Source organism: Pseudomonas sp. AC247, from assembly GCF_979258015.1.
In genome coordinates this window covers 5431054-5544038 of sequence record NZ_OZ409829.1, presented here as the reverse complement: position 1 = coordinate 5544038, position 112985 = coordinate 5431054, and the positions used below count along the sequence as shown (strand labels likewise).

Annotated in this window: 105 protein-coding genes (1 of these 105 running past the window's edge); 53 read left to right on the top strand and 52 right to left on the bottom strand. The window is 59.8% G+C overall.

All coding sequences use genetic code 11. The annotated features are described in order from the left end of the window. Positions 1-118 precede the first annotated feature (118 nt). From cysT to ACZZ0B_RS25135, 6 genes are all read left to right on the top strand, one after another. Positions 119-937, top strand: a complete 819-nt coding sequence (gene cysT / locus ACZZ0B_RS25160) for a sulfate ABC transporter permease subunit CysT (RefSeq protein WP_008080019.1) — start codon at positions 119-121, stop codon at positions 935-937. A gap of 13 nt (positions 938-950) precedes the next feature. Next, positions 951-1823 carry a sulfate ABC transporter permease subunit CysW gene (gene cysW, locus ACZZ0B_RS25155; protein WP_008080021.1) on the top strand — a complete coding sequence of 291 codons (873 nt, stop codon included), beginning with the start codon at positions 951-953 and terminating at the stop codon, positions 1821-1823. A 3-nt stretch (positions 1824-1826) separates the two neighbouring features. Then, the gene (locus ACZZ0B_RS25150; protein WP_007963490.1) at positions 1827-2816 is read left to right on the top strand and encodes a sulfate/molybdate ABC transporter ATP-binding protein; all 990 of its coding nucleotides are present in this window, start codon (positions 1827-1829) and stop codon (positions 2814-2816) included. Positions 2817-3058: 242 nt separating this feature from the next. After that, the gene (locus ACZZ0B_RS25145) at positions 3059-4426 is read left to right on the top strand and encodes a cytochrome C (RefSeq protein ID WP_463546475.1); all 1368 of its coding nucleotides are present in this window, start codon (positions 3059-3061) and stop codon (positions 4424-4426) included. Then, positions 4423-4935, top strand: a complete 513-nt coding sequence (locus ACZZ0B_RS25140; protein ID WP_440096733.1) for a sorbitol dehydrogenase — start codon at positions 4423-4425, stop codon at positions 4933-4935. Before ACZZ0B_RS25145 ends, ACZZ0B_RS25140 begins: the two co-directional genes overlap by 4 nt. Continuing rightward, the gene (locus tag ACZZ0B_RS25135) at positions 4932-7142 is read left to right on the top strand and encodes a GMC family oxidoreductase (protein ID WP_440096732.1); all 2211 of its coding nucleotides are present in this window, start codon (positions 4932-4934) and stop codon (positions 7140-7142) included. Before ACZZ0B_RS25140 ends, ACZZ0B_RS25135 begins: the two co-directional genes overlap by 4 nt. Positions 7143-7186: 44 nt before the next feature. On the opposite strand, the gene ACZZ0B_RS25130 is transcribed toward ACZZ0B_RS25135, so the two are convergent. Further along, a complete protein-coding gene (locus tag ACZZ0B_RS25130) occupies positions 7187-7711 on the bottom strand; it encodes an Mpo1 family 2-hydroxy fatty acid dioxygenase (RefSeq protein WP_440096731.1) in 525 nt (174 codons plus the stop codon). A gap of 84 nt (positions 7712-7795) precedes the next feature. On the opposite strand from ACZZ0B_RS25130, the gene ACZZ0B_RS25125 reads away from it, so the two are divergent. Continuing rightward, positions 7796-8473, top strand: a complete 678-nt coding sequence (locus ACZZ0B_RS25125; protein WP_008080036.1) for a Crp/Fnr family transcriptional regulator — start codon at positions 7796-7798, stop codon at positions 8471-8473. 161 nt (positions 8474-8634) lie between these two features. Here the strand turns inward: ACZZ0B_RS25125 and uraH are convergent, their stop codons facing one another. Further along, on the bottom strand, positions 8635-9045 hold the full coding sequence (gene uraH / locus ACZZ0B_RS25120; RefSeq protein WP_008080038.1) for a hydroxyisourate hydrolase: 411 nt from the start codon (positions 9043-9045) through the stop codon (positions 8635-8637). Positions 9046-9057: 12 nt separating this feature from the next. Beyond that, positions 9058-9543 (bottom strand): GlcG/HbpS family heme-binding protein, encoded by a 486-nt coding sequence (locus ACZZ0B_RS25115; RefSeq protein ID WP_440096729.1) that lies wholly within the window; start codon positions 9541-9543, stop codon positions 9058-9060. A gap of 135 nt (positions 9544-9678) precedes the next feature. Here ACZZ0B_RS25115 and ACZZ0B_RS25110 point away from each other — a divergent pair, with 135 nt between their 5' ends. Together ACZZ0B_RS25110 and ACZZ0B_RS25105 are read left to right on the top strand one after the other, a co-directional pair. Next, positions 9679-10359, top strand: a complete 681-nt coding sequence (locus ACZZ0B_RS25110; RefSeq protein WP_008080043.1) for a heavy metal response regulator transcription factor — start codon at positions 9679-9681, stop codon at positions 10357-10359. Beyond that, positions 10349-11734, top strand: coding sequence for a heavy metal sensor histidine kinase (locus ACZZ0B_RS25105; protein ID WP_463546474.1), 1386 nt, complete (start codon positions 10349-10351; stop codon positions 11732-11734). The genes ACZZ0B_RS25110 and ACZZ0B_RS25105 overlap by 11 nt, the downstream gene beginning before the upstream one ends. A 103-nt stretch (positions 11735-11837) precedes the next feature. On the opposite strand, the gene ACZZ0B_RS25100 is transcribed toward ACZZ0B_RS25105, so the two are convergent. Further along, positions 11838-12842: an AraC family transcriptional regulator gene (locus tag ACZZ0B_RS25100; RefSeq protein WP_397480860.1), complete on the bottom strand. Its 1005-nt coding sequence runs from the start codon at positions 12840-12842 to the stop codon at positions 11838-11840. Positions 12843-12942: 100 nt separating this feature from the next. On the opposite strand from ACZZ0B_RS25100, the gene ACZZ0B_RS25095 reads away from it, so the two are divergent. Then, positions 12943-14016: a fatty acid desaturase gene (locus ACZZ0B_RS25095; RefSeq protein ID WP_463546473.1), complete on the top strand. Its 1074-nt coding sequence runs from the start codon at positions 12943-12945 to the stop codon at positions 14014-14016. Between the two features lie 129 nt (positions 14017-14145). On the opposite strand, the gene ACZZ0B_RS25090 is transcribed toward ACZZ0B_RS25095, so the two are convergent. Genes ACZZ0B_RS25090 through ACZZ0B_RS25080 form a run of 3 tightly spaced genes read right to left on the bottom strand, consistent with a single transcriptional unit; the run spans position 14146 to position 18180 of the window. Further along, positions 14146-15756: an arylsulfatase gene (locus ACZZ0B_RS25090; RefSeq protein ID WP_158830318.1), complete on the bottom strand. Its 1611-nt coding sequence runs from the start codon at positions 15754-15756 to the stop codon at positions 14146-14148. Positions 15757-15769: 13 nt separating this feature from the next. Continuing rightward, positions 15770-16585 (bottom strand): ABC transporter ATP-binding protein, encoded by an 816-nt coding sequence (locus tag ACZZ0B_RS25085; RefSeq protein WP_158830319.1) that lies wholly within the window; start codon positions 16583-16585, stop codon positions 15770-15772. Further along, entirely contained in the window at positions 16582-18180 is a 1599-nt protein-coding gene (locus ACZZ0B_RS25080) for an ABC transporter permease (protein ID WP_463546472.1), read from the bottom strand. The genes ACZZ0B_RS25085 and ACZZ0B_RS25080 overlap by 4 nt, the downstream gene beginning before the upstream one ends. A gap of 392 nt (positions 18181-18572) precedes the next feature. Here ACZZ0B_RS25080 and ACZZ0B_RS25075 point away from each other — a divergent pair, with 392 nt between their 5' ends. Beyond that, the gene (locus ACZZ0B_RS25075; RefSeq protein ID WP_463546471.1) at positions 18573-19586 is read left to right on the top strand and encodes an ABC transporter substrate-binding protein; all 1014 of its coding nucleotides are present in this window, start codon (positions 18573-18575) and stop codon (positions 19584-19586) included. Positions 19587-19663: 77 nt separating this feature from the next. Here the strand turns inward: ACZZ0B_RS25075 and ACZZ0B_RS25070 are convergent, their stop codons facing one another. Beyond that, the gene (locus tag ACZZ0B_RS25070) at positions 19664-20584 is read right to left on the bottom strand and encodes a LysR family transcriptional regulator (RefSeq protein ID WP_008081763.1); all 921 of its coding nucleotides are present in this window, start codon (positions 20582-20584) and stop codon (positions 19664-19666) included. A 180-nt stretch (positions 20585-20764) separates the two neighbouring features. Between ACZZ0B_RS25070 and ACZZ0B_RS25065 the strand changes: the two genes are divergently transcribed. After that, positions 20765-21685, top strand: coding sequence for a TauD/TfdA dioxygenase family protein (locus ACZZ0B_RS25065; RefSeq protein ID WP_463546470.1), 921 nt, complete (start codon positions 20765-20767; stop codon positions 21683-21685). A gap of 107 nt (positions 21686-21792) precedes the next feature. Here the strand turns inward: ACZZ0B_RS25065 and ACZZ0B_RS25060 are convergent, their stop codons facing one another. After that, positions 21793-23409, bottom strand: a complete 1617-nt coding sequence (locus ACZZ0B_RS25060) for an alkaline phosphatase family protein (protein WP_463546469.1) — start codon at positions 23407-23409, stop codon at positions 21793-21795. A 190-nt stretch (positions 23410-23599) separates the two neighbouring features. Next, positions 23600-24544: a LysR family transcriptional regulator gene (locus tag ACZZ0B_RS25055; protein WP_463546468.1), complete on the bottom strand. Its 945-nt coding sequence runs from the start codon at positions 24542-24544 to the stop codon at positions 23600-23602. Between the two features lie 165 nt (positions 24545-24709). Between ACZZ0B_RS25055 and ACZZ0B_RS25050 the strand changes: the two genes are divergently transcribed. The 15 genes from ACZZ0B_RS25050 to ACZZ0B_RS24980 all read left to right on the top strand — a co-directional run bounded on the left by ACZZ0B_RS25050 (position 24710) and on the right by ACZZ0B_RS24980 (position 38507). Beyond that, positions 24710-27070 (top strand): TonB-dependent receptor, encoded by a 2361-nt coding sequence (locus tag ACZZ0B_RS25050; RefSeq protein WP_008081767.1) that lies wholly within the window; start codon positions 24710-24712, stop codon positions 27068-27070. A 23-nt stretch (positions 27071-27093) separates the two neighbouring features. After that, complete coding sequence (locus ACZZ0B_RS25045) at positions 27094-28437, top strand: aryl-sulfate sulfotransferase (RefSeq protein ID WP_463546467.1); 1344 nt, start codon at positions 27094-27096, stop codon at positions 28435-28437. Positions 28438-28627: 190 nt separating this feature from the next. Continuing rightward, positions 28628-28954, top strand: a complete 327-nt coding sequence (locus ACZZ0B_RS25040; protein ID WP_008081769.1) for a hypothetical protein — start codon at positions 28628-28630, stop codon at positions 28952-28954. Positions 28955-29120: 166 nt separating this feature from the next. Next, entirely contained in the window at positions 29121-29444 is a 324-nt protein-coding gene (locus ACZZ0B_RS25035; RefSeq protein WP_008081770.1) for a hypothetical protein, read from the top strand. A 66-nt stretch (positions 29445-29510) separates the two neighbouring features. Beyond that, positions 29511-29846 (top strand): hypothetical protein, encoded by a 336-nt coding sequence (locus ACZZ0B_RS25030; RefSeq protein WP_440096718.1) that lies wholly within the window; start codon positions 29511-29513, stop codon positions 29844-29846. Between the two features lie 262 nt (positions 29847-30108). Beyond that, a complete protein-coding gene (locus tag ACZZ0B_RS25025; protein WP_440096717.1) occupies positions 30109-30921 on the top strand; it encodes an energy transducer TonB in 813 nt (270 codons plus the stop codon). 45 nt (positions 30922-30966) lie between these two features. Then, positions 30967-31692 (top strand): MotA/TolQ/ExbB proton channel family protein, encoded by a 726-nt coding sequence (locus ACZZ0B_RS25020; RefSeq protein ID WP_134176178.1) that lies wholly within the window; start codon positions 30967-30969, stop codon positions 31690-31692. Between the two features lies 1 nt (position 31693). Further along, positions 31694-32095 (top strand): ExbD/TolR family protein, encoded by a 402-nt coding sequence (locus ACZZ0B_RS25015; protein WP_003220570.1) that lies wholly within the window; start codon positions 31694-31696, stop codon positions 32093-32095. Between the two features lie 272 nt (positions 32096-32367). Beyond that, positions 32368-32949 carry an alpha/beta hydrolase gene (locus ACZZ0B_RS25010; protein WP_440096715.1) on the top strand — a complete coding sequence of 194 codons (582 nt, stop codon included), beginning with the start codon at positions 32368-32370 and terminating at the stop codon, positions 32947-32949. Between the two features lie 52 nt (positions 32950-33001). Then, complete coding sequence (locus ACZZ0B_RS25005) at positions 33002-33922, top strand: sigma 54-interacting transcriptional regulator (RefSeq protein ID WP_463546466.1); 921 nt, start codon at positions 33002-33004, stop codon at positions 33920-33922. Between the two features lie 260 nt (positions 33923-34182). Beyond that, entirely contained in the window at positions 34183-34980 is a 798-nt protein-coding gene (locus ACZZ0B_RS25000; RefSeq protein WP_007918708.1) for a MetQ/NlpA family ABC transporter substrate-binding protein, read from the top strand. A 573-nt stretch (positions 34981-35553) separates the two neighbouring features. Beyond that, complete coding sequence (locus ACZZ0B_RS24995; RefSeq protein ID WP_463546465.1) at positions 35554-36219, top strand: amino acid ABC transporter permease; 666 nt, start codon at positions 35554-35556, stop codon at positions 36217-36219. Then, a complete protein-coding gene (locus tag ACZZ0B_RS24990) occupies positions 36200-36859 on the top strand; it encodes an amino acid ABC transporter permease (RefSeq protein WP_463546464.1) in 660 nt (219 codons plus the stop codon). Before ACZZ0B_RS24995 ends, ACZZ0B_RS24990 begins: the two co-directional genes overlap by 20 nt. After that, positions 36856-37638 (top strand): amino acid ABC transporter ATP-binding protein, encoded by a 783-nt coding sequence (locus ACZZ0B_RS24985; RefSeq protein ID WP_158830843.1) that lies wholly within the window; start codon positions 36856-36858, stop codon positions 37636-37638. The genes ACZZ0B_RS24990 and ACZZ0B_RS24985 overlap by 4 nt, the downstream gene beginning before the upstream one ends. Next, positions 37635-38507 carry a transporter substrate-binding domain-containing protein gene (locus ACZZ0B_RS24980; protein ID WP_212546434.1) on the top strand — a complete coding sequence of 291 codons (873 nt, stop codon included), beginning with the start codon at positions 37635-37637 and terminating at the stop codon, positions 38505-38507. The genes ACZZ0B_RS24985 and ACZZ0B_RS24980 overlap by 4 nt, the downstream gene beginning before the upstream one ends. Positions 38508-38628: 121 nt before the next feature. Here the strand turns inward: ACZZ0B_RS24980 and ACZZ0B_RS24975 are convergent, their stop codons facing one another. Then, positions 38629-39789, bottom strand: coding sequence for an AAA family ATPase (locus ACZZ0B_RS24975; protein ID WP_463546463.1), 1161 nt, complete (start codon positions 39787-39789; stop codon positions 38629-38631). Positions 39790-39988: 199 nt separating this feature from the next. Here ACZZ0B_RS24975 and ACZZ0B_RS24970 point away from each other — a divergent pair, with 199 nt between their 5' ends. Genes ACZZ0B_RS24970 through ACZZ0B_RS24960 form a run of 3 tightly spaced genes read left to right on the top strand, consistent with a single transcriptional unit; the run spans position 39989 to position 45203 of the window. Beyond that, positions 39989-41092 (top strand): efflux RND transporter periplasmic adaptor subunit, encoded by a 1104-nt coding sequence (locus tag ACZZ0B_RS24970; RefSeq protein WP_008083590.1) that lies wholly within the window; start codon positions 39989-39991, stop codon positions 41090-41092. Further along, positions 41089-42153, top strand: a complete 1065-nt coding sequence (locus tag ACZZ0B_RS24965) for an efflux RND transporter periplasmic adaptor subunit (RefSeq protein WP_008083593.1) — start codon at positions 41089-41091, stop codon at positions 42151-42153. The genes ACZZ0B_RS24970 and ACZZ0B_RS24965 overlap by 4 nt, the downstream gene beginning before the upstream one ends. Then, entirely contained in the window at positions 42150-45203 is a 3054-nt protein-coding gene (locus ACZZ0B_RS24960; protein WP_440094777.1) for an efflux RND transporter permease subunit, read from the top strand. Before ACZZ0B_RS24965 ends, ACZZ0B_RS24960 begins: the two co-directional genes overlap by 4 nt. 84 nt (positions 45204-45287) lie before the next feature. On the opposite strand, the gene ACZZ0B_RS24955 is transcribed toward ACZZ0B_RS24960, so the two are convergent. From ACZZ0B_RS24955 to ACZZ0B_RS24900, 12 genes are all read right to left on the bottom strand, one after another. Beyond that, positions 45288-45917 carry a class I SAM-dependent methyltransferase gene (locus ACZZ0B_RS24955; protein ID WP_463546462.1) on the bottom strand — a complete coding sequence of 210 codons (630 nt, stop codon included), beginning with the start codon at positions 45915-45917 and terminating at the stop codon, positions 45288-45290. 128 nt (positions 45918-46045) lie between these two features. Beyond that, on the bottom strand, positions 46046-46690 hold the full coding sequence (locus ACZZ0B_RS24950) for a methionine ABC transporter permease (RefSeq protein WP_463546461.1): 645 nt from the start codon (positions 46688-46690) through the stop codon (positions 46046-46048). Beyond that, on the bottom strand, positions 46680-47801 hold the full coding sequence (locus tag ACZZ0B_RS24945; RefSeq protein WP_463546460.1) for a methionine ABC transporter ATP-binding protein: 1122 nt from the start codon (positions 47799-47801) through the stop codon (positions 46680-46682). Before ACZZ0B_RS24945 ends, ACZZ0B_RS24950 begins: the two co-directional genes overlap by 11 nt. Before the next feature lie 2 nt (positions 47802-47803). Next, entirely contained in the window at positions 47804-48613 is an 810-nt protein-coding gene (locus ACZZ0B_RS24940; protein WP_463546459.1) for a MetQ/NlpA family ABC transporter substrate-binding protein, read from the bottom strand. 124 nt (positions 48614-48737) lie between these two features. Then, positions 48738-50096, bottom strand: coding sequence for an LLM class flavin-dependent oxidoreductase (locus tag ACZZ0B_RS24935; protein ID WP_463546458.1), 1359 nt, complete (start codon positions 50094-50096; stop codon positions 48738-48740). Continuing rightward, positions 50096-51289: an SfnB family sulfur acquisition oxidoreductase gene (locus tag ACZZ0B_RS24930; protein ID WP_463546457.1), complete on the bottom strand. Its 1194-nt coding sequence runs from the start codon at positions 51287-51289 to the stop codon at positions 50096-50098. Before ACZZ0B_RS24930 ends, ACZZ0B_RS24935 begins: the two co-directional genes overlap by 1 nt. Positions 51290-51314: 25 nt before the next feature. Continuing rightward, positions 51315-52556, bottom strand: a complete 1242-nt coding sequence (locus tag ACZZ0B_RS24925; RefSeq protein ID WP_463546456.1) for an SfnB family sulfur acquisition oxidoreductase — start codon at positions 52554-52556, stop codon at positions 51315-51317. A gap of 394 nt (positions 52557-52950) precedes the next feature. Further along, a complete protein-coding gene (locus ACZZ0B_RS24920) occupies positions 52951-53715 on the bottom strand; it encodes a hypothetical protein (RefSeq protein ID WP_463546455.1) in 765 nt (254 codons plus the stop codon). 470 nt (positions 53716-54185) lie between these two features. Further along, the gene (gene tcyN / locus ACZZ0B_RS24915) at positions 54186-54935 is read right to left on the bottom strand and encodes an L-cystine ABC transporter ATP-binding protein TcyN (protein ID WP_008083612.1); all 750 of its coding nucleotides are present in this window, start codon (positions 54933-54935) and stop codon (positions 54186-54188) included. Positions 54936-54939: 4 nt separating this feature from the next. Further along, a complete protein-coding gene (tcyL, locus tag ACZZ0B_RS24910) occupies positions 54940-55605 on the bottom strand; it encodes a cystine ABC transporter permease (RefSeq protein WP_007918741.1) in 666 nt (221 codons plus the stop codon). Then, positions 55605-56405 (bottom strand): cystine ABC transporter substrate-binding protein, encoded by an 801-nt coding sequence (tcyJ, locus tag ACZZ0B_RS24905; protein WP_463546454.1) that lies wholly within the window; start codon positions 56403-56405, stop codon positions 55605-55607. The genes tcyL and tcyJ overlap by 1 nt, the downstream gene beginning before the upstream one ends. Positions 56406-56714: 309 nt before the next feature. Further along, a complete protein-coding gene (locus tag ACZZ0B_RS24900) occupies positions 56715-57707 on the bottom strand; it encodes a D-cysteine desulfhydrase (protein ID WP_463546453.1) in 993 nt (330 codons plus the stop codon). 190 nt (positions 57708-57897) lie between these two features. On the opposite strand from ACZZ0B_RS24900, the gene epsC reads away from it, so the two are divergent. Then, the gene (gene epsC / locus ACZZ0B_RS24895) at positions 57898-58824 is read left to right on the top strand and encodes a serine O-acetyltransferase EpsC (RefSeq protein ID WP_053116516.1); all 927 of its coding nucleotides are present in this window, start codon (positions 57898-57900) and stop codon (positions 58822-58824) included. A 370-nt stretch (positions 58825-59194) separates the two neighbouring features. Then, positions 59195-61156, top strand: a complete 1962-nt coding sequence (gene betT, locus ACZZ0B_RS24890; RefSeq protein WP_172828122.1) for a choline transporter BetT — start codon at positions 59195-59197, stop codon at positions 61154-61156. 24 nt (positions 61157-61180) lie between these two features. Here the strand turns inward: betT and ACZZ0B_RS24885 are convergent, their stop codons facing one another. Next, positions 61181-61441, bottom strand: coding sequence for a hypothetical protein (locus tag ACZZ0B_RS24885; protein WP_463546452.1), 261 nt, complete (start codon positions 61439-61441; stop codon positions 61181-61183). A gap of 403 nt (positions 61442-61844) precedes the next feature. Between ACZZ0B_RS24885 and ACZZ0B_RS24880 the strand changes: the two genes are divergently transcribed. Then, a complete protein-coding gene (locus ACZZ0B_RS24880) occupies positions 61845-62027 on the top strand; it encodes a type II toxin-antitoxin system HicA family toxin (protein ID WP_122597754.1) in 183 nt (60 codons plus the stop codon). Then, entirely contained in the window at positions 62024-62488 is a 465-nt protein-coding gene (locus ACZZ0B_RS24875) for a type II toxin-antitoxin system HicB family antitoxin (RefSeq protein WP_463546451.1), read from the top strand. Before ACZZ0B_RS24880 ends, ACZZ0B_RS24875 begins: the two co-directional genes overlap by 4 nt. A 99-nt stretch (positions 62489-62587) precedes the next feature. Here the strand turns inward: ACZZ0B_RS24875 and ACZZ0B_RS24870 are convergent, their stop codons facing one another. Next, positions 62588-63625 (bottom strand): LacI family DNA-binding transcriptional regulator, encoded by a 1038-nt coding sequence (locus ACZZ0B_RS24870; protein ID WP_463546450.1) that lies wholly within the window; start codon positions 63623-63625, stop codon positions 62588-62590. 206 nt (positions 63626-63831) lie between these two features. Between ACZZ0B_RS24870 and ACZZ0B_RS24865 the strand changes: the two genes are divergently transcribed. The 3 genes from ACZZ0B_RS24865 (at position 63832) to mgrA (ending at position 68609) form a co-directional block, all read left to right on the top strand. Continuing rightward, positions 63832-66057: a TonB-dependent receptor gene (locus ACZZ0B_RS24865; RefSeq protein ID WP_463546969.1), complete on the top strand. Its 2226-nt coding sequence runs from the start codon at positions 63832-63834 to the stop codon at positions 66055-66057. Position 66058: 1 nt separating this feature from the next. Next, positions 66059-67378, top strand: coding sequence for an LLM class flavin-dependent oxidoreductase (locus ACZZ0B_RS24860; protein ID WP_463546449.1), 1320 nt, complete (start codon positions 66059-66061; stop codon positions 67376-67378). A 193-nt stretch (positions 67379-67571) separates the two neighbouring features. Beyond that, positions 67572-68609 (top strand): L-glyceraldehyde 3-phosphate reductase, encoded by a 1038-nt coding sequence (gene mgrA, locus ACZZ0B_RS24855; protein WP_008087334.1) that lies wholly within the window; start codon positions 67572-67574, stop codon positions 68607-68609. A 160-nt stretch (positions 68610-68769) separates the two neighbouring features. Here the strand turns inward: mgrA and tauD are convergent, their stop codons facing one another. From tauD to ACZZ0B_RS24820, 7 genes are all read right to left on the bottom strand, one after another. Next, entirely contained in the window at positions 68770-69609 is an 840-nt protein-coding gene (gene tauD, locus ACZZ0B_RS24850) for a taurine dioxygenase (protein WP_463546448.1), read from the bottom strand. A gap of 142 nt (positions 69610-69751) precedes the next feature. Further along, entirely contained in the window at positions 69752-70591 is an 840-nt protein-coding gene (gene tauC, locus ACZZ0B_RS24845) for a taurine ABC transporter permease TauC (RefSeq protein ID WP_158829996.1), read from the bottom strand. Next, positions 70588-71382 (bottom strand): taurine ABC transporter ATP-binding subunit, encoded by a 795-nt coding sequence (gene tauB / locus ACZZ0B_RS24840; protein ID WP_180699367.1) that lies wholly within the window; start codon positions 71380-71382, stop codon positions 70588-70590. Before tauB ends, tauC begins: the two co-directional genes overlap by 4 nt. Positions 71383-71398: 16 nt before the next feature. Continuing rightward, on the bottom strand, positions 71399-72376 hold the full coding sequence (gene tauA, locus ACZZ0B_RS24835; protein ID WP_008086822.1) for a taurine ABC transporter substrate-binding protein: 978 nt from the start codon (positions 72374-72376) through the stop codon (positions 71399-71401). A gap of 283 nt (positions 72377-72659) precedes the next feature. Continuing rightward, entirely contained in the window at positions 72660-74243 is a 1584-nt protein-coding gene (gshA, locus tag ACZZ0B_RS24830; protein WP_463546447.1) for a glutamate--cysteine ligase, read from the bottom strand. A 246-nt stretch (positions 74244-74489) separates the two neighbouring features. Further along, positions 74490-74873, bottom strand: a complete 384-nt coding sequence (locus ACZZ0B_RS24825; protein WP_053116527.1) for a PaaI family thioesterase — start codon at positions 74871-74873, stop codon at positions 74490-74492. Beyond that, the gene (locus ACZZ0B_RS24820) at positions 74873-77197 is read right to left on the bottom strand and encodes a Tex family protein (RefSeq protein WP_463546446.1); all 2325 of its coding nucleotides are present in this window, start codon (positions 77195-77197) and stop codon (positions 74873-74875) included. Before ACZZ0B_RS24820 ends, ACZZ0B_RS24825 begins: the two co-directional genes overlap by 1 nt. Positions 77198-77557: 360 nt before the next feature. Here ACZZ0B_RS24820 and ompR point away from each other — a divergent pair, with 360 nt between their 5' ends. After that, positions 77558-78298 carry an osmolarity response regulator transcription factor OmpR gene (gene ompR, locus ACZZ0B_RS24815; protein ID WP_008080479.1) on the top strand — a complete coding sequence of 247 codons (741 nt, stop codon included), beginning with the start codon at positions 77558-77560 and terminating at the stop codon, positions 78296-78298. 112 nt (positions 78299-78410) lie between these two features. After that, positions 78411-79724, top strand: a complete 1314-nt coding sequence (locus ACZZ0B_RS24810; protein WP_008080480.1) for an ATP-binding protein — start codon at positions 78411-78413, stop codon at positions 79722-79724. An 87-nt stretch (positions 79725-79811) separates the two neighbouring features. On the opposite strand, the gene rimK is transcribed toward ACZZ0B_RS24810, so the two are convergent. From rimK to rimA, 3 genes are read right to left on the bottom strand one after another with little or no spacing between them, the layout of a single operon-like run. Further along, positions 79812-80717: a 30S ribosomal protein S6--L-glutamate ligase gene (gene rimK / locus ACZZ0B_RS24805; protein WP_007952690.1), complete on the bottom strand. Its 906-nt coding sequence runs from the start codon at positions 80715-80717 to the stop codon at positions 79812-79814. Further along, complete coding sequence (gene rimB, locus ACZZ0B_RS24800) at positions 80714-81193, bottom strand: retropepsin-like aspartic endopeptidase RimB (RefSeq protein WP_045123093.1); 480 nt, start codon at positions 81191-81193, stop codon at positions 80714-80716. Before rimB ends, rimK begins: the two co-directional genes overlap by 4 nt. 16 nt (positions 81194-81209) lie before the next feature. After that, positions 81210-81989 (bottom strand): S6 modification regulatory phosphodiesterase RimA, encoded by a 780-nt coding sequence (gene rimA / locus ACZZ0B_RS24795; RefSeq protein WP_463546968.1) that lies wholly within the window; start codon positions 81987-81989, stop codon positions 81210-81212. A gap of 116 nt (positions 81990-82105) precedes the next feature. Between rimA and ACZZ0B_RS24790 the strand changes: the two genes are divergently transcribed. Beyond that, complete coding sequence (locus tag ACZZ0B_RS24790; protein WP_463546445.1) at positions 82106-82513, top strand: RNA-binding S4 domain-containing protein; 408 nt, start codon at positions 82106-82108, stop codon at positions 82511-82513. Between the two features lie 159 nt (positions 82514-82672). Here the strand turns inward: ACZZ0B_RS24790 and ACZZ0B_RS24785 are convergent, their stop codons facing one another. Beyond that, complete coding sequence (locus ACZZ0B_RS24785) at positions 82673-83473, bottom strand: phosphatase PAP2 family protein (RefSeq protein WP_463546444.1); 801 nt, start codon at positions 83471-83473, stop codon at positions 82673-82675. A gap of 104 nt (positions 83474-83577) precedes the next feature. Here ACZZ0B_RS24785 and hslO point away from each other — a divergent pair, with 104 nt between their 5' ends. After that, on the top strand, positions 83578-84480 hold the full coding sequence (gene hslO, locus ACZZ0B_RS24780) for an Hsp33 family molecular chaperone HslO (RefSeq protein WP_440094794.1): 903 nt from the start codon (positions 83578-83580) through the stop codon (positions 84478-84480). Between the two features lie 182 nt (positions 84481-84662). Then, on the top strand, positions 84663-86204 hold the full coding sequence (locus ACZZ0B_RS24775) for a phosphoenolpyruvate carboxykinase (RefSeq protein ID WP_008080486.1): 1542 nt from the start codon (positions 84663-84665) through the stop codon (positions 86202-86204). A gap of 133 nt (positions 86205-86337) precedes the next feature. Here ACZZ0B_RS24775 and ACZZ0B_RS24770 read toward each other — a convergent pair whose 3' ends face one another. From ACZZ0B_RS24770 to ACZZ0B_RS24745, 6 genes are all read right to left on the bottom strand, one after another. After that, positions 86338-86748: a helix-turn-helix domain-containing protein gene (locus tag ACZZ0B_RS24770; RefSeq protein ID WP_463546443.1), complete on the bottom strand. Its 411-nt coding sequence runs from the start codon at positions 86746-86748 to the stop codon at positions 86338-86340. 98 nt (positions 86749-86846) lie between these two features. Then, complete coding sequence (locus ACZZ0B_RS24765) at positions 86847-87119, bottom strand: type II toxin-antitoxin system RelE/ParE family toxin (protein ID WP_440094796.1); 273 nt, start codon at positions 87117-87119, stop codon at positions 86847-86849. Further along, positions 87119-87622: a hypothetical protein gene (locus tag ACZZ0B_RS24760; RefSeq protein WP_463546442.1), complete on the bottom strand. Its 504-nt coding sequence runs from the start codon at positions 87620-87622 to the stop codon at positions 87119-87121. The genes ACZZ0B_RS24765 and ACZZ0B_RS24760 overlap by 1 nt, the downstream gene beginning before the upstream one ends. Positions 87623-87684: 62 nt before the next feature. Further along, positions 87685-87984 carry a hypothetical protein gene (locus tag ACZZ0B_RS24755; protein WP_463546441.1) on the bottom strand — a complete coding sequence of 100 codons (300 nt, stop codon included), beginning with the start codon at positions 87982-87984 and terminating at the stop codon, positions 87685-87687. Positions 87985-88331: 347 nt separating this feature from the next. Further along, positions 88332-89474 (bottom strand): hypothetical protein, encoded by a 1143-nt coding sequence (locus ACZZ0B_RS24750; protein ID WP_463546967.1) that lies wholly within the window; start codon positions 89472-89474, stop codon positions 88332-88334. 106 nt (positions 89475-89580) lie between these two features. Beyond that, on the bottom strand, positions 89581-89841 hold the full coding sequence (locus ACZZ0B_RS24745) for a hypothetical protein (protein WP_463546440.1): 261 nt from the start codon (positions 89839-89841) through the stop codon (positions 89581-89583). Between the two features lie 303 nt (positions 89842-90144). Here ACZZ0B_RS24745 and ACZZ0B_RS24740 point away from each other — a divergent pair, with 303 nt between their 5' ends. The 4 genes from ACZZ0B_RS24740 (at position 90145) to ACZZ0B_RS24725 (ending at position 94747) form a co-directional block, all read left to right on the top strand. Beyond that, positions 90145-90648 (top strand): polysaccharide deacetylase, encoded by a 504-nt coding sequence (locus ACZZ0B_RS24740; RefSeq protein WP_158830009.1) that lies wholly within the window; start codon positions 90145-90147, stop codon positions 90646-90648. A gap of 156 nt (positions 90649-90804) precedes the next feature. Beyond that, complete coding sequence (locus ACZZ0B_RS24735; RefSeq protein WP_463546439.1) at positions 90805-92733, top strand: RecQ family ATP-dependent DNA helicase; 1929 nt, start codon at positions 90805-90807, stop codon at positions 92731-92733. A 210-nt stretch (positions 92734-92943) separates the two neighbouring features. Then, positions 92944-94170, top strand: coding sequence for a 3-hydroxyacyl-CoA dehydrogenase (locus ACZZ0B_RS24730; RefSeq protein ID WP_463546438.1), 1227 nt, complete (start codon positions 92944-92946; stop codon positions 94168-94170). A 142-nt stretch (positions 94171-94312) separates the two neighbouring features. After that, positions 94313-94747: an acyl-CoA thioesterase gene (locus ACZZ0B_RS24725; RefSeq protein WP_008080496.1), complete on the top strand. Its 435-nt coding sequence runs from the start codon at positions 94313-94315 to the stop codon at positions 94745-94747. Between the two features lie 103 nt (positions 94748-94850). Here ACZZ0B_RS24725 and ACZZ0B_RS24720 read toward each other — a convergent pair whose 3' ends face one another. The 4 genes from ACZZ0B_RS24720 to ACZZ0B_RS24705 form a co-directional block, all read right to left on the bottom strand. Next, entirely contained in the window at positions 94851-95333 is a 483-nt protein-coding gene (locus tag ACZZ0B_RS24720) for a glycine zipper domain-containing protein (protein WP_008080497.1), read from the bottom strand. A 290-nt stretch (positions 95334-95623) separates the two neighbouring features. After that, positions 95624-97972 carry an FdhF/YdeP family oxidoreductase gene (locus tag ACZZ0B_RS24715; RefSeq protein ID WP_463546437.1) on the bottom strand — a complete coding sequence of 783 codons (2349 nt, stop codon included), beginning with the start codon at positions 97970-97972 and terminating at the stop codon, positions 95624-95626. Next, a complete protein-coding gene (gene fdhD / locus ACZZ0B_RS24710) occupies positions 97969-98808 on the bottom strand; it encodes a formate dehydrogenase accessory sulfurtransferase FdhD (protein WP_463546436.1) in 840 nt (279 codons plus the stop codon). Before fdhD ends, ACZZ0B_RS24715 begins: the two co-directional genes overlap by 4 nt. 92 nt (positions 98809-98900) lie before the next feature. Further along, positions 98901-99788 (bottom strand): LysR family transcriptional regulator, encoded by an 888-nt coding sequence (locus ACZZ0B_RS24705; RefSeq protein ID WP_008080500.1) that lies wholly within the window; start codon positions 99786-99788, stop codon positions 98901-98903. 137 nt (positions 99789-99925) lie between these two features. Here ACZZ0B_RS24705 and lysM point away from each other — a divergent pair, with 137 nt between their 5' ends. After that, positions 99926-100366: a peptidoglycan-binding protein LysM gene (gene lysM / locus ACZZ0B_RS24700; protein WP_008080501.1), complete on the top strand. Its 441-nt coding sequence runs from the start codon at positions 99926-99928 to the stop codon at positions 100364-100366. A 95-nt stretch (positions 100367-100461) separates the two neighbouring features. Here the strand turns inward: lysM and yrfG are convergent, their stop codons facing one another. After that, entirely contained in the window at positions 100462-101124 is a 663-nt protein-coding gene (gene yrfG / locus ACZZ0B_RS24695) for a GMP/IMP nucleotidase (protein ID WP_008080502.1), read from the bottom strand. An 88-nt stretch (positions 101125-101212) separates the two neighbouring features. Between yrfG and nudE the strand changes: the two genes are divergently transcribed. Both nudE and cysQ read left to right on the top strand, forming a co-directional pair. Further along, positions 101213-101779 carry an ADP compounds hydrolase NudE gene (gene nudE, locus ACZZ0B_RS24690; protein WP_008080503.1) on the top strand — a complete coding sequence of 189 codons (567 nt, stop codon included), beginning with the start codon at positions 101213-101215 and terminating at the stop codon, positions 101777-101779. A gap of 11 nt (positions 101780-101790) precedes the next feature. Further along, positions 101791-102618 (top strand): 3'(2'),5'-bisphosphate nucleotidase CysQ, encoded by an 828-nt coding sequence (gene cysQ, locus ACZZ0B_RS24685; protein WP_463546435.1) that lies wholly within the window; start codon positions 101791-101793, stop codon positions 102616-102618. 63 nt (positions 102619-102681) lie between these two features. Here cysQ and ACZZ0B_RS24680 read toward each other — a convergent pair whose 3' ends face one another. Genes ACZZ0B_RS24680 through rfbC form a run of 4 tightly spaced genes read right to left on the bottom strand, consistent with a single transcriptional unit; the run spans position 102682 to position 106912 of the window. Continuing rightward, positions 102682-103137, bottom strand: coding sequence for a thioesterase domain-containing protein (locus ACZZ0B_RS24680; RefSeq protein WP_440094809.1), 456 nt, complete (start codon positions 103135-103137; stop codon positions 102682-102684). Then, complete coding sequence (locus ACZZ0B_RS24675) at positions 103134-104519, bottom strand: sigma-54-dependent transcriptional regulator (protein ID WP_158830498.1); 1386 nt, start codon at positions 104517-104519, stop codon at positions 103134-103136. Before ACZZ0B_RS24675 ends, ACZZ0B_RS24680 begins: the two co-directional genes overlap by 4 nt. Then, positions 104516-106324 carry a sensor histidine kinase gene (locus ACZZ0B_RS24670; RefSeq protein WP_158830497.1) on the bottom strand — a complete coding sequence of 603 codons (1809 nt, stop codon included), beginning with the start codon at positions 106322-106324 and terminating at the stop codon, positions 104516-104518. Before ACZZ0B_RS24670 ends, ACZZ0B_RS24675 begins: the two co-directional genes overlap by 4 nt. 42 nt (positions 106325-106366) lie before the next feature. Then, positions 106367-106912, bottom strand: a complete 546-nt coding sequence (gene rfbC / locus ACZZ0B_RS24665) for a dTDP-4-dehydrorhamnose 3,5-epimerase (protein ID WP_008080508.1) — start codon at positions 106910-106912, stop codon at positions 106367-106369. Positions 106913-107080: 168 nt separating this feature from the next. Between rfbC and ACZZ0B_RS24660 the strand changes: the two genes are divergently transcribed. The 4 genes from ACZZ0B_RS24660 (at position 107081) to ACZZ0B_RS24645 (ending at position 112736) form a co-directional block, all read left to right on the top strand. Beyond that, a complete protein-coding gene (locus ACZZ0B_RS24660) occupies positions 107081-109993 on the top strand; it encodes an aminotransferase (RefSeq protein ID WP_463546434.1) in 2913 nt (970 codons plus the stop codon). Between the two features lie 293 nt (positions 109994-110286). Further along, positions 110287-111165, top strand: a complete 879-nt coding sequence (aguB, locus tag ACZZ0B_RS24655) for an N-carbamoylputrescine amidase (protein WP_460368801.1) — start codon at positions 110287-110289, stop codon at positions 111163-111165. Positions 111166-111170: 5 nt separating this feature from the next. Continuing rightward, on the top strand, positions 111171-112277 hold the full coding sequence (gene aguA / locus ACZZ0B_RS24650; protein WP_463546433.1) for an agmatine deiminase: 1107 nt from the start codon (positions 111171-111173) through the stop codon (positions 112275-112277). Positions 112278-112523: 246 nt separating this feature from the next. Beyond that, complete coding sequence (locus tag ACZZ0B_RS24645) at positions 112524-112736, top strand: hypothetical protein (RefSeq protein ID WP_008080512.1); 213 nt, start codon at positions 112524-112526, stop codon at positions 112734-112736. Between the two features lie 151 nt (positions 112737-112887). On the opposite strand, the gene ACZZ0B_RS24640 is transcribed toward ACZZ0B_RS24645, so the two are convergent. After that, positions 112888-112985: the 3' end of a TonB-dependent receptor gene (locus tag ACZZ0B_RS24640; protein WP_463546432.1), read on the bottom strand. The gene runs 2002 nt beyond the window's last position; the window shows 98 of its 2100 coding nt (coding positions 2003-2100); the start codon falls outside the window, past its right edge; its stop codon occupies positions 112888-112890.

Below are 112985 nucleotides of genomic sequence, written 5' to 3'. Positions count from 1 at the left end.
GCGGTGTATCTGGTTTTCCGCATTTGCCGATTTTGGGGCTACTGCGTAGCCCAACGGGGATAAATCCCCTCACCACAAGTTCACTCCCACATTGATGCGTTTTTAACCAAGGACTTTTATGTCGCGTCGTATCTCCCCCGTCATACCCGGCTTCGGGCTGACGCTGGGTTACACCTTGGTGTACCTCAGCCTGATTGTGCTTATCCCGCTGGCGGCGATGTTCGTCCACGCCGCTCAACTCACCTGGGATCAGTTCTGGGCGATCATCTCCGCACCGCGGGTGCTGGCGGCATTGAAGCTGAGCTTCGGCACCGCGCTGTGTGCCGCGATCATCAACGGCATCATCGGTACGCTGCTGGCGTGGGTGCTGGTGCGCTACACCTTCCCCGGGCGCAAGGTGATCGACGCGATGATCGATCTGCCGTTTGCCCTACCGACAGCCGTTGCCGGTATCGCGCTGACCGCGCTGTACGCGCCGGCCGGTCTGGTCGGGCAATTCGCTGCCGACCTCGGTTTCAAAATCGCTTACACCCCACTCGGTATAACCCTCGCGCTGACCTTCGTCACCCTGCCGTTTGTGGTGCGCACGGTGCAACCGGTGCTGGCCGACATCCCTCGTGAAGTCGAAGAAGCCGCCGCGTGCCTCGGTGCGAAACCCTTGCAGGTGTTCCGCCACATCCTCGTCCCCGCGCTGCTGCCCGCCTGGCTGACCGGTTTTGCCCTGGCGTTCGCGCGTGGCGTCGGCGAGTACGGTTCGGTGATTTTCATCGCCGGCAACATGCCGATGAAAACCGAGATTCTGCCGCTGCTGATCATGGTCAAACTCGACCAATACGATTACACCGGCGCTACCGCCATCGGCGTGCTGATGCTGGTGGTTTCCTTCGTCCTGTTGCTGCTGATCAACTTGCTGCAGCGGCGCATCGAAACCCCATAAGGAGGCGCGAACAATGTCCCAATCGTCTATTGCGGCCGCCTCTTCGGCCAACGCTGCACGCCGTGGCAGTGCCACTTCGCGCAGAATCCTGATCGGCCTTGGCTGGCTGGTGTTTTTCCTGTTTCTGCTGTTGCCGTTGTTCATCGTCGTATCGCAGGGTTTGAAAAATGGCCTCGGCGCATTCTTCACCGCGATCTTTGAACCGGACGCACTGTCGGCGCTGAAACTCACCGTGTTCGCCGTGCTGATTTCGGTGCCGCTGAACCTGGTGTTCGGCGTCAGCGCCGCATGGTGCGTGAGCAAATACTCGTTCCGTGGCAAGAGCATGCTGGTGACGCTGATCGACCTGCCGTTCTCGGTCTCGCCGGTGATCGCCGGTCTGGTCTATGTGCTGATGTTTGGCGCGCAAGGCCTGTTCGGGCCGTGGCTGCAGGATCACGACATCCAGATCGTCTTCGCCTTGCCGGGCATCGTGCTGGCGACGATTTTCGTCACCGTGCCGTTTGTGGCTCGTGAGCTGATCCCGCTGATGCAGGAACAAGGCACGCAGGAAGAGGAAGCCGCTCGCCTGCTCGGCGCCAATGGCTGGCAGATGTTCTGGCATGTCACCGTGCCCAACATCAAGTGGGGCCTGATCTATGGCGTGGTGCTGTGTACCGCGCGGGCCATGGGTGAATTCGGTGCGGTGTCGGTGGTTTCCGGGCACATTCGTGGGGTGACCAACACCTTGCCGCTGCACGTCGAGATCCTCTACAACGAATACAACCACGTGGCCGCGTTCGCCGTGGCGAGCCTGTTGCTGATCCTGGCGCTCTTCATCCTGCTGGCCAAGCAGTGGAGCGAAAACCGTATCAACCGCCTGCGCGCCAGCGCCGCAGAGGAATAATTCATGTCGATCGAAGTGCGTAACGTCAGCAAGAATTTCAATGCGTTCAAGGCGCTGGACAACATCAGCCTGGATATCCACAGCGGTGAACTGGTCGCGCTGCTCGGCCCCTCGGGCTGCGGCAAGACCACGCTGCTGCGGATTATCGCCGGTCTGGAAACCCCGGATAACGGCAATATCGTTTTCCACGGTGAAGACGTTTCCGGCCACGACGTGCGTGATCGCAACGTCGGTTTCGTGTTCCAGCACTACGCCTTGTTCCGCCACATGACCGTGTTCGACAACGTCGCGTTCGGCCTGCGCATGAAACCGAAAAACCAGCGCCCGAGCGAAAGCCAGATCGCGACCAAGGTTCACGAACTGCTGAACATGGTGCAACTGGATTGGCTGTCGGATCGTTATCCGGAGCAGTTGTCCGGTGGTCAGCGCCAGCGCATCGCTTTGGCCCGTGCCTTGGCGGTGGAACCAAAGGTCCTGCTGCTCGACGAGCCCTTCGGCGCCCTTGACGCCAAGGTGCGTAAAGAGCTGCGCCGCTGGCTGGCGCGGTTGCACGAAGACATCAACCTGACCTCCGTGTTCGTGACCCACGACCAGGAAGAAGCGATGGAAGTCGCCGACCGTATCGTGGTGATGAACAAAGGCGTGATCGAGCAGATCGGTTCACCGGGCGACGTCTACGAGAACCCGGCCAGCGATTTCGTTTATCACTTCCTCGGCGATTCGAACCGCTTGCTGCTGAGCGACGACAATCACGTGCTGTTCCGCCCGCACGAAGTGTCGTTGTCCAAACACGAACTGGAAGACCACCACGCCGCCGAAGTACGCGACATCCGGCCGTTGGGCGCGACCACGCGGGTGACGTTGAAGGTCGAAGGGCAGACTGATCTGATCGAAGCCGAAGTGGTGAAAGACCACGACAGCCTGATCGGCTTGGCCAAGGGTGAAACCTTGTTCTTCAAGCCGAAGGTCTGGCAGAAAGTCGCCAGTCTCTAACGCCAAAGAACTGCGGGCGCTGCGATCTTTGATAGTGATTTTGAATATCAACAGATCGCAGCGTGCCGCAGCTTCTACAGGGAGGTGTGTCGTGTGGCTATTGGACTTAACTCGATTTGGTCTAACGCCCCCGACAACCTTGAGCGGTTCCTTGCCTAATCTCCTGTCTGTGCCAGGAGGCGCAGTGAAGAGTCCATGACGGACCGGCGTATCTCCTGGGCCCTGATGCCAAGGAGATGACGATGAGAATGGAAGTCCACCGGCCCGCGCCGTGGCTCGGCTGCGCGCTGTTCGGCGCAATGTTGAGCCCATTGGCCAGCGCCGACCCGACGCTGTCCACGCAGATACCTTTCGATGTTACGGCGACCCCGCCGTTTTCCCTGACCAGCCTGCAGCAGAACTTCGATGAAATGTCGTGGCAGACGTTTATCGCCTTGAACTGGCCGGCGCTGGACAACGGTGACCCGAACACCGGCACGCCGATCGGCCAACAGGATGGCGCGACGGTCTGGGAGAGCTGGAAAGAGAGTTATCAGATATTCCTCGCCAACGGCCAGACACCCAACCCCTGGAATGCGCCAGCGACCCTTCCCAAAGCCTGTGAAGGTTTGGGTTCCGGACGTTTGCTGCAACAGATGGGCAAAGTACCGGACGTACTCGATGAGTTTATCCAGCCGTTTGAGAGCGGGCCGCTGGTCGATCAGAGCGGCGTGTATACGCGCAACGAAATAGTGGTCAACCAGCCGATGTTTGACGACATCGTCAACAACGGTCTGTACAGCGTTCAGGGCCAGCAGAAGTTTTTCGCGGCGGATCCGAAGAACACGGTGGCGTTCAGTTGCGGCAATAGCGACACCCGCCAGGTCGGCTCGCTGATGGTCAAGGCCTCCTGGAAGGTCCTCGATGGCAGCGACCGTCGCGAGAACTTCCATACGGTCGATGCGCTGGTTTACACCCCGGGCAACAGCGACCCGAGCAAGGGCCCGGTGGTGCCTGAATCGTGCAAGGCCGAACCCGTCGGGCTGGTCGGTCTGCACATCGTGCACAAGACCAGCAGCGCGCCGCAGTGGGTCTGGTCGACCTTCGAACATGTCGACAACGTGCCGGAGCAGTCCACCCCGGTGGCCGAGCGCAAAGGCCCGTATCTGTTCTACAACGCCAGCAGTCAGGCTCCTGTCAATCAGCCACCGCCGCGCCCGTGGAACCCGGCGGTCAAGGCCACGCCGTCGCAGATCGTTCGCGAGGCCTCACTGACGCCGGCCACCAAAACCCTCAACAGCACCTATCAGACGCTGTTGCGCACGGTGAACCCGAAGAGTGTCTGGGCCAACTATCAGTTGATCAGCACGCAATGGCCGACATTGACGCCGCAGCCACCGTGCCAGATCTCGAAAACCGAGCCCCTGGGCCGCCCGGCGCCTTCGTTCCTCGCCAACACCACTCTGGAAACCTACATCCAGGGCACCGTGCCGCAAGCCTCGTCCAGTTGCATCGCCTGTCACGGTAATGCCGCCACCCACGTCACCGAATCGCCGCGCACCAGTTTCGCGGACTTCACCTACTTGCTCGAACGCGCACAATCGACGGGCGCGACAAGGAGTCAGCCATGAGCACCGATCTGAAAAATTTCGCCGGGCTGTCATCGGCCCTGACGGGCATCCCGCTCACCTTTATCGCGCCTTCGGTCGACCCGATCGATCTGCCGACGCAGTTTCTGGCCTTCATCGAACCGCGCATCACCACCTCGGTGTTGCAGGCATTGTTGACCCAGTACGCAACGCTGCTCGCCGATAAAGTGCCGCCCGATCAGATCGCCGAGGCCGTATTGATGAACGGCGCGCAACCGGCCACCACGCAAACGGCGCAAGCCGCCCGTTCGATCATGAAGCTGTGGTTGCTGGGCGTCTGGTATCAGCCGTATGCCGTCGGCAGCCACCAGCCCGGTGATCAGATGGTCGTTTCCGATCAGGCCTACACGCAGAGCTGGGCATGGAGAATCGCCCAGGCGCATCCCATGGGTTACAGCGAGTTCTTCTTCGGTTACTGGAACGAAGTACCGCCCAGCCTTGAAGACTTCACCGGGGTTCCCGCCAGCGGACAACAAGGAGCGTCGTCATGAGTACCGAACAAGCGGACGTGGTGATCGTCGGTGCCGGTCTGGCCGGCAGCATCATCGCCTATCAATTGGGTCTGGCCGGGGTGAAAGTGTTGGTACTGGAATCGGGGCCGGAAGTGCCGGCCAACCGTAATCAGTATCTGGAACGCTTTTACACGGCGACCCTGAAGACCCCGGAATCGCCCTATCCACCGGTGAGCACGCTGGACACGCCGCGCAAGCCGGCCGAGCAGAATGCGCCGCGCGCGACCATCGCCGACCTGATTCTCGGCTGGGACAATCCCGAGGTCAGCTACCTGGTGCAAAAGGGCCCACTGGCCTTTACCAGCACCTATGAACGGGTCGGCGGCGGCACCACTTGGCATTGGGTTGCGACCTGCCTGCGCATGGTGCCCAACGACTTTCGCCTGAAGTCACTGTACGGCGTCGGCGTCGACTGGCCGATCAGCTACAACGATCTGCAAAGCGCTTACTGCCGGGCCGAGGCGGAAATCGGCGTGGCCGCCAATGTGGCGGATCAGGCGTATCTGGGGATGACGTTCCCCGATGGTTATCAATTCCCGATGACCAGCATTCCGTTGTCACTGGTCGATGGCAGTTTTGTCGCGGCGGTTCAGGGCCAGTCGTTTGACGGCTTGCCACTGGTGGTCAGCCCGACACCGGCGGGACGCAATTCGCAGCCCTACGCGGGACGTCGGGTGTGCGCCGGCAACACCAACTGCACACCGATCTGCCCGATCCAGGCCAAGTACGACGCCACCGTCACCCTGAACAACGCGCTGAACACCGGCAATGTGCGGGTGCTGTACAAAACCGTGGCGAGCAAAGTCACGGTGGCGGCGGACAAATCCATCAGTGGCATCGAGTTCATTCAATACCAGTTGGGCGATGGCCCACCGACCGGGACTGGTGTCGCGGTAGGCCAGCGCTATGTGATTGCCGCCCATGCCATCGAGACGCCGAAACTGCTGCTCAACTCCACCAGCCCCGCGTGGCCCAAAGGCGTGGCCAACAGCAGCGGACAGGTCGGGCGCAGCCTGGCGGATCATCCGATCTACCTGGCCTGGGGTTTGATGCCGGAAGGCAAAGCGGTATTTCCCTATCGCGGCCCGGTATCGACGGCGGGTATCGAAAGCCTGCGCGACGGTGCCTTTCGCAGTCAGCGTGCGGCGTGGCGGATCGAGATCGGCAATGAAGGTTTCAACTGGCCGGTGGGCGATCCCTACGTCACCGTCGCCGACCTGATCGATGGCAGCAACGGCAGCGCCACCAATCCACTGCCTCCGGCCAAGGGCCCGCAGCAAGTGTTGTATGGCACAGCGCTGGTACAAAAACTCAACGACTTGCTGACCCGCCAGTTCCGCATCGGTTTTCTGGTGGAACAAGTCGAGGACGATCCGGATAACGCCAACTGCTACATCGTGCCGTCGACGCAGTACAAGGATCGCCTGGGCATTCCGCGCCCGGAGATTCACTACGACTTGTCCGACTACACCAAGGAAGGCTTCCGCCAGGCGAAACTCCTCGCCACGCACATCATCACTGAACTGCTCGGCGCCACCGAGTTGACCAAGCTTCTGCCACCGGGACGGTTCACCTACAAGGGCGACGAATACAGCTTCCAGGGCGCCGGCCATTTGATGGGCACCTACCGCATGGGCGACAACCCGCTGACCTCGGTGGTCGACAAGGATCAGCGCAGCTGGGATCACCGAAACCTGTTCCTGGTCGGCGATGGCGTGTTTCCCAGCACCGGCACTTCAAACCCGAGCCTGACCATCGCCGCGTTATCAATTCAGGCCGGCGACACCTTGGCCAACGACCTGAAAACCGCCACGGTGCAGGTTCAGGCCAATCAGCCCTGGCAGGGCACCGGCGTGCAGATCAACGGGCCGAGCCCGCGCCTGGTGCGTTACCTCAGCGGGCGCTGGTTCGCTAGTCCGGTCGGGGGCATGGTCGATGGCAACGGCAGCGCAGGGCTGATCGCCAAACCCGGTTACACCTTGCCGGGCGCCAATGAGGGTGCGTTGATCGGGCGGATCGGCAGTACCGGGGCGCCGTTTCTGATCGGCGATCTGGCGCCGATTCCGCCGGGGCAGCAGGGCGAATTGCAGCTGTGCATCAACGACGATCTGGACGGCCGCTACGGTGTCGGGCTCGCCGACAATCAGGGCGCGCTGACGGTGCAGGTGACGTTCGGTACGCTGTAAAACCCGTCAGGCGAGGTGCGCGGCGGTGCACCTCGCCTGAATTTTCAATGAGCGATTTTGTGTTCGCGCAGGGTCACCGGGCCTGAGCGCTGTTCAATCGCCTGCTTCAATTCCTGGCGCAGACCGAGCATGAACGCCACTTCCGCCACCACAAACAGCGGCCCGACGATCAGCCCGCTGAGGTCATCGACAAACGCCGGTTTACGCCCTTCGTAGTGATGCCCGACAAACTGGATCACCCAGCCGATCACAAACATCGCCAGGCCGCTGCTCAGCCAGATCAGGGTGCTCTGCTGCGCCAGCGCATGCCCGGCCCAGACGGAAAGGCCCATCAGCACGGTCATCAATACGCCGAGCTTCACTTCCAATCTGAGGTAAAACCACGCCGAGGCCAGCGCCACGATAACGGCTGGAGATATCCACAACCCGCCCAGCGACCATTCCGGCCGCGACAACAATACCGCGACGGCCACCACGATCAGCGGAATGCCGATAAAGTGGCTGGCGATGTTGCGCGGATCACGGTGGTAGGCGGCGTATTGACTGAGATGGTCGACGAGGCTTTTCATTGTTGTTCCTCCGTTAGGGTTGATCGCATCATCCCTCGGGATCAGGGTTCGCTCTGTCAGGCAGGCGACAATCCAGGAGTGTTTATGCAAATACGTTCACGGCTGATAAGCGGCCAGTGGTTCAGCCATCTGCCGGCATCCTTTCAGGATAGCCTGCTGGCGGCGGCCCGGGAGCGGCGGCTGACGGCGGGGCAACGGTTGTTCCAGCGCGGCGACGCGCCGTGCGGTTTGTACGCGGTGCTCGAGGGTGCGGTGCGCATCGGCGCGGTGAGCGAGCAGGGCAAGGAGGCGTTGTTGAGTCTGGTGGAGGCGCCGCACTGGTTCGGCGAAATCTGCCTGTTCGATGGTCAGCCGCGCACCCATGATGCGTATGCAGTCGGGCCGTGTACGCTGCTGAATATCCCGCAGGCAACGATGCTGAAACTGCTCGAAGAACAGCCGCTGTACTGGCGACATCTGGCGCTGCTGATGAGCCACAAACTGCGCCTGGCCTTTATCAATCTGGAACAACTGAGCTTGCTGCCGGCCCCGGCGCGTCTGGCCCATCGCTTGCTGATGATTGCCGAAGGTTACGGCGAACTCGACGCGCCGCGCCGAGTGCTGCAGCTGCCGCAGGAGCAACTGGCGTCGATGCTGTCGCTGTCGCGGCAGACCACCAACCAGATCCTCAAGGATTTGCAGGGACAGGGAATTATCGGCCTCGGGTACGGCGAGATCGAAATCCTCGACGCCGCACGATTGCGCGCCCTGGCCACGATCTAACGGCGCCACATTCATCCACAGTGGAAACCCATACTTGTGGCGAGGGGATTTATCCCCGCTGGGGCGCGCAGCGGCCCTGAAAAATGGGACTGCTGCGCAGTCCAACGGGGATAAATCCCCTCGCCACAGTTGCCAGTTCCAACAGGGGATTTTTGTGGGGATCAGGAGCCGCGATAGGTCGAGAAGCCGTACGGGCTGAGCAGCAGCGGGATGTGGTAATGCTGATCGGTCTGTTTTACCTCGAAGATCACCGGGATCTCCGGGAAGAACGTGTCGTGCTTGACCTTCTTGAAGTACTCGCCGGTCTTGAACACCACGCGGTATTCGCCCGCTTCAAAAGGCTGTTTGGCCGGGAACAGTTCGGCAATCCGCCCTTGTTCATTGGTTGTACCCTGAGCCAGAGGCTGCCAGTTCTCGCCGACATGTTTTTCCAGGGTCACGTTAATGCCCGGCGAAGGCAGGCCGTTTTCCAGATTGAGCACATGCACGCTCAACGGATTACCGGCGGCCAGCGCCAGGCTTGAAAAAGCACTCAGGCCGAGCGCGGCGAAAGTCATGCGCAAAGTATTCATCGATGCATCTCCTTATTGGGAACGGGTAGTGGCCAGACCGGCCTTCTCGGCCGCCTTGATTGCACAGTTTTCGTCTTGCTCGCCGCCGCCGGAACCGGCCACGCCCATCGCACCGACCAGTTCATCAGCCGCGAACAGCGGAATACCGCCGCCAAGCAGCAGCAATTCGTCGAGGGTGTTGAGGTTGGCGGTTTGCGGATTGCTGCGAGCGCGTTCGGCGAACAAACGAGTGGCGGTTTTGGTCGACAGCGCGGTGTACGCCTTGCGCTGGCTGGCAGCGGTGTTGTGCGAGCCGACGCCATCGCCGCGCAGGGTCACCAGCAGATTGCCGCCACGGTCGAGCACCGACACCGTGCCGGTGCAATTGCTCATCGCTGTGTCGGCGAGCAGGCGTGCAGTTTTCAGGTCGAGGTCGGCGTGACGTGGCAGTTCAGGGCTGGCGACAGCCGCGCCACTGAGGCCGATCATCAGGCTTGCAACGAAGTATTTGACGGTCATGGGCAGGCTCCAAAAGCTGAGGTCGCCACCTTAATCGCCGGTCTTCGTCAGAACCTCGTCAGTCTGATTACAAGTTTGTAATGGGCAACGCCGCCGAAGGCGCCTAGCCTGTGTGCCTATCAATCGAGGTGTGCCATGCGTTTGCTGGTCGTAGAAGATGAAGCCAAAACCGCGAATTTCCTCGCCAAAGGCCTGGGCGAGTCGGGTTTTGCCGTGGACGTGGCGCTCAACGGTCTCGATGGGCGCTACTTTATCGAGCAGCAGGAATATGACCTGATCATCCTCGACGTGATGCTCCCCGGTCTCAATGGCTGGCAATTGCTGCAACTGATCCGCCAGCGCGGCGCCACGCCGGTGCTGTTCCTGACTGCCAAGGACGCCATTGAAGACCGCGTGCGCGGCCTCGAACTGGGCGCCGACGATTACTTGCTCAAACCCTTCGCCTTCGCCGAACTGCTCGCGCGCGTGCGCACCTTGCTGCGGCGCGGGCCGATGCGCGAAGCCGAGTCGTACAGCATCGCCGATCTGGAAATCGACGTGCTGCGCCGCCGCGTCAGCCGTGGTGGCCAGCGCATCGCCCTGACCAACAAGGAATTCGCCCTGCTGCAACTGCTCGCCAGTCGCCAGGGCGAAGTGCTGTCGCGCACGCTGATTGCTTCGCAGGTGTGGAACCTGAATTTCGACAGCGACACCAACATGGTCGAAGTCGCGGTGCGCCGTTTGCGCGCGAAAGTCGATGACCCGTACATGCCGAAACTGATCCATACGGTGCGTGGCGTCGGTTATCAGCTGGAAGCCCCTGACGATGCGCTCTAGGTCGATCGCCTGGCGCCTGGCGCTGGCGTTCGCATTGGTCTGCGCTTTGGTGCTGAGCGCCATTGCCGTGTTTCTCTATCGCTCGCTGGCCTCGGAAATCGCCTACCGCGACGACCTCGCGTTGCTCGGTCGGCTGGAGCAAGTGCGCGCCTTACTCGCCGACAGCGACAGCCTAGGGGCTTTGCAGGCTCGACCACGTTTGTATCAGAACATGCTCGGCAATCTCGACAGCCTGTTGCTGGTGCGGCGTGCGGATGGGTCGAGCGTGATCGCGATCAATCCACGCCAACGCGATCTACCACCGCTGAACGCGATCCCCCGCGAGCAAACGCCACAGCGTCCCGATGTGCTGACGTGGCAAGCGCCGGACGGTGCTGAACTGGCGCTCTTGTCCGGCGAAGCGCAGGGGCCGAACGGCGAGCCGCTGACGATCATCGCCGGCAAGGTGCTGAGCGAGCGCGAGCAGATGCTCGGCAGCTATCGCATGCGCTTGTATCTGTCGGTTGGCCTCGGTGCGTTGCTCGCTTTTGCCTTGGGCTTGCTGTTGCTGCGCCGGGGCCTGCAACCGCTGCGTCAGTTGAGCGAAGCAGTGCGCGGCATCGACCTGCGCAGCCTCGACCAACGCCTGCCCGCCAATGGCACGCCCGCCGAACTGCTTGAACCAGTGCAGGCGCTCAACGGCATGCTCGCGCGACTGGACGACAGCGTGCAGCGCCTGTCGCAGTTCTCCGCCGACCTCGCCCACGAAATCCGCACGCCACTGCACACTTTGCTGGCGAGCAACGGCCAGGCGCTGAATCACCCGCGCAGCACCGAGGAATATCAGGAAGTGCTGGCGTCGAACATGGAAGAGTTCGAACGGCTCAAGCGCATGGCGGAAAACCTGATGTTCCTTGCCCGTGCCGAACAGGCCGAGCGAGCGCTCAATCTGCAAACCCTGGATTTGCCCAGCGTTGGCGGTGAGCTGTGTGATTATTTTGAAGCGTTGGCGGATGACCGGGATCTGCGGCTGGACAATCAACTGCACGGTGAGTTGCTTGCTGATCAACAGTTGTTGCAACGGGCGCTTGGCAATCTGTTGGCCAATGCTGTGCGTCATGCCGATCAAGGATCGGTGATCAGTTTGCGTCGCCGGGACGAGGCGGGTGCGTGCTGGTTGCAAGTGCACAACCATGGCCCGGCGATTGCGCAGGAGCATCTGAGCAAGCTGTTCGACCGCTTCTACCGCGTCGATCCTTCACGGGCGGAGCCGGGGGATTCGGGTGGGTTGGGGTTGGCGATCGTGCAGTCGATCATGCAACTGCATGGGGGACAGGTGCGGGTGATTAGTGATGCTGACGGCACTGTTTTTGAGCTGGGGTTTGTGGTGAATTAAAGGACGCTATCGCGAGCAGGCTCACTCCTACAGTTGGAATGCGTTCCTCCTGTAGGAGTGAGCCTGCTCGCGATGGCGCCAGATCAGACAACCCGGTTCTGGATCAACGCAACCCATCACGAAACTGCCCCGGCGTCATCCCCGTCCAGCGCTTGAAGGCGCGGCTGAAGCTGCTGGTATCAGCGAACCCGAGCAGATAACTCACCTCACTCAACGAACACTGCGGATCGCGCAGGTGCAGCAGCGCCAGATTCTCGCGGCTCTCGTTCAACAACGTATCAAAGCGACAACCCTCATCCGCCAGATGCCGTTGCAAGCTGCGCAAGCTCAAATGCAACGCCTGGGCAATCCGTTCTGCGCTCGGCTCACCTTCCGGCAGTTGTTCTTCAATGGCATCGCGCACCTTGCGCTCCCAGGTCAGCGGCTGGAGTTGGGCCATCGTGCGTTTGAGAACAGCCTCGTTGTGTTCGGCAAGTTCCGGGTTGGCGTCGTCGAGGTGGCTGTCGAAGTCGGCGAGGGCGAACTCCAGGCGATCCTCGGCACAGCCGAAATGCACCGGGGCGCGAAAGACTTTGTGCCATTGGTGCGCGTCGGTTGGTTCCGGACGGCGCAGATACACGGCGAGTGGCGCGTAATCGCGGCCGAGGCGATTGCGGCAGGTGCGCACGTAGATCGCGGTGAAGGCATCGATGGCTTCGAAGGCTGGCGCCGGATTGCCTGACGGAATTTTCAGACGAAATTGATAGCGGTCGTCGCTGCGGCTCAGTTCCAGTTCCAGCGCATCGCTGACCACCGGGTGATAACGCACGATGCGCTCGAACACCTCGCGCAAACTGCCGCTGGCCACCAGCGCATAACCGAGGGCATGGAACGTGGTCGGGCTGACGAACCGCGACACGCGCAAACCAATCGCCGGGTCGCCGCTGACCTGCACGGCAATTTCCCACAGGCGCGTGGTGCCGGACAGCGGATAGCGCGCATTGGGGTCGTCCATCAAATTGGGGTCGAGCCCGGCCTGTTGGCACAGGGCAATGCTGTCCAGCCCCAGCGCATCGAGTTGCTTGCGCAAGGCACGGGTCCAGCTGGCGAGGGAGGTCGGTTCCTTCATGCTGATTGGCGCTTCCGGTCAACAGGTTGGCGTTCTCGGCTACCGCGATTCAAGCCCCGGCGAGGCACGATGCGAACATCATAAACCCGAGGATGGAAGCATGGGCGGTACTTCTGCAAGTCCCCAGCGACACAATGCGGCCCAGCGATCAGCACACATTCGCCAAGTGGTGCTGGCCAAAGGCGTTGAATTGCGTGAGCGCTACCCGATTCTCCAGCATCAGGACGCGCTGGGGGCGGGGATTCTGGCGTTTGCCCTGATCGGGATGGTTGGCTCGGCGACGCTGTACATCACAGGCCACATGGCGTGGTGGGCGTGTCTGTTGCTCAACGCGTTTTTCGCTTCGCTGACCCATGAGCTGGAGCACGACCTGATCCACAGCATGTATTTCCGCAAGCAGCGCGTGCCGCACAATTTGATGATGGGGTTGGTGTGGCTGGCGCGGCCGAGCACGATCAACCCGTGGATTCGTCGCCATCTGCACCTCAATCACCACAAGGTCTCCGGCACCGAAACCGACATGGAAGAACGCGCGATCACCAACGGCGAGCCGTGGGGTTTTGCGCGTTTGCTGATGGTTGGCGACAACGTGATGTCGGCGTTTATCCGCATGCTGCGAGCCAAGACCTGGGCGCACAAGTTCAGCATCATCAAGCGCACGTTGAAGGTGTACGCGCCGCTGGCGCTGGTGCATTGGGGTGCGTGGTATGTGTTTCTCGGTTTTCATGCGGCCAATGGCATCGCGTACCTGCTGGGTGCGCCGATCGAATGGTCAGCGACGACGTTGTCGGTGATGCAGGTGATCGATATCGCCGCTGTGGTGATCATCGGCCCGAATGTTTTGCGTACGTTTTGCCTGCACTTCATCAGCTCGAACATGCATTACTACGGCGATGTTGAACTGGGCAATGTGCTGCAACAGTGCCAGGTGTTGAACCCTTGGTGGTTGTGGCCGCTGCAGGCGTTCTGCTTCAACTTTGGCAGCAGTCACGGGATTCATCATTTTGTGGTGAAGGAGCCGTTTTATATCCGCCAGATGACCGTGCCGGTGGCGCATAAGGTGATGCGCGAGATGGGCGTGAGGTTTAATGATTTTGGGACGTTTGGGCGGGCGAACCGGTTTGTTCGCAAAGATGCGGTTGCGCAGGAAGAGGTGCGTACAGCTCAGGCTTGAAGGTTGAATTTGAGGGCCTCATCGCTGGCAAGCCAGCTCCCACAAGTTTTATGTCATTCATTGGTTTTGTGAACGGCATCGCACCCTGTGGGAGCTGGCTTGCCAGCGATAGCGTTATACCAGGCACCCTCAATCCGGCTGGAAAGGCGACTCGCTGAGAATCACCCCGGTCTCCTCGACATACTGCTGCCAATGCCCGATCAACGCGCTGAGCTTCTCCGGCCGACTCAACGCCAGATCATGAATTTCCCCCGGATCACTGCTCAAATCATAAAGCTGCCAAGTCGCCGGCCCCACTGGCCCGGGGATCCACACCGCTTTCCACGATCCCTGCCGAATCGCCCTTCGCCCGAACAATTCCCAACCCGTCACCGTGTGCTCGTCATGCACCTGCGCCGTCTCGCCCGACAAGAACCCCAGCCACGATTTGCCACGCAACGGCGCCACCGGTTTGCCGTGCCAGACCTTGCCCGGATGGCGTACTCCGGCCAGATCGAGAATCGTCGGCGTGATGTCCATCACCGTGCCGAAGCCGTGGCTGATCTGCCCTTTGATCGCCAGCTGCGGATAGTGCAGCAGCGCCGGCACGCGAATCCCGCCTTCGGTGGTAAACGCTTTGAACAAACGCGATGGCGCGGTCGCCACCTGCGCCCAGTTCGGCCCATACCAGACATAGGAATTGGCCCGACCGATGTTGTCGAGGCTGTTGTCGTAATGTTGGCTGAGGTACGCGACCAGTTCCGGGCCGAATTTGGGAAAGGCTTCGAGCAGCGCGCCTTCGGCACCGTTGTCGGACATGAACAGGATGAACGTATTGTCGAGTTGCCCCTGCTGGCGCAGGTATTCGACGACCCGGCCGATGTTCCAGTCCATGCGCTCGACCATCGCTGCGTAGACCTCCATCGCCCGCGCCGAAATCTGTTGTTGTTCCTCGCTCAGCGCGTCCCACTGTTGGGTCAATTGAATCAGCGGATGCGGCTCGACGTCCGGCTCGATCAGGCCCAGGGCTTTGAGTTTTTCCAGGCGCTCCAGACGCAGCACTTCCGGGCCGGCGTCATAGCGGCCACGGTACTTCTCGACGAGGTCGGCCGGCGCCTGCAACGGCCAGTGCGGCGCAGAGAACGGCAGGTAAGCGAAGAATGGCCGGGTCTGGTCACGCTCCTTGAGGTACTGCAGCAACTTGTCGCCGAAGGCATCGGAGGAATAGAAATCCTTGGGCAATTCGTCGATGAAGGTGTCGTCCTCGATGTACAGCGCCGGCGTCGATTTCAGCAGGCCCGGGGTCTGTTCGTCGTAGGTCGGTTCGAAGCCATAGTGGTTGGCGGCGCCGGGCAGCAGCGAGAACGAACGCTCGAAACCCCGGGCATGCGGGGCCAGCTCGGCGGTCAGGCCCAAGTGCCACTTGCCGCTCATCAACGTCTGGTAACCGGCTTCACGCAGCAGCTCGGGCAGCGCGACGACGCGGTCATTGAGGTGACCCTCATAACCCGGTTTGCCGATCAGCTCCGGGGTCAGGGTTTCGGCCATGGTGCCGATGCCGGCGATGTGGTGGTCGGTGCCGGTCAGCAGCATCGAACGAGTCGGCGAGCAGGTCGGTGCGGTATGAAAATCGGTCAGGCGCAGGCCGTTGCTGGCCAGGGCATCGAGGTGCGGCGTGGCGATTTCACCGCCGAACGCGCCGAGGTCGGAGAAGCCGAGATCGTCGGCCAGAATCACCAGAAAATTGGGACGTTGCGGCATCGAAAACTCCTGTTCAGCAGGCAATGAACGTCAGCGGCAGATCGCGGATCTGTACCGGCACGCTCGGTTGGTAATGGTCATCACTGGTCAGCTCGTGCAGCAGCTCTTCACGCAACTGATGGAAGTCGAAACTGCTGCGCTGGCGCGGGTGGGGCAGGGCGATGTCGACCACTTGCTTGATCCGCCCCGGACGCGGCTCCATCACCACCACGCGGTCGGCAAGAAAGATCGCTTCTTCGACATCGTGGGTAACGAGGATTGTGGTGATTTTCGCGCGGGCGCGGATCGCCAACAGCTCGTCCTGCATTTGTTGGCGGGTCAACGCATCGAGCGCGCCAAAGGGTTCGTCGAGCAGCAGAATGCGCGGGCTGGCGACGAGGCCACGAGCAATCGCCACGCGCTGCGCCATGCCGCCGGAGAGCTGGTGCGGATAGGCGCGGGTGAAGTCGCGCAGGCCGACCAGATCGATGAAATCGTTGATCCGTTGTTGTTTCTGCGCAGTGCTCAGCGGCTCGTTGACCAGGCCCAGGCCGATGTTGTCGGCGACGGTCAGCCACGGGAATAAACGGTGTTCCTGGAAGACAATGCCGCGCTCGCCGCCGATGCCGCTGACGGCTTTGCCGTCGACGGTGATCTGCCCGCGAAATTGCGTGTCGAGACCGACCAGCAAGCGCAGTAACGTCGATTTGCCGCAACCGCTGGAACCGACAATGGCGACGAATTCGCCTTCGGCAATGTCCAGGTTGAATTCGCGAATCGCCTCCAGTTCGAAACCGTCGACGTCGAAGGATTTGCCTACGTGGTTGAAGCTGACAATGGGTGCGTTCATGCGTGTCTCCAGCGGGTCGCGCGAATTTCCAGGCGTTGGCCAATGAGGTTGAGCAGGGCGCCGGTCAAGCCGACGAGGAGCATGCCGGCCATGATCAGGTCCATGCGCAGCAGTTGTTGTGCGCCGATCATCTGGCTGCCGATGCCGCCATTCGACGGCATGAAATATTCGGCGCCGATGGTGCCGAGCCAGGCGTAGATCAGACTCAGCCGGAGGCCGGCGAAAATCCCCGGTGCGGCGCCCGGCAGCACCAGGCGGCGCAGGCGCTGGCCGAGGCTCAGGCGCAGTACTTGCGCGGCTTCGTTGAGTTGCGGCGAGAGGTTGGCGACGCTGCGCTGGGTGGCGATAAACAGCGGAAAGAAAGCGGCGAGGGCGACGAATACCCACTTCGCCAGTTCACCGAGACCGAACCACGCGGTGAGCAATGGCACCCAGGCGAAGATGGCAATCTGGCGCAGGGCGGCGAGGGTCGGGCCGAGCAGTCTTTCACTGGTGCGCGACAGACCCAGCAGCAGGCCAAGGGCGAAACCGAGGCCACCACCCAACAGCAAACCACCAAGGGTACGCCCCAGGCTCAGCGCCATGCCGCTGATCAGCGTGCCGTCGAGCAAGCCATCCCACGTGGTGCTCAACACGGCGAATGGGCTGACCAGAATATTGGCGTCGACCCATTGCTGATCGTTGGCCAGTTGCCACAGTGCCAGCAAACCGAGCGGCAACAGCCACGGTTGCAGACTCTGCCAGCCTTGATAGCGCGGGCCGCGACGAATTTCAGCAGTGGCCGGGTGCGGCCAGTGCACCAGTTTTCGGTCCAGCAGGCCGATGCCGCGATCCATCGCCACGCCGATCACACCGATGACCACAATGCACACAAAGACGATGTCGAGCATGAACAGCTGGCGTGCCCAGACCATCAGGTAACCGATGCCTTCACTGGAAGCGAGCAGCTCGACCGCCAGCAACGAGGTCCAGCCGGCCGCCAGCGCCAGACGCACGCCGGCCATGAATGCGGGGAGGGCGGCGGGCAGTACCAGTCGACGAATCAACAGGTGCGGCGGCAGGCGCAAGACGGCGGCGGCTTCGCGCAATTTTGGCTGTGCATCGCGTACGCCGACCAATGTATGCAAGGTCACCGGAACGACGATGGCTTTGATCAGCACCACCAGTTTCAGCACTTCGCCGATGCCGAAAAACACCATGAACAAGGGAATCCACGCCAGCGTCGGCACCTGCGACAGACCGGCGAAGGTCGGGAAGATCAAGCGTTCAAGACGCGGACTGAAACCCAGCGCCGCCCCCAATACCGCACCGGCCGAAATCCCTGCGAGCAAACCCCAGAACAAGCGCTGCAGGCTGATCCACAGATGGCTCCACAGCTCGCCATGCGCCAGCTCGACGGCGCTGTTCCACACCAGTGATGGCGCGGGCAGGATCTGCTCGCTCATCCAGGCATTGCGCGCGGCCAGCCACCACAGGGCGAACAGACTGAGCGGCAGCAGCCATGGCAACACGCGTTGATTGATGCTGGGCCAGGTGCGTCGGCGTTTCAGCGGCGGCACCGGCAGCGGCAGGCTGAGCAGGGATTGACGGGCCATGGGTGACCTCCGTTGTCGGGTTGGATCGAGATCGAGTCAAGATCAAAAGATCGCAGCCTGCGGCAGCTCCTACATGGGATTGCGATGCTCCTGTAGGAGCTGCCGAAGGCTGCGATCTTTAGCGGTATTAGCTAAAAACAAATGGTTATAACAAACCTGATAAAGATTCATTTGAGAGATAAGCGAGGCCATTTAAGGCCTCCAGCCCATGCGCATCCAATGCATTCGAAGAATATTTTCGATGCTGTTAATGCATACGCCGCCGCAAGCCCCGTTATGCCTTGCTTAGCTCAAAAAGCTATAAAAATGTGCATTTATAGTATTTAAGTGAATGCATCGCTTCAGCCTACTTTCGGTTCCTCAACGCCCGTCGTGATCAAGGAGCCGCACCCATGAACCTTCCCTTTAAACGCGTTTTCAGTCTGTTTGCCGTTCCTGCGCTGGCGGGCCTGCTTGCGTTCACCGCGCAGGCTGATGAGCTAAAGGAAATTCGTATCGCCGTGCCCGATCTGAGCGCCGGCACCCAGCACAGCGGTGGCGGAGTGGTCGACGTACTGCGCGATCAGCAGATCTTCGAAAAGGCCTTTGCCGACCAAGGCATCAAGATTCAGTGGAGCTTCTTCAAGGGCGCCGGGCCGGTGATCAATGAGGCGTTTGCCAATGGTCAGGTCGATCTGGCGTATCTGGGCGATCTGGCGGCGATCATTGGCAAGTCCAACGGCCTCGATACGCGATTGCTCAGTGCCGGTGCGCGTGGAGTGAAGCAGTATCTCGGCGTGGTGCCGGGTTCCGGGATCAAGACCTTGCAGGATCTGAAGGGCAAGCGTGTGGCGATCTTCAAGGGTACCGCGACGCAGTTGTCGTTCGACGCGGCGCTGGCCAGTCAGGGCTTGAGCGAGAGGGATTTGAAGGTGATCAACCTCGACTTCACCGGCGCGACCGCAGCGCTGGCGGCCAAACAGATTGATGCATCGTGGGGCAGTTCCGGGTTGGCGGCGTTGCAAGTCAAGGGCTTGGCCGAGTTGCCGTTGAACACCAAGGATTTGGGCGGTGCCGGCAGTGTGCAGTCGGTGCTGGTGGGTAGCGGCAAGTTTGTCGACGGGCACCCGGAGGTAGTCGCGAAATTGCTCAAGGCGCAGCAGCAGGCGGTGGAATGGCTGACCCAGGACAGCAACAAGGATGCCTATGTGCAGCTGGTGTCAGGGCTGGCGAGTTATCCACCGGTGATCCTCACCGAGGATCTGAAGGATCAGAAATTGAGCGAAGTATTCCCGTCGACCCTGGATCCGGCGTTCCTGGGTAGCTTGCAGGACAAGGTCGATCTGGCGGCGCAGCAGAAGCTGATTCGCAAGCCGTTCAAAGTCAACGATTGGGTGGCGCCTGAGTTGGCAGCGGCCAAGCTCTAAAAGCAAAAGATCGCAGCCTGCGGCAGCTCCTACATCGATCCAGGTAGGAGCTGCCGCAGGCTGCGATCTTTTGATCTTTAAACAGCGAGGCTGACTTCCTGCCGATCCACCGCCACCAACGTCTCGATCATCGCCCGCGCCGCCGGTGACAGCCGAAACCCGGTACGGCTGACAATCCCGCAGCGTGCATTCATGCTCTCCAGGTTCTGCGGCAGATTGCGCCAGTGCAGCAACACCAGCGAACCCTTGGCAATGTCCTCGACAAACGCCTCTTCCGTGCCCACGCCAATCGCATTCGATTGCAGCACCACTTTCACCAACGCCGGAAAATGTTCGGTCTCGATGGTCGGGGAAAAATCGATGCGTCCACTGAGGTTCGCCAGTAATTTGCGAATGCCCGGCGGGATCAGCGTGGTTGCCAACGGGTAGTCGAACATGTCGTTGGTCGACAGGCTTTCCTTGGCCAGTAACGGATGCCCGGGCCGGCAGAAAAACACCCCGCGTTTGGGCGTCAGCGCTTGAGTCTGGAAGTTCGGATCTGACTCGAAATGGCGAATGTCGGCAATGAAGAATTCAATCTCTTCGCGGCTCAACGCGCGGCTGAGTTTTTCCCAGTTATCCACCTGAAAACAGGTGCGCACTTTCGGGTGCGCGTTGATGAATTGCGCCACCGCATCCGGCACCAGTTTCACCGCCGGCGCCGGGCCGCAACCGAAGTGCACTTCGCCGGCATCGAGCTTGGTCATCTGCGTCACTTCCGCGCTGAGCAACGCTGCGCCTTGCACCAGGCTCAGGGCGTGTTGCAGCACCACTTGGCCTTCGGGGGTGGGGCGTAAATCCTTGTTGCCGCGATCCACCAGCACGCAGCCGAACTCTTGTTCAAGCCCCTGAATGCTGCGGCTGAACGCCGGTTGGGTGATGCCCATCGCGTCCGCCGCACGGACAAAACTGCGGTGTTCATTGAGGGCGATGAAGTAGCGCAACTGGCGAAGATCCATATGCTTTTCCGGCATCCTAAAAATAGCTCGAAGGCATTTGCGACGAGGGTTGCTAGAGGTTTTAAATGCAAGCTCTTATTCCGTCAACGAAGCATGTGAATATCTATTAGATGTAAATGGAATATAGATAGAGCGTTGTTTCGCTGCCGCCAACCGTAAGCAGTTGATGAGGGTCTACCCATGAGCAATGCCGCACTCGCCGTAAAACCCGCTGTCCACGCGCTGGAAATTCACCCGGTGGCCGGTCGTATCGGCGCCGAGATTCGTGGCGTGCACTTGTCCGGTGAACTGGACGCCGCCACCGTCGAAGCCATTCAACAGGCACTGGTTCAGTACAAAGTCGTGTTCTTCCGCGAACAGACTCAGCTCGACGATCAGCGTCAGGAAGCTTTTGCTCATTTGCTCGGCGAACCGGTGGCGCATCCGACCGTGCCGTCGCGTGAAGGCACGCGTTATCTGCTCGAACTGGACGGCGCTGAAGGTCAGCGCGCCAACTCCTGGCACACCGACGTGACCTTCGTCGACGCCTATCCGAAAGCCTCGATCCTGCGCTCGGTGGTGGCTCCGGCATTCGGTGGCGATACCCTGTGGGCCAACACCGCCACCGCGTACAACGGCTTGCCGACCGAGCTGCGCGAACTGGCCGACAAACTGGTCGCCGTGCACAGCAACGAATACGACTACGCCAGCGCCAAGCCTGACGTGTCGGCGGAGAAGCTGGAGCGCTATCGCAAGGTCTTCACCTCCACCGTCTACGAGACCGAGCACCCGGTGGTGCGCGTACACCCGATCAGCGGCGAGAAGAGCTTGCTGCTGGGGCATTTCGTCAAACGCATCAAGGGTTATTCGCAAGCGGATTCGGCACACCTGTTCGGGTTGTTGCAGAGCCATGTGATCCGCCAGGAAAACACCGTGCGCTGGCGCTGGCAGGCCGGTGACGTGGCGATCTGGGATAACCGCTCGACGCAGCATTACGCGATTGATGATTACGGCACTCAGGATCGGGTGGTGCGTCGGGTGACGCTCAAAGGTGAAGTGCCGGTGGGTGCGAACGGGCAGCGCAGTCAAACCATCAAAGGCGCAGATATCGTCGGCGTCTGATCGGGCCCCATCGCTGGCAAGCCAGCTCCCACAGGGATTGTTGTTGGACACAAAGGATGTGAACGACGCAAAACCTGTGGGAGCTGGCTTGCCAGCGATGCTTTTAATCACCAAACGCCGATTTGCACGAGCTTTTCGGTTTCTGGCTCACCGTAGCGAAACCGCTGCCCGCGCAAATCAATTTCTTGATGACTGATAGTCGTGCGCCGTTTCAACCCCCGCACCCACTCAAACAAATACCCCGCATGCTCCTCGCGCACTGCCGCAAACGCCGGGTCATCACCCAGGTCACGCAGCTCCTGCGGATCATTCAACAGATCAAACAGCTGCGGCCGAAAGCCGTCGTACGCCAGGTATTTCCAGCGCTCGCTGCGCACCATGGTCATCCGGCAACGGTCGATCGGCTGGCCCAGTCGCTCGCGCGCCGGCGCCTGAAAGGCGTAGTCGTATTCGCTGATTGCATAGCGGCGCCAGTCCGGATTTTCGCCGTGAAGAAGCGGAATCAACGAGCGCCCCTCGAGCCGATGCGCCGCGTCCGGCAGTCCCAATGCCGCAAGAAATGTCGGCAACGCATCGATGGTTTCCGCCAGTCGATCATCCACCGTGCCGCGCGTGATATCCGCCGCTGCCCGAGGGTCGCGCACGATCAACGGCACGCCCACCGCCTGCTCCAGCAAAAACTCCTTCTCGCCGAGCCAGTGATCACCGAGGAAGTCGCCGTGATCGCTGGTAAACACGATCAGTGTGTCGTCCCAACGGCCGTTGCTTTGCAAAAAGTCGAACAGACGCCCGAGCTGATCATCCACTTGCTTGATCAAGCCCATGTAGGTGGGGATTACAGTCAATCGTACTGAGTCGCGGGAGAAGTTGAGGCTTTCCTCATGCTGGCGAAAGGCAGTGTATACGGGGTGTTTGCTGGCTTCGGAGGGCGTCGCGCGGACCGCTTCGAGAATCGATTTCGTACTGTACAAGGCGTGGTACGGCGCCGGTACGATGTAGGGCCAGTGCGGTTTGATATAGGAAAGGTGTAAACACCAGGATTTCTCGCCTTGCTCGGTGATGAAGTCGATGGCTCGATTTGTAGTGTAGACAGTCTCTGAGTGTTGCTCGGGAATTCGTGCTGGCAAATTCGCATGACGCATTTTCCAGCCGCTGAGGATTTCACCGTTTTCGCCTTCGGCGGCGTTGGCCCAGTCGTGCCAAGGGTTTTTGCCGTCGAAACCTTGTTCGCGCAGGTAATGGGTGTAGGGCGCGGATTCGCGTTTGTCGTCGAACAGCGGGTCATCGGGAAAGATGCCGTCGTGGCGAAAGTACGGTTCGAAGCCGACTTCGTTGAGCACTTCGGCCTGTTCGCTCTCCGGGTTGATCGCCAGGCGTTGCAAGGCGTCGATGTTCGCGGTCGCGTGGGTCTTGCCAACCAGCGCTGTGCGGATGCCGTGAGGGCGCAGGTAATCGCCGATCGTCAGCTCTTCAAGCGGCAGCGGCACGGCGTTCCAGGCGACTTGATGGCTGCTGACATAGCGCCCGGTATACGCCGACATCCGCGACGGTCCGCAGATCGTGCCTTGAGTGTAGGCGCGGCTGAACCGCACGCCGGCGGCGGCCAGGCGATCGATGTTCGGCGTGTGCAAATGCGGATGACCGTAGCAGGACAGGTAATCGCGGCGCAGTTGATCGCACATGATGTACAGCACGTTGCGCACGGGGTTTGGCGGGGTGGACATGGGTTTCACCGGTCAGTGGGACAGGTGAGGGTTTTCGCTGTCGGCGGGGGTGTTCGGCAAGTGCATTTGGGGAATGGGTTTTATGCAGGGAATGCATCGGTGCCTGCACTGACGCTATCGCGAGCAGGCTCACTCCTACAGGGGAATGCATTTCAAATGTAGGAGTGAGCCTGCTCGCGATAGCGGTCGATCAGACGGCAAGTCTATCCAGTGAGCACACCTCCTCATCCACCGCATCAATCGCCTTGATCTGCTCAATCATCGCCTCCGCCAGCGGCGACAACCGATACCCCGCCCGGCTGACAATCCCGTAACGCGTATACAACTCCTCCAGATCATCCGCCAACCCTTCAATGCGCAAACACACCAACTCACCCTTGGCTTGGTGCAACGCATCCGAATACGCGCCGACAATCCCGATCGCCTCCGAACGCAGCACCACACTGAGTAAACTCGAGCTGTTTTCGCACTCCACATTCGGGGTGAAATCCGGGCGGCCGCTGAGGTCGACAATCACCTTGCGCAGGTTCGGCGGGCGGATGCTCACCGCCAACGGATAACTCATCAATTGCTCGGCGGTGACTCGATCAAATGCCGCCAACGGATGCCCGGCGCGGCAGCAGAAATGCCATTTACGCGGGCGCAACCGATGCGTCAGATAATCCGGATCCGCCTCGAAATGCCGAGTGTCGGCAACGAAGAATTCAAACTCTTCGCTCAATAAGCGCTTGCTCAGACTCTGCCAATCCTCGACTTGAAACTGCACCCGCGCCTTCGGATAGCGACCGATAAAGCTGCCGATCGCTCGCGGGATCAATCCCGCCGCCGGCGCTGGCCCGCAGCCGAAACGCAATTCCCCGGCCTCCAGTCCATTGAACTGGCTGATCTCGTTGGCCATTTGCTGCGCGCCACTGACCAGCCGCCGCGCGTGTTCGAGCAGTACCTGGCCCTGTTTGGTCGGCGGCAATTCCTTGCGCCCACGGTCGACCAACTGACAGCCGACGCTGTGTTCAAGCGCCTGAATGCTGCGGCTGAACGCCGACTGCGACAGGTTCACGGCCTGCGCGCCGGCGACAAAGCTGCGTTGCTCAGCCAGGGCGATGAAGTGACGAAGTTGCCGCAAGTCGATATGCATTTTTCACATAAAAAATATCCGGGAAATGCATTGGATATGCATTAGGTCGACTCCTTATAAAGGCAATCTCTTATGCAGTAAATATTTGTAAATCCATAAATAAATAACTTAAAAGAATATGCAGCACTGAAGATGTCTGTGTGTTTTTTGACCAGGAGCCGCGCCATGAGTCCGTTGAACCTCGCGTCACCCCTAACACCACGACGGCTCAAACGCCTGCCCCTGGCCCTGTTGCTGGCAGGCAGCGCCAGCTGGACTCACAGCTACGCGGCGGAAACGGAGGCGCCGACGCCGGTACCCGCAGGCAAACCAGCGGCGAACAGTTCGCAGTTGGAAACGGTCACCGTGACCACCCGCCGCCGCGAAGAAAGTTCGCAAGACGTGCCGACGCCGATGAGCGTGGTCAGCGGGCAGAATCTGGAAACGCAGCGGGTTTACCGGATTCAGGATTTGCAACAACTGGTGCCGAGCGTCAACGTCGCCTACATGCATGCGCGGCAATCCAGCGTGTCGATCCGAGGCCTGGGCAACAACCCGGCGAGCGATGGTCTGGAGGGCAGCGTCGGCTTGTACATCGACAACGTTTATCTTGGCCGTCCGGGCATGGCGGTGTTCGACTTGATGGACATCGAACAACTCGAAGTTCTGCGCGGGCCGCAGGGCACGCTGTTCGGCAAAAACACCACCGCCGGGGTGATCAACATCAGCACCCGCGCGCCGACGTTCACGCCCGAGCGCAGCATCGAAACCTCGGTCGGCGAGGACGGTTATTTTCAAACCAAGGGCACGATTTCCGGGCCGCTCAACGATGAATTGGCCGGGCGTTTTTCCGCTTATCGCACCCGTAGCGACGGCGACATCAAGAACGAATACAACGGCCATGATTTGAACGGCGGCTCGCGCGATGGCTTCCGCGCGCAGTTGCTGTTCAAACCCAACGAAGACTTCAACCTGCGCTGGATCGGCGACTACAACGAAGAGGATTCCAGTGCCGGCACCCGCGTGTTGTACAACACCGGGCCGACGATCAATGGTGTCAATCTCTACTCGGCGCGCGCGGCGGCCGCTGGCGCAACCCTGGTCAACGGTTCGCACCGCAAGGTCAACCTGGACAACGACCAGCACGTCACCGTGCATCAGGGCGGTACGTCAGTCGAGGCCAACTGGACGCTGCCGAGCGATTTCACCCTGACCTCGATCAGCTCGTATCGCTTCTGGAATTTCACCCCGAAAAATGACGACGGTCTCAATGTCGCGGCGACTTACAACGCTGGTGTTTCGGTAGAAGACAAACAGTACTCACAGGAATTTCGTCTGGCGTCGCCCAAGGGCGAGTTCTTTGACTACGTCGTCGGCGCCTACTACTTCGGCAATGATCTGGACAACAAATCCTTCGCCTATTACGGCCCGCAAGCGGACATCTGGAACGGCACGCCGCGCGGTGCGTTGGCCAATGTCGGCAGTGTCGGCAACGGTCACATCAAGACCGACAGTTTCGCGCTATTCGCACAAGGCACCTGGCACCTCAGCGAGCGTCTGGATTTCACCGCTGGCGTGCGTGGCACCTACGAAGAGAAGAATGCCTGGGTCACTCGCGATGCGCCGGTCGGTGGCGCGGCTGTCACAGGCGCCGCGGCAACGGCCCGGCGCGGTCGCACCGGTGCCTACGATTCCGGCGATCTCAATCAGTACAGTTCCAGCCCTTCCGGATTGCTCAACCTCAGCTATCGCATCACTGACGATGTGCTCGGTTACGCGACGTTGTCCCACGGTGAAAAATCCGGCGGCGTTAACCTCGCGGTCGGCTCCGCACCGACTGCCGGCGCCGACTCGCTGCTGATCGGCACCGAGCGCGCGAACAACGCCGAACTCGGTTTTAAAAGCACCCTGTGGGATCACCGCCTGCAGCTTAATGCCAACGTGTTCTGGACCCAGGTCAACGCCTACCAGACCAACGCCTACGACGACGTCAACCGCGTGCAATACCTGACCAACGCCGGCTCCGTGCGCTCGCGCGGCGTCGAGTTTGAAAGCACGATCATCCCGTTGCGCGGCTTGACCCTGAACTTCAACGGCTCTTTCAACGACGTCAGTTACCTCTCCTACAAAGACGCGCCGTGCCCGCCGGAAATCAGCCAGGCACCGGGTGCTCCAGCCTCTTGCGACCTTAGCGGTCATCAAGTGGTCGGTGCTTCGAAATGGATCGGCAACGCCAACGGCGAATACAAATGGAATCTCGATAACGGCTTTGAACCGTACGTCACAGGCAGCTACGCCTTCCGCTCGAAAGCGGTGGGCACGGTCGAGGATTCCGACTACGGGCAGATCCCGAGCTACGCCGTGGTCAACCTTTCCACCGGCCTGCGCGGCGACTTCAACCAAGGGCAGTGGGACATCTCGCTGTGGCTGAAAAACGCCTTCGACAAAACCTATTACACGACCCTGTGGACGGGCGGCAACGGCGGCTATGAAGGCCTGCTCGGCACACCGCGCACCCTCGGCGTCACCGGTCGCTACGACTTCTGATTCGTCACTCAAGGAGCTGCATCATGTTGCGCATCAAAACGGCTTTTCCGCTGTTGTTGTCCGGCGCGGTGTTCAGCGCGGGCGCCTTCGCCGCGCCCAGCGTATACCCGACCGGTGTCACCCGTTACGACCCGGACAAAGCCTTCAATCAGTACGTGATTTTCAGTGGCGCCGACAAGCAGACGCACCTGATCGACATGAACGGCAACGAGGTCAAGAATTGGCCGCAAGCCGGTTTTCCCTCAGCGATCATCGACCCGAAACTGATCGGCGGTGAGCGCGGGCATGTGCTGCTGCAACTGAGTGACAAGGACCCCGGCAAACTCGGTTCGGCCGGCAATGGCTTGGGCAATCAGAGCGTCGGCGAGCTGGACTGGAACGGCAAAGTCGTCTGGCAGTGGGGCGACAAGGCGCCCGGTGGCGCGGCGCAGCAGCATCATGATCAGCGCCGCTTGAGCAACGGCAACACCGTCGTTCTGGCGAACAAGGTGCACAAGGTCAAAGGCTTCAAAGTGCCCGAGGTGATCGACGATGCGATCTATGAGGTCGGTCCCGACGGTGCGGTGAAATGGCAGTGGCTGGCGTCGGAGCACCTCAACGAATTCGGCTTTACGCCAGAGCAATTGAAACTGGTGCGAGGGAGCGAGGATGCCGATTACCTGCACATCAACAACCTCAGTGTGGTCGGGCCGAACAAATGGTTCGATGCCGGTGATAAACGCTTCAATCCGGACAACCTGCTGTTTGATTCACGCAACGCCAACTTCATCGCGATCATCGACAAAAGCAGCGGCAAAGTGGTCTGGCGCCTCGGGCCGAATCTGCCGCTGATCAATCCGAAAGCGCCCCGGACACTGCCGCGCCCAGTGGATCAGTTTGTCGGCCAGCATGACGCCCACATCATTCCTGCCGGACTGCCTGGCGCCGGCAATGTGCTGGTGTTCGACAATCAGGGGTCGGCAGGTTATCCGAACGTCACTCTGGGGCTGATCTCCGGTTCACGGGTGCTGGAAATCGACCCGTTGAAAAACGAAATCGTCTGGCAGTACAGCGCCGCCAATTCGAAGCAACCGGGGTGGGCGTTTTACAGCTCGTTCATCAGCAGCGCGCGGCGTTTGCCCAACGGCAACACGTTGATCGACGAAGGCATGAACGGGCGGTTTTTCCAGGTCACGGCCAGCGGCGAAAACGTCTGGGAATATGTCAGTCCGTACCTCGGCAAGGCGCCGGGCAGCGACGCCATCAGCAATTGGGTCTATCGCGCGTTACCTGTGAGTTATGACTGGGTGCCCATCGGCACGCCACGTTCGGAAACGGCAGTGATTGCGCCTGCCATCGGTGTGCAACAGAGCAACGCCAGCCGTTAGTTGATTTGGAATTAATGTTCGACTGATTGGCAATAAGTTATGAGTAACTCGAACAGTACTTATTGCAATTTAGTTAGTTGCTCACATGGACAGCAGGGGAATGTCGAACCATTCTCTGAGTCGTGAGTTTCCAGGAGGAAACTTGCTCTCATCGGAAGACACTTATCCCAACGATAAAGGAAGTCGCATCATGTCGAGCATTAATGGCAATTATGTAAACGCTAACGCTGGCGCCAAACTGACGATTACCGATGGCAACGACTCCAACGGCACGTTCAGCGGCAAGTTCAGCCAGAACGGCGTGAATTACGACATTGCGTACGGTCACTACCATTTCCAGAACAGCACCGGGCAGCCTACGATCATCACGTTCGCGGCGTTGAATGAAGGCACGGGTTATCAGTCCTGGACCTTGTTCTCGCCGGATCATAACTATTCAAAAGTTCGTGCGGTGGGCTCACGTACTAACTTTGATGGTGATGTAGTGGGTTTGGCCGGAGAGTTTGTAAAACAGTAATCCCCTTGTAATAAAAAAGCCGCCAGACTTTCAAGAAGCCTGGCGGCTTTTTCGTACAGGAAATAAGTAGTTTTCATATGAAGCAGGCTACCTGTGGATGACAGCGTTTACCGCGAGACGCTATTAAGCTCGTTTCGCAATCCCGCACGCAGCGATGACACTTCCCATGCAAAACGCTTTTTATTCCAGCACGTTTGCTGGCCCCACCTTGACGATCGTCGACTCTGACGACCGCACCGGCAGTTTTCGCGGCACCCTGCATTACGGTGGTGTTGATTACGCGATCATCAATGGTCGTTACACCCATCTGAACGGCTATCAGCCCCCCACCACGGTCACCTTGATCGCAGCGCAGGAAGACCACGGGTATTTCGCCCTGTCACTGTTTTCATCGACGCGGGGTACCCACGAACTCCGTGGGCATTGCGTCCGGGTCACCTTCGATGGCGTGCTCAGTAGCCTGCCCGCTGACTTCCGTCGTCACCCCTGACTCTTCAGGCGCAGCCGTCGGCAGCGCCTACCGTGTTTTTTTCAATCTTTAGCAAGGATGCTGACCATGTCCGCAATCAACGGCGTGTATCGCCACGAATCTTCCAACACGACGCTGACCCTCGAAGAGGGCGACGACAGCCACGGCACTTGCAGCGGAACGCTGTCGCTGGCTGGGATCGAATATCCCTTGGGATTTGCCAATTATCACTTCAAGCATGGCCTTTCCTCTGGCCCGGTAGCCATCAGTTTCAGTGTCGGATTTGCCTCGGGCATGGCGCAGGCCTGGGTGCTGTTTTCTGCTGATCAGCGGTACACGCGGCTGAGGGCCATGGGGACTGATGTCGCAAATAACGGAAACGTCGGCCTGACAGCCCGCGAATTTATCCGCCAAACGCCTTGAAACGAGGGTTTTCACATGCCTTCGCCGAATATTTTTCATGCTTGAAAAGCATTGTAAATTTCCACTGTGGCGCAAGCCTTTACCCGCCGGGGCTCACAGCGAAACGAGCAGAATTAATATTCCTTAATGATCTAAATAAATCGATAAAAATTACTTTCGGAGATAAACGATTGCTCCAATGATTCACCCAACGACCGTTCGCCCGGGGGATGTAGCGGCGATCGGTCCGGTACTTCGCAAAAAGACCGCAGGGAGTTAATCAATGGGCAATGTCCAGACCGCCGCCAGTGCACAGGAGGTGCTGTGGCGCCAGGCACCGAGTGGCGAATTGGTCGATCTCGGCCGGCCCCATCGTGTGCCGTTGGGGCAGTTGCGCCTGCAACGTGCACCCAAGGGCATTCTGAGCCGGCGCGAAGCGATTCTGCTGGGTGTGCTGGCGTTGTTGGCGCATGGCGCGGTGATCTACTGGATCAGCCAGAAGCCGACGCCGGTGCTGCCGATCGTACCGCCGGAAATTCCACCGATGACCATCGAATTCTCGCGTCCGGCACCGCCTGCGCCACCGGTCGTCGTGCCGCCACCACCGGCACCGGTGGTCGAGCCTCCGCCGCCGGTGGAAGACGAACTGGCGGTAAAACCTCCACCGCCGCCGAAGCCGATTCCAAAGCCGAAACCGGTGGTCAAGCAACCTCCGAAACCGGCACCGAAAGCGGTCGAGCAACCACCGGCGCCACCCCAACCGGCAGCCCCGGTCGCTGCGCCCGCGCCACCGGCACCACCGGCGCCTGCTCCGGTGACGCCCGCTTCGGCCAACGCCGCGTACCTGAAAAACCCGGCGCCGGAATACCCGTCACTGGCTCAGCGTCGCGGTTGGGAAGGCACGGTGCTGCTGCGCGTGCATGTGTTGGCCAGCGGCAAACCGGGTGAGATTCAGATAGCAAAAAGTAGTGGTAGGCAACAGCTCGACGACGCGGCCTTAAGCGCCGTCAAACGTTGGAGTTTCGTCCCGGCCAAGCAGGGCGATGTCGCCCAGGACGGCTGGGTCAGCGTACCCATCGATTTCAAGATTCATTAAACCGCAACCAAATTCGCGCGAAACGTTTACACGAGGGAATACATCATGACGTTACTGGCATCTCCACTGGAATCCATCGAAAGCGCGGTGATCTGGCTGCTGGTGGTTTTTTCCGTCGCCACCTGGGGGCTGGCATTGCTCAAGGCTGTGCAGTTCGGTCGTCTGAAGGCGCAGGATCGGCGTTTTCATAAACGCTTCTGGGCGGCGTCGAGTCTCGATTCCGCTGCTGAATTGAGCGAGACCCAACCCGGTGCCGCAGCGCGAGTAGCGCAGGCTGGTTACGCAGCGATTCAAGTAGGCGAGGCGCCGCAGGCCAATGATTTGAGCCAGGCGATCAACCATCAGGATCGTCTGGAGCGTGCGTTGCGTCAGCAGATTGTCCGCGAACGCCGTTCGCTGGAAACCGGTCTGGCGGTGGTTGCGAGTATCGGCAGTACGTCGCCGTTCATTGGTTTGTTCGGCACGGTGTGGGGAATCATGGAAGCGTTGAAGGGCATCAGCGCCGCCGGTTCGGCGAGCCTGGAAACAGTCGCCGGCCCGATTGGTGCGGCACTGGTCGCGACCGGTGTGGGGATTGCCGTCGCGGTGCCGGCGGTGCTGGTTTACAACTACTTTTTGCGTCGTCTGAAACTGACCGCGGCGGATCTGGATGACTTCGCCCACGACTTCTACAGCCTGGCGCAAAAGAGTGCTTTCCGCGTGTTGATCCACCCGACGGCACACAAGGTTGCAGCGCCGGGCAACGCGGCAAAAGTGAAGGAGGCGTCCTGATATGGCCTTCTCCACGCAAGACAGTGATGAGGTGCTCAGCGAGATCAACGTGACCCCGCTGGTGGACGTGATGCTGGTGCTGCTGGTGGTGTTTATCGTCACCGCGCCGCTGCTGACCAACGCGATACCGATCAACCTGCCGAAGACCGAAGCGGTGGCGCCTGTTGAGCAGAAGGACCCGCTGGTGGTGAGCATCGATGGCGCCGGCAAACTGTTTATCAACAAGGATGAGATTCAGCCGGATTTGCTGGAATTCAACCTGAAGTCGGCCAAGGCCAAGGACCCGGAAGTGCGCGTGCAGTTGCAGGCGGATGATGGGGTGAACTACGGCGAAGTGGCGCGCGCCATGGCTTCGATCGAGCGGGCGGGGATTACCAAGTTGTCGGTGATCACCGCGCGGTAACAGGCTTTACGTTTTTCCGGGGCCGTCTCCTTGGCAGGGTGCGGCCCTTTTTTTATTGGTCGAACACCAACCCTGTAGGAGCTGCCGAAGGCTGCGATCTGTTGATTTTGATTTTTAAAAAACAAGATCAAAAGATCGCAGCCTTCGGCAGCTCCTACATAGGGTTTTGTATATGCAATTCAGGTCTTAATAAATAGCTTCTTATTCCTTAACGAATATAAATCCCATCCCTATACTCGTTCAGGAACAGACACGACGCAGGAGAGCTCCCCATGCGCAACGAATCAATCCGCTACCTGATTGTGCCGGGCTGGCAAGGATCGCCAGAAGATCATTGGCAAAGCCATTGGCAAAACAGCCTGCCGAACAGTGCGCGGGTCGAACAGGCCGATTGGCTGACGCCGCGTCGTGAAGACTGGGTCGCGGCCCTTGCCGAGGCGATCGCCGCCGACAGCACGCCGGTGATCCTCATCGCTCACAGTCTCGGCTGCATCACCGTTGCCCATTGGGCAGCCACTGCGCCGCTGCACTATCTGCGTCAGGTGCGCGGTGCCTTGCTGGTCGCGCCGGCCGATGTCGAACGTCCGGCCTGCGTACCCGCGCTGCGCAATTTCGCACCGATCCCGACGGATTTGCTGCCATTCCCGAGCCAGGTGGTCAGCTCCGACAACGATGCCGCGGTGAGTGCGCCGCGTGCCATGGAGCTGGCGCGCAACTGGGGCGCCGAGGCGGGAATTCTTGCCGGTGCCGGGCACATCAATGTGAAGTCCGGGCATCAGCGTTGGGAGCAGGGTTTTGCGTATCTCTATCGCCTGCAAAACCGTATGGAACACCACGCCCGCCGTCGCGCCTGATTTTTTTCTTTGATCGCCCCCGTCTCCCGGCGGTTTTGGGCGGGAGTCTGCCATGAGTTTTGAAACTTTCGGTCAGCCGTTGCTGACCTTTCCCGATGCGGAAAAAAGCCCCCTGAGCATTCGCGCCAAGGCGCTGGTGTTCGTCGATCCGCGCTCGCGTCAGTTGCGTGAAGAACTGGAACAACTGGCACCGCGCTCGATCTCGGTGTTGATCCGCGGCGAGACCGGCACCGGTAAAGAACTGCTCGCCCGCCATATCCATCGCGCCAGTGATCGCAGCGGTTTGTTCGTCTCGGTCAATTGCGGCGCGATCAGCCCGACTTACGCCGATGCCGAGTTGTTCGGCTATGCCGCTGGCACGTTCAGCGGCTCGGCCAGCAGTCGCGCCGGTTGGTTCGGGTCGGCGAATGGCGGCACCCTGTACCTGGATGAAATCGGCGACTTGCCGCTGCCGATCCAGATCAAATTGCTCGCCGCGTTGGAAAACCATGAAGTCACCCGTGTCGGTGCGCATCAGCCGAGTCCGGTCGACGTGCGTCTGGTCGCCGCCACCAGCATTGATCTGGCACAAGCGGTGGACGCCGGGAAATTCCACGAGCGCCTCTATCACTACCTCAGCGAAGGCCATCTCGAACTGCCGGCCTTGCGCGCACGCACCGGCGATATCCTCTCGCTGGCCGAATATTTTCTCGGCATCTACAGCCAGCGTCTGGATCTGCCGGTGCCGCTGATCAGCGAAGCGGCGCAGCACGTGCTCGAACAACACAGCTGGCCGGGCAACACCCGCGAGCTGGAAAACGTCATTCACTTTGCCTTGTTGGTGAGCACCGGCGACGAAATCCTCCCGGAACACCTGAACCTGCCGCCGCTACTGACGCAGATCGAGGCCCAGATCAACCAGATCATCGCCACCGGCTCCACGGCTGACCAAGCCGCCCTCAAAAAACTCCTGAAAAACACCGGCCTCCTGTAGGAGCTGGCGAAGCCTGCGATCCTTTGATCTTGCTTTTCAACGTTTTAACTTGTTGAAAATCCAAAGATCGCAGCCTGCGGCAGCTCCTACATGTCTAGCCTGCGTGTATGAGCAAAATGGAATAACAACGTGAATAAACGTTATTGTCCGGGAATAAAAAATCCCGGTATTGTCCGCTTCACGCCAGAGATAGCACTTCACTGGCACTCGTATTAAATGCCGTCGCCATTTGCGACCGTGATTTTCGATAAGGACACTGCATGAAAAAGGTTCTGTTGTTTACCGCATTGGCGGCCGCTCTGACTGCTTCTTTGGCCAACGCCGGCGAGAAACTGGTGGTTGCCGCGACCCCGGTCCCGCACGCTGAAATTCTTGAGCTGATCAAACCGACCCTCGCCAAAGAAGGCGTGGATCTGGAAATCAAAGTGTTCACCGACTACGTTCAGCCGAACGTACAAGTGGGCGAGAAGCGTCTGGACGCCAACTACTTCCAGACCCTGCCGTACCTGAACAGCTTCAACCAGGGTAAATACAAGGACGACAAGTCCAAGTACCTGGTGACCGTGCAAGGTGTGCACGTTGAACCGTTCGGTGGCTACTCGAGCAAGTACAAGACCCTGGCTGAACTGCCGGACGGCGCGACCATCGCCATCCCCAACGAAGGCAGCAACAGCGGCCGTGCGCTGATCCTGCTGCAGAAGGCCGGCCTGATCGAGCTGAAAGACCCGAAAAACGCTCTGGCAACGCCGAAAGACATCGCCAAGAACCCGCACAACTTCAAGTTCAAGGAACTGGAATCGGCGCTGCTGCCACGCGTTCTGAAGGAAGTTGATCTGGACATGATCAACACCAACTACGCGCTGGAAGCCAAGTTGAACCCGCAGAAAGATGCGCTGGTGATTGAAGGTGCTGACTCGCCGTACGTGAACTTCCTGGTGGCCCGTGAGGACAACAAGAACAGCGACGCGATCCAGAAACTGGCCAAAGCCCTGACCAGCCCGGAAGTCAAAGCGTTCATCGAGAAGAAATACAACGGCGCGGTACTGCCGGCGTTCTGATTTGACGCTTGAACCACCCCCTTCAAGGTGTGAAAACGCCGATGGCCAGCGATGGGCATCGGCGTTTTTGTGTGTGCTGGATTTGTAAATTCACAAAATCAGCAGCCAGAAGCAAAAGATCGCAGCCTTCGGCAGCTCCTACAGGGAAATGAACACCTGTAGGAGCTGCCGAAGGCTGCGATCTTTTGATCTTTATTGCTCAGGCCACACCAGCCTTCAACGCCCGGCGCAACGCCACCAACAATTTCACAATCTCCTGCGGATCCAGTCGCTGCGGCACTTTTACGTCCATGTTGTCTTCCTTGTAATGGGTTCGGCCGGGGAGTCTGGCCAAAAGCTGTTCGTCCTTGGAGGGCTTTTATGAAAAAAAGATCCTTCCTACAGCGCTAGGGAAAATAGCCTTCTTCTTTCTTCCCGGCAAATCCACAGGATAGTTTTTTGGGTGATATCAATATGCTTTAACGGTATTTAAATTCTTGTTTTTATACCTATAAAGTCGGTGCTTGCCGGGCAGCCATCCGCTGTCCACGGACTGCACCACCGTCGCTTACCGAGCGACGTCCAGGACGTTTCATGACCTTCGATTACGTTTTTATCCTCAGCACCCTGCCGGCGTTTCTCAAAGCCGTGGGCGTGACGCTGCAGGTGGGTTTTATCGCCATTGGCACCTCATTGCTGGTGGCGCTGCTCAACGCGACGATTCTGGTGTTCCGCACGCCTTACCTGCAAAAACTGGTTGGCCTGTACGTTGAGCTGGCGCGTAACACGCCGCTGCTGATCCAGTTGTTCTTCGTCTACTTCGCCTTGCCGGCAGTGGGAATCCAAGTGTCCGGTTTCACCGCTGCGATCATCACCATGACCTTCCTCGGCGGCGCCTACCTCACCGAAGTGCTGCGGGCCGGCGTCGATGCGGTGCCGCAGGCGCAACTGGAGTCCGGGCGTTCCATCGGCCTGTCCCACGGTCAGTTGCTGCGCTACGTGATCCTGCCGCAAGCGGGGATCCTCAGCCTGCCGTCGTTGTTCGCCAATTTCATTTTTCTGCTCAAGGAAACCACCGTGGTCTCGGCGGTGGCGGTGCCAGAAATTCTCTACACCACCAAGAGCTACATCGCGCTCTATTACAAAACCTACGAAATGCTCGCCGTGCTGACACTGATCTGCGTGCTGTTGTTCTTGCCGCTGTCGCTGTTGCTCAGCCGTCTGGAAAGGAGGCTCCAGCATGGCCAGTTCGGGTCTTGAACTGCTCTGGGTGTCGTTGCCGCAAATGGCCAAAGGCGCCGGGCAAACCTTGTCGATCTCGTTTCTGAGCATCGCCATCAGTACCGTCGGCGGCGTGCTCTACGGCGTGTTGCGCACGCTCAACGTGACGTGGCTTAACGCGATTCTGCGGGTGTATCTGGAGCTGTTCCGGGCGATTCCGGTGCTGGTCTGGTTGTACCTGTTGTTCTTCGGCTTGCCGATTTTCTTCGGCCTGAGCATTCCGAGTTTTTGGTGCGCAGTGCTGGTGCTGTCGCTGTGGGGCGCCAGCGAGGTCGGCGAAGTGGCGCGCGGTGCGCTGCATTCGTTGCCGCGCGGGCAGCGTGAAGCGGGGCTGTCGATTGGCCTGAACGCCGCGCAACTCTACGGCTACGTATTGCTGCCGCAAGCGCTGAAACGCATGACGCCGCCGACCATCAACGTCTACACGCGGATCATCAAGACCAGTTCGCTGGCGGTGTTGATCGGTGTGGTGGATGTAATCAAGGTCGGCCAGCAGATCATCGAACGCACCTACGAATCGGTGCTGATCTACGGCGCGCTGTTTCTGTTTTTCTTTTTCATCTGCTACCCGCTCTCGGCCGCTTCGCGCGTGCTGGAGCGGCGCTGGACACAAGCATGAGCGCATTGATCGAGTTTCACGGTTTCAACAAATTCTATGGCGAGCAGCAAGTGCTCAACGGCATTGATCTGCAGGTGCAGAGCGGTGAAGTGATCGTCATCCTCGGCCCCAGCGGTTGCGGCAAAAGCACCTTGCTGCGTTGCCTCAATGGTCTGGAAGAGGCGCACAGCGGCAGCCTGAAATTTGTCGGCCGCGAGCTGCTGGACAAGGCCACCGACTGGCGCGAGATCCGCCAGCAGATCGGCATGGTTTTCCAGAGCTATCACCTGTTCCCGCACATGAGCGTGCTCGACAATTTGCTGCTCGGCCCGCTGAAAGTGCAAAAGCGTCAGCGCCGCGAAGCGCAGCAGCAAGCCGAGGCGTTGCTTGAGCGCGTGGGACTTCTGGACAAGCGCGACGCCTTCCCGCGTCAGCTCTCCGGTGGTCAGCAGCAACGTATCGCCATCGTCCGTTCGCTGTGCATGAACCCGCGCGTGATGCTCTTCGATGAAGTCACCGCCGCCCTCGACCCGGAAATGGTCAAGGAAGTCTTGCAGGTCATCCAGGGCCTGGCCCGCGAAGGCATGACCCTGTTGATCGTCACCCACGAAATGGCCTTCGCCCGCGCGGTGGCTGACCGCATCGTATTCATGGATGCCGGGCGCATCCTTGAACAGACCCCACCCGAGATTTTCTTTACGAACCCGCAAACCGCACGCGCGCAGCAGTTTCTGGAGAAGTTCTCCTTCGTTGCAACACTGCCAAAAACGAATCCGACAAAGGAACTGGAACTGTTATGAAAACTGCCGCTTTTTTACTGCCCCTACTGAGCCTCGCCTTACTTGCCGGTTGCAGCAAAACCGAAGAACCGCCAAAGCCGAAAGTCGCCAGCGAAAGCACCGCGCCGGCGGGCTACCTGGACAAGATCAAGGCCCGCGACAAACTGATCGTCGGCGTGTTTACCGACAAGCCGCCGTTCGGTTTTGTCGATGAGGCCGGGCGTTACGTCGGCTTTGATACCGACATCGGCCGGCGTTTCGCCAAGGATCTGCTCGGCGATGAAAACAAGGTCGAGTTCGTTGCCGTCGAACCGGCGAGTCGCATTCCGTTTCTGCAGAGCGACAAGGTCGACCTGATCCTCGCCAACATGACCGTGACGCCGGAGCGCAAGGAAGCGGTGGAATTCACCAACCCGAATCTCAAGGTCGCAGTGCAGGCGCTGGTGCCGCAGAGCAGCTCGGTGAAAAATCTTGATGACCTGGCGACCCGCACCACCATCGTCACCACCGGCACCACCGCCGATATCTGGCTGACCAAGAACCACCCTGACTGGAAACTGCTCAAGTTCGAAAAGAACTCCGAGTCGCTGCAAGCCCTGGCCAATGGCCGTGGCGATGCCTACGCGCAAGACAACCTGGTGCTGTTCAGTTGGGCCAAGCAGAACCCGGGCTACCGCGTGCTGGATGACAAGCTCGGCGCCGAGGCACCGATCGCGCCGGCGGTGAAGAAGGGCAATATCGAATTGCGTGACTGGGTGAATACCGAGTTGACCAAGCTGGGTGAGGAGAAATACCTGCTCAAGCTGTATGACCAATATGTGCGTAAAGAACTGAGCGATGACACCAAGCCTGAGAGCGTGATTGTTGAAGGCGGCAAGTGGCAGGGCTGATTTGCAGGGATGATCGTTCCCACGCTCCGCGTGGGAATGCCTCTGGGGACGCTCCGCGTCCAGTGACGCGGAGCGTCACGGCTGCATTCCCACGCAGAGCGTGGGAACGATCAGTGGGGAGTCAATCCGGCCAATGCCACGCCGGCTCATCCAGCACCCGCTGCTCGACCATCCCGGTCTGGCCCAGGGTTTTCTCCAGCACGATGCAATTGCATTCTGGATCTTCCTGCAACGCCGATATCAACCGCCGTGCATGCGACACCACCCACACCTGACACTGCTCCGAGGCACGGATAATCAATCGCGCCAGTGCCGGCAGCAGATCCGGGTGCAGACTGGTTTCCGGTTCGTTCAACACCATCAGCGATGGCGGCCGTGGCGTCAGCAATGCCGCGACCAACAGCAAATAGCGCAACGTCCCGTCCGACAACTCCGCCGCCGACAATGGCCGCAACAATCCTTCCTGATAAAACTCAATGGCAAAGCGTCCTCCCGCCAACGGCTCGATCCGCAGCCGTGCGCCGGGGAACGCGTCGCTGATGGCGCTCTGCAAAGCCTCGGGATCGCCGATCTCGATGATGGTCTGCAACGCCGCCGCCAGATCGCGGCCATCGTGATGCAGCACCGGCGTGCGCGTACCCAGTTGCGGTTGGCGCACCGGTGCGTCGGCATCGCTGCGAAAGTGATCATAAAAGCGCCAGCGGCGGATGAATTCGCGCATCTGGAACACCTCCGGCGAGCTGCGCAGGCTGCCGACCTGGTCGAACAGGCTGTCGAAGTTCGGCGTGTGCTGCGCCAGCACGTCCCAGCTGCGGTCTTCACGGGCCCGGATCATCGGGCCATTGCGATCCACCAGCAGGCTGGCCGGGCGATACACCGGCCCGGCCCAGATGCATTCGCGTTTGACTTCCGGGTCGAGGGAAAAAAACGAGCGGCTCGGTTCGGGCAAACCCAGGGCGATCGAGTAACTGAAGTCCTCGCCAGCAAAGCCCAGGCGCAGGCGCTTCACGCCTTGACGCACGGTCGGCTCGATCGCCACTTCACCGTTGCGCATGCGCCGGCTGAGGGTTTGCGGCCCGGCCCAGAACGTCGAATCCAGGCCACCCTCACGCGCCAGCGCATTGACCACACCGCCCTGCGCGGTTTCCGCCAACAGGCGCAACGCCCGGTACAGGTTGGACTTGCCGCTGCCGTTGGGGCCGGTGATCAGGTTCAACCGGCCGAGTGGAATCACCAATTTATTGATCGAGCGGTAATTGGCCACCGCCAGAGTCTTGAGCATGAATATCCTTCTCCTGGACGCCCATTGTAGGAGCTGCCGCAGGCTGCGATCTTCTGATCTTTGCAAACAACATCAAAAAATCGCAGCCTGCGGCAGCTCCTACAGGGAAATGTTGTGATCGCGCAGGCGAAGGCGGAACCCTGTTCTAAGCTCACAGTCGTATCGTCACTTGCACGTTCGTACACAGGAAGGAGTCTGCATGGTGAGTCCCGGATTGAAAACAGCGGTCATGCTGAGTCTGTTCACCCTGCTGACCGCCTGCGGCGAGAAAAAAGCCCCTGAGGAATACTTGCCGAGGGTCTTCGTACAGGAAGTCAAACCTACGGATTACGCGGCTTCGGTGACCTTGACCGGTGATGTGCAGGCACGCGTGCAAACTGAATTGTCCTTCCGTGTCGGCGGCAAGATCATCCAGCGCATGGTCGACGTCGGTGACCGGGTCACGGCCAAACAGGTACTCGCCAAGCTCGATCCCAAGGACTTGCAGACCAATGTCGATTCCGCTCAAGCCCAAGTGGTCGCCGAACAGGCGCGGGTGAAGCAGAGCGCAGCGGCGTTCGTCCGTCAGCAAAAACTTTTGCCCAAGGGCTACACCAGCCAGAGCGAATACGATTCCGCGCAAGCCGCCTTGCGCAGCAGTCAGAGCGCCTTGAGCGCGGCGCAGGCGCAACTGGCCAATGCCAAGGATCAACTCAGCTACACCGCGCTGATCGCCGATGCGCCGGGCGTGATCACCGAGCGCCAGGCCGAAGTTGGCCAAGTGGTGCAGGCCACCGCGCCGATTTTCAGTCTGGCCCGCGATGGCGACCGCGACGCAGTGTTCAACGTCTATGAGTCGCTGCTTGCCGAGCGTCCCACGGATAACAAGATCACCGTCAGCCTGCTCGACAATCCCGAGATCAAAACGACTGGCACCGTGCGTGAAGTCACCCCGGCGGTATCCGCGCAATCGGGCACCGTGCAAGTCAAAGTCACCCTCGACAAACTGCCGCCGGGCATGCAGCTCGGTTCGGTGGTCAGCGCCACCGCCAAGGGCACCGGTAAATCAGCCGTCGAATTGCCGTGGTCGGCACTGACCAAAAACATCAGCGACCCCGCAGTGTGGATGGTCGACGACAACGGCGAAGCGCAATTGCACACGGTCACGGTCGGCCGTTACCTGACCGGCAAAGTCATCATCAGCGAAGGCCTGAAGGGCGGCGAGAAAGTCATCGTCGCCGGCGGGCAATTGTTGCACCCGGGGATGAAAGTCGAGATCGCCGAAAACACCTACAAGGATCTGCAACCGGGAGCCCAGCCATGAAGCGTCTTTGGCTATTGCCCATGGCGGTGTTGCTGGCGGCCTGCTCGAAGAAAGAACCGCCGCCCGAGCCGGTTCGCCCGGTGTTGTCGGTGACGGTCGAAGCGTTGAGCGAAGAAAGCCTCGGGCGCTTTGCCGGCAGCATTCAGGCCCGATACGAAAGCAACACCGGATTCCGCGTCGGTGGCCGTATCGCCAGCCGTAATGTCGATGTCGGTGCCGAGGTCGAGAAGGGCACGTTGCTCGCCACCCTCGACCCGTCGGATCAGCAGAATCAGTTGCGCTCGGCTCAGGGCGATCTGGCGAAAATCCAGGCGCAATTGATCAACGCTCAGGCTAACGCTCGTCGCCAGCAGGCGCTGTTCGATCGCGGTGTTGGCGCGCAGGCGCAACTGGACGTCGCCAATACCGACTTGAAAACCACCCAGGCGTCGCTCGATCAGGCTCGCGCTGCGGTCAATCAGAGCAAGGATCAACTCGGCTACACCGAACTGCGTTCCGACCATAAAGCCGTGGTCACTGCATGGAATGCCGAAGCCGGGCAGGTGGTCACCGCCGGCCAGCAAGTGGTGACGCTGGCGCAACCGGACATCAAGGAGGCGGTGATCGATCTGCCCGACACCCTGGTCGATCAGATCCCCAGCGACGTGGTGTTTTCGGTGGCGGCGCAACTTGATCCGAGCATCAACACCACCGCCGTCATTCGCGAGATCGAACCGCAGGCCCAGAGCGCCACGCGCACCCGTCGCGCGCGGCTGACCCTGGCGGATACGCCGGACGGTTTCCGTCTCGGCACGGCGATCAGCGTGACCCTCAGTTCGGCGATCAAACCGCGTATCGAATTGCCCGCCACGGCGCTGCAGGAGGTCGACGGCAAGCCGCGCATCTGGGTGATCGACACACAAAACAAAACCGTCAGCCCTCGCGACGTCAGCGTCATCAGCCGCACCGACAGCACCGTGGTGCTGGCCGGCGGGGTGAAGAACGGCGAGCGTGTGGTCAGCGCCGGCGTCAATAGTCTCAAACCCGGACAATCCGTGAAACTTGACGAGGACAGTCAATGAAAGGCTCTTTCAACCTCTCCGAATGGGCCCTCAAGCATCAGTCTTTCGTCTGGTATCTGATGTTCGTCGGATTGCTCATGGGAGTGTTCTCGTACTTCAACCTCGGACGCGAAGAAGACCCCTCGTTCACCATCAAGACCATGGTCATCCAGACCAAATGGCCGGGCGCGACCCAGGAAGAAACCCTCAAGCAGGTCACCGATCGCATCGAGAAAAAACTCGAAGAGCTGGACTCCCTCGACTACGTGAAAAGCTACACGCGCCCCGGCGAATCGACGGTGTACGTGTACCTGCGCGACACCACCAGCGCCAAGGACATTCCGGAAATCTGGTACCAGGTGCGCAAGAAGATTGACGACATTCGCGGGCAGTTTCCTCAGGGTATTCAGGGGCCGGGGTTCAACGACGAGTTCGGCGATGTCTTCGGTTCCGTGTATGCGTTTACCGCCGACGGACTGACCATGCGCCAGCTGCGCGACTATGTGGAGCAGGCGCGAGCCGAGATCCGCAACGTGCCGGGGCTGGGCAAGATCGAAATGGTCGGCCAGCAGGACGAAGTGATCTACCTGAACTTCTCCACGCGCAAACTCGCCGCGCTGGGCATCGATCAGCGTCAGGTGGTGCAGAGCCTGCAATCGCAGAACGCCGTAACCCCGGCCGGGGTGATCGAGGCCGGTCCCGAGCGGATTTCCGTGCGCACCTCGGGGCAGTTCGCCTCGGAAAAGGACCTCGCCGAGGTCAATCTCAAGCTCAATGATCGTTTTTATCGTCTGGCCGACATTGCTGAGATCAGTCGTGGTTACGTCGACCCGGCGACACCGGAGTTCCGCTTCGACGGCAAGCCGGCGATCGGCCTGGCCATTGCCATGCAGAAGGGCGGCAACGTTCAGGCGTTCGGTAAAGCGTTGCACGAACGTATCGACCAACTCACTGCCGATTTACCGGTCGGTGTTGGCGTGCACACCGTTTCCGATCAGGCCGTGGTGGTCGAAGAAGCCGTTGGCGGCTTTACCAGCGCGCTGTTCGAAGCTGTAATCATCGTACTGGTGGTGAGCTTTATCAGCCTCGGCGTGCGCGCCGGACTGGTGGTGGCGTGCTCGATCCCGTTGGTGCTGGCCATGGTGTTTGTGTACATGGAATACAGCGGCATCACCATGCAGCGGATTTCCCTCGGCGCGTTGATCATCGCCCTCGGCCTGCTGGTGGACGACGCGATGATCACCGTGGAGATGATGGTCACGCGCCTGGAAATGGGCGAGACCAAAGAGCAGGCGGCAACGTTCGCCTACACCTCGACGGCGTTCCCGATGCTCACCGGTACGCTGGTGACCGTCGCCGGTTTTGTGCCGATCGGCCTCAACGCCAGCTCGGCCGGCGAGTACACCTACACGCTGTTTGCGGTGATCGCTGTGGCGATGCTCGTGTCGTGGGTGGTGGCGGTGTTCTTTGCGCCGGTGATTGGTGTGCACATCCTCAGTGCCAACGTGAAACCCCATTCCGCCGAGCCGGGGCGTGTCGGGCGTGCGTTCAATGGCGGTTTGCTGTGGGCCATGCGCAACCGCTGGTGGGCAATCGGCTTTACCGTGCTGCTGTTTGCGCTGTCGATTTTCTGCATGCGTTTTGTACAGAATCAGTTCTTTCCATCTTCCGACCGCCCGGAAATCCTGGTCGACCTGAACCTGCCACAAAACGCCTCGATCGATGAGACCCGCAAGGCTGTCGACAAGCTTGAAGAAACCCTCAAGGGTGACCCGGACATCGTGCGCTGGAGCACTTACATCGGTCAGGGCGCGATCCGTTTCTACCTGCCCCTCGACCAGCAATTGCAAAACCCTTACTACGCGCAACTGGTCATCGTCAGTAAAGACTTCGAAGCTCGCGAGGCCTTGAGCCAACGCCTGCGCGAGCGCCTGCACAAGGAGTTTGTCGGCATCGGCAGTTACGTTCAGGCGCTGGAAATGGGCCCACCGGTGGGGCGTCCGATCCAGTACCGGGTCAGCGGCAAGGACATCGATCAGGTGCGCAAGCACGCCATCGACCTCGCCACCGAACTGGACAAGAACTCGCACATCGGCGAGATCATTTACGACTGGAACGAGCCGGGCAAAGTCCTGCGCATCGATATTGCACAGGACAAGGCGCGCCAGCTCGGGTTGTCGTCCGAAGACGTCGCCAACCTGATGAACAGCATCGTCAGTGGCTCGCCGTTGACTCAGGTCGATGACGACATCTACCTGATCAATGTGGTCGGGCGCGCGGTGGATTCCGAACGCGGTACACCGGAAACCCTGCAGAATCTGCAGATCGTCACGCCGAGCGGCACGTCGATTCCGCTATTGGCATTCGCCACTGTGCGCTATGAACTGGAGCAGCCGCTGGTGTGGCGTCGCGACCGGTTGCCGACCATCACCATCAAGGCCTCGGTGCGTGACGAAATCCAGCCGACCGACCTGGTGAAAGTCCTCAAGCCGTCGATTGACGCCTTCGCCGCCAAGCTGCCGGTCGGTTACAAAGTCGCCACCGGCGGTACGGTCGAGGAAAGCGGCAAGGCCCAGGGGCCGATTGCCAAGGTGCTGCCGCTGATGCTGTTTCTGATGGCGACCTTCCTGATGATCCAGTTGCACAGCGTGCAGAAGATGTTCCTCGTCGCGAGTGTCGCGCCGCTGGGGCTGATCGGCGTGGTGCTGGCGCTGGTGCCGACGGGCACGCCGATGGGCTTTGTGGCGATTCTGGGGATTCTGGCGCTGATCGGCATCATCATCCGTAACTCGGTGATTCTGGTGACGCAGATCGATGAGTACGAGAAGAAGGGTTATGAACCGTGGGACGCGGTGGTGGAAGCCACCGAGCACCGCCGCCGACCGATCCTGCTGACCGCTGCGGCGGCGAGCATGGGCATGATCCCGATTGCCCGGGAAGTGTTCTGGGGGCCGATGGCCTACGCGATGATTGGCGGGATCGTGATTGCGACGTTACTGACGCTGCTGTTCCTGCCGGCGCTGTATGTGGCCTGGTACAAGATTCGCGAACCGAAAAAAGACGCGGCCTAAGGCAAAAGCAAAAGATCGCAGCCTGCGGCAGTTCCTACATATCACCCCATGTAGGAGCTGCCGCAGGCTGCGATCTTTTGCTCTTCAACCCACACGCCGCCAGACACTGGCCAACCAAGGCTGCTGCTCGCGCGGCAGCCCCGCCGGCCGGAAGTAATGCTCCAGCTCGACAAACCCCGCTGCCGTCAACAACCCGCGCCACGCCTCCAGATCGTGATACGAGCCATACCGTGGCCCGTTCCAGCCCTCACGGTTGTCCCCACGCGGATTCGAACTGAACAACACCCCACCGGGCTTCAACGCGCCATGCAATTGCTTGAGCACTCGCGGCAACTCCTGCAACGGCACATGAAACAGCACCGCATTGGCAAAAATCCCGTCAAAGCGTTCAGCCGGCAGATCCAGCTTCAGAAAGTCCTGCTGCAACACCTCACAGCCACTGTCCTCGCGCGCCATCCGCGCAAATTCCTGCGAACCGTCCAGCCCGACCGCAACGTGACCCATGCGCGTGAACGTCTGCAAATCCCGGCCCGGCCCGCAACCGAAATCGAGAATCGTCAACGGCGCCGTGCCCTGAATATGTCGCAACAATGCATCGATGTTCTGGCTGACATCGTGATCGCGGGTGCCTTCACGGAAGTCTGCGGCCACCGAGTTGTAATGGCCGAGGGTGGTGGCGGTGATCTGCTCGAGGTCGGTGGGGGTTTGCTTCATGGTCGGCTGCACGTTCAGGTAAAGATGTGCCGACTATAAGCGAAAAGATCGTAGCCTGCGGCAGCTCCTACATTGGAATGTGTTGCCTATGTAGGAGCTGCCGCAGGCTGCGATCTTTTGATCTTGCCTCAGCGCTTGTTCAACCCCCGCGCCAACCGATCCCCACCCAACTGAATCAGCGCCACCAACGCCACCAGCAACACGATCACCGTCAACATGATCTGGCTGTCAAAGCGCTGATAGCCGTAGCGGTAAGCGATATCCCCCAGCCCACCCGCACCAATCGCCCCGGCCATCGCCGAAGAGTTGATCATCGTCACCAGCGTAATCGTGAACCCGCCCACAATCCCCGGCAGCGCCTCAGGCAACAGCACATGCCAGACAATGTGCCAACGCCGGCATCCCATCGCCTGCGCCGCCTCGATCAAACCATGATCGACCTCACGCAGACTCACTTCGGCAATCCGCGCAAAGAACGGCGTCGCCGCGATCGTCAGCGGCACCACGGCCGCCCAGACGCCATACGTTGTCCCGACAATCAACCGGGTAAACGGAATCAGCGCGACCATCAGAATCAGAAACGGGATCGAGCGAAACAGGTTCACGAACGCGCCCAGCGCGCGGTTCAGCACCGGCGCTTCGTAGATCCCGCCCTTGTCGCTGGTGACCAGAATCACCGCCATCGGAATGCCCATCAGCAGGGCGATCAGCGACGACACACCGACCATCAGAAACGTGTCGATAAACCCCTGCCACAAGCGATCAAGCCACATAACCCAATACCTCCACTCGTTGCGCCCATGGCGTGGCACGCTCGCGCAATTGCTCGGCGCTTGACGCTGAGCCGCTGACGGCTAACAGCAGTTGCCCCAGCGCGTGCCCCTGAATCCGTTCGACGCCGCCCTGCAGCAGCTTCACCCGGCCGCCGAGAGCGGTGAACAGCGCGGCCAGATCCGGTTCGTCGCGGGCGCTGCCGGTGAACTGCAAACGCAGCACCACGGCTGCGTCGGAGGAGGGCGGCTGCGGGTGCAAACGGCTCTGCAATTCTTCCGGCAAGGCGTGCTGCAACGGCGCGAGCAAGGTCTGGCTGACCTCGTGCTGCGGATTGCCGAACACTTCCCACACCGGGCCTTGCTCGACGACGCGGCCATGCTCAAGCACGACGACGCGGTCACAGATTTCGCGGATCACCGCCATTTCGTGAGTGATCAGCACGATGGTCAGGCCCAGGCGTTGGTTGATCTCGCGCAGCAGGCCGAGGATCGACTGGGTGGTCTCCGGGTCGAGCGCCGAAGTGGCCTCGTCGCAGAGCAAGATATCGGGGTCATGCACCAGTGCGCGGGCGATGCCGACGCGCTGTTTCTGCCCGCCGGAAAGCTGCGCCGGATAGGCTTTGTGCTTTTCTTGCAGGCCGACCAGTTCGAGCAATTCGCGAACTTTTTTATCGCGTTGCTCTTTGGGAACGCCAGCGACTTTCAGCGGCAGTTCGACGTTCTGCCAAACGGTCTTGGCCGACATCAGATTGAAGTGCTGGAAGATCATGCCGATGCGTCGACGCAGCGCCACGAGGCGGTCTTCATCGAACTCGCCGATGTCGATCTGATCAATCAGCACCCGCCCCGAAGTCGGTTGTTCCAGGCGATTGATCGTGCGGATCAGCGACGACTTGCCGGCGCCACTGCGGCCGATGATGCCGAACACTTCACCGCGCTGAATCGCCAGATCAATGCCTTGCAACGCGGCGACCGGGCCTTGTCGACCGTTGTAGGTTTTGCCCAGCCCGATGAAGCGCACATGAGCGCGATTCAGTTCCGGATGCAGTTCGGTTTTTTCAGCATTGTGTGGCTCTGGAATATCCAGTCGCCGTTGGATCGCGGCCGTCATGCTCAGCTTTCCCAACCGGCTTGATACAGCTTGCCGTGGGCCTTATCCAGCGCTGCACGAACGGCCGGCGAATGCTGGTAGATGTCGACGAATTTGATCAGGCGCGGGTCGGTTTTGCTCTTCGGCTGGATGACGAACTGGATCACGTATTCCTTGTGGTCGAGGCCGTCGAAGAGCAGCGCGGAACCGGCATCGAAGGTCTTCGCCAAGCGAATGTAGGCCGGATAACCCTGGACCAGATCGGCGTCGTCATAGGCACGTACCAGTTGCACGGCTTCGACTTGCAGAATCTTGATTTTCTTCGGGTTGGCGATGATGTCGTCTTCGGTGGCCTTGTAGCCGACGCCCGGTTTCAGCGTGATCAAACCGGCCTTGGCCAGCAATTGCAGACCACGGCCGCTGTTGATCGGGTCGTTGGCGATGGCGACGCTGGCGCCTTCTGGCAGCTCATCAAAGCTTTTGTATTTTTTCGAGTAGAGGCCGACGTTGTTGATGATCCCCGGCGCGAACGGCACCAGGTCGAAACCTGACGCAGCCCTGGCGTTTTCGAGGAACGGGATGTGCTGAAAGTAGTTCACATCGATGTCGCCGGCGGCGAGGCTGACGTTCGGTGCAATCCAGTCGGTGAACTCCACCAGCTCGACTTTCAGGCCTTGTTTGGAGGCCTCTTCGACGGCGGCTTCCAGCGGGATGGCGAAGGCGGCGGTGGTGCCGATTTTCAGTGGGGCGTCGGCGGCGAAGATTGTCGAGCTGAACAGGCCGAGGGCCAGGGCCAGTGCTTTGACTGGGTGGGACAGGGTTTTCTTGGTCATGATGGTTTTCCAGTCAGTGCATGAATTTTTGGTGTCTGTTGCGGCTTCATCGCTGGCAAGCCAGCTCCCACAGGTTTTGTGAACGCCACAGAACCTTGTGGGAGCTGGCTTGCCAGCGATGCTTTTAGCGGCGGTACGAAGAGCCGGTGTGTTGCTTGGGAAGCTGCGCCTCCCCATGAAACAGCTTCTCGCGCAAGCTGCCGCTGTCATACGCGGTCTTGTACGAGCCACGTCGCTGCAGCTCCGGAATCACCAGCTCAATGAAATCGACATAGCTTTCCGGGGTAACAATCCGGGTCAAATTGAAACCATCGAGACCGGTTTCGGCGATCCACGACTCCAGCTCATCCGCCACTTGCTGAGGCGAACCGACCACGGTGATGTAGCGGCCACCGAGGGCGTGCTGGTCGAGCAATTTGCGCCGGGTCCAATCGTTGTTCTGCAGGTTTTTCGTCGCCGATTGAATGGCGTTGCTCTTCACGTACTGGATCGGTTCGTCGATTTCGTACTGAGAAAAGTCGATGCCGGTCGACGCGGAAAAATGCGCCACGCCGGCCTCGGCACTCGCGTAGCTCAGGTACTCGGCGTGCTTGGCCCACGCCGCTTCTTCAGTCGCGCCGACGATCACATTGAGGCCCATGAACACCTTGATGTCCTCAGGATTGCGCCCCGCTTCAACCGCGCTGGCGCGCACCTTGTCGACCTGAACCTTGGTCGACGGTTTGTTCTGGCCGCTGATGAACACGCACTCGGCATGACGCCCGGCGAAGAGCAAACCGCGATCGGAACTGCCGGCCTGAAACAACACCGGCGTGCGCTGCGGTGACGGCTCGCAGAGGTGATAACCCTCGACCTGATAGAACTCGCCCTTGTGCTCGACCTTGTGCACTTTCTCCGGCTGCGCGTAGATCCGCTGTTCGCGGTCGTTGAGCACTGCGCCGTTTTCCCAGCTGCCTTCCCAGAGTTTGTAGAGCACTTCCAGGTACTCATCGGCCTGATCGTAACGACGGTCATGCTCGACTTGTTCGCTGAGGCCCATGGCTTTCGCGGCGCTGTCCAGATAACCGGTGACGATGTTCCAGCCCACGCGTCCGCGACTCAGATGATCGAGCGTCGACATGCGGCGGGCGAACAGATACGGCGGCTCGTAGGTGAGGTTAGCGGTGAGGCCGAAGCCGAGGTTTTTGGTCACGGCGGCCATGGCTGAAACCAGCAGCAGCGGGTCGTTGACCGGCAACTGGATCGACTCTTTCAGCGGCACATCAACCGAGTTCTGGTAGACGTCGTACACGCCGACGATGTCGGCGATGAACAACCCGTCGAACAACCCGCGCTCCAGCAATTGCGCCAGTTCAGTCCAATATTCAATGGTGTTGTAGCGCGTTGAGGTGTCGCGCGGATGCGTCCACAAGCCGTGATTGATATGGCCAATGCAGTTCATGTTGAACGCGTTGAGCAGGATCTTCTTTTTCGCCGCGCTCATCAGATCGTCCCTCGCAGCGGAGGGTTTTCATCGTTGAGGTAATAATTGCCCACCGCGTGATATTTCCAGCGCACCGGATCGTGCAAGGTGTGCACGCGGGCGTTGCGCCAGTGACGGTCGAGACCGTGCTCGATCAGTGTGGCTTGGCTGCCGGCCAGTTCGAATAATGTGCTGCCGGCGGCTAGGGAAGTTTCAGTGCTGATCGCGCGGGTTTCGGCGACGGCAATCGATGCCGCAGCGACAGTTTCGGCATTGCTCTCGGCTTGTGCAGCGTCGAGAAATTCGCCAGCGCGTTCGAGTAAGGCTTCGGTGGCGTGCAGACGAATGCTCAAGTGGCCGAAGCTTTTCAGTGTCAGAGGATCTTCGGTGGCTTTGTCATTGCCGGAATCGATCCACGGCCGGGTTTTGCTGCGCACAAAATGCAACGCGTCTTCGTACGCGGCGCGGGCGATGCCGGTGTCGATGGCGGCGTGAAGGATCTGCGCCAACGGGCCAACGGTGGTCGGGCGTTCGAAGGCGCTCTGGAATGGCAACACGTCTTCAGCCGCAACGTAGACGTCTTCGAACACCACCGAACCGCTGCCGGTGGTGCGCTGACCAAAGCCGCTCCAATCGTCGATCACGGTCAGGCCTTGGCTGTCGCGCGGGACGAAGGCCAGTTGCTGCACGCCGTTTTCATCAACAACCGAGGTCGGAATGCGCTGCGCGTAAATCGCGCCGGTCGCATAGAACTTGCGACCGTTGATGCGATAACCGTCGCCGTCGCGCTTGAGGCTGGTGACGCGGTCGTGAGCGGTTTTGGTGCCCAGTTCCGCCAGCGCATTACCGAAGCGTTGCCCGGCGAGTACTTCGGCGTATAGCCGTTGTTTTTGCGCGTGGCTGCCGTTTACCCGCAGCACTTCCAGCGCATAAAAATGGTTCTGTGGAATCTGCCCGAGCGAGCCATCAGCCTGAGCGATCAGGGCGATGACTTTGGCCAGGGTCACGTTGGACACGCCAGCGCCGCCGTATTCCTTGGGCACGCTGATGCCCCATAGGCCCGAGCGGGAAAACACGTCGAGTTCCGGCAGTGGCAGGCGTCGTTCGCGGTCGCGCACGGCGCTGTCGCGTTTGAAATCTTCGGCCAGGTCGCTGGCGACAATCAGGGCTTGCTCATCGCTGGTGATGACCGCGACGTGATGGGAAAGAGTCATGCTTTTTTCTCCAGATGTCTGGTCGTCAGATCCAGGAATGGCGAGCCGGCAAAGTGCCGTTGAGGCGATAAGCGCCGACCGCGTGATATTTCCAGCGCACCGGGTCGTGCAAGGTGTGCACGCGGGCGTTGCGCCAGTGACGGTCGAGGTTGAATTCGGCGAGGGTCGCGCGGCTGCCGGCCAGTTCGAACAGTTTTTCGCTGGCGAGTAAGGAAATCTCGGTGGTCAGCACTTTCGCTTCGGCCACGGCAATCGAAGCGCGCGCGGCGGATTCGGCGGTGAGCGGCGCTGCGTGCACCTGATCAAGGACTTTGCCGGCCGTGCGCAGCAGCGCTTCGGCGGCGTGCAGTTCGATTTTCAGTTTGCCGATGTCGGCGATCACGTAGAGGTCATCGCTGGCCCGCTCGACCTTGGCATCGATCCATGGCCGGGCGCGGGTTTTGACGAACTCGATGGCGTCATCGATGGCGCCACGGGCGATGCCGGCGTCGATCGCTGCCTGAATCAGCTGCGACACCGCGCCTTGGGTGTTCGGGATTTCGTTGATCTTCCAGTTGTCGACGACCAGGCTCGATTCGACCCGAACGTTGTTCAGCAAAATCGTGCCGCTGGCGGTGGTGCGCTGGCCGAAACCCGACCAGTCATCGACGATGCGCAAACCCGGCGTGCCGCGACGGACGAAGGCCAGCACTTGCTTGCCGTCATCGTTGAGCGCTTTCACCGCCACCCAGTGCGCAAACAGCGCGCCAGTGGAGTAAAACTTCTGGCCATTGATCACGTAATCGTCGCCGTCGGCGGTGATCCGCGCTTTCAATTCCAGGGTGTTTTTGGTGCCGCGTTCCGGGCCGGCATTGCCGATGCGCCAGCCTTCCAGAACGCTCTGGAACAGCTGCTTTTTCTGCGCTTCGGTGGCGCTGCCGAGCACCAGATTGATGATGCCGAACTGGTTCTGCGGGATCTGTCCCAGCGCCGGGTCGGCGGCGGAAATGATCGCGAACACCTCGGCCAGCGTCACGAATGAAACCTGCGGGCCGCCGTATTCACGCGGGATGGCAATGCTGCCCAGGCCGCTGCGAGTGAACTGTTCGATTTCCGACCATGGCAGCTTGCGCTGACGATCGCGCTTGGCGGCCTGCAGGCGGGCGACTTGCGCCAGTTCATGGGCAGCCTTGATGGCTTGGGCGTCGTTGCGCAAAACCTGCGCGGGCAACAATAACGGGGCGATGTCCAGATCCGACTGGACGTTTGCGTCTGCCAGACTGGACATCAGTGCCGCTCCTTGGCTGCACGCAATGCCCTGGCGATCTGCACTGGGGTGATTGTGTTCCGGACCATACTACCTACCTCACATCTCATGAAAAACGCCGCAAAAGTGCGACGAACGAAAGAATGTCCGGTGGTCCGGTTCATATACCCTAAGCGTGTATAAATATTAAATAAACTAACTTTTAGGAATATGCATAGAAGGGGTGATGGTCGGGTTGGTTAACAATATTTGTAAGCGCCAATGCGATCCCTGTGGCGAGGGGATTTATCCCCGTTGGGCTGCGAAGCGGCCCCAAAATCAGACAACGCGGTGCATCAAATACACCGCGTGTTATGGGTTTACGACTGCTTCGCAGCCGAGCGGGGATAAATCCCCTCGCCACAGGGGAGTGAAGTCAATATTTGCGGGATTCGGCGGCCTTGAACTCCGGCCTCAGCGGCACTTTCAGATAAGGATTCGCGCATCCAATCTTCAATGCCCGTGGCGGCGCCCAGCGTGAGTTATTGCCGACCCGATCAATCACGCAATAGGTCACGTCCAGCCGCAGGTCTTCGCCCGCTTCGACAATCACCGCTGGCGGCACCCAGACCTGAATCGGCAATCCGACATCTGTTGCCGTCAGCGGCGCCAGATCCATGCGCACATCGCCCCAGCGCAAGGTGATGGCATCGTCTTCGGCCATGTTCAGGTATGGCTCGATGGTCAGCGGTACGCCGCGTTTGATCTGGTTCGGGTTCACGCCCTGACGGCGAATAGTCTCGGGCAAAGTCACAGGTGCCAGTTGTTGGTTTTCGTCTTCGCACAGCGCCGAGGGCTGCCCGCCGGGGCAGTCGAGTTTGATCTGTACGCGCGTCGCCGCCGAGAGTGCCGGACCGTGGCCGACCTGCATCACTCGATAGTGAACGCGTGCCGAGCCGCTGATGACGAAGCTTTCCGGGACGCGCAGGCTCACCGCCAGGTCGACGTCCTCGGCGGTCAATACGTGCGAGGCGACGTAGCAGTTGTTCCAGAACAGCTCGATCAGATCCCCCGTGTCCATACCGGGATAGGGCGGCACATCGACCAGCAGGTGCGCCGCCGCTGCCAGGTTGATGCCGGTTTGTTGTGCGGGCGCCAGGGTCGGCGCTGCCAGCTCGAGGGTATGCGAAGTGCGAGTCATCGGTTTCTCTCCTTGAAGCGTTGCAACGAAGTCCGTTTCTGAAAAAACAAAAGGCGTGAATTAACAGGCAATAAAACAATGCGTTTTGCTGTTATCAAAAGACTGTTGAGTTCATTAAGTGCGCCGGTTGGAGACTAGATAAGAAGAAGCGGAGAGGGGAGTCAATAGAGGGAGTTAGTTAATCCGGGAATTACAGTTTAATCAGAAGCTTCCTACAGTGATGAGGCAGTCTGCCTAGGTGTGCTGGCGAAACAGGCTACAGTTTTAGCGATTTTTTATCACGTGCAATGCACAGCCATTTGCACACCGATCGATAGTGCGCCACTAAATTAAAGTGAGTTATATCTGTTGCAGAACATATATATGTGCCGCGCATTATTGGCTGGGATGGTGTTTGTGAGGGGCGGGGGACTTTATAAATCGCCTAACTTCCATCCGTGGAAGTTGGTGGCGGGTACAGATAAAAGTTCTCAGGCGTGATTCAGGAACTTGCTGAGAAACTGTTGGGTACGCTCTTCTTTCGGGTTGGCAAACAACGCTTTGGCCTCACCTTGTTCGACGATCACGCCTTTGTCGAAAAACACCACACGGTTGGCCACGTCACGGGCAAAACCCATTTCGTGAGTGACGATGACCATGGTGCGTTTTTCTTCGGCGAGACCACGAATGGTCGCCAGCACTTCGCCGACCAATTCCGGGTCGAGGGCCGAAGTCGGCTCGTCAAACAGGATCACTTCCGGTTCCATCGCCAACGCCCGGGCAATCGCCACACGCTGTTGCTGACCGCCGGAGAGACGACGCGGATAGGCGTCTTCTTTGCCCGCCAGCCCGACCTTGGCCATCAGCGCTTTACCCAGGGCAATGGCTTTTTCACGCGCCATCTTCTTGACCACGATCGGGCCTTCGATGACGTTCTCAAGCGCGGTGCGATGGGGGAACAGGTTGAAGTTCTGGAACACGAATCCGACGTGTTGGCGCAGGTTGCGCACCAGCGCTTGCTGCTGGTTCAGCGGGCGACTGGTATCGATCTCGATATCGCCGACCTTGATCCGGCCGCTGGTGGGTTGTTCAAGGAAATTCAGGCAGCGCAGGAACGTCGTTTTCCCCGAACCGCTGGGGCCGATGATCGCAACGACTTCACCTTCCTTGACCTCCAGGTCGATGCCGTTGAGCACGACCTGACCCTTGAATTGCTTGGTCAGTTTTTCCACGACAATCATCGCGTCAGGACTCCTGGTCGTGCCGATTGACCCGCTCTTCCAACTTGTTCTGGAAGTGCGAAAGCACCGTGGCCAGAATCCAGTAGATCAGCGCGGCGGCAAGATACATGGTGAAGACTTCGAAAGTCCGGGCGGTAATCAACTGGGCCTGACGGAACAGCTCCGGCACCTGAATGGTGGCGGCGAGTGCCGTGTCCTTGACCAGCGAAATGAAGCTGTTGCCCAACGGCGGCAACGCCGTGCGCATCGCTTGCGGCAGGATGGCCCGGCGCAGGGTTTGCGCACGGGTCATGCCGATGCTCGCGGCAGCTTCCCACTGGCCACGCTCGATCGAACCGATCGCAGCGCGCAGAATTTCACAGGCGTAAGCGGCCATGTTCAGCGAGAAGCCGATCAGCGCCGCCGGCAGCGGATCCAGTTCGAGGCCTAATTGCGGCAAGCCGTAATAGATCACGAACAGTTGCACCAGCAACGGCGTGCCGCGAAAGAACGACACGTAGATGCGCGCCAGCCAGCTCACCGATTTGAAGCGCGAGAGGCGCATCAACGCCAGGCCGAAGCCCAGCAGCAAGCCGAAGAACATCCCGCCGAGACTGAGGACTACCGTGTAATACGCGCCCTTGAGCAGAAAGGGCGCGGAGTCCAGTGCGAGTTGGAAAGCTTCTTCCATTATTTAGTGACGTCAGCGTTGAAGTACTTCGTGGACAGCTTCGCAAGGGTGCCGTCTGCACGCAGTTCGTCGATGGCCTTGTTCACGGCAGCCAGCAGTTCCGGCTCACCTTTGCGCAGGGCAACACCGGCTTCTTGACGGGAGAAGGCTTCACCGGCGGCTACGGTTTTCGGGGCTTTCTTGGCGTATTCCAGCGCGGCCAGACGGTCGATCAGGATGGCGTCGGTGCGGCCGTTGTTGAGGTCGGCGAACTTGGTCGGATCATCGTCATAGGTGCGCACGTCAGCGCCCGGCACGTTGGCGCGAACCCATTGTTCGTAGTTGGTGCCCAGGCCGACACCGACTTTCTTGCCGGACAGGTCATTGGCGGTCTTGATGTTCAGTGCGGACTCTTTGCTCTTCAGCACCAGCGCCTGAATCCCGGAAACGGTGTACGGCTCGGAGAAGTCATACTTCTTTTTGCGCTCGTCGGAGATGGTCACCTGGTTGACTACGACGTCCAGACGCTTGGATTCCAGCGCAGCGAGAATGCCGTCCCACTTGGTCGGCTGGATCTTGGCTTTGACGCCGAGTTTTTGCGCGATTGCTTCGGAGAGCTCGACTTCGAAACCGGAGAGTTTGCCGTCGGCATCGACGAAGCTGAATGGAGGGTAAGTGCCTTCCAGGCCGACGTTGATAACGCCTTTGTCCTTGATCTGTTGCAGCTGCTCACCGGCGACTGCCTGGCTGATCAGGCCGGCGCTCAGCGCCAGGCCCAGTGAACCCACCAGCAGATTGCGACGTAGTGCGGAAAAATTCATGACGAGCCCCTGTGTTTTCTTATGGAAGACGCTAAAGGAAAGTTGGCGAATGGGTGATTCGTGCGCCTGCGTTATCGTGCCCTAAAGCAGCTTATGCGTCTTGCGCGAAATTCGCCTGCGGCGAGACTATAAGATGTCTGCGTTAGACTTGAAAATACTTAATATTTAATTTGTTAGATCTTATTTGAATATTGATCGTACCCACGCTCTGCGTGGGAATGCCTCTGGGGACGCTCCGCGTTCCAGCTCTAAAAGGGACGCGGAGCGTCCCAGGCTGCATTCCCACGCAGAGCGTGGGGAACGATCTCGTTACAGAAACTCCGTGTAGGCAAACAACGCCGGCGCGCCGCCGGTGTGCAAGAAAATGATCGGTCCCTCATCAAAACGCTGACGCCCGATCCCGTCCAGCAATCCCGCCATCGCCTTGCCGGTATAAACCGGATCCAGCAGCACCGCTTCCTGACTCGCCAAAAGCTTCACCGCTGCCAACGTCCCGGCATTCGGCTCGCCATAACGCGGACCAAAATATTCGTCCCACAACTCGACCTTGAAACTGGCCGGCAGTTCGACGCCGAGCAGCGCCGCCGTACGTTCCGCGAGACCCTGCACCTTCGGCCGCTGGTCTTCTTCACTGCGCGAAACCGTCACGCCGATCACCGGTAATTGCGGCAGTACTTCGCTCAACGCCAGGGCCAGACCGCTGTGCGTCCCGGCACTGCCCGAGGCCAACACCACGGCGGCGAAATTCAGGCCGGTGTCTTTGATCTGCTCGGCCAGTTCCAGGCCGGCGCGCACATAACCCAGCGCACCGAGCGCATTTGAGCCGCCAATTGGCACCAGATACGGTTTCTTGCCATTGCTGCGCAAACGCACGGCGAGGGCGGCCAGTTGTTCATCAGCGTTGTCGAGGTTGTCGACCAGCTCGACCTTGGTGTCGAACAGATCCAGCAGCAGGCGGTTGCCGTTGCCGGTGTAGTTGCTGTCGTCGGTGCCCAGCGGATTTTCCAGCAACGCCACGCAGCCGAGACCGAGTTTGGCGGCCAGCGCAGCCGTTTGGCGAACGTGGTTCGATTGCAGCGCGCCGGCGGTGATCAGCGTGTCGGCGCCTTGCGCCAAGGCATCAGCGGCGAGGTATTCGAGTTTGCGCAGTTTGTTGCCGCCCATGGCCAGCGGCGTCAGGTCATCGCGCTTGATGTACACCTCGCGGCCGAGCCACGCGGACAGGCGTTCAAGTTTTTCCAGCGGCGTCGGATGGCCGAGCAGGTCGAGACGGTTAAAGCGTTCCAGCTGATTCTTGATCATGAGTCCGTACTGGCGGAGAAAGATGAAAGGACTATAGGCACGCGCTTTTGCAGGGGCAACCGTGAATCGCTTATAGCTAAATGAACTGAGCCCAGCACTATCGGTTCTTAATTCGCCCTCATGAGCATGCCGTAAAGTAGTCGCCGTTGACGCGGCCAGACAGTCCGGCCGCCCGTGAGGAGTCTTTACCGTGAGCGAGCGTTCCAGCCATTGGCAATTGCAGACCATCGTCAGTCAACTGCGCAGCGCGCGGGATCAGTGGCGGGCACAGAACGGCCGGGCGTCCGGCGAGCAGGGTGGTCGCGAGTTGCCGTCGCGGGCGGCGATGGCGGAAATTCTGGAGGCGCTGTGCGGCGCGTTGTTCCCGATGCGTCTGGGGCCGGTGGATCTGCGCGAAGAGAGTGAGGATTTCTACGTCGGTCATACCCTTGATGTCGCGCTGAATGCCTTGCTGGCGCAAACGCGCCTGGAGCTGCGTTATGTCGCTCGCCACAGCGCGCAGGCCGATACCGAAGTCGAGGCCCGTGCGATTGAGATAATTCAGGACTTTGCCCTGGCCTTGCCGGGCTTGCGCACGCTGCTCGATACCGATGTGCTCGCGGCCTACCACGGTGATCCGGCGGCGCGCAGCGTTGATGAGGTGTTGCTGTGCTATCCGGGGATTCTGGCGGTGATTCACCATCGTCTGGCGCACCATTTGTATCGCGCCGGGCTGCCGTTGCTGGCACGGATCAGTGCGGAAATCGCCCATTCGGCGACGGGCATCGATATTCACCCGGGGGCGCAGATCGGCCGTAGCTTCTTTATCGATCACGGTACCGGTGTGGTGATTGGTGAAACCGCGATCATTGGCGAGCGCGTGCGGATTTATCAGGCGGTGACGTTGGGTGCCAAACGCTTCCCGGCAGATGAAGACGGTCAGTTGCAGAAGGGCCATCCGCGTCATCCGATCGTGGAAGATGATGTGGTGATTTACGCCGGGGCGACAATTCTCGGACGGATCACCATCGGTAAGGGTTCGACCATTGGCGGCAACGTGTGGCTGACGCGCAGCGTGCCGGCCGGATGCAATCTGACCCAGGCCAACCTGCAGCACGATGACGGCACGCAAAAGTAAGATCCGATGTAGGAGCTGCCGAAGGCTGCGATCTTTTGCTCTACAAAAACCACAGCAAAAGATCGCAGCCTTCGGCAGCTCCTACAGGTATGGGCATAAGGCCATGTTGCTGTTGAACGAATTCCTCCAAACCCGCGTCATACACCTCCTTGGGCTACTGTAGGAAAACTACCGCCCAGCCCTGCGATTAGTCCTTACCACCCTATCCATGTTTAACTTGAACGTTCATTCAAGTTAAACCGGTGGTTCGCTGCCCGCTCACAACAGGAGGCTTGCCTTTGCTGAGTCCGATCATTTCAGCCACGTTTCAACCCCTCGAGGTGCACGTTTCATGAGTGCATCGTCTACCCCCGCCAGCGGTCTGGTGCGCATGAATCCGCCGGTGTTCTACTTCGCCGCGACGGTCATTCTGCTGTTTGGTCTCGTCGTTATCGCCATGCCTGAACAGGCCGGCGCCTGGCTGCTGGAAGCGCAAAACTGGGCGGCCAACACGGTCGGCTGGTACTACATGCTCGCGATGACCTTGTATCTGGTCTTCGTGGTGGTCACCGCCTTATCCGGCTACGGCAAGATAAAACTCGGTGCCGACCACGACGAGCCCGAATTCAGTTACCTGTCCTGGGCCGGCATGCTGTTCGCCGCCGGGATCAGCATCACGTTGTTCTTCTTTTGCGTGTCCGAACCGCTGACCCACATGCTCCAGCCGCCGCAAGGCGAGGCCGGCACGGCGGATGCGGCGCGTCAGGCAATGCAGGTTCTGTTTCTGCACTGGGGCCTGCATGGCTGGGGCGTGTTCGCCTTCGTCGGCATGGCGCTGGCCTATTTCGCTTACCGCCACAACCTGCCGCTGGCCCTGCGTTCGGCGCTGTACCCGCTGATCGGCAAGCGCATCAATGGCCCGATCGGTTACGCAGTGGATGGCTTCGGCATCATCGCCACGGTGTTCGGCCTCGGTGCCGACATGGGCTTCGGCGTGCTGCACCTCAACTCCGGTCTCGACTACCTGTTCGGCATCGCTCACACCCAGTGGATTCAGGTCGGCCTGATCACGCTGATGATGGGCGCGGCGATCATTGTTGCGGTCTCCGGCGTCGATAAAGGCGTGCGGGTGATGTCCGACATCAACATGCTGCTGGCCTGTGCACTGCTCCTGTTTGTGTTGTTCGCCGGGCCTACCCAGCATCTGCTCAACACCTTGATCCAGAACATCGGCGACTACCTCGGCGCCTTGCCGATGAAGAGTTTCGACCTCTACGCCTACGACAAACCGAGCGACTGGCTCGGCGGCTGGACGGTGTTCTACTGGGCCTGGTGGATTGCATGGTCGCCGTTCGTGGGTCTGTTCATCGCACGGATTTCCCGTGGCCGCACCATCCGCGAATTCGTTTTCGGCGTGCTGTTGATTCCGCTCGGTTTCACCCTCGCGTGGATGTCGATCTTCGGCAACAGCGCTATCGATCAGGTGCTCAACCACGGCATGAGCGCGCTGGGCATGTCGGCCCTCGACAATCCGTCGATGAGTATTTACCTGCTGCTGGAAACTTATCCATGGAGCAAAACCGTCATCGCCGTGACGGTGTTTATCAGCTTCGTGTTCTTCGTCACCTCTGCCGATTCCGGCACCGTGGTGCTCTCGACCCTGTCGGCCAAGGGTGGCAACCCGGACGAAGACGGGCCGAAATGGCTGCGGGTGTTTTGGGGGGCGATGACTGCGCTGATCACCAGTGCGCTGCTGTTCTCCGGCAGCATCGATGCACTGAAGTCAGCGGTGGTACTGACCTCGTTGCCGTTCTCGCTGATTCTGTTGTTGATGATGTGGGGCCTGCACAAGGCGTTCTATCTGGAGTCGCAGAAGCAGATCGCGCAACTGCATTCGCTGGCACCGGTTTCGGGTTCGCGGCGCGGCACGGGCGGCTGGCGTCAGCGTCTGAGTCAGGCCGTGCACTTCCCGTCACGCGACGAGGTGTACCGCTTCATGGACACCACGGTGCGTCCGGCGATTGAAGAAGTGACGGCGGTGTTCGTCGAGAAAGGCCTGAACGTGGTCACCCAGCCGGATCCGGCGAATGACAGCGTCAGCCTCGAAATCGGCCATGGCGATGCTCATCCGTTCATCTATCAGGTGCAAATGCGCGGCTACTTCACGCCGTCGTTCGCGCGTGGCGGGATGGGCTCGAAGCAGCTCAACAATCGTCGCTACTACCGCGCCGAAGTGCATTTGAGTGAGGGCAGTCAGGACTACGATCTGGTCGGCTACACCAAAGAGCAGATCATCAACGACATCCTCGACCAGTACGAACGCCACATGCAGTTCCTGCATCTGGTGCGTTGATTGGCAGCTGGGCGCCGGGACGTTTTACGACTCGGCGCTCAGCACCATGAACAACACCATCGCCGCCATCGGCACGCCGAACACCGCACTGCCAATCGCTATTTCCGAACCCAGCGGTTGCCTCGCATGCACCACATCCACCGCGCCATTAATCACCGTCAACGCCAGCCACAAGGCGGCGAAGCTGTAGGCCATGGTCTGCCGGCTGAAACCGATGCGCTCGCCGATGTACAGCATCAGGGCGAGCAGGACCAGGCCGAAGAAAATGATGATGGCGGTGTGCATGGCGGGTTCTGCCTGGTGGATGTGTATTGCCTGAAAGACCGCTATCGCGAGCAGGCTCACTCCTACAGTGGAGCGTGGTTGGACATGAATTTTATGTACAACGCAGCCCCTGTAGGAGTGAGCCTGCTCGCGATAGGGTCACCTCGGTGTCCTTTAGAGCATAGACAATCCGGCCCCCGCCACTAAAACACCGATCCTCTCCATCGGGACACATTTCGCGACTCATCCAGATGTGCACGGCTCACGAGGTGTGGTGTTCGCCGGCTCGCGCCTGCCGTTGAACTGGCCCTTAACCGAGCGTCCGTTCCGTGAGCTAATATTTATCTTGGTGTGTATCGTGTGTATAAAAGTCGCCTGCGTCCCCTAGAGTGAATAGCTCTAGCGGTCGAACAGGGCAAAGGAAATGCGCAGTCGGGAAATGATCAGGATGATCGAGGACGATGGTTGGTATCTGGTAGCGGTGAAAGGCAGTCACCACCAGTACAAGCATCCGTTCAAGCAGGGAAGGGTGACGATCAAACACCCCGACTCCGATCTGCCCAAGGGCACGATCAACAGCATTTTGAAACAGGCGGGCCTGAAATGAGGCCCGTTATTGGAAACGAAGGCCGTTTTAAGGGCCTGTCAGAGGAAGGACTCACTCACATGAAATTCCCGGTCGTTCTGCACAAGGATGCCGACTCAGACTACGGCGTGATCATCCCGGATGTACCGGGCTGCTTCTCTGCGGGCACTACAGTCGCCGAGGCGTTTGAGAATACTCAGGAAGCTTTGGCGCTTCATTATGAAGGCTTGGTCGCCGACGGTGCGCCGTTGCCTCAAGTGCGGGAGATTGATGCTCATCTCGATAACCCGGATTACGCGGGAGGGATCTGGGGTGTGGTCGATTTTGATATCACCCCGTATTTCGGTAAGTCAGTGCGGTTCAACGCCACGCTGCCTGAGCAGTTGCTTGAGCGCATCGACCAAACTGTCCGACGTGACCAACGCTATAGCTCCCGCTCCGGTTTCCTCGCGGCAGCCGCCTTGCGCGAACTCTCGATGTAAAGATGACCCTGTAGGAGCTGCCGCAGGCTGCGATCTTTTGACTTGTTTTTAAAGATCAAAAGATCGCAGCCTGCGGCAGCTCCTACTGAGATGTCCGTTTCAGGTGCTTTCGCGTTCGATGACTTGGCACTGCAACAGATTCAATCGTTGCACCTCGTCGCTCGGCAACATACCAAGACTTTCCAGCACGCGTGTCGCCGCCAGCACACCTATCTCCAGCGCCGGCGGTTTGATCGTGCTCAGGCTCGGCAGCAGCATCTCGGCGAACGGGTAATCACCGAAGCCGAGAACGGCGCAGTCTTCAGGGATTTTAATGCCCGCGCGTTGCCCGGCGAGCAGGCCGCCGGCGGCGAGGTTGTCGTTGGCGAAGATGATTGCGTCGGGGCGCGGAGAGGTGTTCATCAAGGCGTCCATCGCCTGTTTGCCGGCCTCGAATGGTGCGCGGTCAGCGTCAGGGGCGAACACCCACGGCTCCAGGCCAGACTCTCGCAAGGTCGCCGCGTAACCGTCGCGGCGCTCCAGGGCGCTGAAGTCTCCCGTTGCGCTGTTCTGCACGAAGGCAATGCGTCGATAACCTTTTCCCAGCAGATAATTCGCTGCCGTCACGCCTACGTCGAAATGCGAAAAACCGATCTGCATCGGCTCGCGATCCGGTTGGTAATCCCAGGTTTCAATCACCGGAATATCCGCCTCGGCGATCATCTTTTCCGTGCCTGCGCTGTGAAAATGGCTGGTCAGTACCAGCGCCGCCGGCGACCAGCCGAGAAACGCGCGCACGGCATTTTCTTCCTGCTCGGTGCTGAAGTAACTCGACGCCAGCAACAGCTGATAACCATGACGACTGAGCGTGTCGCTGAAGCCTTGAATGGTATTGGCGAAGATCGGCCCGGAGATGTTCGGAATCACCATGCCGACGATTTTCCCCCGCGCCGAGGCCAGCCCGCCGGCTACCAGATTCGGTACATAACCCAACTCTGCTACCACCGCCGCAATCCGCTCGCGACGCTCGGGCGAAACCTGTTCGGGCTGATTGAAATACCGCGACACGGTGATCGCGGACACTCCGGCCTCGCGCGCCACGGCATTCAGGGTCACGCGTCCGGCGCCACGGCGTTTGCGCGGTTTATCTTCGCTCATGGTTCGATCCTTGTTAAAAACCAAATCGCATATAAAACTAATTTTTCAGTATTGGACGGTCTATGTGAGGTTAGCCAATATTGGCGATGTTAGCGCTAACAAAGCGCGTTGTCTGCTACTCGCTCGAGCGAATGCCCAAGACACCGATTCAGGCGCTGTCGTCGCAGAACGGCAGCGGATCAGGGCCAATTTCGAGCGGGCAGAACATGCACAACATTCCTGGGGCGACACACAAACTGGCGCAGTCGATTCGCGCCGCTGGCTGGTTACTGACGGGGCTGGCGGCGCTGCCGTTGCCCAATGCATTCGCTGCTGACAGCAGCGATCAGGAGCCGACGCTGAAGTCGGTCACCGTCACCGCGACCCGCCGCGAAGAGTCGCTGCAAAAGGTGCCGGTTGCGGTCTCGGTGATCGACGGCGAGCAGCTCGAGCGCGATAACCGCAACGGCGTGGCAAGCATCGTCCAGCAAGTACCGTCGCTGAATTTCCGCACCGGCGCATCGAACAAAGACACCTCGTTGTTCGTGCGCGGCGTTGGCACAATTTCCACTTCTCCAGGCGTTGAGCCAACCGTGGCGACGGTGATCGATGGCGTGGTGTATGCGCGTCCGGGACAGGCGACCATGGATCTGCTCGATCTTGAGCGCGTCGAGGTTTTACGTGGCCCGCAAGGCACGCTGTTCGGCAAGAACGCCTCGGCTGGCGTGCTCAACATCACCAGCAAGGCACCCACCGCCGAGACCCACGGCTACATCGATCAGTCGTACTACAGCGGCAACGAAAGCCGCACCCGATTCGGCCTCGGCGGCAGCCTGATTCCGGACACCTTGAAAGGCTCGATCAGCACGCTGTTCGGCACCTACGACGGCAACGTCGACAACCAACATAACGGTCAGGAGGTCAACGGCTACAACCATCGCGGCGTGCGCGGCAAACTCGAATTCACGCCGAATGACGACGTCACTTTCACCCTGATTGCCGACTACATGCAGTCCCACGACGACGGCCCCAATGGCGTGGTCAGCAAGTCACTGACCCCGGCCTTCGCCAACGCGCTGAGCCCGGCGTATGCCTCCAGCCACAACCGCGACATCAACACCGACACTCGCTCTCACGTTGAAGACATCAACAAAGGTTTGTCCGGCCAGCTCGACTGGCAACTGGGCGATTACACGCTGACGTCGATCACCGCGTGGCGTGGCTGGGACAACACGCAGTATCAGGACGGCGACCGTCTCGGCACGGTGACCGCAGCGTTTCCCGGCACGGCTGACAAGGGCGATCTGGCCTTCGATCAATTCTCACAGGAGCTACGTCTGGCTTCACCGAAAGGCGAATTTCTTGAATACGTCGGCGGCCTGTTCTACATGCACGGCAAGGACGAAGAGACCTATCAGCGCACGCTGACCACCACCACGCGCACCGACCGTGGCGTCGCCGATTACAGCACCACCAGCGACAGTTACGCGGTGTTCGGCGAGAGCACGCTGAACTTCACTTCGGACTTTCGCGGCATCGCCGGCCTGCGCTACACCCACGATGATCTTGAATACGATCACCGCCGCGTGTCGACGTCGGCCACCACCGTCAGCGGTATCCAACCGGCGACCAGCAGCTCAGGTTCTGTCGATGAAGATGGCTGGTCCGGCCGCCTCGGTGTGCAGTACGACTTGAGCGATGCGGTCACCACGTACCTGACCTATTCGCGCGGCTACAAAGGCCCGGCCTACAACGTGTTTTTCAACATGCAGCCGCGCGACACCGAAGCGCTTAAACCGGAAACCTCCAATACCTGGGAGGCGGGCATCAAAGCCACGTCGTGGAACAATCGCCTGACCACCAACCTCGCGGTGTTCCACAGCGAGTACGACAACTACCAGGCGAACTTCTTCGATACCGTCGCCGGCCAGGTTGTGACGCGTTTGATCAACGCCGGCAGCGTCAGCACCGAGGGCGTCGAACTCGATTACGCCGTACAAGCGACCCAGCAATTGAAGTTGTCCGGCGCACTGGCCTACACCCGCGCACGGATCGACGAATTCGCCTGCCCGGCGGGCGCGGCGGCGTCGTGCAACGTCAACGGCAAACCGCTGCCATTCAGCCCGGACTGGAAAAGCTACGTGCGCGCCGACTACACGATCCCGCTGGATAACGGCCTGGATATCGAACTCGGCACCGACTACAGCTGGCAGAGCGAAGTGCAGTACGACATCAGCCAGAACGTCGACACCAAACAGGGCGCTTACGGTATCTGGAACGCCAGCGTCGCTCTGGCCGATTACAGCAATGGCTGGCGTGTTGCGTTGCTCGGCAAAAACCTCACCGACAAGTCTTACTCGCCGGTGCTCGCCAGCGGTGGCAACTACATCTACCGCGCCGTGCCACGGGATGACGAGCGCTACTTTGGCGTGCAACTGCGCAAGGATTTCTGAGATGAGCAGACAGTTGAAACTCGGTGCATTTCTTATGGCCACCGGGCACCACGTGGCGGCGTGGCGTCATCCGGATGTGCCGGCGAATGCAGGTCTGGATTTCGCCCATTACAAACGGCTGGCGCAAATTGCCGAGGCAGCGAAATTCGATGCGTTGTTTGTCGCTGACAGCGTCGCCGCGCCGACCCAAGACATCGCCAGTCGCATGGCGCGCTCTGATCACTTTGAGCCGCTGACATTGCTCTCGGCGCTGAGTGCGGTGACCGAGCACATCGGCCTGATTGCGACGGCGACTACCAGTTACAACGAGCCGTATCACGTGGCGCGCAAATTCGCCTCACTTGATCACTTATCGGGTGGCCGAGCGGGGTGGAATCTGGTGACCTCGGACAATGCTGCCGAAGCGCTGAATTTTGGTCGTGATGAGCATATCGGTCATGCCGAACGATATAGCCGTGCGCGCGAATTTCATCAGGTGGTCACCGGGCTTTGGGACAGCTGGGAGGACGATGCGTTTGTGCGCGACAAGGCGAGCGGGGCGTACTACGACCCTGCGAAGTTGCACGTGCTGGATCACGTCGGTGAGCACTTCCGGGTCAAAGGGCCACTGAACGTTGCGCGCTCGCCGCAGGGGCAACCGGTGATCGTGCAGGCCGGCTCTTCCGAGACTGGGCGTGAATTGGCGGCGCAGACGGCTGAAGTGGTGTTTACCGCGCAGACCTCGCTGGCCAACGCTCAGGCGTTTTACGCCGATCTCAAGGGGCGCCTGCCCAAGTATGGTCGCAGCGCAGATTCGTTGAAAATCATGCCTGGAGTTTTTGTCGTGGTCGGCGGTACCGAAGCCGAAGCGCAGGAAAAATGTGAAACGTTTCAGCAATTAGTCGAACCCGAGGTTGGCGTCGCGTTGCTTGGGCGTATGCTGGGCAACTTCGATTTGTCGAAGTACCCGCTGGACGGGCCGTTGCCCGAATTGCCACTGACCGAAAGCGGCCAGCAGAGTCGGCAGAAATTGCTCACTGAGCTGGCGGGGCGGGAGAACCTCAGCCTCGCCGAGTTGGGCCGCAAGATTGCTGGCGGGCGCGGGCATTACAGCCTGGTCGGTACGCCTGAGCAGATTGCTGATCGTTTGCAGGAATGGTTTGAACAGGGCGCTGCGGACGGCTTCAACGTGCTGGTGCCGCACCTGCCGGGCGGGCTCGAAGACTTCGCCAACAGCGTGGTCCCGGAACTGCAACGGCGTGGGTTGTTCAGAACGGAATACGAGGGCCGGACGTTACGCCAGAACCTTGGCCTGGCCCGACCTGTAAACCGTTTCGCATGATTGGTAGGGCTTTTGTGGTGAGGGGATTTATCCCCGACGGGTGGCGGAGCCGCCCCAAGACCTGAAACCTCGGTCAACCTGATGTACCGAGTGCGCTGGTTTTACGACTGCTTCGCAGCCGATCGGGGATAAATCCCCTCGCCACAAAGGTGTTCGGTTTCTGATGACTAAAAGACAGACAAGAGAGGATTCGATGACTTACACCGCTGCCGAAAATCGCTATGACTCCATCCCTTACCGCCGCGTCGGCCGCAGCGGTCTGGTGCTGCCGGCGCTGTCGCTGGGCCTGTGGCACAACTTCGGTGACAGCACGCCGATCGACACCCAGCGCTCCCTGCTGCGCACCGCGTTCGACCTGGGTATCAACCACTTCGACCTGGCCAACAACTACGGCCCGCCGTACGGCAGCGCCGAGATCAATTTCGGTCGTCTGCTGCGTGAAGACTTCAAGCAATACCGCGACGAACTGATCATCTCCAGCAAGGCCGGTTGGGACATGTGGCCCGGTCCTTACGGTCAGGGCGGCGGCTCGCGCAAATACGTGCTGGCCAGCCTCGACCAGAGCCTGCAACGCCTCGGTCTGGACTATGTGGATATCTTCTATTCGCACCGCTTCGACCCGGACACCCCACTGGAAGAAACCGCCAGCGCCCTCGCCACTGCCGTGCAGCAGGGCAAGGCGTTGTACATCGGGATCTCGTCGTATTCGGGCGTGAAAACCCGTGAGATCGCTGCGCTGCTCAAAGAGTGGAAAGTTCCGCTGCTGATCCATCAGCCGGCGTACAACCTGCTCAATCGCTGGGTGGAAAAGGATCTGCTCGATACCACCGATGAACTCGGCACGGGCGTGATTGCGTTCACTCCGTTGGCGCAAGGTCTGCTCACCGACAAATACCTCAACGGCGTGCCGGCGGATGCGCGGGTCAATCGTCCTGGCGGTGGTTCGTTGCAGGCTTCGCACTTGTCCGAGGCCAACATCGCTCATGTGCGCGCGCTGAACGAGATCGCCAAGCGTCGTGGTCAGAGTCTGGCGCAACTGGCGCTGGCGTGGACGCTGCGCGATCCTCGGGTGACCTCGGCACTGATCGGCGCTAGCCGGCCGGAGCAGATTATCGAGAACGTCGGGGCGTTGAAGAATCTGAGTTTTAGCGCGGAAGAGCTGGCGGAGATTGACCGGTTTGCCCAGGAGGGCGGGATCAATCTGTGGGAGAAACCTTCGACGGCGGAGTGAGCCTCTCGAAGCTGATCGTTCCCACGCTCCGCGTGGGAATGCATCCACGGACGCTCCGCGTTCGGCTTTAGATGGGACGCAGAGCGTCCCGGGCGGCGTTCCCACGCAGAGCGTGGGAACGATCAAGGTAGGAGCTGCCGCAGGCTGCGATCTTTTGATCCTAAAAAAAAGGCACATCCCCCAGCACTGTCGCCCGCTGCATCACCCGCCGCGCCGGGCGGTAGTCATCCACCGCGTAATGCTGCGTCACGCGGTTGTCCCAGAAAGCAATATCGTCCTGCTGCCAGCGCCAGCGAATGGTGAATTCCGGCCGTGTTGCATGGGCGAACAGGAACTTCAGAATCGCCTCGCTCTCGGTTTCCGACAGCTCATTGATCTTCGACGTGAAGCCTTCGTTGACGAACAGCGAGCGCCGCCCACTGACCGGATGCGTGCGAATCACCGGGTGTGACAGCGGTGGATTCTTGCGCCGTGCTTCTTCCCACTGCGCCAATGCTTCTGGCGTGTTGCCGTAACGTTCCAGCGGAAACGAGCGCGTGAAGTCGTGAGTCGCAGTCAGGCCTTCAAGCAAACCTTTCAGCGGCGCTGACAGCGCTTCATACGCAGCAATCCCGCTGGCCCACAACGTGTCGCCGCCAAACTCCGGCAGCAACTTGGCGCTGAGCACCGCGCCCATCGCCGGCGTCGGCAGGAAGGTCACGTCGGTGTGCCAGATCGCGTTGTCGCGCACGTCGGTGACGGCGGTGTCGAGGATCAACACTTCCGGCTGTTCCGGCACGTTCGGGTAGATCGGGTGAATATGCAGGTCACCGAAGTACGCCGCAAAGCGCGCCTGTTGTGGCGGTTCGATTGGCTGGTTGCGGAAGAACAAAACCTGGTATTTGAGCAGCGCCTGCTCGATCGCGTCGCGGTGTTCCAGGCTCAGTGGCTGGCTAATGTCGACGCCGCTGATTTGCGCGCCGAGGGCCGAGCTTAATGGGGTGATGGTGAGGCTGCTCATGGTCTTTCTCTTCAATTGCGGTCATCACCCTATGTAGGAGCTGCCGCAGGCTGCGATCTTTTGATCTTGATCTTTTTAAAAGCAAGATCAAAAGATCGCAGCCTGCGGCAGCTCCTACAGGGGGGTGATTAAAAAAGATGTTTTAGTGGGCCTGGCCGTGCCACGGCACCAGTTTGCGCTGCAGGGCGCGCAGGCCCATTTCCATGGCGAAGGCGATCAGGGCGATGACCAGAATCCCCAGCACCACAACGTCGGTGACCAGAAATTGCGCGGCCGACTGCACCATGAAACCCAAGCCGCTGGTGGCGGCGATCAATTCAGCGGCGACCAGCGTCGACCAGCCAACACCCAGACCAATGCGCACGCCGGTGAGAATGTCCGGCAGAGCGCTTGGCAAAATCACATGACGAATCAGCTGCAAACGCGTCGCACCCAACGACTGCGCCGCGCGCAATTTCGCCGGGTCAACCGTGCGCACGCCGGTGGCGGTAGCGATGGCAATCGGCGCGAAAATCGCCAGATAAATCAGCAGCACTTTCGACAACTCGCCGATGCCGCACCAGATCACAATCAGCGGCAGATAAGCCAACGGCGGAATCGGGCGGTAGAACTCGATCAGCGGATCGAGCACACCTCGAGCGATGCGGTTGGCGCCGATCGCAATGCCCACCGGCACAGCGGTCAGAATCGCAAAACCCAGACCCAGACCGATACGGCTCAGGCTCGCACCAAGGTGCTGCCACAACGTCGAATCCATGTAACCGGTGGTCGCCAGCAACCAGCCTTTTTGCAGCACGGCTGACGGTGGCGGCAAGAACAGCGGTTCGATCAAACCGGTGGCAGTTACCGCCCACCAGATCGCCAACAACGCAAACAACGTCAGCAGGCTGATCCAGCGCGTGCTGAGGCTGCGGCGCACCGGAATCACCACCGATGCGCTGACCGGTTTTACCGCAGCCGAGGAAACGTCGTAACTGCTCATGCGCGCTCCTGCCGTTGCCCGGCGCTGCGTTGCGAGAACACTTTGCTCAGCACGTGTTCGCGGGTTTCGATAAAGCGCGGATCGGATTTGATCGCGCGGGCGGACTCGCCAGCGGCGTAACGCTGACCGAAATCCAGCTGCAGACGCTCAACGATCTGCCCCGGATTCGGCGCGAGCAGAATCAGGTCAGTGGCGAGGAACACCGCTTCTTCAATGTCGTGGGTAATCAGGAAAACCGGCTTGGCGGTGCGCTGCCAGACTTGCAGCAACAGCTCCTGCATCTGTTCGCGGGTGAATGCGTCGAGGGCACCGAAAGGCTCGTCCATCAGCAATACACGCGGGTCAGCGGCGAGGGCGCGGGCGAGGCCGACGCGTTGTTTCTGGCCACCGGAGAGTTGCCAGATGCGGCGGCTTTCGAAACCGGAAAGATCGACCAGCGCGAGCATTTCGCGGGCAATCTTTTCGCGTTTGTCTTTGGCGACACCGGCCAGCTCCAGACCGAATGCGACGTTGGCCAACACGTCCTGCCAAGGCAGCAACGCGTCGTCCTGGAACACCACGCCACGTTCGGCGCTCGGGCCTTTGACCGGCACGCCGTCGAGGGTGATGCGCCCGGCACTCGGTTCAACGAAACCGGCAATCAGGTTCAACAGCGAAGTCTTGCCACTGCCGGACGGGCCGAGGGCGACCAGCAATTGCTGAGGCCCCAGGGTCAGAGAAATATCCGCCAGCACCGGTGTCGGGCTGCCCGGGTACTGTGCGCTGATGCGCTCCAGCTGTAGCAAGGCCATCGCGGTTAACTCCCGATCAGTTGGTGATGAATTTGGCGCTGACGTACGGCGCGTAGTCCGGCAGAACGGCTTCGACCTTGCCTTGTTCCTTGAGGAACGCAGCGGTGTCGGTGATGGCTTTGGTGGTCGGCGCGCCGAGGGTGACGACCTGATCAGCCGCGAGCGGGTAGACGTTGCCTTGCAGCAGCAGCGGAATATCGCTGGCCTTGGCGCCGGAGAGTTTCACCAATTTGTCGACGTTGGATTGATCGGCGAGCCAGGCTTTCGGGTCTTTGCGGTAATCGGCGTAGGCGTCGAGGGTGACCTTGGCGAACGCGGTGACGATTTCCGGGTGCTTCTCGGCGAAGTCCTTGCGCACGATCCACGCATCGAAAGTCGGCGCGCCGAACTTGGCCAGTTCGCCGGAGGTGATCAGCACTTTGCCGTTTTCCTTGGCCACGCCCAGCGCCGGATCCCAAACGTAGGTGGCGTCGATATCACCGCGTTTCCACGCGGCGATGATCGCTGGAGGGGCGAGGTTGAGCACGGTGACTTTCGAAGGATCGATGTTCCAGTGCTTCAGCGCCGCGAGCAGGCTGTAGTGACCGGTGGACACGAACGGCACGGCGATTTTCTTGCCGACCAGATCTTGCGGGGTCTTGATGCCGGAACCGTCGCGGGCGACCAGCGCTTCGGCAGCGCCGATCTGAGTGGCGATGAGGAAGGTTTCGACCGGGACTTTGCGGGTGATCGCGGCGGTCAGCGGGCTCGAACCGAGGTAGCCGATCTGCACGTCACCGGAAGCGATGGCGGCGATGATGTCGGCGCCGTTATCGAACTTGCGCCAGGCGATATCGGCTTTGGTGGCTTTTTCGTAAGCGCCGTCAGCCTGAGCGACTTTCGCCGGGTCAACGGTGGTTTGGTAGGCGACGGTGAGGTCGGCGGCCTGAGCCAGAAAACTCGCGGCGGCCAGGGAGGCTGCGGCGAGCAGGCGAAGCGGAAAATTCAGTTTCATTGAAAAGCTCCATATCAGGCGACCGAGCGTCGGCGTGAAAGGAGACTAAATGATCTAAGAATCAGTAAATAAATAACTTTTTCGAATGAGCTTATGAGCGGAAAAATCTAAGAGCGAGGGAGCAGATCGTCCCCACGCTCTGCGTGGGAATGCAGCCGGTGACGCTCCGCGTCACCTGGACGCGGAGCGTCCCCTGATGCGTTACCACGCGGAGCGTGGGAACGATCAATCTCGTTCCCATGTAGGAGCTGCCGAAGGCTGCGATCTTTTTTACTGCCAACGTTTAATTACTGATCGCCAGAATGCTCGCCTGATACGACCCGACAAACACATCAAAATCGCCCACCTCGTTCTGCTCCAGCTCAGCCTGCGCGGCCAGCGAAGTACGCGCCAACTCCTCAAACTTCGCCTGCTCATCCGCCGCCAAAGGCTCGCTACGGAAAAACTCCGCATGCGCCTGGCTCTGACGCAACGAGAACTGCGCAAAGCTTTCCTTATGCTCAGCCATCGCCGCCAAAACCTGCGCGGACGGGGTCAGGGACGGATCGCTGACTTTGGCCAGTTGCGCATCCAGTGCCTTGCTGTGCGCATCGCCGCCATGGCTCTGATCCAGCAACGCCGCCACTGGCGCGATTTGTTCGAGCAATTCTGCCGCCCAGGTCTTCATCTCGACCGACTCACCGTCACGCTGCAACTCCAGACCCGGACGGCGACCTTCCTTGACCACGCTGAGGAAGTTCGACGTCGCATTGCCGCACGAGGTGTTGGTCAGCAGCGGGCTATCGTTCAGCGCGCAGAACAGCAGGAACGCGTCGAGGAAGCGCGACTCGGTGAGGTCGATGCCCATCGGCAGGAACGGGTTGATGTCCAGGCAGCGCACTTCGACGTACTGAATGCCACGGGCCACCAGCGCCTGAATCGGCCGCTCGCCGGTGTAGGTCACGCGTTTCGGGCGGATGTTGGAGTAGTACTCGTTTTCGATCTGCAGGATGTTGGTGTTGAGTTGCACCCACTCGCCATCCTTGTGCGTGCCGACTTCAACGTACGGCGCGTACGGCGTGGCGACGGCTTTGCGCAGGCTGTCGGTGTAACTCGCCAGATCGTTGTAGCACGGCGTCAGACCGGCCTGGGCGTTGCTCTGATAACCGAGGTCGCTCATGCGCAGGCTGGTCGCGTACGGCAGATACAGGGTGTCCGGATCGAGCTGTTCCAGCTGATGCGAACGACCACGCAGGAAACCGGCATCCAGCGCTGGCGAGGCACCGAACAGGTACATCAGCAGCCAGCTGTAGCGACGGAAATTGCGGATCAGCGCGATGTAGGAAACCGACTGGAAATCGCGATCCGTGCCGACAAACCCTTCGGTTTCACGCAGCAGCGGCCAGAGCTTTTCCGGCAGGGAAAAGTTGTAGTGAATCCCGGCAATGCACTGCATGGTCTTGCCGTAGCGCAGGGCCAGGCCCTTGCGGTAAACGTACTTGAGCTGACCGATGTTGGAGGTGCCGTAATAGGCGATCGGGATGTCTTCCTCAGCCGGCAACGGGCACGGCATCGATGGACTCCACAGGTACTCGTTGCCGAGTTTGCTGTAGGCAAAACGGTGAATCTTGTCCAGGCTCGCCAGCGTATCAGCCGGGTCAGGCAGGGCGGGCGTGATGAATTCCAGCAGCGACTCGGAGTAGTCGGTGGTGATCTGTTCGTTGGTCAGCGCGGAACCCAAGGCTTCGGGGTGCGGCGTTTGCGCCAGGCGACCTTCGCTGGTCACGCGCAGGCATTCACGTTCGATACCGTGCAGGCACTGCTCGAGCAGAGAGAGGTTAGCGCGCTCGCCGAGCAGAGCCAGGCGGCGGTTGAGAAGTTCGCTCAATTTGGATTCCTTCACGCGTCAGTCGCCCCAATATGGGGGTGGGCAGGACGGTCTACAAGGGTGAAGTTAAAACTGGCGTTTTCGCCTGGTTTTTCTAACCGGTCAGCCGCACACATACCTGTAGGAGCTGCCGAAGGCTGCGATCTTTTGATTTTGTTTTTCAATAGCAAGATCAAAAGATCGCAGCCTGCGGCAGCTCCTACAGGATTCGTTGCGCCGAAATTAACTCAAAATGATGGCGTCTAGCTACAGGACAGCGAACGTGCCTTGTGCTTTTGCGACCAGTTTGTCGCCCTGCATCACGTCGGCTTCAACCACCAACGTGCGGCGGCCCGGGTGGATGACCCGCGCCGTGCACATGACCTCGCCGTCGGAAACGGCGCGGATGTAGTTGATCTTGCACTCGATGGTCGCGCTCTGCTGATCGAAGCCGTGAGTGCTGGAACAGGCCAGCCCCATGGCGATGTCGACCAGGCTGAACAGCGCGCCACCGTGCAATTTGCCGCCGCGATTGCGCAGTTCCGGTTCCAGCACCAGGGCGACTTGCGCCACCCCGGTTTCCAGGCTGTGCAGGCGGCAGCCCAACAGCTTGAAAAACGCGCTCTCGACGAGCCCGGCCGGAATTTCCATCAGCGTTTCTTCAATTGCTTGGCGTTGGCGAACAGCGAAGCCATCGCGTTGTTCACCGGGGCGGCGGTGGCGGTTTCCTTGCGTGGCGCGTTGTTCGACGGCTGGCGTTGCGCCGAGCCCGGACGCGAGCCACGCGCACCGTCGATTTTCTCGCCCGGGGTGTCGCCCATGCGCATCGACAGGCCAACGCGTTTGCGCGGGATATCGACTTCCATGACCTTCACTTTCACCACGTCACCGGCCTTCACCGCTTCGCGTGGATCCTTGATGAATTTCTCCGAGAGCGCCGAGATGTGCACCAGACCGTCCTGATGCACACCGATGTCGACGAAGGCACCGAACGCGGTCACGTTGGTGACGACGCCTTCGAGGATCATCCCCAGTTGCAGGTCTTTCAGGTCTTCAACGCCTTCCTGGAACTCCGCTGTCTTGAACTCCGGACGCGGGTCGCGGCCCGGTTTTTCCAGCTCTTGCAGAATGTCGGTGACGGTTGGCAGACCGAAGGTCTCGTCGGTGAATTTCTTCGGATCCAGACGCTTGAGGAAGCTTGCGTCGCCGATCAGCGAGCGGATGTCGCGGTCGGTTTCAGCGGCAATGCGCTGCACCAGCGGATAGGCTTCCGGGTGAACCGCCGACGAATCCAGCGGGTTGTCGCCGTTCATCACGCGCAAGAAACCGGCCGCCTGTTCGAAGGTTTTTTCGCCCAGACGCGCGACTTTCTTCAGGGCTGCACGGGTTTTGAACGCGCCGTGCTCATCGCGGTGAGTCACGATGTTCTGCGCCAGCGTCGAGTTGAGGCCGGAGATACGGGCCAGCAGCGCCACCGAAGCGGTGTTTACATCAACGCCGACGGCGTTTACGCAGTCTTCAACTACTGCATCCAGACCGCGCGCCAGTTTCAGTTGCGAAACGTCGTGCTGGTACTGGCCGACACCGATGGATTTCGGATCGATTTTCACCAGCTCTGCCAATGGATCCTGCAGACGACGGGCGATGGACACGGCGCCACGGATCGATACGTCGAGATCCGGGAATTCCTTGGCCGCCAGTTCCGATGCCGAGTACACCGACGCGCCGGCCTCGGAGACCATGACCTTGGTCATTTTCATCGCCGGGTATTTTTTGATCAGCTCGATTGCCAGTTTGTCGGTCTCGCGACTGGCGGTGCCGTTGCCGATGGCGATCAGGTCAACCGAGTGCTTGGCGCACAGGGCGGCCAGGATGGCGATGGTCTGATCCCACTTGTTGTGCGGCACGTGCGGGTAAACCGTGGCGTGATCAAGCAGCTTGCCGGTGGAGTCGACCACGGCAACCTTGCAACCGGTACGCAGGCCCGGGTCGAGGCCCAGAGTAGCGCGCGGGCCGGCCGGGGCGGCCAGCAGCAGGTCGTGCAGGTTGTGGGCGAACACGTTGATCGCTTCGGTTTCAGCGCCGTCACGCAGTTCGCCGAGCAGGTCGGTTTCCAAGTGCGTGTAGAGCTTGACCTTCCACGTCCAGCGCACCACTTCGCCGAGCCATTTGTCGGCCGGACGGTTCTGGTTCTGAATATTGAATTGCTGGCCGATCATGCCTTCGCACGGGTGCATGCTGCCCGGCAGCTCGTCGCCGACTTTCAGCGCGGAGCTGAGGATGCCTTCGTTGCGGCCACGGAAAATCGCCAGCGCGCGGTGCGACGGCATGCTTTTCAGTGGTTCGTCGTGTTCGAAGTAGTCGCGGAACTTGGCGCCTTCCTCTTCTTTGCCGGCGATAACGCGGGCACTGAGAGTGGCTTCCTGTTTCAGGTAGTTACGCAGTTTTTCCAGCAGGCTGGCGTCTTCGGCGAAACGTTCCATGAGGATGTATTTGGCGCCTTCGAGGGCAGCCTTGACATCGGCCACGCCTTTTTCGGCATCGACGAAGCGTGCGGCTTCGGTTTCCGGGGCCAGGTTCGGGTCGTTGAACAGACCGTCCGCGAGGTCGCCGAGGCCGGCTTCCAGGGCGATCTGGCCCTTGGTGCGGCGCTTCTGCTTGTACGGCAGGTACAAGTCTTCGAGGCGGGTTTTGGTGTCGGCAAGCTTGATGTCGCGCTCAAGCTGCGGGGTGAGTTTGCCTTGCTCTTCGATGCTGGCGAGGATGCTGATGCGCCGTTCGTCGAGTTCTCGCAGGTAGCGCAGGCGCTCTTCCAGATGACGCAACTGGGTGTCATCGAGGCTGCCGGTGACTTCTTTCCGGTAACGGGCGATGAAGGGAACGGTTGAGCCTTCATCGAGTAGCGCGACGGCCGCTTCGACCTGTTGTGGGCGTACGCCGAGTTCCTCGGCGATGCGGCTGTTGATGCTGTCCATAAAACCACCTGACATATTGTGAAAGCAGGCTCGCAGGCACGGAAATAAAGGCCCGGAGTCTGGTTGAGCGGCATGAAGATGGCCGCTGCCTGGGTCAAAAGGCACCCCATTGACCCGTGAAATCGAACAATTACTGCGGTTGCCATGAAAAAAACCGGCTGCCACCTGCGGTAACGATTCAGACGTTGCCTGGCACAAAACGCCGCGCATTATAACCAGCGTTCTGTCATTCGGGGGCGTTGCAGTCTGTAGGCATAAACCCCGGTTTTCTGGCAGTGAAGGAAAAATCTGCTAACAATGCACACGGTGCGTATAACGGCAGCTACGCCATAATGCGCGCCGAGCTAAAAGGAGCATCCAATGAGCAGCACTGCACAAACTGCTGAAGGCGAAAAAATTCTTATCGTTGATGACGATCCGGGGCTGAGCAGCCTGCTGGAACGTTTCTTCGTCAGCAAGGGCTACCGCGCCCGTACCGTTCCGAACACCGAGCAGATGGATCGTCTGTTGTCGCGTGAGGTGTTCAATCTGGTCGTACTCGACCTGATGCTGCCGGGCGAAGACGGCCTGACCGCTTGCCGCCGTCTGCGCGCCGCGAACAATCAGATCCCGATCATCATGCTCACCGCCAAAGGCGATGAGATCAGCCGCATCAAGGGCCTGGAACTGGGCGCCGATGACTATCTGGCCAAGCCGTTCAACCCGGACGAGCTGATGGCCCGGGTCAAAGCCGTTCTGCGTCGTCAGGCCGCACCGGTGCCGGGCGCGCCGGGCAGTGAAGACGAAAACGTCACCTTCGGTGATTACGTGTTGTCGCTGGCCACCCGCGAACTGAAGCGCGGCGACGAAGTGCACATGCTCACCACTGGTGAGTTTGCGGTACTCAAGGCCCTGGTGATGAACGCGCGTCAGCCGCTGACCCGCGACAAGCTGATGAACCTGGCCCGTGGCCGCGAATGGGATGCCCTCGAGCGTTCCATCGACGTGCAGATCTCGCGTCTGCGCCGGATGATCGAACCCGATCCATCCAAGCCGCGCTACATCCAGACTGTCTGGGGCGTGGGCTACGTGTTCGTACCGGATGGCGCCGCCACCAAGTGATCGGCGATTTGTAGGAGCGGGTCTGTGGGCCGGGTTGAATGACCTGCCCCGCAGACTCGCAATCCGCAATATGCGAGCATTGCTCGCTCCTGCAAGTGTGTAGCGGTTATTCATGAAAACCCCCGTCTGGTTCCCCCAAAGCTTTTTCTCCCGCACCCTCTGGCTGGTGCTCATCGTCGTGCTGTTTTCCAAGGCGCTGACTCTGGTTTATCTGTTGATGAACGAAGACGTGCTGGTGGATCGCCAATACAGCCACGGCGTCGCCCTGACGCTGCGCGCCTATTGGGCCGCCGACGAAGAAAACCGCGCGAAGATTGCCGATGCCGCGACCCTGATCCGCGTGGTCGGTGCCGGTGTGCCGGAAGGCGAACAGCATTGGCCGTACAGCGAAATCTACCAGCGGCAGATGCAGGCGGAGCTGGGTGCCGACACCGAAGTGCGTTTGCGCATGCATTCGCCGCCAGCGCTGTGGGTCCGCGCGCCGAGCCTCGGTGATGGCTGGCTGAAAGTGCCGTTGTATCCGCATCCATTGCGCGGCCAGAAAATCTGGAACGTGCTCGGCTGGTTCCTCGCCATCGGCTTGCTGTCGACGGCGTCGGCATGGATTTTCGTCAGCCAGCTCAACCAGCCGTTGAAGCGTCTGGTGTTTGCCGCCCGGCAACTCGGTCAGGGCCGCAGTGTGCGTCTGCCGATCAGCGATACGCCGAGCGAAATGACCGAGGTGTATCGCGCGTTCAACCAGATGGCCGAAGACGTCGAGCAGGCCGGCCGCGAGCGCGAGTTGATGCTGGCGGGGGTTTCCCACGACTTGCGCACGCCGTTGACCCGCTTGCGGCTGTCGCTGGAACTGATGGGCGATCGCAACGACCTGACTGACGACATGGTGCGTGACATCGAGGACATGGACGCGATTCTCGACCAGTTCCTCGCATTCATTCGCGATGGTCGTGACGAGTCGGTGGAAGAGGTCGATCTTACGGATCTGGTGCGCGAAGTGGCTGCGCCGTACAACCAGAATGAAGAGAAGGTGCATTTACGTCTGGAGCCGATCCAGCCGTTTCCGTTGCGTCGCGTATCGATGAAACGCTTGCTGAACAATCTGATCGGCAACGCCTTGAACCATGCGGGCGGTAGCGTTGAAGTTGCTGCGTATGTGTCCGGCGACGTCAGCGCGCCGTACGTGGTGTTGAGCGTGATGGACCGGGGGGCTGGGATTGATCCTTCGGAGCTTGAGGCGATCTTCAACCCGTTTACTCGTGGTGATCGTGCGCGAGGCGGGAAGGGCACAGGGTTGGGCTTGGCGATCGTGAAGCGGATTGCTTCGATGCACGGCGGCAATGTTGAGCTGCGTAATCGTTCCGGCGGTGGGCTGGAGGCGCGGGTAAGGTTGCCGCTTGGGTTGATGCTGCCTCGGGATGCCGTTTAACGGCTGAAAAAAGATCGCAGCCTGCGGCAGCTCCTACAGGAAACACATTCCCATGTAGGAGCTGCCGCAGGCTGCGATCTTTTGCTTTTAGCCTTTGCCTTTGGTGCGCGTCATATTCGGCCCGCCATTCTTTTCCAGATGCTCAATGATGATCCCCGCCACATTCTTCCCTGTGGTGGTTTCGATCCCTTCCAGCCCCGGCGACGAGTTCACTTCCATCACCAGCGGCCCGTGATTGGACCGCAGGATATCCACGCCCGCCACCGACAACCCCATGACCTTCGCTGCACGCAACGCCGTCATGCGTTCTTCCGGCGTAATCTTGATCAGGCTGGCGCTGCCGCCACGGTGCAGGTTGGAGCGGAACTCCCCCGGTTTCGCCTGCCGCTTCATCGCCGCGATGACTTTGTCACCCACCACAAAGCAACGAATATCCGCGCCGCCGGCTTCCTTGATGTATTCCTGAACCATGATGTTCTGCTTTAGGCCCATGAATGCCTCGATCACCGATTCGGCCGCGGTCGCGGTTTCGCACAACACCACACCGATGCCCTGGGTGCCTTCCAGCACTTTGATCACCAGCGGCGCGCCGTTGACCATGTCGATCAGGTCGGGAATGTCATCCGGCGAGTGCGCAAACCCGGTGACCGGCAAACCGATGCCGCGACGCGAAAGCAATTGCAGCGAACGCAATTTGTCCCGCGAACGGGCAATCGCCACCGATTCGTTCAGCGGGAACACCCCCATCATTTCAAACTGACGCAACACAGCGCAGCCATAGAACGTCACCGACGCACCGATGCGCGGGATCACCGCGTCGAAGCCTTCCAGCGGTTTGCCGCGATAGTGGATCTGCGGCTTGTGGCTGGCGATGTTCATGTAGGCGCGCAAGGTGTCGATCACTACCATTTCATGCCCGCGCTCGGTTCCGGCTTCGACCAGACGGCGGGTGGAATACAGACGCGGGTTCCGCGACAGCACAGCGATCTTCATGCAACACCTGTGGAGGAGGTAGATACCGGGAACACCGGCTTGTCTTGTACATATTTGATGCCCGGATTGACCACCAACTGGCCATCGATCAGGGCTTTGGAACCGAGCAGCAGGCGATAACGCATGGACTTGCGGCAGGCGAGGGTGAACTCGACCGGCCAGACCCGATCACCGAGGGCCAGGGTGGTGCTGATCACATAACGCACCTGCGCATGGCCGTTGGAGCTTTTAATGGTTTTGCGCGTGACCAGCGGTGCTTCACAACGCCGATGACGCAACTGCACCACCGTGCCCAGGTGCGCGGTAAAGCGCACCCACTTCTCGCCGTTGCGTTCGAACGGCTCGATGTCGGTGGCGTGCAGGCTGGAGGTGCTGGCACCGGTGTCGATTTTCGCCCGCAGGCCCGCGACTCCCAAATCCGGGAGCGCCACCCACTCGCGCAGACCGACAACGGTCAAATGGTCAAATGTCTTCAATAGGAGCAACCAACGATTAACGCTTCCAGGCCTCAGGTGTGACCTGGGCCAACGCTTTGAATGCAGGTCTGGCGAACCAGTAGCCCTGCATCAGAAATATTCCACAGTCCGCCAGGAAGTCCCGTTCACCGGCGCTCTCAATGCCTTCGGCAATGACTGTAACGTCCAACTCCGCACAGATTGTGACAATCCCCCGAACGATCGCCTGACGAACACGGTCTTGATCGACATCGCGGATCAGCGCCATGTCGAGTTTGATCAGGTCCGGTTGGAAATCAGCCAGCAGATTGAGCCCCGAATAACCGGCACCGAAATCATCGATGGCGGTCTTGAAGCCGAATTCGCGGTATTCACGCAGAATATTGGTCAAATGGCGATAGTTATCTACGTGCTCGCTTTCCAGGGTTTCGAAAATCAATCGGTTGATCGGGAAATGGTGTTTTTTTGCCGCTTCGAGCGTACTGCGAATGCATAACTCTGGACGATAGACGGCGTTGGGCATGAAGTTGATCGACAAGTGTGTCTGCATATTTAGATTGGCCGCGCCTTCGATGGCACGGGTCCGGCATAGCTGGTCGAAGCGGTAGCGGTTTTCTTCTGTTACTTGATCCAACACCGTCAATGCGCCTTCACCGGCAGCGCCACGGACCAGCGCTTCATGGGCGAAAATCGACTGATCGCGCAGATCCACGATCGGTTGATAAGCGAAGGAAAAATCGAAGCCCAAGGGTTCGTTTTGCTGACACCCTTGGCAACCGGCCTTGGGTGAGGTTAATGAAGACGGAAATTTAGTCACTCGATCACTCCATGCCGATGAACCGGCCCAGATCACAGTTTATCTGGAGGGCGGAGTTGTTGCGCCCGACAGAAACGGTAGTAGAGTTCCGACTACTGGCTGAACGAGGAATTCATATGGCTCAAAAAAGCGAAGAGGACGACAAGGTCCGTCTCGACAAATGGCTGTGGGCCGCGCGCTTTTACAAAACCCGCGCCTTGGCCAAAACGGCGATCGAGAGTGGCAAGGTGCATTGTCGAGGTGATCGCTGCAAGCCTGGCAAAGAGCCACGCATTGGCGATGAGTTCGAGATTCGTACCGGCTTTGAGGTGCGCACGGTGAGGGTTGAGGCGCTGTCGATCGTGCGACGTGGCGCACCCGAAGCGCAGACGTTGTACGTGGAGACTGACGAGAGTGTCACCAAACGTGAAGCGGCGGCGGCAATGCGCAAGGCCGGGGCGTTGGGGGTGTGTACCGACGGCAAGCCGAGCAAGAAACAGCGGCGGGATTTGTTCAAGTTTCGCGGCAGCAGCAACGACGAGTAAAGACGGTATTTTTGTGTTGCTGGTGCTGATGCCATCGCGGGCAAGCCCGCTCCCACAGGGTTATCAGGTGTTCACATGATTTGTGTTCGCTGAAAATCATTGTGGGAGCGTGGCTTGCCCGCGATCGAGTGCGCAGCACTCGCCATGGACGACGCGGTATCAGGCGCTACGCACCACACTCATGCGCGAAACCACCGGCAATTTGCCCAGCAACGCGAAAACCGGCGCCGTCACCTTCAGCCAGAAGTTCGCCGCGTGATAGGCAAACGGCGTGTAATAGCCCCAGCCCAGCGCCCACACCGCCAGCAAAACCCCACCGATGTAATCGTCCTGGCCCCAATGCGCACCGGCCACCAGACGCGGCAACATGAACAACACCGCCAAACCCCACACCGTCAAAAACTGCCCGGCCGTACGGCTGAACACGCCCATGAACAGCGCCCAGATCAACAACACCGAGGCGTGATCACCGGGGAAACTCTGGCTCGAGCGATCTTTAATTTCCCAGGTTTTTTCCAGATCCGGGAAGTAGTCACTGATATGCACAGCGCCTTCCAGCACCATCGACGGACTGCTGTGCTGCCAATCCATGTAGTCGGCGAACTTGGAAAACAGTGCGCGAATCACCACCATCAACAACAGGATCGACAGAAAACCGAAAAAAGCCCGACGTACGTCAATCGCCCTGAACACCCAGTCGCCCTTGATCAGCAGTGTCAGCAGAATCAGCCCGACGACGATGTCGAACGGCCGCATACTTGCAATTGCCCATATGTGGAGCCATATCGGGTTGCTGGCCAGTGGAGCATTGAGCGAGCGGAACAGCCACTCGTCGAAAATCACACACAGCGCGTTGCCCGTAGGCCATAACCAGAAAGCCAGTAGCGCTAATGGCACTACGTTGCACAGAACCAGCCGGCCGAGGTTCCACCTTGATTGGAACAAACCCGGATTGTTCATAAAATGCCTCCCATGGCAGAGCAGTCGGCACCAAAAAGGGTGCCAGAAATGCAAATTTTCACGTCTTGTAACCATTTTGTCACCACATTCAGATACCCAGACCTATGACCGACCTACCGGATACCGATTTCACCCAACGCTTCATCTTCGATGACAGCGACACCCGCGGCGAACTGGTCGCGCTTGAGCGCAGCTACGCCGAAGTCCTTGCCAAGCACCCGTACCCGGAGCCGGTCGCGCAATTGTTGGGCGAACTGATGGCGGCCGCCTCGTTGCTGGTGGGCACCCTCAAGTTCGACGGCTTGCTGATTCTGCAGGCGCGTTCCGAAGGACCGATCCCGATGCTGATGATCGAGTGCTCCAGCGACCGCGACATCCGTGGTCTGGCGCGTTATCACGCCGAGCAGATCGCGCCGGATGCGACCCTCGCCGACCTGATGCCGAACGGTGTTCTGGCACTGACCGTCGACCCGACTGTCGGCCAGCGCTACCAGGGCATCGTCGACCTCGACGGCGAAACCCTGTCCGATTGCTTCACCAACTACTTCGTCATGTCGCAACAGGTTGGCACCCGCTTCAAGCTGTTCGCTGACGGTCGTCGTGCCCGTGGTTTGCTGCTGCAACAACTGCCGGCTGACCGTCTGAAAGACGAAGAAGATCGCGCCGCCAGCTGGCAGCACATCACCGCGTTGGCCACTACCCTGACCGCCGATGAACTGCTCAGCCTGGACAACGAAACCGTGCTGCATCGCCTCTACCACGAAGAGCAGGTGCGTCTGTTCGATGTGCAGAATCTGCGCTTCCGTTGCAGCTGCTCGCGGGATCGTTCCGGCAATGCGCTGGTCAGTCTGGGTCTGGAAGACGCGCAGGCATTGGTCGCCGAACAGGGTGGCACCGTCGAGATCGATTGCCAGTTTTGCAACGAGCGTTATCTGTTCGACGCAGCCGATATTGCTCAATTGTTCGCTGGCGCAGGTGTCGACACCCCGTCAGATACCCGGCACTAAAACGGTTCAGCGCAGGTAAATTCACTGCGTAACGACGGAATATCGCCGTTACGACGGGAGGACCCTACTCTTTTTGGGCGTTTCTGGCATAATCCGGCCCACTTTTTGTCGCGGTAGTAGTGCACGACTTTCTACTACAAAACGTTTGGAGCACACTCGGCCACTGGCCGACGGGGAATCTCATGACGCAAGCCAATAACGCCGTGTACACCGATCTGAGTGTTGATGATCTGGTAAAAGAAGCCTTGAATCGCGGTGAGGGCGAGCTTGCCGATACCGGCGCTCTGGTTGTTCGCACCGGTCACCGCACCGGTCGTTCGCCTGTTGACCGTTTCATCGTTGAAGAGCCTTCCACCCAGGCTGCTATCGCTTGGGGCCCGATCAACCGCAAGTTCCCGGCCGACAAGTTCGACGCCCTGTGGGCTCGCGTCGAGGCATTCAATAACGCGCAAGAGCACTTTGTATCCCACGTGCATGTAGGCGCAGCTGAAGATCACTACCTGGCCGTGAAAATGACCACCCAGACTGCCTGGCAGAATCTGTTCGGTCGTTGCCTGTTCATCAACCCGGCCCAGTACAACCCGGCTGGCCGTGAAGAATGGCAAGTGCTCAACGTCGCCAACTTCGAGTGCGTGCCTGAGCGTGACGGCACCAACTCCGACGGTTGCGTGATCCTCAACTTCGCCCAGAAGAAAGTGCTGATCGCCGGCATGCGTTACGCCGGTGAGATGAAGAAAGCCATGTTCTCCGTGCAGAACTTCCTGCTGCCGGCCGCTGACGTGCTGCCAATGCACTGCGCTGCCAACATCGGCGAAGAAGGCGACGTGACCCTGTTCTTCGGTCTGTCGGGCACTGGTAAAACCACCCTGTCGGCCGATGAAAGCCGTTACCTGATCGGTGACGACGAACACGGCTGGGGCGAAGGCGTGGTGTTCAACATCGAAGGCGGTTGCTATGCCAAGTGCATCGACCTCTCCGAGAAGAACGAGCCGGTTATCTGGAAAGCCATCAAGCACGGCGCTGTGCTGGAAAACGTTGTCATCGACGACGCCAAGCACGCCGACTATGCCGATGTCAGCCTGACCCAGAACAGCCGCGCGGCTTACCCGCTGGAGCACGTAGCCAAGCGTTCCGAGCAGAACCTCGGTGGCGAGCCAAACGCGGTGATCTTCCTGACCTGCGACCTGACCGGCGTCCTGCCGCCAGTGTCGATCCTCAACGAAGAACAAGCGGCCTACCACTTCCTGTCTGGCTACACCGCGCTGGTGGGCTCGACCGAAATGGGTTCCGGCAGCGGCATCAAGTCGACCTTCTCCACCTGCTTCGGCGCACCGTTCTTCCCGCGCCCGGCTGGCGAATACGCAGAGCTGCTGATCAAGCGCATCCGCGGTTTCGGTTCGAAGGTTTACCTGGTCAACACCGGCTGGACCGGCGGCGGCTACGGCGTCGGCAAACGCTTCAACATCCCGACCACCCGCGCGGTGATCGCAGCGATCCAGAGCGGCGCGCTGATCGGTGCTGCCACCGAACACCTCGACACCATCAACCTCGACGTGCCACTGGCCGTACCGGGCGTTGAAACCAACCTGCTCAACCCACGCAACACCTGGGCTGACAAGGCTGCGTACGACGAGGCTGCCAAGGCATTGGCCGGTCTGTTCATCGAGAACTTCAAGAAGTTCGAAGTGAGCGACGCGATCAAGGCTGCAGGGCCGAAGTTGTAAGATTGGTTTGTTGTGAATGAAAAAGCCGCCCTTCGGGGCGGCTTTTTTTTGTGAGCGATTTTTCATCATGGAGTCCGCTGTCGATTTTTCGTCAGCAGTGCAGATAATGAATGAGTATTCAGCGGGAAGCTTTTCAGACGGTCCTCGCTAACGAGTGCCGCATCGAGAACACTGGTCTTTGACCTCGGAATTTTTTTACTTTTTGGATCTCGCGTTTGAGTTCTCTCGCTGATTTGTTACTTGAGGAGTTCTTGGAGGAGAGAAGCTTCGCATCCTGCATTCGATTCCCGAGTTCATCCGTGGCTCCCAGTAGCGTCAGATCTTGCTCTAACCCCAAAACTTGCATCACTGCCAAGTAAGCTCCCATTGTTACGCCCGAACTGCCCGACTCCAGCGACCGCAAAGTCATTACAGACATTCCTGCACGCTCGGCGACTTGCTTCGCTGTGAGTCTGCGTCGCAGCCGGGCGAGTTCCAAGCGCTCACCAAGATCGACCAGTAGGCGTACGATCCTTGGAAGCAGCGGTGCGGTTTTTCTGGCCATAACGCTAGTATTCCTTCGCTTGGTGGGTCAAAACGCCAGAATAATTGCAGGTGGTTGGTTGATCTGGCAGTTGGGGTCCTATTGGCTCTTTTGATTGCTCAGGGCCACTGTTGCCGGGCATGCATTATTCGTAGAACTTGCACGCATTCATCTTTAATCATGTAGACGATGATGTAATTGGAGGCTGCGACGATTTCTCGTGTGCCCTCAACTTTGCCTCTTCTGTACAAGGTCGGGCGCTGTCGGGCGACTTCCCCTTTTGATTCGAATATCTCGTCGAGATCGGCAGCTGCAACAGGGTTGTCCTGACTAATTCGATCCATTATTCGGTCTCGGTCGTCATGCGCCTCAGGGCGCCAGACCAACTTCATCAGCGCGCTCGTTTACGGAGAGCATCGCGTTTGGCAGCAAATATTCGGCGACTGTCTTCATCGCTGATGCTCGGCCTTGGGTCATCAATGCTGAGTTGCACCTGTCGCTTGAACCATTCCTCATAAGCGGCCGCCTCATGGGCGTGTTTCATTGCTTCGGCACGATCAGGCCGAGCGTAGGTTTTCAATTGCTGGGGGTCGTAACTGGAGGCGTCTACATTGAAGTGGTTGATACCCAATCCTTGCAAATAGGTCACCAGCGTTTCAAGCCGCTTGAACAGACGTACCTGACCACTACGCTGCGCTGCCAGTGAGCATTCTTTTCCTCCCTGCGAAATTTGAATCGACCAGCCACCCGGTTGAGCGACGATATTTGTGCTGCTGACGGAACCGTTTTCAATCAAGCGAGCGAGGGTGCTGTGATCGATAGTTTCAGTGGTCATGAAGTTGAGCCCTTGATTGAACAGTGGCTCCCATCGTACGCAATCAATAGTAGTTTGCAAATTTCAACTCCTGTTTTTGACATTGGCTGTCGAGCATTCATGCTCTTGGGTGTGGCAGATTTTTAAGCCGGGGCTTTCCAGTTGAGCATTTGCTGCTGCGCAACTTGCAGCAGGTCACAGCCATCCTGCGTCAGCAGATAAAGGGCGTGGGTGATGTGGGGGATGTCTTCGACGTCGGCTTGTTTGAAGTTGAGGCAATGGAGGGTGCGTAGCAGGTCGCTTGATGCGCGCAAGCGCTGGACGGCGCATTCGAGGATGTCTTGCGGGTTGGCTTTTGTGTCGATGATCAGGGGGTTGGTGTCAGTGAGACTGGACTCGAGTGAGCGGTAGCGATCGGTGGTGAATTGATTCCATGTTTTCATTATTTTTGCCTCGTATTGCGTCATGAGAATCCACTCCCACCGTGACCAAGCGATAGGTGGCGGACTGCGTTCGGGTTGGTCAACCGATGAGGCATTCACAACCGGCACGCCCGAAAGCGTCCCGAACACAGCCGCCATAAAGCGTACTGACACAAAAAAGCGCCAGCAGCATACAACGACTGTGAATGCACATCTAATACGGGTGACCAAGCCCGAGCCGCTGATTAGCAGCGACAGGCACGACTATAGATTCGCCCCCTCAAATCCCGATAGTCGACAAAGCGTCTGTCGCTGTAGGAACGGGACGAAGATTTCATCGGACGTTCCTACCGAACCTTCAACACTTTTCAACGCAAATGCGCATACGCCGAAATATCCAGCAAGCTCGTCGCCAACCCTGTCGCCGGTTTGTAGATCGGGCCTTTTACCGTCGAGAACGCCACGCCTTTACTGCCCAGCGAAACATAGCGTTCGCCTTTGTCCAGCTCGGTGAAGTAGGTGTAGGAAAGGTTGTGCATGAGCTTGTATTTCGCCTCGTCGCGGGCGATGGCATTGGTGAAATTTTGCAGGTCGGCCTGGGTCAGGTTCAGGGTTTTGTTTAGTTGCACGCCCCAGCGCTTGAGGCAGACCTCGGCGAGGTGGCGGACGATGCGGCCGGGCTCGATCAGCGCTTTGCGGTCGTTGGCGCTGGTCGGAACGCCGCCGCTGGCGGTGGCGTTACCGGCCATGGTGGCGTGGCGGCCGGCCATCGGGTAAATGTAGGTTTTGGTGCCCGTAGCGGTTTGTGGAATGACGCAGCTGAAGCCTTTGGAGCGCTCGTCGCGAGCGTAGAACCCGACATACTCTTTGACGTTGGCCGCGAGTTTGACGCGTTCATCCTGAAAGTTGCCAATGCCTGGTACGGGATCAAGGGCGAAAATATTAACCGGAATGTTTTTCAATGCACTGTCCTTGAACATCGCATTGGCCAGCATATGGCAACTAATGCCGCCGCGACTCCAGCCGACCAGGTTAACTTGAGTGGGGATGACTGCGTCTTTGCGGAACGTCTTGATAATTTGTTCCTGCAACTTCTGTTGAGTGACACTTCGGTCGCCGTAGTTGTATTTGCGCCAAAACCAGGAACCCTCTGCCTTTACATCTTCGATGGGAATGCCGGCGGCTTTCAGACGGTTGTATTCGGCCTCGGTCAATTGTTGGCGCTGCCAGTCGCATTGGCCTTTGAGGATGTTCATGGCGTGTTGTACGTTTTCTTCCCAGCCCTTGCCGAACAGCGTGCCGCTGAGGCCGTAATCCTTGGTTTGGGTGAAGAGGTCGTCAGCCTGCAGGTTGCCGCTGCCTGGTCCGTCGACCACAATCCATTCAGCGAATTCGCGTCCGGCGTGATGAGATGCCAGCGTCGATACAAGTTCGCCATCCCAGAAGTTTTCGTGTGTAACGTCGAACTTGTTGGAGCCGGTGCCGCAGAAAAATATAGTGACTGTTGTCATGGTCTTGCTCTTGTTGAATATAAGAGCAAACAACTTAATGTTGAATGAGTTGATAAAGAAAGTGCTGGGTTGTTTCGAGGTTTGTGAGTTTTCTGCAATCTTTGCATTACGGAGTTTGTAACTTTGCAACTTCAAGCAAGTCGCAACCATCTTGAACCAATAGATAAAGCGCATTGACGATGTTGGGGATGTCTTTGGCGTCGGCTTGTTTGAAACACACACAGTAAAGTGTTTCCAACAGATCGCTGGCGGCGCGCAGGCGTTGATCGGCGGCATCGAGCAGTTCGCGGTGGCTGGCGCCGGTGTCGATCACTATGACGGGGTTTTCGCTGTAGCAGGTCTTGAGTGGGCGATAGCGGTTGATCATGGTGAGGCTTGTCCTGTTCGAAGACGCTCGGGCCGGCCGACAGAGTATTTTCAGCCGCGCCGGCCACTATAGAAGGGCGTTGCGCGGTGGGACAAGACAGCTGCAATGGACAGCATTCGTAGGGGTTTTTCCCGGGTTTACGGATATTCCCTACGGCATTTCATGGCTTATTCAAGGCAAAACCCTTAGGCGTAAAAAATCCCACAGGTTTGTCAGGCTATTCGCGGTAAACCTCTGTATGGTGCGCGCCAGAATCTGTAGGACGTTTCTAAACGTCTGACACGCGCTTAAAGGGAATTAGGTATGCAATGGCTACGAATGGCCTCGATTTTATTGCTGTGGGCCAGCGGTTGCCGTCTGACAATGGCGTCTGACGCAAACAACGCACCGATGTTCAACAATCTGCACCGCACTGGCTGGCCGGATGCGCTGACCAGCCAGGCCGACATGGACACCGCTTCGCGTGGTGAGGTCCTGACGTTCGCCAAAGCCCTTTTGGCCAGCGAAGCACTGGATGAGAAAGGGCTGGAGCAGCGACTCGGCGTGCCGCACGTGCAACTCAAATCGATCCGACAAGTACGTGACGGTTTGTGGGATCGTTTGCTGAGCACCTATCGCAACGCCAGTCAGAACTGTGACGAGCAGCCCTTCTGCCCGCGCGTGCGCAGCGTCGCGGATCTGCGCCAGTTGGCGGCGGCGTTCACCGGTGATATCAGCCCGGCCCATGCGTTGTGGGCGAGCAAGAGCCAGGGCGTGCATGAGCAGGTGTTGAATGAACAACTGCGGGTGGCGGTGCTGCGCCCTTGAGTTTCTGATTTGAGCCCTTCGCGAGCTAGCTCGCTCCCACAGGGTCTGCGTGATCCGCTGTATCATTCCGAATCGATTTGGCCCCGACCTTTTCTCGACTCGCTGCGATCGCCCGCTAGGCTGTTGGCATGGCAGCGGTCAAAGGAGTGACAGCGAATGCACAACACCCTGGAACAGGTTTTTGGTTATCCACAGTTCAGGCCCGGGCAAGAGGCCGCGATCAGCGCGGTGCTGGCCGGGCGCTCGGCGGCGGCGATTTTCCCCACCGGTTCCGGCAAGTCCCTTTGCTACCAGATTTCGGCGTTGCTGCTGCCGCATCTGACGCTGGTGGTCTCGCCGTTGCTGGCGCTGATGCAGGATCAATTGGCGTTCCTGCAACGCCATGGCATCTCGGCGGGCAGCATCGATTCGGCACAGAGTCGCGAGGACGCCAACGATGTGATGGCGCGTGCCCGATCGGGTGAGCTGAAGATCTTGATGATCTCGGTAGAGCGCCTGAAAAACGAGCGTTTCCGTAACTTTTTGCAGCAGGTGCCGATCTCGTTGCTGGTGGTGGACGAGGCGCATTGCATCTCGGAATGGGGCCACAACTTCCGCCCCGACTACCTCAAACTGCCGGACTATCAGCGCCAGTTCAACATCCCGCAGACCCTGCTGCTGACGGCTACGGCGACCCCCCAGGTCATCGCCGACATGCAGGCCAAATTCGCCATTGCCGCTGAGGATGTGGTCACCACCGGTTTCTACCGGCCCAATCTCAATCTGCTGGTGGAACCGGTGCGCGGTCAGGACAAGCGTCGGCGTCTGGTGGAGTGGATGAGCGAGCGCCCCGGCCAGCCCAGCATCGTTTACGTGACCCTGCAGAAAACCGCTGAGCACATCGCTGAACATCTGGAACGCAACGGCATTCAGGCCGAGGCCTATCACGCGGGTTTGCCCCACGATAAACGTGAAGCGATCCAGAAACGTTTCATGGCCGGACAGTCCAATTGCATCGTCGCCACCATCGCCTTCGGCATGGGCATCGACAAGAGTGACATCCGTAATGTGGTGCACTTCGACCTGCCCAAATCCATCGAAAACTACAGCCAGGAAATCGGCCGCGCCGGGCGTGACGGGCAGCCATCGGACTGTCTGGTGCTGGCCAACCGCGACAGCCTCAATGTGCTGGAGAATTTCGTCTACGGCGACACGCCCGAGCGCGAAGGCATTCGTTATGTGCTCGACGAATTGAAAGCTTCGGTGCCGGAAGGGCAGTGGGAGTTTTTGCTCGGGCCGCTGGCGGATCAAAGCAACATTCGTGCGTTGCCGCTGAAGACCTTGCTGGTGCAACTGGAGTTGCGTGGGCTGATCGCGCCGCGCTACGCCTATTACGCCGAATACCGTTTTAAATACCTGCTGGAACCTGAGGCATTGCTTGAGCGTTTTGAAGGTGAGCGCAGGGATTTTGTCGCGGCGATTATCCAGACTTCAAGCCGCGCGCGTACTTGGGCGACGGTGAGTTTCGAGTCGATGTACGAACAGTATTCGGCAGAACGCAATCGGGTGGTCAAGGCGCTGGATTATTTCCAGGAGAAGGGCTGGGTCGAGCTTGAGAGCAAGCAGATGACCGAGGTCTACAGCGTGCTGCGCAGTGACTTCGACAGTGATGTTCTGGGTGGCGAATTGCACGATTATTTCACCCGCCATGAACAGACCGAGGTCGCACGAATTCACGCGATGCTTGAGGTATTCGCGACCGAACGCTGCCTGGGTTATCGACTGGCGGAGTATTTTGGCGATCACGATGCGCCTGAGCACTGTGGGCATTGTTCGGTATGCCACGGGCAAGTTGCGCGGTTGCCGGCGCCGCCGGAATTACCAGCGCTTGTGGATAAAAACTTCGCGGCACTGTGTGGAGATTTTATCCACAGGCATGAGCAACTCACCGGCGTCGCACCGACGGCGGAACGGTTGACGCGGTTTTTGTGCGGGATCAGCGTGCCGTTGTTTACCAAGCTCAAGGCGCGGACGATTGCCGGCTATGCAGCCCTCGAAGAATACCCCTACGCCGAAGTCCGCCACTGGAGCCAAACACACCTCTAAACTCTATGTAGGAGCTGCCGAAGGCTGCGATCCTTTGATCTTCCATGTTCAGATCAAAAAACAAGATCAAAAGATCGCAGCCTGCGGCAGCTCCTACTTTGAGTGGTTTATCCATTCGCTGAATGTCGATCATCACGGTAATAAACTTCAAAAAGCGTCGTTCGCTGACTATGGTGAGACCAGTCTTTGGATCGCCAACAAGAGAACAACATGAGCCAGACATCCTTCGATATTCAGCAAGCGGCCGTGATCGGCGCCGGCACCATGGGCCGGGGCATCGTCATGTGCCTGGCGAATGCCGGCGTCAGTGTGCAGTGGGTCGATAACAATCCACAGATGCTTGAGCAAGCCCTCGCCAGCGTGGCCGAGACTTACGCCCACAATGTGCGTCAGGGCCGTGTTGATCAGGCCGAGGCTGATGCGCGTATGGCTCGCGTCACTGCAGCGGCGGATTACGCGGCGATCCGCAATGTCGATCTGGTGATTGAAGCGGTGTACGAGAATCTTGAGCTGAAGCAGAAGATCTTTCGTGAGCTGGACGGCTTGTTGAAGCCTGAAGCGTTGTTGGCGAGCAATACGTCGGCGCTGGATATCGATGCGATTGCTGCCGTAACCCGGCGTCCGGAGCAGGTGCTGGGCCTGCACTTTTTCAGCCCGGCGCACATCATGAAACTGCTGGAGATCGTTCGTGGCGCGCGGACTTCGCCAGCGGCGCTGGATGCCGCACTGGCGTTGGGCAAACGCATGGGCAAGGTCAGCGTGGTATCGGGCAACTGTCACGGTTTTATCGGCAACCGCATGCTGCACCCGTATGTGCTGGAGGCGCGCAAGATGTTGCTTGAGGGCGCTTACCCACAGCAGGTCGACGCAGCGTTGCAGGGTTTCGGTTTTGCCATGGGCCCGTTTCGCATGTACGACGTGGTCGGTATTGACCTGGAATGGCGTGCCCGCGAGTTGGCCGGCAAAGGCCAGGACGCACCGGAGGTTCAAGTCGATAACCGTTTGTGCGAGATGGGTCGCTTTGGCCAGAAGTCGGGTAACGGTTATTACCACTACGAGCCGGGCAGTCGTCAGGCCGAGCACGATCCTGAGATCGATGCGTTGGTGTTGCAGGTCAGCGAGGGCTTGGGCTTCCAGCGTCGAGAGATCGGCCCGGAGGAGGTTCTTGAGCGTTGCCTGCTGGCGTTGGTCAACGAGGGTGCAAAGATTCTGCAGGAAGGCATTGCCGAGTCGGCCCATGACATTGACCTGGTGTATCTGAATGGCTATGGCTTCCCGGCGGACAAGGGCGGGCCAATGGCCTGGGCGGATCAACAGGGGCTGGCGGATATTCATCAGCGCTTGCTGGCGCTGGAGACGCGGCAGGGCGATCAGTGGAATCCGGCGCGGTTGATTGGTGAATTGGCGGCGCAGGGCAAGGGCTTTGCTGACCAGTGAGAGATACTCTGCATCAGCCACCGCTCGCGAGCAGGCTCACTCCTACAGGGAACGCATTCCAAGGTAGCAGTGAGCCTGCTCGCGATAGGGGCAACGCGTAGTTCGCTTTAAACTGCTGATCAAACTAAATGGATCATTACCGATGTCCACCCCGATTCCTCAACGCAGCGACTATCCACACTTCCAGCCGATCACCACGCGCTGGCATGACAACGACGCCTACGGCCACATCAACAACGTCACCTATTACAGTTTTTTCGACACGGCGGTGAACACTTACCTGATCCAGGTCGGTGGTCTGGATATCCATGACGGTGAAGTGGTGGGGTTTGTGGTCAGTTCGGCGTGTGATTACTTTGCGTCGATCGCCTTTCCGGATCTGATCGAGGTCGGCCTGCGGGTCGGCAAGTTGGGCAACAGCTCGGTGCAATACGAACTGGCGGTGTTCAAGGTCGGCGAAAGTGAGGCGTGTGCGGCCGGGCGATTCGTGCATGTGTTCGTGGATCGGGCGAGCAATCAGCCGGTGCCGATTCCAGGTCAATTGCGGCAGGCGCTGGAGCGTCTGGTGGTGGGGTAAAGCAAAAAGATCGCAGCCTGCGGCAGTTCCTACATTGATCTGTGTAGGAGCTGCCGCAGGCTGCGATCTTTTGATCTACGTGCCGCCAATCAGCAATCAGCAATCAGCGGTGGCGATAATACTTGTGATGCTTGCGATGGCCGTAGGCATGGCCGCGACCACGGTGGTCGTCACGATAGTAGCGGCGATCGTCATGGCGACGGTCGTAGCGACGATCATCGTCATCGCTTTTGTTGCCCATGTAGTTGCCCAGCGCGCCACCGGCGCCGCCACCTGCTGCGGAGCCGATCAGGCTGCCGGTGGTGCCGCCCATGCTGCGGCCAACCACGTTACCGCCGGCCGCGCCCAATGCACCACCGATGGCGGCTTCGCCACGGCTGCGTTTGTCGGCACCGACCGCACTACCACCCGCGCCGCCCAAGGCTGCACCGATAGTGGAACCTGTATTGCCGCCTAAAGACTGACCGACGACCGAGCCAAGAACCCCGCCCAATGCGCCGCCGACACCTGCTTCGGTGGTGCCGCCTGCCGACGCAAAACCACTGACCAGGCCAAGGGACAACAAGAGAATCTGGGAGAACTTCATAGAGGAGCCTCAAAGGGATGACGGCGCCGATCCTGAGGCTGTGTAACAAGCGTGACAATCGAAATCCGACGAATAACACGACTTGTATACAATTTCGCAAGTTGCTGTTTTGTATGCGGAACTTAACCGATTTTCGCCGGTCTTTAACTACTTCGGACAGGCCGCTTTTGTGAAAAAGCGGCCTTTTTTGTGGGCGATTGAAATGCAAAAACGAAGAGATCGCAGCCTTCGGCAGCTCCTACAGTGATCCCTGTAGGAGCTGCCGAAGGCTGCGATCTTTTGATCTTGTGTTAAGCCGACTTGGCCATGATCAACCCGGTCTCGCTCGCCGCTTCCAACCGGATCGCAATGAACTTCGATGTCGGCGTATGGCTGCCATCCCCGGTGCTCTCCAGCGGCACCAGCGGGTTCACTTCCGGATAGTAAGCCGCTGCTTGCCCCGCCGGAATATCAAACGACAACAAGGTGAAGCCCTTCACCCGACGCTCGCGACCATCGTCCCACAGCGACACGATGTCAGCCTTCTGCCCCGGCCGGAAGCCCAGACGAATGATGTCCGCCTCGTTGGCGAACAACACATCACGCTGACCCTTCACCCCGCGATAACGATCGTCGAGGCCATAAATCGTCGTGTTGTACTGATCGTGGGAACGCATCGATTGCAGGATCAAATCCGGCAGTTGCCCGGTGGCGCGGGTGCGTTCGTGCACCAGATCCTTGGGCAGCATGTTCGCACGGAAATTGGCGCGGCCCGACGGCGTGTTCCACTTGCGCGCGCCGGCGCTGTTGCCGAGGTAGAAACCGCCCGGGTTTTTGATTTTCTCGTTGAACTCTTTGAAATTCGGAATGGTGTCGGCGATCAGTTCGCGAATGCGTCCGTAATCGGCTACCAGCCAATTCCAGTCCACCGGCTTGCTGCCCAAAGTGGCGGCAGCGATGCCGGCGATGATCGACGGCTCCGAACGCATCTGGTTCGACAGCGGCTGCAACTGGCCGTTGGAGGCGTGCACCATGCTGAACGAGTCTTCGACAGTGACGGCTTGCGGGCCTTCGGTCTGGATGTCGATGTCTGTACGACCGAGGCACGGCAGGATCAGCGCGTCTTTACCGTGCGCCAGGTGGCTGCGGTTGAGTTTGGTGCTGATCTGCACGGTCAGGTCGCAATTGCTCAGCGCTGCGAATGTACGCGGGCTGTCTGGCGTCGCTTGCGCGAAGTTGCCGCCCAGACCGATGAAAACTTTGGCGCGACCTTCGGCCATCGCATGGATCGCCTCGACCACGTTATGGCCGTTATGACGCGGCACCTTGAACTGGAAGCGACGCTCCAGCGAGTCGAGGAACGCCACCGGCGGACGCTCGTTGATGCCCATCGTCCGGTCGCCCTGTACGTTACTGTGACCGCGCACCGGGCACAGACCGGCACCCGGTCTGCCGATGTTGCCGCGCAGCAGCATCAGGTTGGATATTTCCTGGATGGTCGGCACCGAATGGCGATGCTGGGTGATGCCCATCGCCCAGCACATGATCACGTTTTTGCCTTTGGCGTACATGCGCGCGGCTTGCTCGATCTCGACCAGCGTCAGGCCGGATTGCTCGACGATCTGCTCCCACGATGTGTCGTCGACGACACCGAGATACTCCAGCACGTTGGCGCTGTGTTCATTGAGGAAGTCGTGATCGAACACGGCAGGTTCGCCAGCCTTTTGTGCGTCGCGTTCCCATTGCAGGAGAAACTTGGCCATGCCGCGCAGCACCGCCATGTCACCGCCGAGTGCCGGACGGAAATACGCGGTGTTGGTCGGCTTGTCGCCGTTGGTGAGCATTTCGATCGGGTGTTGCGGGTGCTGGAAACGCTCCAGTCCACGCTCTTTTAACGGATTGACGCACACCACTTGAGCACCGCGCTTCACCGCTTCACGCAACGGTTCGAGCATGCGCGGGTGGTTGGTGCCGGGGTTCTGGCCCCAGACAAAAATTGCATCGGCGTGCTCGAAATCGTCGAAGGTCACGGTGCCTTTGCCGACGCCAACGCTTTGTGCCAACGCGACACCGCTGGCCTCGTGACACATGTTCGAGCAATCCGGGAAGTTGTTGGTGCCGTAGGCGCGCACGAACAGCTGATACAGATACGCCGCCTCGTTGCTCGCGCGACCCGAGGTGTAGAACTCGGCCAGGTCCGGGCTCGGCAGACTCTGCAGGTGCCGTGCGATCAATGCGTAGGCATCGTCCCAGCTGATCGGCTTGTAGCGATCGCTTTCGGCATCGTAAACCATCGGCTCGGTCAGACGACCCTGATACTCCAGCCAGTAGTCGCTCTGCTCAAGCAGCGAGGTCACGCTGTGTTTGGCGAAGAACTTGGCGTCCACACGGCGCTTGGTCGCTTCCCAGTTCACCGCTTTCGCGCCGTTCTCGCAGAACTTGACCATGCCGCTTTCCGGCGAGTCGCCCCACGCGCAACCCGGGCAGTCGAAGCCGCCATTCTGGTTGGTCTTGAGCATCATGCGCAGGTTTTTCAGGGCGTTGTCGCTGGTCAACCAGGCCTGGGCCACACTGATCAGGGCACCCCAACCACCGGCGGCGCCTTTGTATGGCTTGTAGCGCGGGACAGGTTTTTGGTCGGCTTGATGATGTTGGCTCACGCTTGATTCTCCATCGCGGGGCTATACACCCGCGGCGCACTTTTCTGCGGCAGGTGGATGAGATTGAGGTTGTGTCGACGGGCCCATTGCACGGCAAGGCCCGTGGGCGCGGACAGGCTGACCAGGGTCTGGATGCCGGCGCGCAAGACTTTCTGGATCAATTCGAGGCTGCAACGACTGGTGACAATTGCCAGACCGCCGTTTGTGGATATCTTTTGCCGGATCAGGCCGCCGATCAGTTTGTCGAGGGCGTTGTGCCGGCCAATGTCTTCGCGACCGAGCAGCAACTCGCCGCTGGCATTCATGAATACGGCGGCGTGTACCGCGCCGCAGTACTGGCCTAAAGGTTGAAACGCGCTGATGCGCTGGCGCAGGCCGTCGAGCCAGGCGATCGGTGGCAACGGCGCACCGGGCAGGACTTTCAGCTCAGGCAATGCCTGTTCCACGGCCTCGACGCCACACAATCCGCAACCGCTGGTGCCGGCCATTTGCCGACGTTGTTGCTTGAGGTTCCAGAAGGCTCGGTTGGCGATGGTCACTTGCGCGTATTGCGCGGAGCCGGCGCCGGTCAATTGCAGGTCATAAATGTCGGTCGCGTCCCCGATGATGCCGCTGCCGAGGCTGAAGCCGACGATGAAATCTTCAAGGTCGGTCGGCGTTACCAGCATCACGGCCTGGCTGATGCCGTTGTAGGCGATCGCCAATGCGACTTCCTCGGCCAGCGCGGTGCTGGCCGATTCCTCACGGGGCAAATCGCTGTAGCTGTAGGTCTGGCTGGCGGCGGGCGCGGGCGTTTCAAGTGCAGGCGCCGCGCAGGCTGGGCGCTTGGCGTTCATGGCATCACCGACGGATTGATCAACGTTAAGACTAGGCGCGGCAAGTTGTCGCGTCTAATTGCTACTGTCGATCTATCGATAGATGCCGTCGATCAAGCGCCGCCTGGCGATTGTTGATAAAGCGCAAAACAGGCCTCGGCCAGCGCTGAACGCGGGGCGCCACGCCGCATGATCAGGCCCAGCGGGGCGAGGGTCTGCGCGTTTTCGATCGGTTGCAGACGCAGATGGTCGGTGAGTTTTTCCAGACCGCCGTCCAGCGGCATGATTGCGCAGCAGAATCCGCCGTGCACGGCTTGTAACAATTGATGCACCGCGTCGGTTTGCAGCAACGGCTGCGGGGTCAAGCCACGGCTGTGGAAGTTGTGGTCGATGGACTGACGAAAATGCATGCCGCTGGTGAGCATGCCTAACGGCAATTCGATCAGCGCTTGCCAGCTCAACGGCGCCTCGCCAAAGGTGAAGGTGCGCTGGTCGTAGAGCAGGCCCATGCGGGTTTCGCTGAACGCGTGCGATTCGAAGCGTTCGTTATCCAGCCGATCCAGATAGGACACGCCAATGTCGATGCGATTGTTGGCCAACTGTTCGAGGATCTGCTCGGAACTCAATGCCGACATTTCAAAGCGCAGGTTCGGGTGCGCGGCGTGCAGGCGTTGCAGCAATGGCAGCGGATCGAAGCTCGACAGCGGCACCACCCCGAGACGCAACGTGCCGATGAGGTTGCCGCGACAGGCCGCGGCTTCTGCGTGCAAGCCGTCGTAAGCGGCCATTACCGAACGCGCCCACGCCAGCACGCGCTCGCCGGGCGCGGTGAAACCTTCGAAGCGCTGGCCACGGTTGACCAGTGGCAGATCGAGTTCTTCTTCAAGGTTGCGCAGGCGCATCGACAGGGTTGGCTGGGTGATGTGGCAACGCGCGGCGGCCTGGCCGAAGTGGCGGGTTTCGTCGAGGGCGATGAGGAATTTCAGCTGCTTGATGTCCATCTTCACTCCGGGGGGCTGGCAGGGGTAGGCGATTCTACCGCCTGGCGCCCGGCAGGGTCATTGGTCGGCCAGGAACCGGGTTTGTCCGGCGTGGTCTAGGCTTGGACGTCTGGAACCCAAATCAAGGAGTGTGCGCTATGAGTCTTTTGAGCTTTGTGAAAGAAGCCGGTGAAAAGCTGATCGATCTGCTGACCCCAGGCAACGCCAATGCCAGTGAGCAATTGAAGGAGCACATCAGCAAGGTCGGGCTGGGCAATCCGAATGTGCAGGCGACTGTCGACGGCGACAAGGTCACCGTGACCGGTGAGGTGGCGAGCCAGGAAGAGAAAGAGAAGATTCTGCTGGCCGTGGGCAATATTGAAGGCGTGGGCAGCGTTGATGATCAGATTACGGTGACCGGGCCAGTGGTCGCAGCTGCACGTTTTGTCGTGGTGAAGAAAGGCGATACGCTCAGCGCAATTTCGCTGGCGGTCTACGGCAACGCCAATCAATACAACAAGATCTTTGAGGCCAACAAACCGCTGCTCAAGGACGTCAACAAAATCTACCCAGGCCAGACACTGCGTATCCCTGAATAACCCGCAAACCTGTAGGAGCTGCCGCAGGCTGCGATCTTTTGATCTTGCGGTTTAAAAATCAACAGATCGCAGCCTGCGGCAGCTCCTATACGGGATCAGAGGTTGGCGATCAGGTCGCGGTAATCCTCGACGGCGGCAAACTCGGCGGTGTCCCTCGGTCCTTTGCGGCTGTCGGGCTGTCTGACTGCCAGCAAATGCGCCACACCAAAATCCCGCGCGCTGCGCAAGATCGGCAAGGTGTCGTCGATAAACAGGCTGCGGGCCGGATCAAAACCGATGTCCGCTTGCAAGGCATCCCAGAACTGCGGATTCTCTTTTGGGAAACCGTAATCATGCGAGCTGATCAGCCGCTCGAAGTACGGCGCCAGTTCTATCCGCTCCAGTTTCAGCGACAACGAATCGCGGTGCGCATTGGTGATCATGATCACCCGTTTGCCGGCCCGTTTGATCGCCTCGAGAAAGGTGTCGGCATCCGGCCGCAAGGCGATCAGGTGTGCGGTCTCCTGCTTCAACTCGCGCACTGACAGCTTCAGTTCAGTGCTCCAGAAATCCAGGCAATACCACTGCAACTGGCCGGCATGACGCTGGAACAGCGGCTGTAATTCCATGTCGGCCATCGCCCGGCTGACCCCGTGCAGTTCGGCGTAGCGCTGGGGCAGGTGTTCCAGCCAGAAATGGTTGTCGAAGTGCAGATCCAGCAGCGTGCCGTCCATGTCCAGCAGGACGGTATCGATGTCGGACCAGGGTAAAGAAGGCATGGCAACGTCTCGAGCGGTAGAAAGATATCCGACGTAAACAATCGGGAAAGCCGCGTTATAGTAGCGCGTTCACGCCAAGGAGCTTTGCATGCGCCAGAAACCTACCGTACTCGCCCGCGAGATCGTCGCCACCAGTCGTCTGTTTTGCGTTGAAGAGCTGAAACTGCGTTTTTCCAATGGCGTGGAGCGCACCTACGAACGATTGGTCGGCAAGGGCGCCGGCTACGGCGCGGTGATGATCGTGGCGATGCTCGATGCCGAACACGCGGTGTTGGTCGAGGAATACTGCGGTGGGACTGACGAGTATGAGCTGTCATTGCCTAAAGGTTTGATCGAGCCGGGCGAAGATGTACTGGCGGCGGCCGAGCGCGAGCTCAAGGAAGAAGCCGGTTTTGGCGCGCGACAACTGGAACATCTGACCGAGCTGTCGTTGTCGCCCGGTTACATGAGCCAGAAGATCCAAGTGGTGCTGGCCACCGATTTGTATGAAGAGCGCCTGGAAGGGGATGAGCCGGAGCCGATGCGGGTCGACAAGGTCAACCTGCGCGACTTGTCGATGCTGGCGCAGAACCCGCAATTCTCCGAAGGCCGCGCACTGGCGGCGCTTTATTTGACCCGTGACCTGCTGACCCAGCGCGGGTTCTTTCAGTTATGAGTGAGATGTCGATGAACTTTCCCCATCCGTTGATGGCGCCGGTGGTTGCGCTGGCATTGCAGGCAGGCGACGCGATTCTGCCGTTCTGGCGCGCAGGCGTCGAAGTCACGGCCAAGTCCGATGACTCGCCGGTGACCGCTGCCGACCTGGCGGCACACCATGTGATCGTGGCGGGCCTGACGGCGCTGGACCCAAGCATTCCGGTGCTGTCGGAAGAAGACGCCAACATCGCGCAGAACGTGCGCGCCGGATGGCAGCGCTGGTGGCTGGTGGATCCGCTGGATGGCACCAAGGAGTTCATCAGTGGCAGTGAAGAATTTACCGTCAACATCGCGCTGATTGAAAACGGTCAGGTGGTATTTGGCGTGGTGTCGATGCCCACCAACGGTCGTTTCTATGTCGGTGGTGCGGGTCTCGGCGCATGGCGTTGCGACAAGGACGGCACGCCGGTTTCGATTCAGGTGCGTGACGTGCCTGGGCCGGGTGAGGCGTTTACGGTCGTCGCCAGCCGCCGGCATTCCAGCCCTGAGCAGGAGCGTTTGCTCGCCGGCCTGAGCGCCAGCCTGGGTGAATTGCAGTTGACGAGCATTGGTAGCTCGCTGAAGTTTTGCCTGTTGGCGGAAGGGGCGGCCGATTGCTATCCGCGACTGGCGCCGACTTCGCAGTGGGACACGGCGGCGGCGCAGGGTGTGCTCGAAGGCGCGGGCGGTGCGGTGCTGGATCTGAGCGGTGCAGCGTTCTGCTATCCGCCGCGGGAATCGCTGCTGAATACGTCGTTCCTGGCATTGCCGGCGAAGGCTGCGTGGCGTGCGAAGTTGCTGGAACTCGCGCGCGGTTAAGATCAAAGATCGCAGCCTTCGGCACGTTCCTGTAGGAGCTGCCGCAGGCTGCGATCTTTTGCTTTAACGGTGCAACACGTACTGCCCCGTAAACGTCACCGCATCGATATCACTCCCGGCATTGACGATCCGCGTCTGTAGCACCAACCGCGCCCGCCCATACCGCTGATACATTGCCAAAAACCGTTTCCACATCACCGCATCGGGCGCCGGGCAAATCGCCGTGGCATCGCCCGTCACCGGCAACGGATAACTGATCTGCCCCTCCTGAATCACGATGTGCCCGTCCTCGATCCCCGCTTCCTTCAAGCGCAAATGCAGCCAGCCCCAGCCGGCCAGCACCGCGCCGCAGTAGAGGCTGCCGCCAAACATGGTGCTCTTGTGATTGACGTTGCGGTCCAGCGGCAAATGCAGGCTCAACTGCTGATCACGCCAGTCGAGCACCTTGAGGCCCATGTCCCGGGTCAGCGGGATGTCATGGTGCAGAATGGCTTCCAGAGCGTCGCTGCTGGTGCTCATTCGTTCTCCTCCCCATGGCTGCTGTCGCCGAAGTTCAGGCCGTGCTTGCGCAGTTTGTCGTGCAGGGTCTTGCGCGGAATCCCCAGCGCCTCGGCGAGGCTGCGCACCGAGCTGTGGGAGCGCGCCAGTTCGGCCGCGATCAACGACTTTTCGAAGTTTTCCACTTGCTCGCTGAGGCCCCCATTGATGACCTGCACGGTGCTGGCGCCATGGCCATCGGCGTCACTGTTGTCCAGCGCCAGTTCCAGGCCGAGGGCGAAACGTTCGGCAGCATTTTGCAGTTCACGCACGTTGCCAGGCCAGGTGTGACGCAACAGCAGGGCGCGTTGTGCCGGTTGCAGCTCGTGGGGCGGCAGGCCGTGGCGAGCGCTGGCTTCGTCGGCGTAATGCTGGAACAGCACCAGTGCGTCTTCGCCGCGTTCGCGCAGCGGCGGAATGCGCAGCGGCGCGACGTTGAGGCGGTAATACAAGTCGGCGCGGAAGCGCCCCTGGTCGGCAGCCTGGCGCAGGTCTTCCTTGGTCGCGGCGATGACGCGGATGTCCAGCGGGATCAGCTGATTGCCACCCAGCCGTTCGACGACGCGCTCCTGCAACATGCGCAGCAGTTTTACCTGCACGTCCATGCTCATGCTTTCGATTTCATCGAGAAACAGCGTGCCGCCATTGGCGAATTCGAACTTGCCGATCCGGCGTTTTTGCGCGCCAGTGAATGCGCCGGGCTCGTGGCCGAACAACTCGCTTTCCACCACGGATTCGGCCAGCGCACCGGCGTTGATCGCCACGAACGGGCCGTTACGCCGGCTCGACAGATCATGCAGAGCGCGGGCGACGACTTCTTTGCCGGCACCGGTTTCACCGAGGATCAGCACGTCAGCCTTGGTCGCGGCCAGCGCGCCGATCTGCTCGCGCAGGCGCAGCATCGGCGTTGAATGACCGACCAGCCGCGCGCTCAACTCATTACGATCGCTCAAGGCCAGACGCAGGCTGCGGTTGTCCAGCACCAGCCGGCGCAGGGCCAGCGCGCGGCGCACGCTGTCGAGCAGCGCGTCGCTGGCAAAGGGCTTTTCGAGGAAGTCATAAGCACCGGCGCGCATCGCCTGCACCGCCAGCGGCACGTCGCCGTGGCCGGTGATCAGCAACACCGGCAACTCCGGATCCTGGGCGTGCAATTGGCTGAGCAGTTCCAGGCCGTCCATGCCCGGCATGCGGATATCGCTGACCACCACGCCCGGCCAGTCACGCTCCAGTTGCCCGGCCAGACCTTTGGCTTCGGACAGCGGCAGGATTTTCAGGCCAGCCAGATCCAGGGTTTGCCCGAGGGCCTGACGCAGGTGCGGATCGTCGTCGATCAACACCACCTGAATGCGATTGTCGATGGTCATGCACTTCGATCCTCGGACGGTTGCAGGCTGACCCCGGGCGCACCGGCGCGCAGCCGCAGGGTGATCAAGGCGCCGCCTTGCTTGTGGTTGGCGAACGACAATTCACCGCCGAAGGCGCGCATCAGCGTTTCACAGATGGCCAGGCCCAAACCGAGGCCCTGCGTGCGCGTCTTGGTGGTGTAGAAAGGCTCGCTGGCGCGGCCGAGGGCTTCCATGCAGAACCCCGGGCCGTTGTCGCGAATGTACAGATTGACGCCCTCGGCGGTGGATTCGGCACTCAGCCACAATTTGCGCGGCGGGCCTTTTTCGGTGAGGGCGTCGAGGGCGTTGGCGAGCAGGTTGCCGAGGACTTGGCGCAGTCGGGTTTCCCCGGCCTCGACCCACAGGGTGGCGGCCGGCAGATCGCGGATCAGTTCGACTTCCATGCTTCGGCGTCGTTTGGCCAACAGTGCCAGCGCATCGTCCAGCGCCGGCTGCAGGGCGACGCTTTCCGGGGCGTGGCGATCGCGGCGGGCGAAAGCGCGCAAGTGGGCGATGATCGAGGCCATGCGCCCGGTCAGTTCGCTGATCAACTTGAGGTTGCCGCGCGCGTCGTCGGTGCGTTGATGATCGAGCAGCACCTCGGCGTTCTCCGCGTAGCTGCGGATCGCTGCCAGCGGCTGATTGAGTTCGTGGCTGATGCTCGCCGACATCGTCCCCAGTGCCGACAGTTTGCCCGCCTGCACCAAATCATCCTGGGCGCGGACCAACTCCTGCTGCGCCGTTTCGCGCTCGAGCACTTCCTGTTTCAAGCGCCGGTTGAGGCCTTCGAGATCGCTGGTGCGCTCGGCGACGCGGCCTTCCAGCTCACGGCGCGCCTTGGCCTCGAACGCGATGCGTTCCAGGTAGTGGCGGCGGCGTTGCATCATCAAACCGAGCAGCAACATCACCACCAGCAGCGTGGCGCCGCCGATGGCCACCACCGTGCGCACCGGGCGGTCGATCAGCGTACGCGGGGCGAGGATGCTCACGCTCCAGCCGGTTTCGGCAATGTCGTGGGTCTGGGTCAGCCATGCGCTGGGGCTGAGGTTCAGCGGCCGTGGTTCGCGGGTCGGGTAGGGCTGGATCGCAGTGATCGCGGAGCGCTCGGCATCGCTCAGGATGCGGGTCGAGCGGAAGCGCCATTCCGGGCGTGACGTGAGGATGACCACGCCGTTGTGATCCGTGACCAGCAATTGTTCGGGGGTTTTGCCCCACAGACTTTCGGTGTGGTCGAGGTCGACCTTGATCACCAGCACGCCGACGATTTTTTCGCCATTGCGCACGGCGGCGGCAAAGAAATAACCGCGTTTGGCAGACGTTGTACCGAGACCGAAGAAGCGCCCCAGGCGCCCGGCCATGGCTTCGCTGAAATACGGCCGGAAGGAGAAATTGCGCCCGACAAAGCTGTCATGTTTGTCCCAATTCGACGCCGCCAGCGTCTGGCCGCTGGTGTCCATCAGGTACATGACTTCGGCGCCGGTCTGTGCCGAGATGTTTTTCAGCAGACGGTTGGCATTGCCCTGCGTGACGCCATCGTCCGGCGCCCCGAGCACGGCGCGCAGGGCCGGCAGGTCGCCGAGGATTTGCGGCAACACTTCATAGCGATGCAGGGTGCCCAGCAGGTTGGCGACGTACAGGTCGAGGGTCTGGCGGTTCTGGCCGGCCAGCTCACTGCGGTAATACCGTTCGGCGAGGTGTTCCAGCGGCCACAGCAGCGGCGCCAGACACAGCGCCAGCAGGGCGAGGCTGCGCCAGCGAGGTCTGCGGGGAAGGGTTGGTTTCATGAGCCGGATGCGCCTGGGGTGACAGGCGCATTATGCCTAGGCTCAGGCGAAGACGTCAGCGTCCTTGAACAACGCGGCAGCCTGATCCTTGGCCGACAACTTCGGCGCTTCGTCCAGCTGCCAGTCGATGCCCAGCGCAGGGTCATCCCAGCGAATGCTGCGCTCGGACGCTGGGTCATAGTAATTGGTGGTCTTGTAGAGGAATTCGGCGAACTCGCTCAGCACCACGAAACCATGGGCGAAACCTTCCGGTACCCACAGTTGGCGATGGTTTTCAGCCGACAGGCGCACGGCCACAGACTTGCCGAAATGCGGCGAACTGCGACGAATGTCCACGGCCACATCGAGCACTTCACCGACGGTGACGCGGACCAGTTTGCCCTGAGTGTTTTGCAACTGGTAATGCAGGCCACGCAATACGCCTTTTTGCGAGCGCGAGTGGTTGTCCTGGACGAACTGCGTGTCCAGACCCGTGGCGTCCTGGAACGCCTTGGCGTTGAAACTCTCGTAGAAGAAACCGCGCTCGTCACCAAAAACCTTGGGTTCGATGATCAGAACACCGGGCAGATCGGTGGTGATTACATTCATGAGGATTTCCATAGGCAGGTGTGAATGGCCGACATTCTTGCGCAAAGTGCCGGAGGGCGCGAGTGTTCAGATACAAATATCCGTCTGTGCTGTAACAACCGTTAGGGGTTGCGTCTCGTCAGCAGCAATGGCGATATAAGCGCCTAATAAAATTTCAGGGGTCGTTTCATGCCGCTCGCCACGTTGATTCATCGCGCCAGTTTGCCCAGTCCGCAGGTTTCTGCAGAGCAGGCCCAGCAATGGCTGGCAGAACATTACGGGCTCAGCGGTACGTTGCAGGCGCTCGGCAGTCAGCAGGATCTGAATTATCGCGTCGACAGCCCGCGTGGCCGGTTCGTGCTGAAAATCTGCCGTGGCGATTACGCGCTTGTCGAGTTGCAGGCCCAGCATGCGGGCCTGAAGTTTCTGGCCGAGCATTCGGCGGTGAAGGTGCCACGGGTGATCGCGGCCAATAGCGGCGCCGATCTGCTGTCGCTGCACGTCGGCGGTGAAGCGGTGCATGTGCGCCTGCTCGATTACATCGAGGGCCAGTCGTTGACCCATCTCGATCATCTGGGCCAGGCGGTGGTGGCCGGGTTTGGTCGACTCTGCGGTGAGATGGACCTGGCGCTGGCCGGCTTCGACCATCCGGGGCTGGAGCGCACGCTGCAATGGGATGCGCGCCACGCCAGTGCGCTGATCAGTCATTTGCTGCCGGTCATCAAGGATGAACGTCAGCGGGCATTGATCGCCGCGGCGGCCGAACAGGCCGAGCGACGTTTGCAGCCGTTGCTCGACACGTTGCCGGTGCAGGCGATCCACATGGACATCACCGATGACAATGCGGTGTGGGCGCGCGATGCCGGGCGTCACTGGCAGTTGCAGGGGGTGATCGATTTCGGCGATCTGGTGCGCACCTGGCGCATTACCGATTTGTCGGTGACCTGCGCCGCGTTGCTGCATCACGCGGGCGGCGATCCATTTGTCATCCTGCCGGCCGTGCAGGCGTATCACGCGGTCAACCCGCTGCAACACGAAGAATTGCAGGCGCTTTGGCCATTGATCGTCGCGCGTGCGGCGGTGCTGGTGCTCAGTGGCGAGCAGCAGGTCAGCATCGATCCCTCGAATACCTACAGCCGCGACAACCTCAGCCATGAGTGGGAAATTTTCCGCGTGGCCACGTCGGTGCCACTGGCGCTGATGGAAGCGGCGATTCTTACCGCTGTCGGCCACGCCTTGCCGGCGATCGACAGCGAAGGCTTTGCGCCATTGTTGCCGGGTCTGGTCGGGCGTGAATTTGCGCTGATTGATCTTGGTGTTCTGAGCCCGCATTTCGAGGCCGGTAATTGGGAGCAGGAGGGCATCGATCAGCGGCTGTTGAACGAGGCGGCGGCCGCCCATGGTTTGGCGGCGAGCCGTTATGGTCAGTACCGTTTGTCGCGCACGCGTGTCGACAGCGCCGATGAGCCGGACACATTCCCGCTGCACGTCGAATTGCTTGTGCCGAATGGCACTGCTGTGGAGTCGCCGTTCGCGGGCGTGGTGCATCAGGCGCCTGATGGCGCGCTGCAACTCGACGGCCCGCAGCTCAGCGTTCGCCTGTGGGGCGTGACACCTTCGCTGCACAGTGGCGCGGCGCTGGTCAAAGGCCAGGTGCTGGGCGCGGTCAGCGGGCCTTTGCGTGTGCAGTTGTGCCGAGGCGCGCAACTCAATGCGCCGCTGTTTTGCACGCCATCCCATGCGCCGGCATGGCAGGCACTGTGTCCATCGCCTGCTGCGTTGCTGGGGCTGGCCTGTGATGCCGAGCCGGAGCTGGATGGTAAAACCCTGCTGCAACGGCGCGAGGCCAGTTTTGCCCGCACGCAAAAACACTATTACGTCGATCCGCCGCGCATCGAACGCGGCTGGCGCAATCACCTGATCGACATGCAGGGCCGCTCCTATCTGGACATGCTCAACAACGTCGCGGTGCTCGGTCACGGCCACCCGCGCATGGCGGCGGTCGCGGCACGGCAGTGGTCGTTGCTCAACACCAACTCGCGGTTCAACTATGCAGCGGTCGCCGAGTTTTCCGAACGCCTGCTGAAACTGGCGCCGGAAGGCATGGACCGGGTGTTTCTGGTCAACAGCGGCAGCGAGGCCAATGACCTGGCGATTCGTCTGGCGTGGGCGTACAGCGGCGGTCGCGACATGCTCAGCGTGCTTGAGGCCTATCACGGCTGGACGGTCGGTGCCGATGCGGTCTCGACGTCGATTGCCGACAACCCGAAAGCTCTGGAAAGTCGCCCGGACTGGGTACACCCCGTGACGGCGCCGAACACCTATCGCGGTGAATTCCGTGGCCTCGATTCGGCGCCGGATTACGTGCACAGCGTTGAGCATCAGTTGCAACAGCTCGCTGAGCAAAAACGCCAATTGGCCGGGTTTATCTGCGAGCCGGTGTACGGCAATGCCGGTGGCATCTCGCTGCCGCCGGGTTATCTGCAACAGGTGTATGCCTTGGTGCGCGCGCAGGGCGGGGTGTGCATTGCCGACGAAGTACAGGTCGGTTATGGGCGCATGGGCCACTTCTTCTGGGGCTTTGAAGATCAGGGCGTGGTGCCGGACATCATCACCATGGCCAAAGGCATGGGCAACGGCCAGCCACTCGGTGCGGTGATTACCCGCCGGGAGATCGCCGAGGCGCTGGAGGCCGAGGGTTATTTCTTCTCGTCGGCGGGTGGCAGTCCGGTCAGTTGCCAGATCGGCATGGCGGTGCTCGATGTCATGGAGGAAGAAAAACTCTGGGAGAACGCGCAGGTGGTCGGTGGCCACTTCAAGGCGCGGCTCGAAGCGCTGATCGATAAACATCCGCTGGTGGGCGCGGTGCATGGTTCCGGGTTTTATCTGGGGCTTGAGCTGATCCGTAATCGCGAGACATTGGAGGCGGCGACCGAGGAGACCGCCGTGCTCTGCGATCGCCTGCGCGAGCTGGGGATCTTCATGCAGCCGACCGGCGATGATCTGAACATTCTCAAGATCAAGCCGCCGATGGTGACGTCGCGCCGCAGTGTCGACTTCTTCGTCGACATGCTGGATCGGGTGCTCACCGAGGGCCTCTGACACTCACCCCATGTAGGAGCTGCCGAAGGCTGCGATCTTTTGATCTTGTCTTTCAATAGCAAAATCAAGAGATCGCAGCCTTCGGCAGCTCCTACATGGGTACGGTTGTAATTCGATTTGTATCGGCTTTCTGCGCGCTAAATTAGACGAAATGCATTTTCGTAGCTTCTAAAGCCGATATTTATCGGCTATAAAGTCGCCATTGCTCCGGCTTGGCGATCGCTTGTCCGGTGCGCGCGTTTTTCTTTTCGGTCGAATGGTCGACCGCCAAAGTACTTGCCCGGAGATGATTGATGAGCCGTATCGTTACCGTTGCTGCCACTCAGATGGCCTGTTCGTGGGATCTGGAAGCCAACCTCGAAATCGCTGAAAGGCTGGTGCGCGAAGCCGCTGCGAAAGGCGCGCAGATCATCCTGATTCAGGAGCTGTTCGAGGCGCCGTACTTCTGCCAGAAGCCGAACCCGGACTACCTGCAACTGGCGACGACGGTGGAAGACAACGTCGCGATCAAGCATTTCCAGAAAGTCGCCAAGGAACTGCAAGTGGTGCTGCCGATCAGCTTCTACGAGCTGGCCGGCCGCGCACGTTTCAACAGCATCGCGATCATCGATGCCGACGGCAGCAACCTCGGGATTTATCGTAAAAGCCACATCCCGGATGGCCCGGGCTACCACGAGAAGTATTACTTCAACCCGGGCGACACCGGTTTCAAAGTGTGGAACACCCGTTACGCGAAAATCGGCGTGGGCATCTGCTGGGATCAGTGGTTCCCGGAAGCCGCGCGGAGCATGGCCCTGCAAGGCGCGGAAATCCTCTTCTATCCAACGGCAATTGGTAGCGAGCCGCACGACAAGACTATTTCGTCGCGCGATCACTGGCAGCGTGTGCAACAGGGCCATGCCGGCGCCAACCTGATGCCGCTGATTGCCAGCAACCGCATCGGCAACGAAGAACAGGACGGCTACGACATCACGTTCTACGGCTCGTCGTTCATCGCCAACCAGTTCGGCGAAAAAGTGCAGGAGCTGAATAAAACCGAAGAAGGTATTCTTGTGCACACTTTCAACCTCGACGAGCTCGAACATATTCGCAGCGCGTGGGGTTCATTCCGTGACCGCCGTCCGAACCTGTACGGTGCGTTGAAAACCCTCGACGGTTCCCTGGAGTCCTGATCCCGATGACCACATTGAAAAGTACCCCGCGCGCCGACGGCTTTCACATGCCGGCCGAGTGGGCGCCGCAAACGCAGACCTGGATGATCTGGCCCGAGCGCCCGGACAACTGGCGTCTGGGTGGCAAACCGGCGCAAGCCGCACACGCAGCGGTGGCCAAGGCCATCGCGCGCTTTGAACCAGTGACCGTGGCCGTGTCCGCCGGCCAATACGAAAACGCCCGTGCACGCCTCGACGTGCCGAATATCCGCGTGGTCGAGATGTCCAGCGATGACGCCTGGGTACGCGACAGCGGTCCGACCTTCGTCATCAATAACAACGGCGAAGTGCGCGGTGTGAACTGGGACTTCAACGCTTGGGGCGGTTTCGACGGCGGTCTGTATTCGCCGTGGAATCGCGACTCGCAGGTCGGCGGCAAGATCCTCGAGATCGAACGCAGCCCACGCTATCGCACTGAAGGTTTTGTGCTCGAAGGCGGGTCGATTCACGTCGACGGCGAAGGCACGCTGATCACCACCGAAGAATGCCTGCTCAACCGCAATCGCAACCCGCACCTGGGCCGCGAAGAAATCGAAGCGGTACTGAGCGCCAATCTGTCTGTGGATAAAATCATCTGGCTGCCGGACGGTTTGTTCAACGACGAAACCGACGGTCATGTGGATAACTTCTGCTGCTACGTGCGTCCGGGTGAAGTGCTGCTGGCGTGGACCGACGATCCGCAGGATCCGAACTACCCGCGCTGCCAGGCTGCGATGAAAGTCCTGCAAAGCAGCACCGACGCCAAGGGTCGCCCATTCACGGTGCACAAAATGCCGATTCCGGGGCCGCTGTACGCGACCGAAGAAGAGTGCGCCGGGGTCGATCCGGTGGACGGCACGCAAGAGCGCAATCCGTCCGTGCGCCTGGCCGGTTCCTACGTGAACTTCCTGATCGTCAACGGCGGCATCATCGCGCCGAGCTTCGACGATCCGATGGACGCTGGGGCGAAAGAAATCCTGCAGAAGCTGTTCCCGCAGCACGAAGTGGTGATGGTGCCGGGCCGCGAACTGTTACTGGGTGGCGGCAATATCCACTGCCTTACCCAGCAGCAGCCCGCGCCGCACAAAGAGTGAGTTGAGTCGTAACAGCTTGAGTTGATTAATAAATCAGCCGGGCAATGATTAGCTCGCTATATATCAACCGAGGCCCGCACTCCGACAGGATGGCGGGCTTCTTTGTATCCACTTGTCGACAACAGAGAAACATTGGCATAGCTCTTGTATTCATCACCCGTGCACTAGGGAGGGGGAAGAACTTCAACAGTTCTGTCATAAACCTTGGATAACGTAGCCGCTCATGAACGGGGAGAGAGCGCTGAAATGAACGCCGAAGTGAACGTAGTCAGCGAGCGGACGTTGCATCCCATGGCCGTAAATGGCGAATCGCTGCAGATTGTCGCGCACTGGTTGAAGTCCAATGGAACGCGTCAGATCAGGGAACCTGATCCGCGCCGGATGATGATCGAGCGTTACCCCGCTGGCCTGTTCAGCGAGGCCGAACTGGAAGCGTTATGGGCTGTGATGGAAGGATAAGAACAACAACAGGGATTGGTAAAAGCGCTGCCGGGATGGCGGCGCTTTTTTATGCACGAAAGAAAAGATCGCAGCCTGCGGCAGCTCCTGCATTGAGATGTACATTTCCCTGTAGGAGCTGCCGCAGGCTGCGATCTTTTGATCTTGTTTCTTAAAAGCTATAAGTCCCGGTCATCACGACGCTACGCGGCGCCCCCGGCTGAATCTGATACTGGCTGGTCGCCGACGCGTAGTAATCACGGTCGGTGA

Bases quoted from the DNA above. Each gene is read 5' to 3' on its own strand.
- cysT (WP_008080019.1), top strand. From the start codon at position 119: ATGTCGCGTCGTATCTCCCCCGTCATACCCGGCTTCGGGCTGACGCTG.
- cysW (WP_008080021.1), top strand. From the start codon at position 951: ATGTCCCAATCGTCTATTGCGGCCGCCTCTTCGGCCAACGCTGCACGC.
- ACZZ0B_RS25150 (WP_007963490.1), top strand. From the start codon at position 1,827: ATGTCGATCGAAGTGCGTAACGTCAGCAAGAATTTCAATGCGTTCAAG.
- ACZZ0B_RS25145 (WP_463546475.1), top strand. From the start codon at position 3,059: ATGAGAATGGAAGTCCACCGGCCCGCGCCGTGGCTCGGCTGCGCGCTG.
- ACZZ0B_RS25140 (WP_440096733.1), top strand. From the start codon at position 4,423: ATGAGCACCGATCTGAAAAATTTCGCCGGGCTGTCATCGGCCCTGACG.
- ACZZ0B_RS25135 (WP_440096732.1), top strand. From the start codon at position 4,932: ATGAGTACCGAACAAGCGGACGTGGTGATCGTCGGTGCCGGTCTGGCC.
- ACZZ0B_RS25130 (WP_440096731.1), bottom strand. From the start codon at position 7,711: ATGAAAAGCCTCGTCGACCATCTCAGTCAATACGCCGCCTACCACCGT.
- ACZZ0B_RS25125 (WP_008080036.1), top strand. From the start codon at position 7,796: ATGCAAATACGTTCACGGCTGATAAGCGGCCAGTGGTTCAGCCATCTG.
- uraH (WP_008080038.1), bottom strand. From the start codon at position 9,045: ATGAATACTTTGCGCATGACTTTCGCCGCGCTCGGCCTGAGTGCTTTT.
- ACZZ0B_RS25115 (WP_440096729.1), bottom strand. From the start codon at position 9,543: ATGACCGTCAAATACTTCGTTGCAAGCCTGATGATCGGCCTCAGTGGC.
- ACZZ0B_RS25110 (WP_008080043.1), top strand. From the start codon at position 9,679: ATGCGTTTGCTGGTCGTAGAAGATGAAGCCAAAACCGCGAATTTCCTC.
- ACZZ0B_RS25105 (WP_463546474.1), top strand. From the start codon at position 10,349: ATGCGCTCTAGGTCGATCGCCTGGCGCCTGGCGCTGGCGTTCGCATTG.
- ACZZ0B_RS25100 (WP_397480860.1), bottom strand. From the start codon at position 12,842: ATGAAGGAACCGACCTCCCTCGCCAGCTGGACCCGTGCCTTGCGCAAG.
- ACZZ0B_RS25095 (WP_463546473.1), top strand. From the start codon at position 12,943: ATGGGCGGTACTTCTGCAAGTCCCCAGCGACACAATGCGGCCCAGCGA.
- ACZZ0B_RS25090 (WP_158830318.1), bottom strand. From the start codon at position 15,756: ATGCCGCAACGTCCCAATTTTCTGGTGATTCTGGCCGACGATCTCGGC.
- ACZZ0B_RS25085 (WP_158830319.1), bottom strand. From the start codon at position 16,585: ATGAACGCACCCATTGTCAGCTTCAACCACGTAGGCAAATCCTTCGAC.
- ACZZ0B_RS25080 (WP_463546472.1), bottom strand. From the start codon at position 18,180: ATGGCCCGTCAATCCCTGCTCAGCCTGCCGCTGCCGGTGCCGCCGCTG.
- ACZZ0B_RS25075 (WP_463546471.1), top strand. From the start codon at position 18,573: ATGAACCTTCCCTTTAAACGCGTTTTCAGTCTGTTTGCCGTTCCTGCG.
- ACZZ0B_RS25070 (WP_008081763.1), bottom strand. From the start codon at position 20,584: ATGGATCTTCGCCAGTTGCGCTACTTCATCGCCCTCAATGAACACCGC.
- ACZZ0B_RS25065 (WP_463546470.1), top strand. From the start codon at position 20,765: ATGAGCAATGCCGCACTCGCCGTAAAACCCGCTGTCCACGCGCTGGAA.
- ACZZ0B_RS25060 (WP_463546469.1), bottom strand. From the start codon at position 23,409: ATGTCCACCCCGCCAAACCCCGTGCGCAACGTGCTGTACATCATGTGC.
- ACZZ0B_RS25055 (WP_463546468.1), bottom strand. From the start codon at position 24,544: ATGCATATCGACTTGCGGCAACTTCGTCACTTCATCGCCCTGGCTGAG.
- ACZZ0B_RS25050 (WP_008081767.1), top strand. From the start codon at position 24,710: ATGAGTCCGTTGAACCTCGCGTCACCCCTAACACCACGACGGCTCAAA.
- ACZZ0B_RS25045 (WP_463546467.1), top strand. From the start codon at position 27,094: ATGTTGCGCATCAAAACGGCTTTTCCGCTGTTGTTGTCCGGCGCGGTG.
- ACZZ0B_RS25040 (WP_008081769.1), top strand. From the start codon at position 28,628: ATGTCGAGCATTAATGGCAATTATGTAAACGCTAACGCTGGCGCCAAA.
- ACZZ0B_RS25035 (WP_008081770.1), top strand. From the start codon at position 29,121: ATGCAAAACGCTTTTTATTCCAGCACGTTTGCTGGCCCCACCTTGACG.
- ACZZ0B_RS25030 (WP_440096718.1), top strand. From the start codon at position 29,511: ATGTCCGCAATCAACGGCGTGTATCGCCACGAATCTTCCAACACGACG.
- ACZZ0B_RS25025 (WP_440096717.1), top strand. From the start codon at position 30,109: ATGGGCAATGTCCAGACCGCCGCCAGTGCACAGGAGGTGCTGTGGCGC.
- ACZZ0B_RS25020 (WP_134176178.1), top strand. From the start codon at position 30,967: ATGACGTTACTGGCATCTCCACTGGAATCCATCGAAAGCGCGGTGATC.
- ACZZ0B_RS25015 (WP_003220570.1), top strand. From the start codon at position 31,694: ATGGCCTTCTCCACGCAAGACAGTGATGAGGTGCTCAGCGAGATCAAC.
- ACZZ0B_RS25010 (WP_440096715.1), top strand. From the start codon at position 32,368: ATGCGCAACGAATCAATCCGCTACCTGATTGTGCCGGGCTGGCAAGGA.
- ACZZ0B_RS25005 (WP_463546466.1), top strand. From the start codon at position 33,002: ATGAGTTTTGAAACTTTCGGTCAGCCGTTGCTGACCTTTCCCGATGCG.
- ACZZ0B_RS25000 (WP_007918708.1), top strand. From the start codon at position 34,183: ATGAAAAAGGTTCTGTTGTTTACCGCATTGGCGGCCGCTCTGACTGCT.
- ACZZ0B_RS24995 (WP_463546465.1), top strand. From the start codon at position 35,554: ATGACCTTCGATTACGTTTTTATCCTCAGCACCCTGCCGGCGTTTCTC.
- ACZZ0B_RS24990 (WP_463546464.1), top strand. From the start codon at position 36,200: ATGGCCAGTTCGGGTCTTGAACTGCTCTGGGTGTCGTTGCCGCAAATG.
- ACZZ0B_RS24985 (WP_158830843.1), top strand. From the start codon at position 36,856: ATGAGCGCATTGATCGAGTTTCACGGTTTCAACAAATTCTATGGCGAG.
- ACZZ0B_RS24980 (WP_212546434.1), top strand. From the start codon at position 37,635: ATGAAAACTGCCGCTTTTTTACTGCCCCTACTGAGCCTCGCCTTACTT.
- ACZZ0B_RS24975 (WP_463546463.1), bottom strand. From the start codon at position 39,789: ATGCTCAAGACTCTGGCGGTGGCCAATTACCGCTCGATCAATAAATTG.
- ACZZ0B_RS24970 (WP_008083590.1), top strand. From the start codon at position 39,989: ATGGTGAGTCCCGGATTGAAAACAGCGGTCATGCTGAGTCTGTTCACC.
- ACZZ0B_RS24965 (WP_008083593.1), top strand. From the start codon at position 41,089: ATGAAGCGTCTTTGGCTATTGCCCATGGCGGTGTTGCTGGCGGCCTGC.
- ACZZ0B_RS24960 (WP_440094777.1), top strand. From the start codon at position 42,150: ATGAAAGGCTCTTTCAACCTCTCCGAATGGGCCCTCAAGCATCAGTCT.
- ACZZ0B_RS24955 (WP_463546462.1), bottom strand. From the start codon at position 45,917: ATGAAGCAAACCCCCACCGACCTCGAGCAGATCACCGCCACCACCCTC.
- ACZZ0B_RS24950 (WP_463546461.1), bottom strand. From the start codon at position 46,690: ATGTGGCTTGATCGCTTGTGGCAGGGGTTTATCGACACGTTTCTGATG.
- ACZZ0B_RS24945 (WP_463546460.1), bottom strand. From the start codon at position 47,801: ATGACGGCCGCGATCCAACGGCGACTGGATATTCCAGAGCCACACAAT.
- ACZZ0B_RS24940 (WP_463546459.1), bottom strand. From the start codon at position 48,613: ATGACCAAGAAAACCCTGTCCCACCCAGTCAAAGCACTGGCCCTGGCC.
- ACZZ0B_RS24935 (WP_463546458.1), bottom strand. From the start codon at position 50,096: ATGAGCGCGGCGAAAAAGAAGATCCTGCTCAACGCGTTCAACATGAAC.
- ACZZ0B_RS24930 (WP_463546457.1), bottom strand. From the start codon at position 51,289: ATGACTCTTTCCCATCACGTCGCGGTCATCACCAGCGATGAGCAAGCC.
- ACZZ0B_RS24925 (WP_463546456.1), bottom strand. From the start codon at position 52,556: ATGTCCAGTCTGGCAGACGCAAACGTCCAGTCGGATCTGGACATCGCC.
- ACZZ0B_RS24920 (WP_463546455.1), bottom strand. From the start codon at position 53,715: ATGACTCGCACTTCGCATACCCTCGAGCTGGCAGCGCCGACCCTGGCG.
- tcyN (WP_008083612.1), bottom strand. From the start codon at position 54,935: ATGATTGTCGTGGAAAAACTGACCAAGCAATTCAAGGGTCAGGTCGTG.
- tcyL (WP_007918741.1), bottom strand. From the start codon at position 55,605: ATGGAAGAAGCTTTCCAACTCGCACTGGACTCCGCGCCCTTTCTGCTC.
- tcyJ (WP_463546454.1), bottom strand. From the start codon at position 56,405: ATGAATTTTTCCGCACTACGTCGCAATCTGCTGGTGGGTTCACTGGGC.
- ACZZ0B_RS24900 (WP_463546453.1), bottom strand. From the start codon at position 57,707: ATGATCAAGAATCAGCTGGAACGCTTTAACCGTCTCGACCTGCTCGGC.
- betT (WP_172828122.1), top strand. From the start codon at position 59,195: ATGAATCCGCCGGTGTTCTACTTCGCCGCGACGGTCATTCTGCTGTTT.
- ACZZ0B_RS24885 (WP_463546452.1), bottom strand. From the start codon at position 61,441: ATGCACACCGCCATCATCATTTTCTTCGGCCTGGTCCTGCTCGCCCTG.
- ACZZ0B_RS24880 (WP_122597754.1), top strand. From the start codon at position 61,845: ATGCGCAGTCGGGAAATGATCAGGATGATCGAGGACGATGGTTGGTAT.
- ACZZ0B_RS24875 (WP_463546451.1), top strand. From the start codon at position 62,024: ATGAGGCCCGTTATTGGAAACGAAGGCCGTTTTAAGGGCCTGTCAGAG.
- ACZZ0B_RS24870 (WP_463546450.1), bottom strand. From the start codon at position 63,625: ATGAGCGAAGATAAACCGCGCAAACGCCGTGGCGCCGGACGCGTGACC.
- ACZZ0B_RS24865 (WP_463546969.1), top strand. From the start codon at position 63,832: ATGCACAACATTCCTGGGGCGACACACAAACTGGCGCAGTCGATTCGC.
- ACZZ0B_RS24860 (WP_463546449.1), top strand. From the start codon at position 66,059: ATGAGCAGACAGTTGAAACTCGGTGCATTTCTTATGGCCACCGGGCAC.
- mgrA (WP_008087334.1), top strand. From the start codon at position 67,572: ATGACTTACACCGCTGCCGAAAATCGCTATGACTCCATCCCTTACCGC.
- tauD (WP_463546448.1), bottom strand. From the start codon at position 69,609: ATGAGCAGCCTCACCATCACCCCATTAAGCTCGGCCCTCGGCGCGCAA.
- tauC (WP_158829996.1), bottom strand. From the start codon at position 70,591: ATGAGCAGTTACGACGTTTCCTCGGCTGCGGTAAAACCGGTCAGCGCA.
- tauB (WP_180699367.1), bottom strand. From the start codon at position 71,382: ATGGCCTTGCTACAGCTGGAGCGCATCAGCGCACAGTACCCGGGCAGC.
- tauA (WP_008086822.1), bottom strand. From the start codon at position 72,376: ATGAAACTGAATTTTCCGCTTCGCCTGCTCGCCGCAGCCTCCCTGGCC.
- ACZZ0B_RS24825 (WP_053116527.1), bottom strand. From the start codon at position 74,873: ATGGAAATTCCGGCCGGGCTCGTCGAGAGCGCGTTTTTCAAGCTGTTG.
- ACZZ0B_RS24820 (WP_463546446.1), bottom strand. From the start codon at position 77,197: ATGGACAGCATCAACAGCCGCATCGCCGAGGAACTCGGCGTACGCCCA.
- ompR (WP_008080479.1), top strand. From the start codon at position 77,558: ATGAGCAGCACTGCACAAACTGCTGAAGGCGAAAAAATTCTTATCGTT.
- ACZZ0B_RS24810 (WP_008080480.1), top strand. From the start codon at position 78,411: ATGAAAACCCCCGTCTGGTTCCCCCAAAGCTTTTTCTCCCGCACCCTC.
- rimK (WP_007952690.1), bottom strand. From the start codon at position 80,717: ATGAAGATCGCTGTGCTGTCGCGGAACCCGCGTCTGTATTCCACCCGC.
- ACZZ0B_RS24790 (WP_463546445.1), top strand. From the start codon at position 82,106: ATGGCTCAAAAAAGCGAAGAGGACGACAAGGTCCGTCTCGACAAATGG.
- ACZZ0B_RS24785 (WP_463546444.1), bottom strand. From the start codon at position 83,473: ATGAACAATCCGGGTTTGTTCCAATCAAGGTGGAACCTCGGCCGGCTG.
- hslO (WP_440094794.1), top strand. From the start codon at position 83,578: ATGACCGACCTACCGGATACCGATTTCACCCAACGCTTCATCTTCGAT.
- ACZZ0B_RS24775 (WP_008080486.1), top strand. From the start codon at position 84,663: ATGACGCAAGCCAATAACGCCGTGTACACCGATCTGAGTGTTGATGAT.
- ACZZ0B_RS24770 (WP_463546443.1), bottom strand. From the start codon at position 86,748: ATGGCCAGAAAAACCGCACCGCTGCTTCCAAGGATCGTACGCCTACTG.
- ACZZ0B_RS24765 (WP_440094796.1), bottom strand. From the start codon at position 87,119: ATGAAGTTGGTCTGGCGCCCTGAGGCGCATGACGACCGAGACCGAATA.
- ACZZ0B_RS24755 (WP_463546441.1), bottom strand. From the start codon at position 87,984: ATGAAAACATGGAATCAATTCACCACCGATCGCTACCGCTCACTCGAG.
- ACZZ0B_RS24750 (WP_463546967.1), bottom strand. From the start codon at position 89,474: ATGACAACAGTCACTATATTTTTCTGCGGCACCGGCTCCAACAAGTTC.
- ACZZ0B_RS24745 (WP_463546440.1), bottom strand. From the start codon at position 89,841: ATGATCAACCGCTATCGCCCACTCAAGACCTGCTACAGCGAAAACCCC.
- ACZZ0B_RS24740 (WP_158830009.1), top strand. From the start codon at position 90,145: ATGCAATGGCTACGAATGGCCTCGATTTTATTGCTGTGGGCCAGCGGT.
- ACZZ0B_RS24735 (WP_463546439.1), top strand. From the start codon at position 90,805: ATGCACAACACCCTGGAACAGGTTTTTGGTTATCCACAGTTCAGGCCC.
- ACZZ0B_RS24730 (WP_463546438.1), top strand. From the start codon at position 92,944: ATGAGCCAGACATCCTTCGATATTCAGCAAGCGGCCGTGATCGGCGCC.
- ACZZ0B_RS24725 (WP_008080496.1), top strand. From the start codon at position 94,313: ATGTCCACCCCGATTCCTCAACGCAGCGACTATCCACACTTCCAGCCG.
- ACZZ0B_RS24720 (WP_008080497.1), bottom strand. From the start codon at position 95,333: ATGAAGTTCTCCCAGATTCTCTTGTTGTCCCTTGGCCTGGTCAGTGGT.
- fdhD (WP_463546436.1), bottom strand. From the start codon at position 98,808: ATGAACGCCAAGCGCCCAGCCTGCGCGGCGCCTGCACTTGAAACGCCC.
- ACZZ0B_RS24705 (WP_008080500.1), bottom strand. From the start codon at position 99,788: ATGGACATCAAGCAGCTGAAATTCCTCATCGCCCTCGACGAAACCCGC.
- lysM (WP_008080501.1), top strand. From the start codon at position 99,926: ATGAGTCTTTTGAGCTTTGTGAAAGAAGCCGGTGAAAAGCTGATCGAT.
- yrfG (WP_008080502.1), bottom strand. From the start codon at position 101,124: ATGCCTTCTTTACCCTGGTCCGACATCGATACCGTCCTGCTGGACATG.
- nudE (WP_008080503.1), top strand. From the start codon at position 101,213: ATGCGCCAGAAACCTACCGTACTCGCCCGCGAGATCGTCGCCACCAGT.
- cysQ (WP_463546435.1), top strand. From the start codon at position 101,791: ATGAACTTTCCCCATCCGTTGATGGCGCCGGTGGTTGCGCTGGCATTG.
- ACZZ0B_RS24680 (WP_440094809.1), bottom strand. From the start codon at position 103,137: ATGAGCACCAGCAGCGACGCTCTGGAAGCCATTCTGCACCATGACATC.
- ACZZ0B_RS24675 (WP_158830498.1), bottom strand. From the start codon at position 104,519: ATGACCATCGACAATCGCATTCAGGTGGTGTTGATCGACGACGATCCG.
- ACZZ0B_RS24670 (WP_158830497.1), bottom strand. From the start codon at position 106,324: ATGAAACCAACCCTTCCCCGCAGACCTCGCTGGCGCAGCCTCGCCCTG.
- rfbC (WP_008080508.1), bottom strand. From the start codon at position 106,912: ATGAATGTAATCACCACCGATCTGCCCGGTGTTCTGATCATCGAACCC.
- ACZZ0B_RS24660 (WP_463546434.1), top strand. From the start codon at position 107,081: ATGCCGCTCGCCACGTTGATTCATCGCGCCAGTTTGCCCAGTCCGCAG.
- aguB (WP_460368801.1), top strand. From the start codon at position 110,287: ATGAGCCGTATCGTTACCGTTGCTGCCACTCAGATGGCCTGTTCGTGG.
- aguA (WP_463546433.1), top strand. From the start codon at position 111,171: ATGACCACATTGAAAAGTACCCCGCGCGCCGACGGCTTTCACATGCCG.
- ACZZ0B_RS24645 (WP_008080512.1), top strand. From the start codon at position 112,524: ATGAACGCCGAAGTGAACGTAGTCAGCGAGCGGACGTTGCATCCCATG.